This window comes from Pseudomonas sp. LSJ-87 (assembly GCF_032971465.1).
GTDB classification, from domain to species: domain Bacteria; phylum Pseudomonadota; class Gammaproteobacteria; order Pseudomonadales; family Pseudomonadaceae; genus Aquipseudomonas; species Aquipseudomonas putida_Z.
Genome location: NZ_JAWJYQ010000044.1, coordinates 1 through 90,048, shown reverse-complemented (window position 1 = coordinate 90,048; position 90,048 = coordinate 1). Strand labels below are relative to the sequence as shown.

At 64.6% G+C, this 90,048-nt stretch carries 71 protein-coding genes and 1 pseudogene; 43 read left to right on the top strand and 29 right to left on the bottom strand.

All coding sequences use genetic code 11. The features are described from left to right. Positions 1-177: 177 nt before the first annotated feature. Positions 178-1,482 carry an MFS transporter gene (locus tag RYH74_RS22250; RefSeq protein ID WP_075044788.1) on the bottom strand — a complete coding sequence of 435 codons (1,305 nt, stop codon included), beginning with the start codon at positions 1,480-1,482 and terminating at the stop codon, positions 178-180. 266 nt (positions 1,483-1,748) lie between these two features. Between RYH74_RS22250 and RYH74_RS22245 the strand changes: the two genes are divergently transcribed. Genes RYH74_RS22245 through RYH74_RS22235 form a run of 3 tightly spaced genes read left to right on the top strand, consistent with a single transcriptional unit; the run spans position 1,749 to position 4,058 of the window. Next, positions 1,749-2,912 (top strand): iron-containing alcohol dehydrogenase, encoded by a 1,164-nt coding sequence (locus RYH74_RS22245; protein ID WP_317410142.1) that lies wholly within the window; start codon positions 1,749-1,751, stop codon positions 2,910-2,912. Positions 2,913-2,933: 21 nt separating this feature from the next. Beyond that, on the top strand, positions 2,934-3,248 hold the full coding sequence (locus RYH74_RS22240; RefSeq protein WP_013972037.1) for an NIPSNAP family protein: 315 nt from the start codon (positions 2,934-2,936) through the stop codon (positions 3,246-3,248). Between the two features lie 33 nt (positions 3,249-3,281). After that, entirely contained in the window at positions 3,282-4,058 is a 777-nt protein-coding gene (locus RYH74_RS22235; protein WP_025338589.1) for an SDR family oxidoreductase, read from the top strand. 375 nt (positions 4,059-4,433) lie between these two features. Here the strand turns inward: RYH74_RS22235 and RYH74_RS22230 are convergent, their stop codons facing one another. The 5 genes from RYH74_RS22230 to RYH74_RS22210 all read right to left on the bottom strand — a co-directional run bounded on the left by RYH74_RS22230 (position 4,434) and on the right by RYH74_RS22210 (position 9,159). Next, a complete protein-coding gene (locus RYH74_RS22230; protein WP_025338590.1) occupies positions 4,434-5,369 on the bottom strand; it encodes a cyclase family protein in 936 nt (311 codons plus the stop codon). Positions 5,370-5,467: 98 nt separating this feature from the next. After that, the gene (locus RYH74_RS22225; protein WP_075044791.1) at positions 5,468-6,010 is read right to left on the bottom strand and encodes a WYL domain-containing protein; all 543 of its coding nucleotides are present in this window, start codon (positions 6,008-6,010) and stop codon (positions 5,468-5,470) included. 107 nt (positions 6,011-6,117) lie between these two features. Then, complete coding sequence (locus RYH74_RS22220; protein ID WP_317410141.1) at positions 6,118-7,104, bottom strand: zinc-binding dehydrogenase; 987 nt, start codon at positions 7,102-7,104, stop codon at positions 6,118-6,120. A gap of 247 nt (positions 7,105-7,351) precedes the next feature. Next, positions 7,352-8,149: an SDR family NAD(P)-dependent oxidoreductase gene (locus tag RYH74_RS22215; protein WP_025338593.1), complete on the bottom strand. Its 798-nt coding sequence runs from the start codon at positions 8,147-8,149 to the stop codon at positions 7,352-7,354. 86 nt (positions 8,150-8,235) lie between these two features. Further along, positions 8,236-9,159, bottom strand: a complete 924-nt coding sequence (locus RYH74_RS22210; protein WP_317410140.1) for a LysR family transcriptional regulator — start codon at positions 9,157-9,159, stop codon at positions 8,236-8,238. A 379-nt stretch (positions 9,160-9,538) separates the two neighbouring features. On the opposite strand from RYH74_RS22210, the gene RYH74_RS22205 reads away from it, so the two are divergent. The 4 genes from RYH74_RS22205 (at position 9,539) to RYH74_RS22190 (ending at position 12,629) form a co-directional block, all read left to right on the top strand. Further along, positions 9,539-10,732 (top strand): MFS transporter, encoded by a 1,194-nt coding sequence (locus RYH74_RS22205; RefSeq protein ID WP_025338595.1) that lies wholly within the window; start codon positions 9,539-9,541, stop codon positions 10,730-10,732. A 21-nt stretch (positions 10,733-10,753) separates the two neighbouring features. Beyond that, complete coding sequence (locus RYH74_RS22200) at positions 10,754-11,869, top strand: alkene reductase (RefSeq protein WP_317410139.1); 1,116 nt, start codon at positions 10,754-10,756, stop codon at positions 11,867-11,869. Positions 11,870-12,112: 243 nt separating this feature from the next. Next, positions 12,113-12,358: a type II toxin-antitoxin system Phd/YefM family antitoxin gene (locus RYH74_RS22195; RefSeq protein ID WP_013972043.1), complete on the top strand. Its 246-nt coding sequence runs from the start codon at positions 12,113-12,115 to the stop codon at positions 12,356-12,358. Beyond that, positions 12,348-12,629 (top strand): type II toxin-antitoxin system RelE family toxin, encoded by a 282-nt coding sequence (locus RYH74_RS22190; RefSeq protein ID WP_003259987.1) that lies wholly within the window; start codon positions 12,348-12,350, stop codon positions 12,627-12,629. Before RYH74_RS22195 ends, RYH74_RS22190 begins: the two co-directional genes overlap by 11 nt. A gap of 80 nt (positions 12,630-12,709) precedes the next feature. On the opposite strand, the gene RYH74_RS22185 is transcribed toward RYH74_RS22190, so the two are convergent. Continuing rightward, on the bottom strand, positions 12,710-13,105 hold the full coding sequence (locus RYH74_RS22185; RefSeq protein ID WP_023662326.1) for a hypothetical protein: 396 nt from the start codon (positions 13,103-13,105) through the stop codon (positions 12,710-12,712). A gap of 88 nt (positions 13,106-13,193) precedes the next feature. Beyond that, the gene (locus tag RYH74_RS22180; RefSeq protein WP_075044797.1) at positions 13,194-14,102 is read right to left on the bottom strand and encodes a LysR family transcriptional regulator; all 909 of its coding nucleotides are present in this window, start codon (positions 14,100-14,102) and stop codon (positions 13,194-13,196) included. A gap of 291 nt (positions 14,103-14,393) precedes the next feature. On the opposite strand from RYH74_RS22180, the gene RYH74_RS22175 reads away from it, so the two are divergent. Genes RYH74_RS22175 through RYH74_RS22165 form a run of 3 tightly spaced genes read left to right on the top strand, consistent with a single transcriptional unit; the run spans position 14,394 to position 17,992 of the window. Beyond that, a complete protein-coding gene (locus tag RYH74_RS22175; RefSeq protein ID WP_317410138.1) occupies positions 14,394-15,698 on the top strand; it encodes an MFS transporter in 1,305 nt (434 codons plus the stop codon). Between the two features lie 30 nt (positions 15,699-15,728). Continuing rightward, a complete protein-coding gene (locus tag RYH74_RS22170; RefSeq protein ID WP_317410137.1) occupies positions 15,729-16,970 on the top strand; it encodes a Zn-dependent hydrolase in 1,242 nt (413 codons plus the stop codon). Then, entirely contained in the window at positions 16,970-17,992 is a 1,023-nt protein-coding gene (locus tag RYH74_RS22165) for a histone deacetylase family protein (protein WP_013972048.1), read from the top strand. Before RYH74_RS22170 ends, RYH74_RS22165 begins: the two co-directional genes overlap by 1 nt. Positions 17,993-18,219: 227 nt before the next feature. On the opposite strand, the gene RYH74_RS22160 is transcribed toward RYH74_RS22165, so the two are convergent. Continuing rightward, positions 18,220-19,644, bottom strand: a complete 1,425-nt coding sequence (locus RYH74_RS22160) for a PLP-dependent aminotransferase family protein (protein ID WP_015269943.1) — start codon at positions 19,642-19,644, stop codon at positions 18,220-18,222. 197 nt (positions 19,645-19,841) lie between these two features. On the opposite strand from RYH74_RS22160, the gene RYH74_RS22155 reads away from it, so the two are divergent. The 3 genes from RYH74_RS22155 to tam all read left to right on the top strand — a co-directional run bounded on the left by RYH74_RS22155 (position 19,842) and on the right by tam (position 22,391). Then, a complete protein-coding gene (locus tag RYH74_RS22155) occupies positions 19,842-19,967 on the top strand; it encodes a hypothetical protein (protein WP_286101647.1) in 126 nt (41 codons plus the stop codon). Then, positions 19,967-21,376, top strand: a complete 1,410-nt coding sequence (locus RYH74_RS22150; protein ID WP_025338600.1) for an amino acid permease — start codon at positions 19,967-19,969, stop codon at positions 21,374-21,376. The genes RYH74_RS22155 and RYH74_RS22150 overlap by 1 nt, the downstream gene beginning before the upstream one ends. A 238-nt stretch (positions 21,377-21,614) precedes the next feature. Beyond that, positions 21,615-22,391 (top strand): trans-aconitate 2-methyltransferase, encoded by a 777-nt coding sequence (gene tam, locus RYH74_RS22145; RefSeq protein WP_317410136.1) that lies wholly within the window; start codon positions 21,615-21,617, stop codon positions 22,389-22,391. Here tam and RYH74_RS22140 read toward each other — a convergent pair. Together RYH74_RS22140 and RYH74_RS22135 are read right to left on the bottom strand one after the other, a co-directional pair. Further along, positions 22,381-22,752, bottom strand: a complete 372-nt coding sequence (locus RYH74_RS22140) for a DUF2784 domain-containing protein (protein WP_317410135.1) — start codon at positions 22,750-22,752, stop codon at positions 22,381-22,383. The genes tam and RYH74_RS22140 overlap by 11 nt on opposite strands. Before the next feature lie 219 nt (positions 22,753-22,971). Next, positions 22,972-23,841 (bottom strand): LysR substrate-binding domain-containing protein, encoded by an 870-nt coding sequence (locus tag RYH74_RS22135; protein WP_013972053.1) that lies wholly within the window; start codon positions 23,839-23,841, stop codon positions 22,972-22,974. A 243-nt stretch (positions 23,842-24,084) separates the two neighbouring features. Between RYH74_RS22135 and RYH74_RS22130 the strand changes: the two genes are divergently transcribed. From RYH74_RS22130 to RYH74_RS22110, 5 genes are all read left to right on the top strand, one after another. Then, positions 24,085-25,401, top strand: coding sequence for an MFS transporter (locus RYH74_RS22130; protein ID WP_085592731.1), 1,317 nt, complete (start codon positions 24,085-24,087; stop codon positions 25,399-25,401). A gap of 15 nt (positions 25,402-25,416) precedes the next feature. Beyond that, positions 25,417-26,808: an FAD-dependent oxidoreductase gene (locus tag RYH74_RS22125; RefSeq protein ID WP_317410134.1), complete on the top strand. Its 1,392-nt coding sequence runs from the start codon at positions 25,417-25,419 to the stop codon at positions 26,806-26,808. A gap of 97 nt (positions 26,809-26,905) precedes the next feature. After that, positions 26,906-27,616 (top strand): YebC/PmpR family DNA-binding transcriptional regulator, encoded by a 711-nt coding sequence (locus tag RYH74_RS22120; protein ID WP_085592727.1) that lies wholly within the window; start codon positions 26,906-26,908, stop codon positions 27,614-27,616. Positions 27,617-27,760: 144 nt separating this feature from the next. After that, positions 27,761-28,705, top strand: a complete 945-nt coding sequence (locus RYH74_RS22115) for a LysR family transcriptional regulator (protein ID WP_317410133.1) — start codon at positions 27,761-27,763, stop codon at positions 28,703-28,705. A 180-nt stretch (positions 28,706-28,885) separates the two neighbouring features. Continuing rightward, the gene (locus RYH74_RS22110; protein WP_317410132.1) at positions 28,886-30,298 is read left to right on the top strand and encodes a DOPA decarboxylase; all 1,413 of its coding nucleotides are present in this window, start codon (positions 28,886-28,888) and stop codon (positions 30,296-30,298) included. Between the two features lie 136 nt (positions 30,299-30,434). Here RYH74_RS22110 and RYH74_RS22105 read toward each other — a convergent pair whose 3' ends face one another. Further along, on the bottom strand, positions 30,435-31,808 hold the full coding sequence (locus RYH74_RS22105; protein ID WP_025338609.1) for an MFS transporter: 1,374 nt from the start codon (positions 31,806-31,808) through the stop codon (positions 30,435-30,437). Between the two features lie 374 nt (positions 31,809-32,182). Here RYH74_RS22105 and quiC point away from each other — a divergent pair, with 374 nt between their 5' ends. Then, positions 32,183-34,090, top strand: a complete 1,908-nt coding sequence (gene quiC / locus RYH74_RS22100) for a 3-dehydroshikimate dehydratase QuiC (RefSeq protein ID WP_025338610.1) — start codon at positions 32,183-32,185, stop codon at positions 34,088-34,090. 125 nt (positions 34,091-34,215) lie between these two features. On the opposite strand, the gene RYH74_RS22095 is transcribed toward quiC, so the two are convergent. From RYH74_RS22095 to RYH74_RS22075, 5 genes are all read right to left on the bottom strand, one after another. Next, positions 34,216-34,884: a class I SAM-dependent methyltransferase gene (locus RYH74_RS22095; RefSeq protein ID WP_286101651.1), complete on the bottom strand. Its 669-nt coding sequence runs from the start codon at positions 34,882-34,884 to the stop codon at positions 34,216-34,218. A 45-nt stretch (positions 34,885-34,929) separates the two neighbouring features. After that, positions 34,930-35,793, bottom strand: coding sequence for a sensor domain-containing diguanylate cyclase (locus tag RYH74_RS22090; RefSeq protein WP_075044810.1), 864 nt, complete (start codon positions 35,791-35,793; stop codon positions 34,930-34,932). A gap of 97 nt (positions 35,794-35,890) precedes the next feature. Next, on the bottom strand, positions 35,891-37,219 hold the full coding sequence (locus RYH74_RS22085; protein ID WP_075044811.1) for a TolC family outer membrane protein: 1,329 nt from the start codon (positions 37,217-37,219) through the stop codon (positions 35,891-35,893). Position 37,220: 1 nt separating this feature from the next. Further along, complete coding sequence (locus tag RYH74_RS22080; RefSeq protein WP_075044812.1) at positions 37,221-38,561, bottom strand: HlyD family type I secretion periplasmic adaptor subunit; 1,341 nt, start codon at positions 38,559-38,561, stop codon at positions 37,221-37,223. 6 nt (positions 38,562-38,567) lie between these two features. Beyond that, entirely contained in the window at positions 38,568-40,304 is a 1,737-nt protein-coding gene (locus tag RYH74_RS22075; RefSeq protein WP_317410131.1) for a type I secretion system permease/ATPase, read from the bottom strand. A 547-nt stretch (positions 40,305-40,851) separates the two neighbouring features. On the opposite strand from RYH74_RS22075, the gene RYH74_RS22070 reads away from it, so the two are divergent. Beyond that, complete coding sequence (locus tag RYH74_RS22070; protein WP_317410130.1) at positions 40,852-51,606, top strand: peroxidase family protein; 10,755 nt, start codon at positions 40,852-40,854, stop codon at positions 51,604-51,606. Between the two features lie 154 nt (positions 51,607-51,760). On the opposite strand, the gene ttdB is transcribed toward RYH74_RS22070, so the two are convergent. From ttdB to RYH74_RS22055, 3 genes are read right to left on the bottom strand one after another with little or no spacing between them, the layout of a single operon-like run. Further along, positions 51,761-52,369 carry a L(+)-tartrate dehydratase subunit beta gene (gene ttdB, locus RYH74_RS22065; RefSeq protein WP_003259286.1) on the bottom strand — a complete coding sequence of 203 codons (609 nt, stop codon included), beginning with the start codon at positions 52,367-52,369 and terminating at the stop codon, positions 51,761-51,763. Further along, positions 52,366-53,265: a L(+)-tartrate dehydratase subunit alpha gene (gene ttdA / locus RYH74_RS22060; protein WP_013972067.1), complete on the bottom strand. Its 900-nt coding sequence runs from the start codon at positions 53,263-53,265 to the stop codon at positions 52,366-52,368. The genes ttdB and ttdA overlap by 4 nt, the downstream gene beginning before the upstream one ends. Before the next feature lie 54 nt (positions 53,266-53,319). Beyond that, a complete protein-coding gene (locus RYH74_RS22055; RefSeq protein WP_317410129.1) occupies positions 53,320-54,669 on the bottom strand; it encodes a dicarboxylate/amino acid:cation symporter in 1,350 nt (449 codons plus the stop codon). Between the two features lie 196 nt (positions 54,670-54,865). Between RYH74_RS22055 and RYH74_RS22050 the strand changes: the two genes are divergently transcribed. Both RYH74_RS22050 and RYH74_RS22045 read left to right on the top strand, forming a co-directional pair. Next, positions 54,866-55,777: a LysR substrate-binding domain-containing protein gene (locus tag RYH74_RS22050; protein WP_317410128.1), complete on the top strand. Its 912-nt coding sequence runs from the start codon at positions 54,866-54,868 to the stop codon at positions 55,775-55,777. Between the two features lie 61 nt (positions 55,778-55,838). Next, positions 55,839-56,324, top strand: a complete 486-nt coding sequence (locus tag RYH74_RS22045) for an isochorismatase family protein (protein WP_075044817.1) — start codon at positions 55,839-55,841, stop codon at positions 56,322-56,324. A 1,067-nt stretch (positions 56,325-57,391) separates the two neighbouring features. Here the strand turns inward: RYH74_RS22045 and RYH74_RS22040 are convergent. Continuing rightward, positions 57,392-58,090: a pirin family protein gene (locus tag RYH74_RS22040; RefSeq protein WP_047934682.1), complete on the bottom strand. Its 699-nt coding sequence runs from the start codon at positions 58,088-58,090 to the stop codon at positions 57,392-57,394. Positions 58,091-58,265: 175 nt separating this feature from the next. Between RYH74_RS22040 and RYH74_RS22035 the strand changes: the two genes are divergently transcribed. After that, complete coding sequence (locus RYH74_RS22035) at positions 58,266-60,782, top strand: UvrD-helicase domain-containing protein (RefSeq protein WP_317410127.1); 2,517 nt, start codon at positions 58,266-58,268, stop codon at positions 60,780-60,782. A 7-nt stretch (positions 60,783-60,789) separates the two neighbouring features. Here the strand turns inward: RYH74_RS22035 and RYH74_RS22030 are convergent, their stop codons facing one another. After that, entirely contained in the window at positions 60,790-65,661 is a 4,872-nt protein-coding gene (locus RYH74_RS22030; protein WP_317410126.1) for an NEL-type E3 ubiquitin ligase domain-containing protein, read from the bottom strand. 254 nt (positions 65,662-65,915) lie between these two features. Here RYH74_RS22030 and RYH74_RS22025 point away from each other — a divergent pair, with 254 nt between their 5' ends. The 4 genes from RYH74_RS22025 to RYH74_RS22010 all read left to right on the top strand — a co-directional run bounded on the left by RYH74_RS22025 (position 65,916) and on the right by RYH74_RS22010 (position 70,294). Further along, entirely contained in the window at positions 65,916-66,842 is a 927-nt protein-coding gene (locus tag RYH74_RS22025; RefSeq protein ID WP_317410125.1) for an alpha/beta fold hydrolase, read from the top strand. A gap of 356 nt (positions 66,843-67,198) precedes the next feature. Further along, complete coding sequence (locus RYH74_RS22020) at positions 67,199-67,624, top strand: VOC family protein (protein WP_317410124.1); 426 nt, start codon at positions 67,199-67,201, stop codon at positions 67,622-67,624. Further along, the gene (locus tag RYH74_RS22015; RefSeq protein ID WP_075044822.1) at positions 67,621-68,400 is read left to right on the top strand and encodes an alpha/beta fold hydrolase; all 780 of its coding nucleotides are present in this window, start codon (positions 67,621-67,623) and stop codon (positions 68,398-68,400) included. The genes RYH74_RS22020 and RYH74_RS22015 overlap by 4 nt, the downstream gene beginning before the upstream one ends. Before the next feature lie 217 nt (positions 68,401-68,617). Beyond that, a complete protein-coding gene (locus tag RYH74_RS22010) occupies positions 68,618-70,294 on the top strand; it encodes an MFS transporter (RefSeq protein ID WP_075044823.1) in 1,677 nt (558 codons plus the stop codon). A 113-nt stretch (positions 70,295-70,407) separates the two neighbouring features. Here RYH74_RS22010 and RYH74_RS22005 read toward each other — a convergent pair whose 3' ends face one another. Beyond that, positions 70,408-70,977 carry a hypothetical protein gene (locus RYH74_RS22005; RefSeq protein WP_023662794.1) on the bottom strand — a complete coding sequence of 190 codons (570 nt, stop codon included), beginning with the start codon at positions 70,975-70,977 and terminating at the stop codon, positions 70,408-70,410. 111 nt (positions 70,978-71,088) lie between these two features. Between RYH74_RS22005 and RYH74_RS22000 the strand changes: the two genes are divergently transcribed. From RYH74_RS22000 to RYH74_RS21970, 7 genes are read left to right on the top strand one after another with little or no spacing between them, the layout of a single operon-like run. Next, positions 71,089-71,766, top strand: a complete 678-nt coding sequence (locus tag RYH74_RS22000) for a thermostable hemolysin (RefSeq protein WP_317410123.1) — start codon at positions 71,089-71,091, stop codon at positions 71,764-71,766. Next, positions 71,756-73,216, top strand: a complete 1,461-nt coding sequence (locus RYH74_RS21995; RefSeq protein WP_317410122.1) for an AMP-binding protein — start codon at positions 71,756-71,758, stop codon at positions 73,214-73,216. The genes RYH74_RS22000 and RYH74_RS21995 overlap by 11 nt, the downstream gene beginning before the upstream one ends. Positions 73,217-73,231: 15 nt before the next feature. Beyond that, complete coding sequence (locus RYH74_RS21990) at positions 73,232-73,912, top strand: TenA family transcriptional regulator (RefSeq protein ID WP_317410121.1); 681 nt, start codon at positions 73,232-73,234, stop codon at positions 73,910-73,912. Continuing rightward, entirely contained in the window at positions 73,899-74,705 is an 807-nt protein-coding gene (locus tag RYH74_RS21985) for an SDR family oxidoreductase (RefSeq protein ID WP_025338631.1), read from the top strand. Before RYH74_RS21990 ends, RYH74_RS21985 begins: the two co-directional genes overlap by 14 nt. Next, a complete protein-coding gene (locus tag RYH74_RS21980; protein WP_025338632.1) occupies positions 74,702-75,343 on the top strand; it encodes a tetratricopeptide repeat protein in 642 nt (213 codons plus the stop codon). The genes RYH74_RS21985 and RYH74_RS21980 overlap by 4 nt, the downstream gene beginning before the upstream one ends. A gap of 2 nt (positions 75,344-75,345) precedes the next feature. After that, positions 75,346-76,008, top strand: coding sequence for a response regulator (locus tag RYH74_RS21975; RefSeq protein ID WP_075044829.1), 663 nt, complete (start codon positions 75,346-75,348; stop codon positions 76,006-76,008). Continuing rightward, the gene (locus RYH74_RS21970) at positions 76,005-77,372 is read left to right on the top strand and encodes a sensor histidine kinase (RefSeq protein ID WP_317410120.1); all 1,368 of its coding nucleotides are present in this window, start codon (positions 76,005-76,007) and stop codon (positions 77,370-77,372) included. Before RYH74_RS21975 ends, RYH74_RS21970 begins: the two co-directional genes overlap by 4 nt. A gap of 6 nt (positions 77,373-77,378) precedes the next feature. Here RYH74_RS21970 and RYH74_RS21965 read toward each other — a convergent pair whose 3' ends face one another. Beyond that, positions 77,379-77,765: a VOC family protein gene (locus tag RYH74_RS21965; protein ID WP_085663281.1), complete on the bottom strand. Its 387-nt coding sequence runs from the start codon at positions 77,763-77,765 to the stop codon at positions 77,379-77,381. A 201-nt stretch (positions 77,766-77,966) separates the two neighbouring features. On the opposite strand from RYH74_RS21965, the gene RYH74_RS21960 reads away from it, so the two are divergent. Together RYH74_RS21960 and RYH74_RS21955 are read left to right on the top strand one after the other, a co-directional pair. Further along, complete coding sequence (locus tag RYH74_RS21960; RefSeq protein ID WP_075044832.1) at positions 77,967-78,152, top strand: hypothetical protein; 186 nt, start codon at positions 77,967-77,969, stop codon at positions 78,150-78,152. Between the two features lie 148 nt (positions 78,153-78,300). Further along, positions 78,301-79,206, top strand: coding sequence for a LysR family transcriptional regulator (locus RYH74_RS21955; RefSeq protein ID WP_025338637.1), 906 nt, complete (start codon positions 78,301-78,303; stop codon positions 79,204-79,206). A gap of 38 nt (positions 79,207-79,244) precedes the next feature. On the opposite strand, the gene RYH74_RS21950 is transcribed toward RYH74_RS21955, so the two are convergent. Continuing rightward, positions 79,245-79,718 (bottom strand): YMGG-like glycine zipper-containing protein, encoded by a 474-nt coding sequence (locus tag RYH74_RS21950; RefSeq protein ID WP_317410119.1) that lies wholly within the window; start codon positions 79,716-79,718, stop codon positions 79,245-79,247. Positions 79,719-79,869: 151 nt separating this feature from the next. Between RYH74_RS21950 and RYH74_RS21945 the strand changes: the two genes are divergently transcribed. The 5 genes from RYH74_RS21945 to RYH74_RS21925 all read left to right on the top strand — a co-directional run bounded on the left by RYH74_RS21945 (position 79,870) and on the right by RYH74_RS21925 (position 84,970). Then, entirely contained in the window at positions 79,870-80,466 is a 597-nt protein-coding gene (locus RYH74_RS21945; protein ID WP_025338639.1) for a paraquat-inducible protein A, read from the top strand. Next, complete coding sequence (locus RYH74_RS21940) at positions 80,463-81,107, top strand: paraquat-inducible protein A (RefSeq protein ID WP_025338640.1); 645 nt, start codon at positions 80,463-80,465, stop codon at positions 81,105-81,107. The genes RYH74_RS21945 and RYH74_RS21940 overlap by 4 nt, the downstream gene beginning before the upstream one ends. Next, entirely contained in the window at positions 81,091-82,731 is a 1,641-nt protein-coding gene (locus RYH74_RS21935) for an intermembrane transport protein PqiB (RefSeq protein WP_317410118.1), read from the top strand. The genes RYH74_RS21940 and RYH74_RS21935 overlap by 17 nt, the downstream gene beginning before the upstream one ends. A gap of 11 nt (positions 82,732-82,742) precedes the next feature. Next, positions 82,743-83,279, top strand: coding sequence for a PqiC family protein (locus RYH74_RS21930; protein ID WP_317410117.1), 537 nt, complete (start codon positions 82,743-82,745; stop codon positions 83,277-83,279). A gap of 305 nt (positions 83,280-83,584) precedes the next feature. After that, the gene (locus RYH74_RS21925) at positions 83,585-84,970 is read left to right on the top strand and encodes an amino acid permease (protein WP_085618504.1); all 1,386 of its coding nucleotides are present in this window, start codon (positions 83,585-83,587) and stop codon (positions 84,968-84,970) included. 138 nt (positions 84,971-85,108) lie between these two features. Here the strand turns inward: RYH74_RS21925 and RYH74_RS21920 are convergent, their stop codons facing one another. Together RYH74_RS21920 and RYH74_RS21915 are read right to left on the bottom strand one after the other, a co-directional pair. Further along, a complete protein-coding gene (locus tag RYH74_RS21920; RefSeq protein ID WP_317410116.1) occupies positions 85,109-86,554 on the bottom strand; it encodes a PucR family transcriptional regulator in 1,446 nt (481 codons plus the stop codon). 207 nt (positions 86,555-86,761) lie between these two features. Further along, positions 86,762-88,525: a phosphoethanolamine transferase CptA gene (locus RYH74_RS21915; protein WP_286917984.1), complete on the bottom strand. Its 1,764-nt coding sequence runs from the start codon at positions 88,523-88,525 to the stop codon at positions 86,762-86,764. 153 nt (positions 88,526-88,678) lie between these two features. Here RYH74_RS21915 and RYH74_RS21910 point away from each other — a divergent pair, with 153 nt between their 5' ends. Next, positions 88,679-88,837 carry a DUF2986 domain-containing protein gene (locus tag RYH74_RS21910; RefSeq protein ID WP_064506462.1) on the top strand — a complete coding sequence of 53 codons (159 nt, stop codon included), beginning with the start codon at positions 88,679-88,681 and terminating at the stop codon, positions 88,835-88,837. Positions 88,838-88,996: 159 nt separating this feature from the next. Here RYH74_RS21910 and RYH74_RS21905 read toward each other — a convergent pair whose 3' ends face one another. Then, complete coding sequence (locus RYH74_RS21905; protein WP_317410143.1) at positions 88,997-89,335, bottom strand: hypothetical protein; 339 nt, start codon at positions 89,333-89,335, stop codon at positions 88,997-88,999. Further along, complete coding sequence (locus tag RYH74_RS21900) at positions 89,220-89,810, bottom strand: hypothetical protein (protein WP_317410144.1); 591 nt, start codon at positions 89,808-89,810, stop codon at positions 89,220-89,222. Before RYH74_RS21900 ends, RYH74_RS21905 begins: the two co-directional genes overlap by 116 nt. 14 nt (positions 89,811-89,824) lie before the next feature. Here RYH74_RS21900 and RYH74_RS21895 point away from each other — a divergent pair. Continuing rightward, a pseudogene (locus tag RYH74_RS21895) lies at positions 89,825-89,986 on the top strand (aromatic ring-hydroxylating dioxygenase subunit alpha); the annotation flags it as partial. Between the last annotated feature and the right edge of the window lie 62 nt (positions 89,987-90,048).

The window sequence follows — 90,048 nt, the reverse complement described above, 5'->3', positions numbered from 1 at the left end:
GGCACCGGCTGCGCCGGTGTTCGCGGCCACGGCCGCTCCCACAGGTACAACGTGAGTCCGAAGCCTGCGCCGTACCTGTGGGAGCGGGTTCACCCGCGAAGCAGGCGACGCGGTGGATGGCACCGGCTACGCCGGTGTTCGCGGCTGAAGCCACACAGGGATCTCGCAATCTCGATCTCAGAACTGCCGCTCGCGGTAATCGATCAAGCTGGAAAACACCGCAATCAACACCGCAGCCACCACAAAGAAGATCAGCGCAAAGAAGTAATCCCCGGTGAACTGCACGATCAGCCCGATCACGATCGGCACCAGCACCCCGGCCATGTTGCCGCAGAAGTTCATGGTGCCACCCAGCACGCCGGTGCGCGACGGCCCGCCGATGATCGCCGGCAGGCACCAGTACATCCCGCACCAACGGATGAAGAACATCGCCACGCACAGCAGGCTGATCACCGCGACGGTCTCGCCCACATAGGCTGCCGCCAGGATGCACAGCGCCGCCACCAGCGCCGAACCGCTGAACATGGTGCGCATCACCAGGTTCGGCGAGGCACCGCTGGCCCTCCAGCGGTCACCGATCCAGCCGCCGATCAGTTCGCCGACAAACCCGCACATGAAGATCAGGAAGGTCGCCCCACCCATGGCCGAGATGTTCAGGCCGTGGGCCTTGTGCAGGTAGCTCGGCATCCAGGTCAGCAGGCCGTAGAACACTGCCAGGATGCAGCTGTAGCCGGCGAACATGGCAAAGATCGAACGGTCCTTGAGCAGCTCGCGCAGCGGCAGCCTGGCCTTGGCTGCCGCGGCATGGGCGCTGGCGTTGCCTTCGGTGATGTGGCGCAGTTCGGCCTCGTTGACCCCCGGGTGCTCGCTGGGGTGGTTGCGGATGTACTTCCACGCCAGGATGCCGGCCAATACGGTGCCGACCCCGGCCACCACGAAGGCCAACCGCCACGAACCCAGCCAGGCAATCAGCCCGGAAATCAGGATCGCCCCCAGGGCGCTGCCCAGCGGCGCGCCGCCATCCACCAGCACCGCGCCACGGCCACGTTCGTTAGGCGTCAGCCAGGCGCCATTGAGCTTGGCCCCGGCGGGCATGATCGGCGACTCGGCCACGCCCAGGCCGATACGCGTCAGCAGCAGTACCAGCCAGTTGTGCGAGGCCGCGCCCAGTGCCTGGAACAGGCCCCAGGCCACGGTTGCCGCGCCAATGATGCCGCGGGTGTGGAAGCGGTCCAGCAGCATGCCGCCAGGGATCTGCATCAAGGCATAGGACCAGAAGAACGCACTGAGCATCAGCCCTTCCATGGCCGGCGTAAGGTTGAATTCTGGGGCGATCAGCGGCAGCGCCACCGACAGCGAGGCGCGGTCGATGTAGTTGATTGCGGTCAGCAGCAACAGGATCAGGAAGATGCGCCAGCGCACCGTGGTCATCGGGGCCGCAGCGGGCAGCGCCAGGTCGGCCGGGGAGGGGATGGTCTTCATCGCAGGAGCTCGTTGTTGTGATTATCGGGAGGCGTAGCAACTACGCAGGCCGATTGTTGGAGCGCTGCCGGCAGTGCAGGTAATGAAAAGAGCTGATCCGCCAATAACGCCTGCTTATTACCCAGGCAGGGGATAAGCAGTGGTTATTGGCGGATCAGCTCTTTTCATTATCGGCGGCCCTGGCCCGCGCTCTAGATTGCCCCGGCACGGCCCGCCAGCGTCACGGCGGGCACAACAAGAACAACGCAGTTGCCTGAGGACCCCTCATGAGCCAATTCCAGTTCCATTTCCCCACCATTGCCAAATGTGGCGCGGGCCTGGCCGACCAGGCCGGTGCGCTGCTCAAGCCGTACGTGGACGGCACCCTGCTGGTGGTCACCGACCAGGGCCTGATCGACGCTGGCATCCTGGCCGGCTTCTTCGCCTCGCTGGAGCAGGTGGGCATCGACTACCAGCTGTTCTGCGCCGTTGAAGCCAACCCCAGCACCGACGTGCTCGACGCTGCCGTGGCGCTGCTGAAAGAGCGCAACTGCACCGCCGTGATCGGCGTGGGCGGCGGCAGCAGCATCGACACCGCCAAGGGCGTGGCGGCGATGGCCACCAACCCTGGCAACATCCTCGACTACGAGGGCTACGACAAACTGACCCAGCCGCCGCTGCCGATCTTCGCCATCCCGACCACCTCCGGTACCGGCAGCGAATGCACGGCGTCGACCGTGTTCACCAACAAGCGCACGCTGTTCAAGACGGTGATCGTCAGCCCGCGGCTGTTCCCGCGCCTGGCCATCCTCGACCCGGCACTGACCCTGAAGCTGCCTGCGGCCATCACCGCCGCCACCGGCATGGATGCCCTGACCCACGCCATCGAGTCGTATGTGTCGCGCCAGGCCAACCCGATCAGCCAGGCCATGGCCCTGCAGGCCATTCGCATGATTGCCGGCAGCCTGGAAAAAACCTATTTCGTCGGCACCGACATGGCGGCCCGCGAGCAGATGCTGCTGGGCTCGTTCCTGGCCGGGGTGGCGTTCTCGCAATCCAAGCTGGGCAACGTGCATGCCATTTCCCACACCTTCGGCGGGGTGTTCAACATTCCCCATGGCATCGCCAACGCCGCCCTGCTGCCTTACGTGATCAAGTTCAACCTGCCGGCCTGCCCGGAGCGCTTCCGTGACATCGCCATTGCCCTGGGCGCCGATGTGACCGGGCTCAGCGTGGAGCAGGCCGCGGCACACACGGTGGATGCGGTGGTGGCCCTGAACCAGGCCATCGGCATTCCCGCGACCATCCGTGAACTGGGCGTGGACCTGGAGTTCCTGCCGCAGATGGTCAGCGACTCGATGCGCAGCGGCAACGTGCTGGTCAACCCACGCCTGACCACCGCGCGCGATGTCGAGCGCCTGATCACCGACGCCTACCACGGCAACCTCTGAACCTTTTACGGAACCACGACCATGTTCTATGAAATGCGTACCTACACCCTGCACATCGGCAAGATGAAGCAATACCTGGAGCACTTCGAAAAGGAAGGCTTGCCGGTGATCTCGCGCTACGCCAAGCTGGTGGGCTGGTGGTACACCGAGATTGGCGAACTGAACCAGGTGGTGCACATCTGGGCCTACGAGAGCCTTGACGACCGCATCGAGCGCCGCGCCGCCCTGTACCGCGATGCGGACTGGCTGGAGCGCTTCATCCCCGTGGCCTTCCCGATGCTGGTGCGGATGGAATCGAAGCTGTTGATGCCTGCCGCGTTTTCGCCGATCCAGTGACCCTGTAACTGCATTGCATCAAGGAGCAACCCAATGGATCTAGGCATTACCGGCCGCTGGGCCATCGTCTGCGCGGCCAGCCAGGGCCTAGGCAAAGGCTGCGCCGAGGCGCTGGGCAAAGAAGGCGTCAACCTGGTCATCAATGCCCGCACCCAGGCCACCCTGGAGCAGACCGCCGCCGAGTTGCGCGCGGCCTGCCCGGGCATCGAGGTGCGCACCGTGGCCGGTGATGTCGCCGACGCCGAGGTGCGCCAGGCGCTGCTGGCAGCCTGCCCGCAGGTGGATATCCTGGTCAACAATGCCGGTGGCCCGCCCCCGGGCGACTTCCGCGACTGGGGCCGCGAGGACTGGCTGAAGGCACTGGACGCCAACATGCTTACCCCCATCGAGCTGATCAAGGCGGTGGTCGATGGCATGGCCGAGCGCGGGTTCGGCCGGGTGGTGAACATCACCTCCGGCGCGGTGAAGGCGCCGATCGATATTCTTGGCTTGTCCAATGGTGCGCGCAGTGGCCTGACCGGCTTCATCGCCGGCCTGGCCCGTCAGCAGCGCCTGGCGGGCAGCAACGTGACGCTGAATAACTTGCTGCCTGGGGCGTTCGACACGGCGCGCCTGCAGAAGACCTTGAAGGCGGCAGGTGGCGATGTGGAAGCCACCGCCCAGTCGCGACGCAAGGCCATCCCGGCGGCGCGCTTTGGCAGTGCCGGCGAGTTCGGCGCTTACTGCGCGTTCCTGTGCAGTGCGCATGCCGGGTACATCACCGGGCAGAACCTGTTGATCGATGGTGGGGCGTTCCCCGGTACCTTCTGAATCGCCTGACTGAACGCAGGCCCCTGTGGGAGCGGGTGAACCCTAATCCCGGTCAGTTAGGCAAATTGGGCCGCTTTGCGGCCCTTCGCGGGCTTGCCCGCTCCCACAGGTTTGGCGTGGGGTTCAGAAAATGCGCAGTTCCTGTGGGAGCGGGCAAGCCCGCGAACACCGGCGAAGCCGGTGCCATGCACCGTGTCGCTTTCTTCGCGGGTGAACCCGCTCCCACAGGTTTGGCGTGGGGTTCAGAAAATGCGCAGTTCCTGTGGGAGCGGGCAAGCCCGCGAACACCGGCGAAGCCGGTGCCATGCACCGTGTCGCTTTCTTCGCGGGTGAACCCGCTCCCACAGGTACCGTGTCAGCCCTCAGGCGCCGCGATCAGTGAATCGCCACGGGGTTGATGTTCACCTGGGTCGAGCCCTTGTACAGCGGCTGGCCCAGCACGAACAGGAACTCGAACGCCTTGTCCTTCACCAGCGCGCGGGTGTCGATCAGCTCCAGGTTGTAGATGCCGCGCTTGGCCAGCATGAACTGGTTGACCGGGAATTCTTCACCGGTCGGGTTCGGGTACACCTCCGAAGCCCAGGTATCGCCACCAAAGGCGACAATGCCTTGGTCAGCCAGCCACTCGGCCGCCGGCAGGTCGATGCCCGGTTCGGTGGCGAGGAACTGCTGGTTGTCCTTGCCGATCAGTTCCAGCCAACCGGTGTTGAACAGCACCACGTCACCCTTGCGCAGGGTAATGCCTTCTTTCTTGAGCACGGCCTTGATGTCGTCGACGGTGAACGAGGTGCCGCCCGGCACGATGGCCTTGCCGTAGTGAGCGGTCATGTCCAGCACCACGCCGCGGGTGACCATTGGCGGTACTTTTTCCACACCCAGCTTGGTCACGCCTTCGACCGTGACGAAATCGGCAGCCTTGTTGCCGTTGTAGTAGACGTTGTCGATACCGATGTGGCCGATGCCGTTGAGCTGGGTACCGACGCCGGTCCAGCCGTTGACCAGTTCATCGTTGAAGCTGAACTTGTTGCGGCCCAGGGTCTGGCCGGCCTGCTCGCCAGGCTGGATGTTGTACAGGTGGAAGCTGCGGTGGCGGAAGGCCGGCAGGTCTTTGCTCACCGGTACGGCCAGCGGGTAGGTCTTGCCGGTCTTGACCAGGCCGACCGCCTGCTTGACCACTTCGGGGGTGAGCAGGTTGGCGGCGCCGATTTCATCCTGTTTGCCGTAGGGCGAGGTCTGCCAGTCGGCGGCCAGGGTGGCCTGGGCAGTGGTCGCCAGGGCGACGGCGAGCAGCAGGGGCTTGAAGCGTTTCATCGGGTACTCCTGATAGTGAGGCGTTGTCAGGAGCAGATTCTGCGCAGGGCCAGCTATGGGAAAAAGCGGCCCGGGGGACAATGACTTTTGCTTGCCGGTCAACAACCACCCGCGTGCAGCGCCAGGCTCTGGCGCAACTGCTCGAGCATGGCCTGGCGCAGCGCCTGCGGCGCCTGCACGCGGATCGAGCCGGCCTGGGACAGCAGCCAGCCCATCAGCGCACGGTTGTCGTCGACGGTGGCGACCAGGGTGGCGCCACCGTCCGCTTGCAGCGTCAGTTGCATATCTGCCGACAGGGGCGCCGCTTCCAGGCGCCGGGCCAGCGCATCATCGACCCAGGCGTGCAACTCGACCTGTTCCGGGGGTGTGAGCGCATCAGGCTGCAGTTGCTGCGCTTCACCCAGGTTCAGGCCCGGTTGCCAGTACCAGCCGTAGGGCATGCCTTTGCTGTTGCACTGCAGCGGGAACAGCGCCGCGAGTTCGACCAGGTCGCGTTCGACGGTGCGTTTGCTGGTGATATGGCCCACGGTTGTCAGGGCGGCCTGCAACTGGGTGGAACTCATCCCCGGGTGGCGGCCGGGCAGCAGCTTGAGCAGCTGCCACTGGCGGGCGATGGTGTGACGGGTAGGGTGGCTGGGCAAAGGGTTCGTCCTTGAAGGCAGGCACGAAGCCTGCCTGGGTAGTGGCTTTTAGCTATTGCCCAGCATACCTTGTAGCAGAATGGGATCCAAGTTCTCGCACACGGCGTTCAGTCGAGGCGCGTCACCCATTTGCCTGCGCCTTGGCCCTCTTTCAGCTGCCGCAGAGCCTGTGGCAGTGCCGAGAAGGCGAACTCGCGGCGCTGTGGCGCGATCAGGCTGCCATCGGCGACGGCCTGCAGCAGGCGTTCACCGGCCACGCGCAGGGCTTGGCGATCTGCCAACCGGCCATGGGCATGAATGCTGTTGAGCGCCACTTCATGCAGCGAGATCGCCGTGCCGAAGGCGGGCGTTGGCGCGGTTTCCTGGCGGTCCTGGATGCACACCAGGTGGCCGTTGTAGCCGAGCAGGTGGGCAAGGCTGCCAGCATGGGCGCCGCTGACGGTGTCGAACAGGGCATGCAGCGGGCGCTCGCCCAGGGCGGCCTGCAGTTGGTCCTGCCAGTCGGCGTCGTGGTAGTCGAACACCCCGCTCACACCAAGGGCCTTGAGCATGGCGTGGTGGCGTTGGCCAGCACTGGCCCACACGCGCAGGCCACGTTGCGCGGCCAGTTGCGCGAGGTAGAAGCCCACCGCGCCACCGGCGCCGATCACCAGCACGTCGCGGCTGGCACCTTCGGGCACCTTGGCCAGGGCCTGCCAGGCGGTCAGGGCGGGGCAGGGCACGGCGGCCGCGGCGGTGTCGCTGAGCGCACTGGGGATATGCATCACCAGGCTGGCATCCAGCAGGCAGTGCTCGGCAAAGCTGCCGTCACGCGCCAGCGATTGGTGGTAGGCAACGCGGCTGCCCAAAGGCATGTCGACGCCTGCGCCAACGGCGACTACCACACCGGCGCCATCCACGCCCGGGACCGTGCCTTGCTGCCAGGCAGGGTGGCCCCACTCGCAGATTTTCCAGTCCACCGGGTTGAGGGCAATGGCGCGGTTGGCCACCAGCACCTCACCGGGGCCGGGTTGTGGCAGGGGTTTACGCAGCAGTTGCAGGCCGTCGAGGCCGGCGTTCGGGGTCCAGGCCCAGGCTTGATGATCGGTTGGCATGGTGCGGGTCCTTTCGAGACGGGTGTGGGCGGCAGGCTAGCGGGGATCAAGAAGGGGAAACAGGTGCGGTGACGGCAAGGTGTTTTGACTGGAAGACAAAAAAGCGGGGCCGCTGTGCGCCCCATCGCCGGCAAGCCAGCTCCCACCGGAACCTGTGGGAGCTGGCTTGCCTGCGATGGGCTGCAAAGCAGCCCCAATTCACATGGCCTTGAACAGCGCTTCGGTCGACGGGTAGCCGGGGTTGAAGTCAGATAGCCAGGCTGTCGACTACACCGCCGTCGACCCGCAGCGCTGCACCGGTGGTGGCGGACGAGTAAGGGGAGGCGAGGTACACCGCCAGGTGGGCGACTTCGTCGACATCGGCGGCGCGTTGGATGATCGAGCTCGGCCGAGCAGTACGCACGAAGTTGTCGGCTTCTTCACGAATGCTGCGCCCGGACGCCTGGGCTGCATCAGCCACCAGCGCGGCCACGCCGTCGGTCAGGGTCGGGCCGGGCAGCACTGCGTTCACGGTGACCCCGGTGCCGGCCAGGCGCTTGGCCAGGCCATGCGATACCGCCAGGTTGGCAGCCTTGGTGACGCCGTAGTTGATCATGTCGGCAGGGATGGCGATGCCCGATTCCGAGGAGATGAACAGGATCCGCCCCCAACCTTTCTCGACCATGCCCGGGGCATAGTGGCGGGCCAGGCGCACGCCGCTCAGCACGTTGGTGTCGTAGAAGCGCGTCCACTCGCTGTCGGCCACGTCGAAGAAGTCGACGTCGTCGTAGATGCCCAGGTTGTTGACCAGGATGTCGGCCCGTGGGTGGGCGGCGAACAGGGTTTCGGCACCGGCGGCGGTGCCCAGGTCGGCGACCACGCCGTGGATCTGGCCACGGCCGCCTTGCTCGCGCAGTTCGGCCAGGGCGGCATCCAGCGACTTCTGGCTGCGGCCGGCAATGACAACGTCGGCGTTGGCGCGGGCCAGGCCGCGGGCGATAGCCAGACCAATACCGCCGGTCGAGCCGCTGATGATGGCGGTGCGTCCGCCGAGGTCGATGTTCATGGAATGGCTCCTGTGGGTGAGTTGCATCGATAGGAGCCATCCTAGTGAAGCGTGGTCAGACTGTAAAAGACGTAATTCGACTGAGTTCAGACCTGGTTGGACTTATCAAGCCCTAGCTCGGCCAATGCCAGCACCCGCTCGCGGAAAATGCCCACGATCGGCCGCAAGTCGACCTGGTGCCAGACCGCCCACAACTGCTCGCTGGGCTGGAACCAGTCCAGCTGGCGCAGCACCACGGTAGGCCCGGCGCTGGCCGACAGGCTGCTTTGCACCATGGCCAGGCCCAGGCCGGCGGACACCAGGCCGAGCACGCTCAGCGGGTCGTTGGCCTCCAGCGACAGGCGCGGGGTGAAGCCGGCATCGCCACAGCGGGCGATGAAATCGTCACGCTTGTGGCCCTGGTCGGGCTGGCCACCGGTGATGATCCAGTCCTGTTCGTGCAGGTCGGCGGGGGTCAGTTCGGCCTTGCTGGCCAGCGGGTGCGCGGCCGGGATGGCCAGCAGCAATGGGTCGTCCAGCACCGGCTGGCCGCGCAGGTCGGGGTCGTTCTTTGGCGGCGGCTCGCAAACCAGGGCAATGTCCAGGCTGCGCTGACGCAGGCCTTCGAACTGTTCGTTGGGGGTCATGTTGTACAGCGCAATATGAATGTTCGGGCGCTCGCCACGAATCGCCCGCACCGCGCCCGGCAGCACGCCGGCGTGGATGGCGTGGTTGACGTAACCGATGCACAGCCCGCCTTCCTCGCCACGGCCCAGGCGCTTGCCCAGCGATTCCAGGCGCTCGGCATGCTTGAGCAGGCCGCGCGCTTCGGCCAGGAAGGTGCGCCCGTCCCTGGTCAGGTACAGTCGCTGGTTGCGCCGTTCGAACAGCGCCAGGCCAAGGTTGTCCTCCAACTGGGCGATCTGCCGGCTGAGGGGGGATTGGGAAATATGCAGCTGCTCGGCGGCCCGGCCGACGTTCTCGCATTCGGCGACGGCTACGAAGTAGCGCAACTGACGTAGATCTTGCATGAGACCTCCTGGGACTTAACTATTGACAATTATGACTTGTGCGGTCTCGATCTTGCCAGCGTGCCATACGTTCACTTCGTCGGGTTGATGAACGCGGTCAATTGTGGGAGCGGCCTTGTGTCGCGAAAGGGCTGCAAAGCAGCCCCAGCAATATATGTCTTTGCGCTGAACCCCTGGGGCTGCCTTGCAGCCCTTTCGCGACACAAGGCCGCTCCCACAACTGACCGCGCAGGCTGGAACATTAAAGTTGACCCGCTCGCAATAGCTTGAAGATAACCTTTGCCTTCAAATCAAAACTCATTGTCCCGTCCCCACCTTTTTCCCATCCCCACGTCCCTCGAGAATTCACCCATCCCAACCTTCCACAGGTGATTCTCAAATGCCTCTCGCCTTGTTAGCCCTGACCCTGGCGGCCTTCGCCATCGGCACCACGGAATTCGTGATCGTCGGCCTCATCCCGACCATCGCCAATGATCTGGCGGTCACCCTGCCTTCGGCCGGCCTGCTGGTCAGCCTTTACGCCCTCAGCGTCGCCATCGGCGCGCCCCTGCTCACCGCCATGACCGGCCGCGTCCCGCGCAAGTTGTTGCTGGTCGGCCTGATGGCGCTGTTCACCGCCGGTAACCTGGTGGCCTGGCAGGCGCCCAGCTACGAATCGCTGATCATGGCGCGCATCCTCACCGGCCTGGCCCACGGGGTGTTCTTCTCGGTCGGCTCGATCATCGCCACCAGCCTGGTGCCGAAAGAAAAGGCCGCCAGCGCCATCGCCACCATGTTCAGTGGCATGACCGTGGCCTTCGTCACCGGTATCCCGCTGGGTACCTTCATCGGCCAGCACTTCGGCTGGCGCGTGACCTTCCTGGTGGTGGCTGCCTTCGGCCTGGTGGCGCTGCTCGGCGCACTGCTGTTCGTGCCCAAGCGCATCCAGCACAGCCAGCCGGCACCGCTGCTGCGCCAACTGCGGGTGATGCTGCAACCGCGCCTGCTGCTGGTGTATGCCATGACTGCCGTGGGTTACGGCGGCTCGCTGATCGCCTTCACCTTCCTTGCCCCGATCCTGCAGGACATCGCCGGCTTCGGCGCCAACAGCGTCGCCCTGGTGCTGCTCGCCTACGGCGTTTCGGTTGCCCTGGGCAACATCTGGGGCGGCCGCCTGGCCGACCGCAAAGGCCCGGTCAAGGCACTGTCGATCATCTTCCTGCTGCTGGCCGTGGTGCTGCTGGCGCTGACCTTCACCGCGCCGCATCCGGTGCTGGTGGTAATCACCGTACTGGCCTGGGGCGCGGTGGCCTTCGGCAATGTGCCGGGCCTGCAGGTGTACGTGGTGCAGCAGGCGGAAAAGGTCGCCCCCGACGCAGTCGACGTGGCTGCCGGTTTCAACATCGCCGCCTTCAACCTGGGTGTGGCCGGTGGTTCCTGGGGCGGTGCCCAGGTAGTGCAACAACTCGGCCTCGGCCACACCCCGTGGATTGCCGCGCTGGTCACTCTCGGTGCCCTGGCCCTGACCCTGTACAGCGGCCGCCTCGACCGCCGCGTACCTGCCCAGCCACAACCTGTCGTCAGCCGCGCCTGACCCCTGATTCGCCTTACGGAGATGCACATAGTGACTCAAGATCCGCTGTTCCAACCCCTGCAATTCGGCGCCCTTAACCTGCCCAACCGCGTGCTGATGCCGCCGATGACCCGCTCCCGCGCCGCCCAGCCTGGCGATGTACCGACCGCGCTGATGGCCGAGTACTACGCACAACGCGCCAGTGCCGGGCTGATCGTCAGTGAAGGCACCTGGATCTCGCCACTGGGCAAGGGTTACGCCCGCACCCCGGGTATCCACACCCAGGCGCAGATCGACGGCTGGCGCCTGGTCACCGAGGCGGTACATGCCGCAGGCGGGCGCATCTTCGCCCAGCTCTGGCACGTCGGTCGCCTCAGCCACAGCAGCCTGCTCGGCGGCCAGGCACCGGTGTCGTCCTCGGCGATGCAGGCCGAAGGCGTGAACGTGTTCATCGACAATGCCGACGGCACGCCAGGCTTTGTCCAGGCCTCCAAGCCGCGCGCGTTGAGCGAAGCGGAAATTGCCGAGATCATCGAGCAGTACCGCCAGGCTGCGCGCAATGCCATGGCGGCCGGTTTTGACGGTGTCGAGTTGCACGCGGCCAACGGTTACCTGGTCAATCAGTTCCTCGATTCCGGCGCCAACGACCGCACCGACCGCTACGGCGGTTCGCTGGAAAACCGCCTGCGTTTCCTCGACCAGGTCACCCGTGCGCTGGTCGAAGGCACCGGCGACGCCCAGCGCGTAGGCGTACGCCTGGCGCCGCTGACCACGCTCAATGGCTGCGTCGATGCCGACCCGGTCACCACCTATACCGCAGCGGCCAAGCGCCTGGGCGAAATCGGCATCGGCTACCTGCACATTGCCGAAGCCGACTGGGATGACGCGCCGGACATGCCGGTGGACTTCAAGCAACAGCTGCGGGCGGTGTTCCCCGGGGTGATGGTGTATGCCGGCAGATACACCGGCGAACGTGCACGGCGCGCGCTGGAGGAGGGCTGGGCTGACCTGATCGGCTTCGGCCGGCCATTCGTGGCCAACCCGGACCTGCCGGCGCGGCTGAAACTGGATGCACCCTTGGCCGAGCACGAACGGGCCACGCTGTTTGGCGGTGATGCCCATGGCCTGACCGACTACCCGGCACTGGCAACAGCCTGACCCCGACCGCTCCTCATGGAACTGCAAATGACTCATTGAGTTAGCAGGGACCCTGTGGGAGCGGCTTTAGCCGCGAACACCGGCGCAGCCGGTGCCATGCACCGCGTTGGATTCAAAGGGCTGGGCGATCTCCCGCAAACACGGCATTTCGCCTGTCGTGTCTTACCTCTGTGCTTGAGCAGTGACGACTTGTTTGTGTCCTATATATGGACCAAAATATGGCTCTCTATTGAGGGTGTAAACATGCAAAACATATTCGCTGACGTGGCCGTAAGCGTGTCGGAACTGAAAAAGAACCCATCCGCGGTGATGACCGGCGCTGCGGGTATGCCCGTCGCCGTGCTCAATCACAACCGCGTGATGGGTTACATGGTGCCGGCCGAACTGTACGAGGCCATGATGGAACGCTTGGAAGATCTCGAATTGAGCGAACTGGCCAAGTCGAGGTTGGGTGAAAAAGGCGTACCGGTATCCCTGGATGACCTATAAACTCGAATTCCTGCCTTCGGCACTGAAAGAGTGGGGCAAGCTAGGCCACACCGTGCGCGAACAGATCAAGAAAAAACTCGCCGAGCGCCTGCAGTCACCCAAGGTACAGGCCGACGCGCTGCGTGACCTGCCGAACCACTACAAAATCAAGCTCAAGGCCTCTGGATATCGCCTCGTCTATCGAGTCGAGGACGAGCGTATCGTTGTAGTGGTGGTATCGGTTGGCAAGCGCGAGCGTAGCGAGGTGTATCGATCCGCTCAGAAGCGGTAAACATCATCAGCGGTGTAGCCATCCTGCAAACGCCGCGCGCTACGAATGAGCTTCGCTCACAATCCCCCTGTTCCTCGTTGCTATTCCATCAGCATCACAGCATTGGCGTATTTTTCCTGGTCCGGTGTGAACGTTGTCAGCATGCCGGTGTGATTACAGGTCAGGGTGAGCTCTGTTCGCGTATCGATGAACAGATCCTCGCCGCGAAGGCCCTGCCATTGCGCCAGGTACTTGAACGAACCGTACTTCATCGGTTTCTTCAAAGCGCGATCATGGCCACCTTTCCAACCTAGCACCGGGAGTGCGCCATCGGCGCAGTGCCGGGCAAGTTCTGGCTGGGCCAGAGCCCGCTCTCGGCCAATCTCCCAGCAGCGGATCAAGCCCTCGTCGGGCCCCTTCCATGCTTCTTCCCAGGTGATCAAGGGGCGGATGGGGTGATGAATGGGGCGTCGAATGACCCCGGTAGCTCGATCCATGACTGAGATTGTCCGTAATGTTCAGTTGGCCTGGATGCTACTAATTGGCCACTATCGTGTCCAGTGCTCGCCGACCCCAGCTCTGCGTTCAGTCAAGGCTCTGCTGCAACGCCTCGATAAACACCTCTTCCGCGCGGCTGAAGCGTTGCTCCCTGTTCCACAACAGGTGGATATCCACATCGGCAATCCCTTCCTGCGGCGGCAGCTTCCACAGCAACCCGGCGTCTACATCCGGCGCCACCACATGCTCGGGCAGGCAACCTATGCCAAACCCGGCAATCACCAGCCGGCGCACTTCTTCAAGGCTTGGTGACGATGCCACGATCCGCCCGGCAAACCCTTGCTGGTCACGGAAAATGGTCAGTGGCGACAGCATGCCGCCAATCTGGTCACTGGTGAAACTGACGAAGTTCTCCCGCTGCAGGTCGCCTTCGGCCTGGCCGAACAGGGCATGGTGCTTGCCACAGAAGAACGCATAGCGCTGGCGCAGGAACAACCGCTGCTCCAGCCGTGGCTGCGCACGCCGGTTCAGGCTGAGGCCCGCCGTGGCGGTTTTTTCCTGCAGGGCGGCGACGATGTCGGAGCTGCGCATCACGTCGATCTCCAGCTCCACCCGCGGGTGCTGGCGGTGGAAGTCGGCGAGGAAATCGTCGAAGCGTTCGTTGACGATACGGCTGATCATCAGCAGGCGTACCTTGCCCACCAGTTCGTCCGCCGGCTGCTCCAGCAAGCCGCCGATTTGCGACATCTGCCCATAGACCTCGCCGGCCAGCTGGAACAGCTGCTCGCCCATTTCCGTCAGCACGAAGCGCGGCCCGCGGCGGGCGATGAGCTGGCGGCCAAGCTGTTCTTCAAGGCGCTTGAGAGCCTGGCTCACTGCCGGCTGGGTGAGGTGCAGGCGGGCGGCCGCGCGGCTGATGGACAGCTCCTGGCCGATGACCCGGAAGGTGCGCAGCAGGTTCCAGTCGAGGCGGTCGTTGAGCAGACGGTCGGGCATGGCAGGGCTCGATAATAAGCAGGGCTAATATTTCAAATAATAAATAGAAAATTGACTAATCATAGCCCCGGGCCGATAAATCGCAGATATCGAGGCCTGTCGAATCGGTGTTGGCTTCTTCGCGGGTAAACCCGCTCCCACAGGTACTGCAGCGCTTGCAGACCTTGTGCAAGCCCTGTGGGAGCGGGTTTACCCGCGAAGAAGCTGACGCCAGACCAACAGGCCAAGCGCCACAAGAGCGCCACCGTGCCCCCAACAACTCCTGCCAGAACAACAAGCAAAGGAGCCCCCATGAAGCCCACCGCTTCCCCCCAGCCACGCCGTGCCGCCGCCGCCGCGTTCATCGGCACCATGATCGAGTGGTACGACTTCTACATCTACGCTACCGCCGCCGCCCTGGTGTTCGGCGCGCTGTTCTTCCCCTCCGACAACAGCCTGTTCAGCACCATGGCAGCGTTCGGCACCTTCGCCGTCGGCTTCTTCGCCAGGCCGCTGGGTGGCATCGTATTCGGCCATGTGGGCGACCGTATCGGCCGCAAGAAGTCGCTGGTCATCACCTTGCTGATGATGGGCATCGTCACCGTGGGCATCGGCCTGCTGCCGACCTACGCACAAATCGGCGCCAGCGCGCCGGTACTGCTGATCCTGCTGCGCATCGTCCAGGGCATTGCCGTGGGCGGCGAGTGGGGCGGGGCGGTGCTGATGGCCGGTGAGCATGCACCCAAGGGCCGGCGCAACTTCTTCGCCTCGTTCGCCCAGCTGGGCAGCCCGGCGGGCCTGATCCTGTCGCTGCTGGCCTTCGGCGCGGTCACCCGCCTGCCGGAAGAAGACCTGATGAACTGGGGTTGGCGCGTGCCGTTCCTGGCCAGCGCGCTGTTGCTGCTGGTGGGCCTGGCGATTCGCCTGGGGGTGAATGAGTCGCCCGAGTTCATCGCCAGCCGCGAGCAGGCGGAAAAGGCCCGGCGCAAGGAGCAGGCTCCGGTATTCGAAGTGCTGCGCACGGCCTGGCGCCCGCTGTTGCTGTGCATCGGTGCCAATACCCTGGGTATTGCCGGGGTCTACTTCACCAACACCTTCATGATCAGCTACACCACCCAGCAGTTGCACCTGGAGCGTTCGTTGATCCTGGAGTGCCTGTTCTTCGTGGCGATCATCCAGTTCTGCGTACAGCCGTTGGCTGCCTGGATATCGGAAAAGATCGGCGCCACCCGCTTCCTGGCCCTGGTCGCGCTGCTGGCGATGGCCTCGCCTTACCCGATGTTCGTGCTGGTCAGCTCGGGCCAGGGCCCGTTGATCGTACTCGGCATCGCCCTGGCCGCCGCGTGCATGGCGTCGTTCTACGCGGTGATCGCCGGCTACGTCAGCGGCATGTTCGACACCCGCGTGCGCTACACCGCCATTTCCCTGGCCTACCAGATCTGCGGCGCCATCGCGGGCGGCCTGACCCCGCTGATCGGTACCTGGCTGGCCCACACCTTCACCGGCCAATGGTGGCCGATGGCGGTGTTCTACACCCTGATCGCCACTATTTCGCTGGTCTGCGTGCTCGCCCTGGCGCGCCAGTACGCCCGTAGCCAGCGCCTGGAACTGGCCTGATCGAACCGCTTTTTTCTGGAGTACCCGAACATGTTGAAAAGCAATGGCGAACGCCTGTGGGCGAGCCTGATGGCCATGGCCGAAATCGGTGCCACTGCCCGTGGCGGCAGCTGCCGCCTGGCCCTGAGCGACGAGGACAAGGCTGGCCGTGAACTGTTCAGCCACTGGTGCCGCGAAGCCGGCCTGACGCTGACTGTGGATGCCATCGGCAACCTGTTCGCTCGCCGTGCTGGCAGCGACCCCGATGCAGCGCCGGTGATGATGGGCAGCCACCTCGACACCCAACCTGAGGGCGGCCGTTTCGATGGCGTCTACGGTGTGCTGGCGGGCCTTGAAGTGGTGCGCCGGCTCAATGACCTGAACATCCAGACGCGCAAACCGCTGGAAATCGCCGTATGGACCAACGAGGAGGGCGCCCGCTTCACCCCGGCCATGTTCGGCTCGGCGGTGTTCACCGGCACCCTGGCACTGGATGAAGCGCTGGCCATTCGCGACGCCGATGGCATCAGTGTCAACGACGAACTGCAACGCACCGGTTACGCCGGCCGGCGCCCGCTGGGCGGCCAGGTCGATGCCTATTTCGAGGCGCATATCGAGCAAGGCCCGATCCTTGAAGACAACGCCAAGGCCATTGGCGTGGTCAGCGGCGGGCAGGCCATCCGATGGCTCGACGTCACGGTCGAAGGCATGGCCGCACACGCCGGTACCACGCCGATGCCGCTGCGCAAGGATGCCCTGTACGGCACCGCACGGATGATCCAGGCGGTCGAGCAACTGGCTGCCGATTTTGCCCCCGAAGGCCTGACCACGGTGGGTGAACTGTCCATCGCCAAGTCCTCGCGCAACACCATTCCGGGGCTGCTGCAGTTCACCGTCGACTTGCGTCACCACCGGGATGAAGCCATCGAGGCGATGGAGCGCGACCTGACGTTGAAGCTGCAAGCCATCGCCAATCAGCGCGGGTTGCAGGTGCGTATCGAGCGCCATTGGGTAAGCCCGGCCACACCATTCGATGCCGATTGCGTAGCCGCCGTGCAGCAGGCGGTGGATGGCCTGGGCTATGCCCAGCAGTCGATCGTCAGCGGCGCTGGCCACGACGCCATCCTGCTGGCCCGCTACTGCCCGACCGCCATGGTGTTCATCCCCTGTGTCGGCGGCTTGAGCCACAACGAAGCCGAAGACGTGTTGCCCGACGACGCCCGCCAGGGTGCCGATGTACTGCTCAATGCCGTGCTGGCCCGCGCGGGCCGTATCGAACAAGGAGACACCTGATGCGTTGCTACTTCCACCCCGAACAACTGCTGCACCACCCACGCAGCTATTACTCGCGCGGCGCCATGCGCACCCCGCAGGAAGTCCCCGAACGCGCCCAGCGCCTGCTGCAGGCAGCCAAGGATCTGGGCTTCGACATCCGTCAGCCTGAGGACGCCGGCCTCGAGCCGCTCAAGGCAGTGCATGGCGAGGCCTACCTGGCCTTCCTCGAAGAAGCCCATGCGCGCTGGAAGGAAGTGCCCGAGGACTGGGGCGACGAGGTCATGTCCAACATCTTCGTGCGTGAACCCAACGCCCTGCGCGGCATCCTCGCCCAAGCCGGGCGCTACCTGGCTGACGGCAGCTGCCCGGTAGGCGAACACACCTGGCGCTCGGCCTATTGGTCTGCGCAAAGCGCAGTGGCCGGTGCCAAGGCCATTCTCGACGGCGAGCCGGCGGCCTATGCCCTGTGCCGGCCGCCAGGCCACCATGCGCGCTTCGATGCGGCCGGTGGTTTCTGCTACATCAACAACGCCGCTGTCGCTGCCCAGGCCTTGCGCAGCCGCTACAGCCGCGTGGCCATCCTCGATACCGACATGCACCACGGGCAGGGGATTCAGGAAATCTTCTACGACCGCCGGGATGTGCTGTATGTGTCGGTGCATGGCGACCCCACCAACTTCTACCCGGGTGTGGCCGGGTTCGCGGACGAGCGTGGCAGCGGTGCGGGGGAGGGGTACAACCTCAACTTGCCGATGGCGCATGGGGCCAGCGAAGCGGACTTCATGGGCCAGCTGGAGATCGCGCTGGCAGCGGTGAAGGACTTTGGCGCCGAGGTGCTGGTGTTGTCGCTGGGGTTCGATATCTACGAACTGGACCCGCAGAGCAAGGTGGCGGTGACGACTGAAGGGTTTGCGGTATTGGGCGAGCGGATTCGGGCGATGCGCTTGCCGTGCCTGATCGTGCAGGAAGGGGGGTATCACCTGGAGAGCCTGGAGGCGAATGCGCAGGCGTTCTTTGCCGACAAGGCGGACTGGCGATAAGTGCCAGGGGCCGGCAGCCGAGGAATGGCTGCCGGCCTCTTCGCGGGTGAACCCGCTCCCACAGGGATCGCGACGCACTTGGGCTTTCAGCAGGGCCGTTGCTCCCAAAGGGATATCACTAACCTCAAGGCTGGTGGGAGCCATGTGGGAGCGGGTTTACCCGCGAAGAGGCCGGGGCAGGCAGCCCATCAGCGCCAGGTGGACGCACGGATAGCCGAAGCAGCCCGTTACACCCCACCCCGCCGCACATGCTTCACCAACACCTTCTCCAGCAACTCCCACATCGCCGGCTCGGTACTGAACGCCACGTTGAACCGCATCCAGCCGGTCGCCTTGGCATCGACCATGAACAACTGCCCGGGCCCGAGCATGATGCCTTTCTCCAACGCATCATCCAGCAACGCCGCGCTGTCCGGAATCGCCGGGTGGCGGGTCCAGATATACATCCCTTCATCCGACTCGATGAACAGCTCGAAGCCCAACCGATGCAGATGCCGGCCAACTTCCTGGTGCGCCTCGGCCAAACGCTGGCGCAGGCGCTTGAGGTGCTTGCGCCAGCGCCCGTCGATGATCGCGGCATACACCACGCGCTCCATCACCTGCGAGGTGGTCAGGCCCGAGCGCATCTTCAGGTGCAGCAGCTTCTGCATCAGCTCGGGGTTGGCCAGCATGTAGCCGACCCGCACATTGGGCGAAATGCTCTTGGAGTAGCTGCCCACGTACACCACCTGCTGCAGGTGGTCGAGGCTGGCCAGGCACGGCTGCGGTTCGGCGACCATGTCGGCATACAGGTTGTTTTCCACCAGGCGGAAGCCGTGCTGGCTGGCCAGTTGCAGCAGGCGGTGCAGCTGCGGTAGCGGCGTGCGCGAGCAGGTCGGGCTGTGCAGGTGCGGCTGGGTGAAGAACGCAGTGGGGCGGTGATGGGTGAGCAACTGCTCCAGTTGGTTCAGGTCGTAGCCGGCCGGTGTGCGCGGTACGCCGACCAGGGTTGCGCCCTGGGTGCGCAGGATGCTCATCAGGTTGGGGTAGCCGGGGTCGTCCACCAGCACCACGTCGCCCGGGCGCACCAGGGTGCGCGCGGCCAGGTCCAGGGCCTGGCTGGCGCCATGGGTGAGCATCAGCTGCGCCGGGTTGGCGACGATCGACAGTTCCTGCTGCAGGTTCTGTGCGGTCAGGGCACGCAGCTCCATCAGGCCCATGGGGTCGCCGTAGCCCGACAGCTCCAGCGGGCTGCCGGCCACCTGGCGCAGGCCGCGGCGCAGGCCGTCTTCGTACATCCAGTCGTTGGGCAGCCAGCCGCAGCCAGGCTTGAACGGCAGCTGGCGGATTTCGAAGATCTGCTGCAGGTACCACTCGGAGTTGAACGTTGGTCGACTGGTGTCGGCCTCGGCGTTGTGCGGGTCGAGCAATTCGCCCGCCGCGCGGTTGACGAAGAACCCCGCATTGCCCCGGCTCACCAGCAGGCCCTGGGCGACCAGACGGTCGTAGGCCTCTACCACGGTGAAGGTGCTCACCGAATAGCTCGCGGCAAAGGCGCGGATCGAGGGGACCTTGGCGCCTGGCTTGAGGGTCTGGTTGTCGATCAACTCGCGCAGCCCGTCGATGATCTGGTTCACCAGCGGGGTCGAGGAGTCTGGATGTAATTCGAACATTTGGGCCTTCAGGTTGCGTATCGCCCGGCGTTTGCAAGGTGTATTGCAAGGGCGACCTGTACAGTGCAGTGCGAGTTTCATGCCACTGTGCATGGCTCTCTGCGTCGGACATTTTTACATTAGGTGTCAGATATCGCCACCTAAAGCATGTTCAGTTCGCCCCAGGCGCCTGCCCTGGGGCGCGTCAGCAGGCCGCCATGGAAGGCCTGCGTGTGTTCGCTCACACCATCCTGCGCGCATTAGCACTGATGTACGTGAAACCGCCAGCCATCGGGGTTTTACAGTTTTCCTTGGATAAAAAGAAGCACGGGGTACACAACTGATGGACGCAACATCCACAACCACCACCGCGAAAAGCGGGCACGAGAGCAAGCTCAGTGCCTCGCTCAAGTCGCGCCACCTGACGATGATGTCGATCGCCGGGGTTATCGGCGGCGCCTTGTTCGTCGGTTCCGGCAGCGTGATTCACAGCGCCGGCCCAGCCGCGGTGCTGGCCTACCTGGCAGGCGGCATCCTGGTGGTACTGATCATGCGCATGCTGGGTGAAATGGCGACTTCCTCGCCAGACACCGGTTCGTTCTCCACCTACGCCGATCGCGCCATCGGCCGTTGGGCCGGTTTCACCATCGGCTGGCTGTACTGGTGGTACTGGGTCATCCTCATGGCCTGGGAAGCTTATGTGGCGGGCAAGATCCTGCATGGTTTCTTCCCCGACGTCAGCGTCAACGTGTTCGTGCTGGCCACGACCCTGTTGCTGATCACCGTCAACTTCTTCAACGTCAAGCACTACGGTGAGTTCGAATTCTGGTTCGCCTTGATCAAGGTGATCGCGATCGTCTGCTTCCTGATCGTGTGTACCGCTGCCGTGCTGAACATCTGGCAGTTCGGTGAAGTGCGTGGCATCAGCCACCTCACCGCCGAAGGCTTCATGCCCAATGGCATCACCACCGTGATCGGTGCCTTGCTCGGGGTGATGTTTGCCTTCCTCGGCGCGGAAATCGTCACCATCGCCGCTTCCGAAGCCAAGGACCCGGCCGCGCAGATCGTCAAGGCGACCAACTCGGTGGTCTGGCGTGTGTGCCTGTTCTACGTGGGTTCGATCTTCCTGATCGTCTGCCTGGTACCGTGGAACGACCCGCACCTGGGCGTTTCCGGCTATGGCGCCTACCGCCGCACCCTGGAGCTGCTGGGCGTGCCGTATGCCGAGCTGCTGATGAACTTCGTGGTGCTGACCTCGGTGAGCAGCTGCCTGATCTCGGGCCACTACACCGCTTCGCGCATGCTGTTCTCCCTGGCCCAGCGTGGCGACGCGCCGTCGTTCTTCAAGATCACCCGCGCCGGCACCGGTGTACCGGTGTACGCGATCATGGGTTCGTGCGCCGTGGCCGTGGTGTGTGCGCTGATCAACTTCAGCGAGACCCTGCGCCCGAAAGACGTGCTGGAAACCCTGATGAACACCACCGGCATGATTGCCCTGCTGGTGTACCTTGTGATTGCCTTCTCGCAGCTGCGCATGCGCCGCAAGCTGATTGCCGAAGGCAAGGAAGTACGCCTGAAGATGTGGCTGTTCCCATGGCTGACCTACCTGGTGATCGCGTTCATCGTGGCCGCCCTGGTAACCATGGCCTTCATGCCTGACTACCAGATCCTGGTGATCTCCACCGGTATCGCCGCGGCAATCGTGGTGGCGATGGGTGTGGTGCACCAGATCCGCACTGGCAAGCAGCACTAAGCGTCACTCGCTTCTCGAAACGGCCGGCTTCCTCAGGGACCCGGCCGTTTTGCGTTGTTGGGCCAGGTTTTGTGGGAGCGGCCTTGTGTCGCGAAAGGGCTGCAACACCGGAGAACCATGGGGCCGCCTTGCGGCCCTTTCGCGACACAAGGCCGCTCCCACAAGGACCGCGTCAGACCTATCAGAACAGTGCAGATGGCAATATGCTGAACACATTGCCCGCCCAAAGGAGCTTCACATGGCCTGGTCCGCCACCCAGTACTCGCTGTTCGAAGACGAGCGTACCCGCGCCGTGCGCGATCTGCTCGCCGCTGTGCCACCACGCCCGGTACGCCACGCCACCGACCTGGGCTGTGGCCCTGGCAATTCCACCGAGGTACTGCTGCAACGTTACCCGGATGCCCAGGTGACGGCCCTGGACAGTGACCCGGACATGATCGAAAAGGCCCGCGAGCGTAAACGGCTGTGCATCCCCCGGGTGCGCACTGTCGTCGCTGACATTGCCGGCTGGTCCGCTCCCGAGCCGCAGGACCTGATCCTGGCCAATGCCTCACTGCAATGGGTACCCGACCACGCCTCGCTGTACCCGCACCTGGTGCGCCAGCTGAGCGAAGGTGCCAGCCTGGCTGTGCAGACCCCGGACAACCTCGACGAGCCGGCCCACCGGCAGCTGCGCGAAATCGCCAGCCAGGGCCCCTGGGCGGCGAAATTCGCTGATTTCCAGCTGCCACCACGGCACAGCGCGGCGTTCTACTACGACCTGCTCAGCCCGCTGTGTGCGCGGGTGGATGTGTGGCGCACCACCTACCACCACCCGTTGGCCGGTGGCGCGGAAGCCGTGGTGGAATGGTTCAAGGGGTCGGCCTTGCGACCGTATCTAGCGCGGTTGGAGGAGCAGGAGCAGGCGGATTTCCTGCAGATGTACCTGCAGGCGATGCAGCGCGACTACCCGCCGGCCACCGATGGCAAGGTGCTGTTGCCGTTCCCGCGGCTGTTCGTGATCGCTACCCGCTAGGGCGGCGCCAGCGCCAGGCCACGTAGCTATAGATGCCGAGGTTGAGCAGCAGCACCAAAGCGCCCAGCAGCAGCTGGGTGTGCGGTGTCAGCCCGGCGGGGTAGATCAACGGCCAGATGTAGTGCTCGACGAAGCCGCCCTGGTAGCCCGCGTCACCAGCCGCGCTGCGCATGCGGTTTTCCCAGGTGGTCAGCGGGCAGCCCAGGTGCAGGCATTCCACCGCCAGGCCCCAGGCCAGCGCCGGCAGGTGCAGCAGCAGGGCAGGGCGCCAACGCAGTACCAGCAGGCCGCCGAACAGCACCAGCAGGATGAAGAGCAGGTGCAGCAGGACCAGGGTGTCGGCGGCAAGGCGGTAGAGCATGGTTTGTGTGCCGAGGGTTGAGGTTATCCCAGCATAGTTGGGTTGCCCGTACCGGCCTCTTCGCGGGTGAACCCGCTCCCACAGGTACTCCACAGAGCTCGAGAGCTGTGGAATACCTGTGAGAGCTGCCTACATTGGTCTCCACAGGTACCGTGCCAATCTGAGCCTGAGTGCGGCCCCTGTGGGAGCGGGTTTACCCGCGAAGAGGCCGGCACAGGCTTACAACCCTTCCTCCACCATCTGCAGGAAGGTCGCCACCACCCGCCGCGTGCGCTGCTCGCTCAGGCACACCAGGGTCTCGGTCAGGTGCCGCTGGCAATCGACGATCGGCAAGGCGCACACCCGCGCATCCGCACCAAACTCCGCCGCCGACACCACCCCCACACCAATCCCCACCACCACCGCTTCCCGCGCCGCTTCCCGGCCTTCCACCTGGATCGCCGGGCGAATCCGCAGCCCGGCCCGTTGCATTTCTTCTTCCAGCGTCTGCCGCGTCACCGACCCGGGCTCGCGCAGCACCAGCGGCGTATCGTCCAGGTCCGCCAGGCTGATCGCGCCGCGGCTGGCCCATGGGTGCTGGTGGGATACGAACGCCACCATCGGGTCGCGGCGCAGCGGCAGGCAGTGCAGCCGCTCATCGTCGACGTCCCGCCCCAGCAGGGCCAGGTCGGCCTGGTAGCTGAACAGCCGGGCCAGCGACTCGTCGGTGTTGCCGGTCTCGATCTTCACCTGGATGCCCGGGTAGCGCTGGCAGAAGCGGGCGATCTGCGGCAGCACGTGCACCGGCGCATCCACCGCCAGCACCAGGCTACCGGTGTGCAGCGCACGCGAATCCTGCAGCAGTTCATGGGCCTCGGCCTCGCAGGCGAACAGGCGCTGGCTGATGCCCAGCAGGCGCTCGCCGAGGTCGGTGAGCTGCACCGAACGCTTGTTGCGGTGGAACAGCAAGACGCCGAAGCGCTCCTCCAGTTTGCGCACCTGGTCCGACACCGCGGGCTGGGTAAGAAACAGCTTTTCGGCGGCGCGGGTAAAGCTGCCGTGAACGGCCACGGCATGGAAGGCCTTGAGTTGTGCGTGGGAAACCGACATGACGACCTCAGTAACAAGCTGGGCTTATGTGTGAAATACGATAAATCGATTTTATTTATCTTAGCGCAACTGTTTCCATGCATGTCAGCCCGACGCTGGTACCACAAGTGCCGCCAGGGCCATGGCACCCACACGGCGCCATCTGACCCGATGACAGCCTCGTCATCGCTGTGCGTAACACAAGAACAAGACAGGCGTTTCTTCACATTCTGCCGGCACACTCAAGCAAGAGGTCAGACTTACATGAACCAATCCCTAGCCGCGTTCAAACGCTGGCGTATCCAGATTTTCGCCATTACCTGGCTGGCCTACGCCGCCTTCTACTTCACCCGCAAGGCCTTCTCGGTGGCCAAGCTGGGCATCGGTGAAGACCCCAACTTCATGCTCGACAAGGCCGCCATGGCCAACCTCGACGCCATCTACCTGGCCGCCTACGCCGTAGGCCAGTTCACCTGGGGCATGCTTGCCGACCGCTTTGGCCCACGCGTGGTGGTGCTCGGCGGCCTGCTGATTTCTGCTGCTGCGGCGGTGGTGATGGGCAGTTACGCCACCTTCCCGATCTTCGCCACCTGCATGCTGGTGCAGGGCCTGGCGCAATCCACCGGCTGGGCCGGGTTGTGCAAGAACATCGGCAGCTTCTTCCCGGCGTCGCAGCGTGGGCGGGTGCTGGGCCTGTGGAGCTCCTGCTATGCCTTCGGCGGCCTGGTGGCCTCGCCGTTCGCCGGCTGGTGGGCCTATACCCTGGTCGGTACGTGGCACGCGGCGTTCTTCTCCAGTGCCGCGGTGGTGGCGCTGGTGGCCGTGCTGTTCTTCTTCCTGCAGCGCAACAAGCCTGAAGACGTCGGCCTGCCGGCGGTGGAGCCCGAGCCACAAAGCATGGCCCCGGCCGGCAACCTGTGCAGCGTGTGGGCGCCGCTGAAGGAGATCATGCGCAACCGCACGGTGCTGACCCTGGGGCTGGCGTACTTCCTGTTGAAGCCGGCGCGCTACGCCATCCTGCTGTGGGGGCCGGTGATCGTCTTCGAGCAGATGCCCTCGGTGGGCAAGGTAGGGGCAGCGATCATCCCGACAGCCTTCGAACTGGCCGGGCTGCTCGGCCCGATCATCATCGGCCTGGCCTCCGACAAGCTGTTCGGCGCCCGGCGCATGCCGGCCTGTGTCATCAGCCTGGTGCTGCTGACCGTGGCGTTGGCGGCGTTCATGGCGGCCATGCATACCGGCAGCGTGATCCTGGTGGTGGCCCTGCTGTTCGTCATGGGCCTGACCCTGTACGGGCCGGATTCGATGATCAGCGGCGCTGCGGCCATCGACTTCGGCACTGCCAAGGCCGGCGCCACCGCAGCAGGTTTCGTCAACGGCTGTGGCTCGGTGGGGGCGGTGCTTGGCGGGCTGCTGCCGGGGTACTTCGATGGTGTCACGGTGTTCATCGTGTTCGCCGGCTGCGCGCTGTTCTCGGCGCTGGTGCTGCTGCCGCACTGGAACAGCCGCCCGGCCAGCGCTGCGCAAAGCACTGATGTGGCACCGAATACCAGCATGGCAATCAAGCCACTGCGTACCTGAAAGGAAAGCGAGCGAATGAGACCCTTCTGGCTGCAACAGGCCCTGGATTCGGCGCAAGAGGCGGTGTGCCCGCCGCTGCAAGGCGATGTCCGTTGCGATGTGTGCATCGTCGGCGGCGGCTATACCGGCCTGTGGACCGCGCTGATGCTCAAGGAAGCGGTGCCGGCCCTGGATATCGTGCTGATCGAGGCCGATATCTGCGGTGCCGGTGCCAGTGGCCGCAATGGTGGCTGTGCGTTGTCCTGGTCGGCCAAGTACTTCACCCTCGAGCGGTTGTTCGGGGTGGCCGAGGCGGTGCGCCTGGTGCGTGAGTCGGAGCGCAGCATCGGTGAGATCGGCGCGTTCTGCGCGGCCAATGGCATCGATTGCGACTACCGCCTGGACGGCACGCTGTACACCGCCACCAACGCCGCGCAGGTCGGCGCCACCGACTCGGTGATCGCTGCGCTGGAGCAAAAGGGGATCAATTCGTTTCGCCGCCTGCCGCTGCAGCAGGTGCAGCGCCTGGCGGGTTCGGCGCGGCACCTGGAAGGCTGGTTCTCGCCGGCCGCGGCCACGGTGCAGCCGGGCAAGCTGGTGCGCGGCCTGCGCCGGGTAGCCTTGCAGCGCGGCGTGCGCATCCATGAGGGCACCGCCATGACCGGCCTGGAGCACGGCGCCCCGGTGCAGGTGCGCACGGCCCATGGCACGGTGCGCGCCGACCGCGTGGTATTGGGCCTGAATGCCTGGATGGCGCGGGCTTTCCCACAGTTCGAGCGCAGCGTGGTGATTGTTTCCAGCGACATGGTGATCACCGAACCTTGCCCCGAGCTGTTGCATCAGATTGGCCTGGACAGCGGCATCAGCGTGCTCGATTCGCGGATATTCGTGCATTACTACCACAACACCTCCGATGGTCGGCTGATGCTCGGCAAGGGCGGCAATACCTTCGCCTATGGCGGGCGCATGCTGCCGGTGTTCGACCAGCCGTCGCCGTACCGGCCGCTGCTGCGTGAAAGCCTGGGCGGGTTTTTCCCGGCGCTGGCCGAGGTGCCGCTGGCGGCCAGCTGGAACGGGCCGTCTGACCGCTCGGTGACCGGTTTGCCGTTCTTTGGCCGGCTGGACGGGCAGGGCAACGTGTTCTACGGCTTTGGTTACTCCGGCAGCGGCGTCGGGCCGTGCCACATGGGCGGGCAGATTCTGTCGTCGCTGGCACTGGGGCTGGACGACCCATGGACCCGTTCGCCGCTGGTCAAGGGGCCGCTGGGGCTGTTTCCGCCCGAGCCGATCCGCTACCTGGGCTCGCTGATGGTGCGCAATGCCATCCGCCGCAAGGAGCGGGCCGAGGACCGTGGGCTGCGGCCGCGCAGGCTGGATGTGCGCCTGGCGCGGTTTGCCGCGGCGGCGGGCAAGGCCGATAAAGGCTGATGAGATTTCTTGTCGAACACAGGCCGGAGGGCGTATAAACTGCACCCACTTTTGGCCGGTCGCTTCCTGAACCGGCCGCTGAAACAAGAGAGTCGACATGGGCGCACAGTGGAAAGCCAAACATAAAGAAGCCGCGGCCAACGCCAAAGGCAAGATCATGGGCAAGCTGTCCAAAGAGATCCAGATCGCCGCCAAGTCCGGCGCCGACCCGGACATGAACCCACGCCTGCGCCTGGCCATCGAGCAGGCAAAGAAGGCCTCGATGACCCGCGAGACCCTGGAACGCGCAATCCGCAAGGGCGCGGGCCTGGACGGCGATGCCGTGCAGTACTCGGCGGTAAGCTACGAAGGTTTCGCCCCGCACCAGGTACCGCTGATCGTCGAGTGCCTGACCGACAACGTCAACCGCACCGTCGCGCAAATCCGCGTGCTGTTCCGCAAGGGCCAGCTGGGTGCCAGTGGTTCGGTGGCCTGGGATTTCAACCACGTCGGCCTGATCGAAGCCACCCCGAGCGGCGACGCCGACCCGGAAATGGCGGCCATCGAAGCCGGTGCCCAGGACTTTGAAGACGGCGACGAAGAGGGTTCGACCCTGTTCATCACCGACACCACCGACCTGGACGCGGTGCAGAAGGCCCTGCCGGAGCATGGCTTCACCGTGACCTCGGCGAAGATCGGCTACACCCCGAAGAACCCGGTGAGCGCGGCAACCCTGAGTGCCGAAGCGCTGGCCGAGGTGGAAGCGTTCCTCGAAGCCATCGACGAGAACGATGACGTGCAGAACGTTTATGTTGGTCTGACTGACTGATCTGCTTCTCTGGGGCCGCTTTGCGGCCCAATCGCCGGCAAGCCAGCTCCCACAGGTACAGCACAAGCCCCGATGGTTGTGGTGACCCTGTGGGAGCTGGCTTGCCGGCGATTGGGCCGGTCGATCCCCTGGAAGGGAGCCTGTATGAACCTCGCTTTCGCCTCCCTTAGCCTCGCCCACCTGCGCACCCTCGACCACCTGCTGCAGCTGAAGAACCTCAGCCACGCCGCCGAGCGCCTGGGCGTCAGCCAGTCCGCCCTCAGCCGCCAGCTGGTCCATCTGCGCGAAGCCTTCGATGACCCGTTGCTGGTACGCCAGGGCCGCGGTTACGTGCTCAGCGAACACGCCGAAGCCCTGGTCGAACCCCTGCGCCAGGTTCTCGAAGAGCTGCACGCCCTGCGCCAGCCCGCGGTGTTCGACCCGGCGCGCTGCGAGCGGCGTTTCTGCCTGGCCGCTTCGGACTACGTGGCCGAGCACATGCTGCCGCTGCTGGTGGCGGCGCTGGAGCGCGAAGCGCCGGGTGTATCGCTGGAGTACCGCACCTGGCAGGCCGGCCAGTACGCCTTGCTGGCCAGCGGCGAGATCGACCTGGCCACCACCTTGTTCGACGAGTCGCCACCCAACCTGCACGGGCGCCTGTTGGGCGAGGACCGCGCGGTGTGCCTGATGCGCCACGACCACCCGCTGGCCGCCCGCGGCGCGCTCAGCCAGGCCGACTACCTGGCGCACAAGCATGTGCGTATTTCCGGTGGAGGCGACAAGGACAGCTTCATCGACCGCCACTTGCGCGCCCAGGGCCTGCAACGGCGGGTCAGCCTGGAAGTGCCGTTCTTCTCTGCCACCGTGCAGGTGATCGCCAACAGCCAGGCGCTGGCCACCGTGCCCGAGCACATCGCCCGGCAGCTGTGCCGCCTGCATGACCTGGCCTGGCGGCCGCTGGGCTTCATCGACCACAGCCAGCGCTACTGGGTGGTGTGGCACCAGCGCCTGCAGGCCTCGGCCGAACACCGCTGGTTGCGCAACCGGGTGTTCGAGTTGTGGCGCCAGTCGCAGTTCGGTGTGCAGGGCGGGCATGCGGGTTTGCCATAGCAGGTATGCGTGAGGCGGGGTTATTCACTTCGGGATAGGTGCCTAGACTGGGGCATTGTGTTGCCTGTACCGGCCTCTTCGCGGGTAAACCCGCTCCTACAAACGATGCAGTACCTGTGGGAGCGGGTTTACCCGCGAAGAGGCCAGCACAGGCAGCGAAAAACCCACAGGAGCCCCCAGGTGACCCCCGAACAATTCCGCCAGTACGGCCACCAACTGATCGACCTGATCGCCGACTACCGCCAGACCGTCGGCGAGCGCCCGGTCATGGCCCAGGTCGAGCCCGGCTATCTCAAGGCCGCCTTGCCCGCTCAGGCCCCCCTGCAAGGCGAACCTTTCGCTGCGATCCTCGACGACGTCAACCAGTTGGTCATGCCCGGCCTGTCCCATTGGCAGCACCCGGACTTCTACGGCTACTTCCCCTCCAACGGCACCCTGTCGTCGGTCCTCGGTGACTTCCTCAGCACTGGCCTGGGCGTGCTGGGCCTGTCGTGGCAGTCCAGCCCGGCCCTGAGCGAGCTGGAGGAAACCACCCTCGACTGGCTGCGTCAGCTGCTCGGCCTGTCTGGCCAATGGAGCGGGGTGATCCAGGACACCGCATCCACCAGTACCCTGGTGGCGCTGATCTGCGCGCGGGAACGCGCCAGCGACTACGCACTGGTACGCGGCGGCTTGCAAGCCCAGGCCAGGCCGCTGATCGTCTATGTCAGCGCCCATGCCCACAGTTCGGTGGACAAGGCCGCATTGCTGGCCGGTTTCGGTCGCGACAACATCCGCCTGATCCCGACCGACGAACGCTATGCCCTGCGCCCGGAAGCACTGCAGGCGGCGATCGAGCAGGACCTGGCCGCCGGCAACCAGCCCTGCGCCGTGGTCGCGACCACCGGCACCACCGCTACCACGGCCCTCGACCCGCTGCGGCCGATCGGCGAGATCGCCCAGGCTCATGGCCTGTGGCTGCACGTGGACTCGGCCATGGCCGGCTCGGCGATGATCCTGCCGGAATGCCGCTGGATGTGGGACGGCATCGAGCTGGCCGATTCGCTGGTGGTCAACGCGCACAAGTGGCTGGGTGTGGCCTTCGATTGCTCGATCTACTACGTGCGCGACCCGCAGCACCTGATCCGGGTCATGAGCACCAACCCCAGCTACCTGCAGTCGGCGGTGGATGGCGAGGTGAAGAACCTGCGTGACTGGGGTATCCCGCTGGGCCGTCGGTTCCGTGCGTTGAAGCTGTGGTTCATGCTGCGCAGCGAGGGGGTCGAGGCGTTGCAGGCACGGCTGCGGCGTGACCTGGACAATGCCCAGTGGCTGGCCGGGCAAATCGGCGCGGCGGCGGAGTGGGAGGTGCTGGCGCCGGTGCAGTTGCAGACGTTGTGCATTCGCCATCGGCCTGCGGGGCTGGAAGGGGAGGCGCTGGATGCGCATACCAAGGGCTGGGCCGAACGGCTGAACGCGTCCGGGGATGCCTATGTGACGCCGGCGACGCTGGATGGACGGTGGATGGTGCGGGTGTCGATTGGCGCATTGCCGACCGAGCGGGAGCATGTCGAACAGCTCTGGGCGCGCCTGCAGGAAGTGGTCAAGGGCTGAAACTGCCGGGGCCGCGTTGCGGCCCTTTCGCCGGCAAGCCAGCTCCCACATGGACTGCATCGGCCTCAGGCTTGATGCGACCCTGTGGGAGCGGGCATGCCCGCGAATGGGCTGCAGAGCAGCCCCCTGCAATCTGTCAGTGGCTCACTGCCTGAAAGCTCCCTTTACGGCTAGCCTCATACGCGGTCTTGTCCATCGGTTTGGCATCGGGGTTGCCAAGGTCTTCCATCGCCAGGCGATGGGTTTCCGGGGCGATGTACGCTGCCAGGGCACACACGCAGGTGATGAAGAACGCCAGGCCACCGACCACCAGCGGGATGTTGTCCGAACCAGGCGGGGCTACCAGGGCGAACAGCGCCGGCAGCATGGCGGTCAGCATGGTGCCGATGTTCTGCGCGATGGCCATGGCCGAAACACGGTAGCGGGTGTGGAACAGCTCTGGGTAGAAGCTTGGGAACACCGCGTTGTAACCCTGGTACACCATGCCCCACATCACGATCGACGAGGCGAACGCCAGCGGTACGTTCTGGATGCTGATCGCATACAGGTAGACGAAGGCCAGCAGGCCCGAGCCCAGGCAACCGGCGATCATGGTCGGGCGACGGCCGATCTTGTCGGACAGGTTGCCGACAAACGGAATCACCAGCACCGCGACGATGTTGCCGACTACCGGAATCCACAGGTACACGCTCTTGTCGAAGCCGATGCCATAGGCTGGCTGCACCGCGTAGGCCGCACCGAAGATGGTGGCGACCACCGGGATCACGTTCATCAAGGCCATGAACATCACCAGCACCATGTGCTTCCAGCTGTGGCGGAAGGCCTCGCTGATCGGCGACTTGGCGACTTTGTCCTGCTTCTCTTCCTTCACGAACGCCGGGGTTTCGTGCACTTCCTTGCGAATGATGAAGCCGGCGATCAGCACGATGGCGCTCATCAGGAATGGAATGCGCCAGCCCCAGTCGTTGAAGGCTTCGCTGGGCATGAAGTAGGCCAGTGGCAGGAACACTGCCGCCGCCAACACCTGGCCAGCCTGCACGCCTTGCAGGGTGAAGCTGGCGTAGTAGCCCCGTCGACCGAACGGTGCGTGCTCCATGATCATCGAACTGGCACCGGAGATTTCCCCGGCCACGGCAAAGCCCTGGATCAGGCGCAGCACCACCAGCAAGGCCGGGGCGAGCAGGCCGATGTCGTGGTAGGTGGGCAGCAGGCCCACGGCCATGGTCGACAGGCCCATCAGGAACATGCACAGCAGCAGTACGTTCTTGCGGCCGCGGGTGTCACCCCAGTGGCCCAGCACGAAGGCGCCGACCGGGCGCGCCAGGTAACCCACGCCGTAGGTGGCCAGCGAGGCAATGATGGCCATTTTCGGGTCGGTGTTGGGGAAGAAGATCTGCGGGAAAATCAGCGCAGCGGCCTGGGCATAGATGAAGAAATCGTAGTACTCGAGTGCCGAGCCTATCCATCCACTGGCGGTCGCTTTCTTGGCTTGAGAGCTGGAGTGAGCCATCGTTGTCTCCGTTGTTATTGTTGTTTGCACAGGTTCCGCCGGAGATTCGCCAAGGCAGAAGGCGAGGGTCGGTGTGCCTGCGTCTGTGGTTCATGTTGACCACGGGCCAGTGGACTGGCAATTCGCTAAAACCGGTTTTGTGCGATAATCGAACGCAAAACTAACCATTCCGTACAAAGAGATTGAAGCGACGACTTTACCTGCGAATAATCGATCGTGCCAGGAACTGTGGTCCTGATTTTCCAGGTCTGGCCCTATCGCCGACAAGCAGCTCCCACAAGGTATTCGCCAATCCTGTGTGAGCTGGCTTGCCGGCGATTGGGCCGGTACAGGCAGCCCTGGCCTCAACCCTCTAACAACAAGGAACTCCCGCCATGCAGCGTTCGATCGCTACCGTGTCCTTGAGCGGCACCCTGCCGGAAAAGCTCGAAGCCATCGCCGCCGCCGGTTTTGACGGCGTCGAGATCTTCGAAAACGACCTGCTCTATTACGCCGGCAGCCCGCGCCAGGTACGGCAGATGTGCGCCGACCTGGGTATTGCCATCACCCTGTTCCAGCCGTTCCGCGATTTCGAGGGCTGCCGCCGCGACCGCCTGCAGAAAAACCTCGACCGCGCCGAGCGCAAGTTCGACCTGATGCAGGAACTGGGCACCGACCTGGTGCTGGTGTGCAGCAACGTCCAGGCCGATGCCCTCGGCGAAGAGCAATTGCTGGTTGACGACTTGCGCCTGCTGGCCGAGCACGCTGGCAAACGCGGCCTGCGCATTGGCTACGAAGCGCTGGCCTGGGGCCGTCACGTCAACACCTACCAGCAAGTCTGGAACCTGGTGCGCCAGGCTGACCACCCGGCCCTCGGGGTGATCCTCGACAGCTTCCACACCTTGTCGCTCAAGGGCGACCCGAGCGCGATCCGCGATATCCCCGGCGACAAGATCTTCTTCGTGCAAATGGCCGACGCGCCGATCCTGGCCATGGATGTGCTGGAGTGGAGCCGCCACTTCCGCTGCTTCCCGGGGCAGGGCGAGATGGACATGGCCGGTTTCCTGGCGCCAATCCTTGCCACCGGCTACCGCGGGCCGCTGTCGCTGGAAATCTTCAACGACGGCTTCCGCGCCGCACCGCCCCGGCAGAATGCCGCCGACGGCCTGCGTTCGCTGCTGTACCTCGAAGAACACACCCGCCTGCGCCTGGAGCAGGAAGGTACCTCGATCGAGCCCGGTGTGCTGTTCACCCCACCGGCGGCCAGTGCCTATGACGGCGTGGAGTTCCTCGAATTCGCAGTCGACGAAGCCGTTGGCGCGCGCCTGGGCAGCTGGCTGAAGCGCCTGGGCTTTGCCGATGCCGGCAAGCACCGCAGCAAAGAGGTGCAGTTGCTGCGCCAGGGCGATATCAACATTGTGCTGAACGCCGAACCCTATTCCTTCGGCCACAACTTCTTCGAGGCCCACGGGCCGTCGCTGTGCGCCACCGCGCTGCGGGTCAAGGACCAGCAAGCCGCCCTGAAGCGCGCCACGGCCTTCCGTGGCCAGCCGTTCCGTGGCCTGGTCGGGCCCAACGAGTGCGAAGTGCCGGCGGTACGTGCGCCAGATGGCAGCCTGCTGTACCTGGTGGAGCAGGGCACTGCCGGCCAGACCCTGTACGACACCGACTTCAGCCTGGACAAGAACGCCACGGCCACCGGTGGCCTGCGCCGTATCGACCACATGGCCCTGGCCCTGCCGGCCGAGTCGCTGGACAGTTGGGTGCTGTTCTACAAGAGCCTCTTCGATTTCGCTGCCGACGACGAAGTGGTACTGCCGGACCCTTATGGCCTGGTCAAGAGCCGCGCCCTGCGTAGCCAGTGCGGCACTCTGCGCCTGCCGCTGAACATCTCGGAAAACCGCAACACCGCCATCGCCCATGCGCTGTCCAGCTACCGTGGCTCGGGCGTGCACCACATCGCTTTCGATTGCGACGACATCTTCCGCGAAGTGGCGCGGGCCAAACTGGCTGGGGTACCGTTGCTGGAGATCCCGCTGAACTACTACGACGACTTGGCGGCGCGTTTCGATTTCGACGACGAGTTCCTCAGCGAACTGGCGTACTACAACGTGCTGTACGACCGCGATGCCCAGGGCGGCGAGCTGTTCCACGTGTACACCGAGCCGTTCGAAGAGCGTTTCTTCTTCGAGATCATCCAGCGCAAGGGGGGGTATGCCGGTTACGGGGCGGCCAACGTCGCGGTGCGCCTGGCAGCCATGGCCAAGGCCCGCAGCGGGGCGGCGCGCAAGCCAGTCCTGTAGTTGCTGCCTGTACCGGCCTCATCGCCGGCAAGCCAGCTCCCACAGGATCACCACGGCCCGATAGGCCAGTGCAGTACCTGTGGGAGCTGGCTTGCCGGCGATGAGGCCGGTAAAGCCACTGCGGTTCAGCGCCCCTCGGCCACCAACAGCAGCGACTGTGGCAGCGCACTCTGGGGGTGCTGTGGCTCCTGCAGGCTGACCAGCCGCAACCCCGCCATGTCCAGCGCGTTCAGCCAGCTGGCCAGGGTACGGAAGTACCACGGCATCACCTGCCAATCCCCGGCGAACCCGGCAAACGCCTCCTCCCGCCAGCCATCCTGGTAATCCCCATCCGCCACGCTCCACGGGTGCAGGGTCTGGATCACCAGTCCACCCCCGGGCGCCAGCAACGCATTCATCGCCGCCAGCAACGGGATGATGTCCTGATGCAACAGGGCGAAGTTGGCACAGATCAGGTCATAGTCCTTGCCGACATAGGCCTGCCCGGCGGCCAGCTGTGCATAGCTGGCCAGGTGCACCTCGGCAGAGCCTGCAGCACGCGCGGCATCCACCAGCGCCCGGTCTCCATCCACACCTACCGCCTCGATACCCCGGTCGCCCAGCGCGCGCAGCAGCCAGCCTTCTCCACAGCCCAGGTCGAGCACCCGTTCGGGCTGGCGGCCAAGAATGGCCAGCAGGATGGCCTGGTCGGTGACCTGTCGGCGGCTCTCGATACTGCCGCTGCGCACCGCATCGATCCAGGCCTGTGCGTTGTGCTGCCAGCTGTCGAGCAAGGCGTCTTCAGGGTTGCGCATGGTCATCTCCGTCGTGCTCGTTTCCGCTGGCGGCCGCCAGAGCGCTCAGCCGGCCGCAGCGCGCTGTCGCTTGATCCGGTACATATCGCCATCAGCATGGCGCAGCAGCATGTCGGCATCGTTGCCGTCCTCGGGGAAACGGGCCACGCCAATGCTGCAGGATGGCGCGTCGATGCCGGCAAACTCGGCGCCGAGTGGCTCGGCCATGGCGGCCAGGATGCGTGCCACCTGTTCGGCGATGGCCTCTGGCGACACGTAATCGGTCAGCAGCACGGTGAACTCGTCACCACCCATCCGCGCCACTGTATCGGTCGCACCTACGCAGCCTTCCAGGCGCCGCGCCAGGGTGCACAGCACCCGGTCACCCACGCTGTGGCCATGGTTGTCGTTGATGTCCTTGAAGTCATTGATATCGATGAACAGCAACGCCAGCGGGTGGTTGTGGTGTCGGGCTGCGGCAAGGGCTGCGTCCAGCCGCTCATTGAACATGGCCCGGTTGGCCAGGCGGGTGAGTGGGTCATGGTGGGCCAGGAAGCGCAGTTCCTCCTCGGCCTGGCGTTGGGCGGTGACATCCCGCGCCACACCGATGCGGGCATCGGCCTCATCGGACCAGCAGGCGGCCCACAGGATATGCACGATACCGCCATCCTTGCGGATGTAGCGGTTGCGGAAGTCGTAGTGGGATTGGCCGTTCATCACCCGGACGATCGATGCGCGGGTGATCGCCAGGTCGTCAGGGTGCATGTAGTCGGTGATCGGGGTGCCGATCAGTTCGCAGGCCCGGTAGCCCAGCAGCGCCTCGCAGGCATCGCTGACGAAAACGATCTGGTTGTCCCGGTCCACCACGAACACCGTGTCCAGCATCAGGTGGATCAGCCTGGGGTATAACGCTTGGAGGTCTACGGGCATGGGGCAGGGCGTCCACGGCGGGGTGACCGATCATAGCCTGAAATGGAACAAAATGCGGTAGGCACCGCATACCCTGTGGGAGCGGGCTGCCCGATAGTCAGTTGCTCACCACCAGTTCCGGCCCGAGGTAATCGTTGATCTGCTGAATATCGTCATCCCCCAGGCTGCCCACCGACGATGCCAGGCGCAGCCGCGACATCAGGTAGTTCAGCTTCGCCTCGAACAGGTCATGCCGGGCGTCAAACAGCAACTCCTCGGCATTGAGCACATCCGAGTTGGTGCTGGTGCCGCCTTCCCTGAAACCCTTGCGGGCCGAAAGCAGCGAGCGTTCGTTGGACGCCACGGCCTTTTCCAGCGCCTGAATGCGCAAGGCGCCACTCTGCACGCCGCGGTACTCGCGGGTGGTGCCGGAAATCACTTCCTCGCGCGTGGCGTCCAGTTCATCCAGGGCCTTGGAACTGTTGGCGCTGGCCTGGCGGGTGAGGGCACTGGTGCTGCCGCCGCTGTACAGCGGAATGTTCAGCTCCAGCCCGATCGAGCTGTAGTGGTTGCGCTGGTTCAGTTCGGAAATCGACTGGCTGCTGCCGGCGGTATAGCCCGCCACGAAATCCAGGGTCGGCCAGTGCCCGGCGCGGGCGCGTTTCACTTCTTCTTCGGCCAGCTCGTAGCTGTGCCGGCGCGCATGGATCAACGGGCTGTCGGCCTGGGCCTTGACCAGCCAGTCCTGCAGGTTCCCCGGCATCAGCGGCGGGGTGCTGAAACCCGGCTGCAAGGTGGTCAGCGACTCCGGCGTTTCACCGATGTATTCCTCCAGCTTGCGGCGGGCGTTGACCAGGTTGTCCTGGGCCTCGATCAGGTCGGCCTCGGCCAGGTCGCGACGGGCTACCGACTCGTCGATGTCGGTGATGGTGCCGGCACCCAGCTCCATGCGGCGCTTCGCCGACGCCAGTTGCTCTTCGAAGGCATTCAGCTTGGCCTTGGCCAGGGTGATGGTTTCGCTGGCCAGCAGCACGTCGAAGTAAGCCTCGGCCAGGCGCACCGCGGCGTCCTGGCTCTTGGCATCGAACACCGCCACGCTGTAGTCCGCACGCTGCTGGCCCTGACGGTATTCGGCCATCTTCTGCTTGTTGAACAGCGGTTGGCGCAACCGCACGTTGGCGCCCTTGGAGTCATAGTCCAGGTCGCTGTCCCGGCCATTCTGACGCTGGCTGCCATTGACCCTGTTGAAGTAGCCCGCAGCGTTGATCTGCGGCAGCAGGCCGGCCTGGCCAATGGCGCGGTTCTCGCTGCCGGCTTCTTTCTCGTGCACCGCGGCGCGGTAGATCGGGCCCTGGTATTGCAGCAGGTCCCAGGCTTGCTTCAGGTCCATGGCACTGGCCTGTACGGACAACCCCAACAGGCACAACATCAGGCACGGGCGATTCATGTCATTGCTCCTTGAACGAGGCGTCCACGCGTTCGAGCATCGGCTTGAGCAGGTAACTGAGCAGGTTGCGCTCGCCGGTCTTGATGGTGACGGTGGCCGGCATGCCGGGGCGAATGTGGTTGCTGCCCAGCAGGCCCATGCCGTCCTGCGTCACTTCCACCTGGGCCAGGTAGTACGGCTGCTTGCTTTCTTCGTCCATCAGGCGGTCGGCAGAAATGGTCATGACCCGCCCGGGGATGTTCGGTGTCTTCGCATGGTTGAAGGCCGGGAAGGCGAGGTCCACGTCCAGGCCCGGCACCATCTTGTCGATGGCCTGCACCGGGATCATCGCGTCCACCTGCAACGGCTGGTCGAGCGGCACCACCTCCATGATCTTGGCCCCAGGCTGGATGATGCCGCCGACCGTGGCGATGCTCAGGGCCTGGACCATGCCGTCGATCGGTGAGCGTATCACCGTGTGGGTCACTTCGTAGTCCAGCGCGCGCAGGCGATCGGCCAAGGTGGTGTTCTCCTTGGCGGTATCGGTCAGTTGCGATTCCACTTCCTTGAGATAGTCGTGCTGGCGTTGCAGGATGCGCAGCTTGATCTCGGTGGCCTGACTGCGCGCCCGGGCAATGTTGTTGAGGTTTTCGGCCTGGCCGGCGGACAGGTCGGCATTGTTGCGCTCCAGCTCCAGCAGGCGGTTGCGTGGCACATAGCCTTCGGCGGCCAGCACGCGTGTGCCTTGCAGTTCCTGGTTGAGGAAGCCGATCTGCGAGGCGCGGGCGCCGTACACCTGCTGCAGGCCCTTGAGCTGCACCGCCGTGGCGGCCAGGTTTTCCTCGAGGATGCTCAGTTCACCGGCAAGGCCCGCGCGACGGGTGTCCAGCAGGCGCTGTTGCAGGTCCATGGCGGCCAGCAGGCGCGGGTCGCTACCGTAGTGCTTGAGCAGGGCAGGGTCGAAGGTGACTGTGTCGCGGCCATCGCGCTCGGCTTCCAGGCGGTTTTCCACGGTCTTGCTGACGATGTACTGGGCACTGACCGCGCCCTGTTCGGCCACCGCGCGCAGGGCGTCCAGGCGTACCACCTCCTGGCCTTTCTTCACCATGTCGCCTTCACGCACCAGGATCGCCTCGACCGTGCCGCCGGTCAGGTGCTGCACCGCCTTGCGGTTGCTGGTGACCTTGACCGTGCCGGTGGCGACTACCCCGGCATCCAGTGGGGCCAGGCACGACCACAGCAGGAAGCCGCCAAAGCCGGCGATGACCATCCATACGCCCCAGCGTGCCGGCCGGCCCATGTCCAGGTCGATACCGTTGCGGGCCTCGGCGGGAATCAATTCGGTGTGTTGGGTCATCTGCATGATCGATCACTCCCGTGCTTTTACCGAGGCCAGGGGCGCTGCGGTCGCCGCCGGGATCACGCTGGCCTTGCGCAGCGCCGCGAACACTTCGTCGCGGCTGCCGAGCATGTGCACGGCACCGTCACGCAGCATCAGCACCTTGTCGACCGCGCATAGCACATTGGGCCGGTGGGAAATCAGGATTACCGTGGCCCCGCGCGCCTTGAGTTCGGCCAGCGCATCGACCAGGGCCTTTTCGCCAACGTCATCGAGGTTGGCGTTGGGCTCGTCCAGCACCACCAGGTTCGGCTCGCCATACAGCGCACGGGCCAGGGCGATGCGTTGCTTCTGGCCACCGGACAGCGGGCTGCCGTCGGCTGCCAGGCGGGTGTCGTAGCCCTGCGGGAAGCGCAGGATCATGTCGTGCACGCCACTGCTGCGGGCAGCGCGGATCACCGCTTCGCTGTTTACTTCGGTGAAGCGTGCGATGTTCTCGGCGATGGTGCCCTCGAACAACTCCACGTCCTGCGGCAGATAGCCGAGCCACGGGCCAAGTTCGGCCTTGTTCCAGGTGAAGATGTCGGCACCGTCCAGGCGCACCTTGCCGGCCTGGGTCGGCCACACGCCTACCAGCAGGCGGGCGAGGGTGGATTTGCCCGAGGCCGAAGGGCCGATGATGCCCAGGCTTTCACCCGGGACCAGGCTGAAGCTGACCCCGCGCACGATGTTGTTGTTGGTGCCGGGGGCGCCGGCGATCACGTTTTCCACGGCCAGCATGCCCATTGGTCGTTGCAGCGACATGCTCGGTGGCCGCTGCGGGTAGTCGTGCAGCAGGTCGTTGAGCCGGCCCCAGGCGGAACGACAGCCCAGCAGTTGCTTCCATGCGGCGATCACCTGCTCCACCGGGGCCAGGGCGCGGCCGGTGAGGATCGAGCAGGCGATCATCATGCCGGGGGTGATCTTGCCTTCGATCGCCAGCAGTGCGCCGGCACCGAGGATCACCGACTGCAACGTGATGCGCACGAAGCGCCCGGTGCTGCTGATCATTGCGGCGCGGTCGGAGGCCAGGGTCTGCATCTGCAGGATGCGCAAGTGGCCCTGGTACCAGCGCTTGCCGATCGCCGGCAGCATGCCCATGGCTTCGATCACTTCGGCGTTGCGCAGGTTGTTGTTGGCATAGCTGGCCGACGACATGGCCGCCTGGTTGGCTTCGGCCAAGGGTTTTTGCGTGGCCTTCTCGGTGAGGTAGGCCAGGCCCACCAGGATCAGTGAGCCGATCAGCGTCACCAGCCCCAGCAGTGGGTGGACCAGGTAGCAGACAAGCAGGTAGATCGGCGTCCAGGGGGCATCGAAGAAGGCGAACAGGCCGTTGCCGGTCAGAAACTGGCGCACCTGCGCAAGGTCCTGCAGGGCCTGGGCCGGGTTGCCGCCGGCGCGGCTCAGGTTGCGTTCGAAGGCAGCGCTGAAGATGCGTCGGTTGAGGTCCATGTCGAGGAAGTTGCCGACCCGGATCAGTACGCGGGTGCGGACCATCTCCAGGGACGACATCAGCATGAACAGGCCGATTACCAGCAGGGTGAGCATGGTCAGGGTGGTGACGTTGCGGCTGACCAGGGCGCGGTCGTACACCTGCAACATATAAATTGCTGGCGTCAACATCATGACGTTTATCACGCCGCTGAAGGCGGCCAGGGCAAAAAAGCTGCGGCGCAGGCGGAACAGCACGTCGGCCAGCTCGGAACGGGTACGTGGCGGCTTGTGCATCGGGGGCCTCCCTTTATCACAAACGGGAAGCCCTTGCGGCGCCCCGTACAGCGGTAGTTGTGGCTTCTGGTCGGCTCGCAGGCGGGTCGCTCTAAGGGCGAATGGTCCAAAACGCTGCGTTGCTCCCACATGCAGCAGCGTAGGTTGCAGTGAAACACTCGGTAATATCTTTTTGCTCTATAAAGTCTTTGAACTTTTCATAAGTGCCATGAAAAACAGGGAGTTGTGTCGCGTTATCAATGCCGGACGAATTTTTTGACGGGATATTGACAAGTTTTTCTTCTGCGACTTTAGTCTGATGTATTCGGACCCTGTGCGAGCTGGGGTCGATGTGTGTGCGGTGCCTACCTGTATCGCACCGTTTACAAGGTTCCCGCCGTTCCTGTGGGAGCCGGCTTGCCGGCGATGAGGCCAGTGGCGATAACACAGCACCGTAGTGCCCAACTGCCCCCAGAACCCAGAATCAGAAACTGCGCACGTCACTGACTGGGCGCGGGAAGGACCCTGTTGCCCTGAGTCATCTCCCGACAGATCGAGGGCAATTGAAATGGCAGATTTCAGCAAGTCGGACCTGGAGTTCATCCTCCAGCAGATCTTCATCGCCGAAGCCCATGCCGATGGCACCAGCCTGATCGACCTGCTGCCCAACAGCCAGGTGCCGTTCGGCCTGCGTACCGTGGACGGCAGCTACAACAACCTGGTGACCGGGCAGAGCGAGTTCGGCGCCGCTGACAACTCGTTCCTGCGCCTGCTCAGTCCGTCCTTCACCGGCGCCTATGCCGGCACCGGTACGGTTACCGACTCGCAACCACGTACCATCAGCAACCTGATCGTCGACCAGACGGCGAACAACCCGGCCGCAGTCGAAGCCAATGGCGGCGCCGCCCCGGTGATCAGCCCCGGCATCGATGGGGTATTCGGCACCGCTGATGACACGGAAGTGTTCTTCATCCCCAACGTGTCGCCCGACGTCGGCCTGACCGCCGGCTTCAACGCCTGGATGACCTTCTTCGGCCAGTTCTTCGACCACGGCCTGGACCTGGTCACCAAAAGCAGCACCGACGTCGTGTTCATCCCGCTGCAGCCGGACGACCCGCTGTTCGTCGAAGGCAGCCCGACCAACTTCATGGTGCTGCCACGGGCTGTGCGTACCGCAGGCGCCGATGGTGTGGTGGGTACCGCCGACGATGGCCAGACCAACACCACCTCGCCGTTCGTCGACCAGAGCCAGACCTACAGCTCGCACCCCTCGCACCAGGTGTTCCTGCGTGAATACACGCTCAATGCCGCAGGCGACCCGGTAGCCACCGGGCGGCTCATCACCAACCGTGACCTGGGCGCCGATGGCCGCTTCGGCACCGCCGACGATGGCAATGGCGAAAGCGGTGGCATGGCCACGTGGGCAGTGGTCAAGGCTCAGGCCCGCGACCTGCTCGGCATCAACCTGACCGATGCCGATGTGCACAGCGTGCCGCTGCTGGCCACCGACCCCTACGGCAACTTCCTGCGCGGGCCCAACGGCATGCCGCAGGTGGTGATGCGCGTCAACAATGGCGCCGACGGCATCGCCGGTACCGCCGACGACGTCACCACGCTGGTCGAAGGCAACCGCGACGCGCCGATCAGCCTGGCCAATGCCGTGAGCACCGGGCATGGCTTCCTTGACGACATCGCCCACAACGCCGCGCCGGTGATCGTGAACGGAGTGCTGCAAGCCGACGCCGATACTGCCGTGGGCAACGCACAGCCGGTGGGGCCGGGTGGCAACAACCTGACCTACGACAACGAACTGCTCGACGCCCACTACATCGCCGGCGACGGCCGGGTGAACGAGAACATCGGCCTGACTGCCGTGCACCATGTGTTCCACTCCGAGCACAACCGCCTGGTGCAGCAGACCAAGGACACCCTGTTGGCTTCCGGCGACGTGGCGTTCCTCAACCAGTGGCTGATCGATGATGTCGCTGCCATCCCCACCACGCCCGCCGAAATTGCCGCGCTGGTATGGGACGGCGAGCGGCTGTTCCAGGCGGCCAAGTTCGGCACCGAGATGCAGTACCAGCACTTGGTGTTCGAAGAGTTCGCCCGCACCATCCAGCCGCAGATCGACGAGTTCCTGGCCCCCAATGGCTACGACACCTCGATCGACCCGGCCATCCTCGCCGAGTTCGCCCATGTGGTGTACCGCTTCGGTCACTCGATGCTGACAGAGACCGTCGACCGCTTCGACCCGGCGTTCGCCCCGGTGGACGGCGACCCGCAGCTCGGCCTGATCGCTGCCTTCCTTAACCCGCTGGCCTTCGCCGGCAGTGGTGCTACCGCCGACGAAGCGGCCGGCGCGATCATCCGTGGCGTCACCCGTCAGCTGGGCAACGAAATCGACGAGTTCGTCACAGAGGCGCTGCGCAACAACCTGCTTGGCCTGCCGCTGGACCTGCCCGCGCTGAACATTGCCCGTGGCCGTGACACCGGCATCCCCACCCTCAACGAGGCGCGGCGCGATTTCTATGCCATGACCGGCGACAGCCAGCTCAAGCCTTACATCAGCTGGGCCGACTTTGCCGACCACCTCAAGCACCCGGCGTCGCTGATCAACTTCATCGCCGCCTACGGTACCCACGCCACCATCACCGGGGCGGACACCGAAGCGGCCAAGCGCGCCGCCGCCGTGGCGCTGGTGCTTGGCGGTGACGGCGCGCCAGCGGACCGCCTGGACTTCCTCAACGGCACCGGCGCCTACGCCAACGTGACACTGGTCGGAGCGGACGGCATACCCGGCACCGCCGATGACATCACCGGAGTGACCGTGACCGGTGTCGATGACATCGACTTCTGGGTCGGCGGCCTGGCCGAGCAGAAAATGCCATTCGGCGGCATGCTCGGCTCCAGTTTCAACTTCGTCTTCGAGACACAGCTGGAAGCGCTGCAGAACGGCGACCGGTTCTACTACCTTTCGCGCACCGCGGGCATGAACTTTGGCACCGAGCTGGAGAACAACTCCTTCGCCAAGCTGATCATGCTCAACTCCGATGTCACCCACCTGTCCAACACCGTGTTCCTCACGCCGACCTTCACCCTCGAGGTGGACCAGACCAAGCAGTTCACCGGCCTGGGTGCCGATGGCCGGGCCGACCCGACGGGCGGCATAATGATCAACGGCGTCGAAGTGGTGCCGCTGGTGATTCGCGACAACCCCGATACCGTGGGCACCGACACCAACTTCCTGCATTACACCGGCGAAGACCACGTGGTGCTGGGCGGCACCTCCGGCAACGACATCATCATCTCCGGTGAGGGCGACGATACCGTCTACGGCGACGCCGGCAACGACACCCTGGAAGGCGGTGCGGGCAACGATGCCGTACTGGGCGGCGCCGGTGATGACATCATCACCGACTCCTTCGGCGACAACCGCCTGGAAGGCAACGACGGCAACGACGTCATCGTTGCCGGCAGCATGCTGGTGGGCGGTAACCTGATCCTGGGCGGCAACGGCCAGGACTTCATCATCACCACCGAAGACATCAGCACCACCTTCGGCGGGCAGGGCGACGACTTCATCCTCGGCGCCAAGACCAACCTGCCACCGACCGGCAACGAGGGCGACGACTGGATCGAGAAGGGCACCCAGGACGGTGCGCCCGGCGACAACTTTGCGCCGCTGCTGGGTGACGAAGTGGTCGGCAACGACATCTTCGTCGGTGGTGGCGGCTTCGACGAAATGATCGGCGAGGGCGGTGACGACATCTTTGTCGGCAGCGACGCCCAGGACAAGATGGACGGCATGTCCGGCTTCGACTGGATTACCAACAAGAATGACCAGGTTGGCGTCACCGTCGACCTGACCCTGGCCGCCCTGGCTCAACCCCATGGCAACGCACCGAACCAGAACACCGGTATTTTCAACCCGGTCGGCGCCTCGCCGGCTTCCATCCTCGACCGCTTTGCCGAGGTCGAGGGCGTGTCCGGCTCGAACTTCGCCGATGTGCTCAAGGGCGATAATGTCGATGCCGTGACCATCCTCAACCACGGCGGTGCCACCGGCAGTGCGCTGACCAACGTGGCACTGATCCGTGGCCTGCAGCAGTTCCTGGCCGATGCCGGGTTGCCGACCACCGGCTTTGCCACCGGCAACATCATGCTCGGCGGCAACGGCAGCGACCTGATCGAAGGCCGTGGGGGCGATGACCTGATCGACGGTGACAAGTGGCTCAACGTGCGCATCGCCGTGTATGCCCCGGGAGACGTCAACCACACCGGCCCTGAGATCGCCAGCTTCGACAGCATGGTCGACATGATTCCGTTCATGCTCGACCGCACCTACAACCCTGGCCAGCTCAAGGCCGTGCGGGAAATACTGCCCGGCACCTCGACGGGAGGCGCGGCGTTCGACACGGCGGTGTTCTCAGGGGTGCAGAGCGAGTACACGGTGACGCAGAACACCAAAGGTACGCTCGACACATCAGATGATGTCTGGACAGTGACCGACAACGTGGCTGGACGCGATGGCGTCGATACCCTGTTGCACATCGAACGCCTGCAGTTCGCCGACAGCCAGCGGGTGCTGGTGGAAGGCGTGAATGCGCAGCCTGTCGGCAACCCGGCCATCACTGACGGCAACGGCGGTGCGATCACCGTGGGCGATCTGCTTACGGTAAACGTGGCCGGCGTGCGGGATGCCGATAACATCAGCGCCGGCAACCCGCTGGGCACGCTCGCCGACCGTTCGGTGTCGTACTACTGGCAGTTCGAGGCCACCCCGGGCAGTGGTGTGTTCGAGGACATCATCCTGCTGCCGGCCGGCGACCTGGCGTTCCAGAGTGCCGACGGCACCACGTTCAAGGTGTCGCCAGACCTGGCCGGGTTGTCCCTGCGGGTCAAGGCGATCTACCAGGACGCCCATGGCACCACCGAAGTGCTGTTCTCCCAGCCCACCACCGTGGTGCAACCGGGCGCGCCTGTGGTACCGACGCCAGCCACGCCGGTGGCGGATGCCACTGCTGGCGGCGCCGGGCTGCACATGGTGCGTTCCGACCTCAACTTCATCCTCGACCAGATCAAGATCGCCGAGGCCGATGCCAACGGGGCAGACATCCTCTCGCTGCTGCCCAACATCCGTTCGGCGCTGGGCCTGCGGGCGGTGGATGGCTCGAACAACAACCTGATGAACCTCAACGGTATCAACAACACGCAGTACGGTGCCGCCGACAACGTCTTCCCGCGCGTGACCGACCCGGTGTTCAACCCGGCCGAAGGTGCACCGGCCGGCTTCTTCGGCCCTGGCTCGCCGGCCATTCCGGGCTCGTCTTACGAACAGACCAGCGGCCCGGTGTTCGACTCGCAGCCGCGCACCATCAGCAACCTGCTGTCCGACCAGACCTCCAACAACCCGGCTGCCTATGCCACGGCATATGACCCCGGTGCGGACGGTGTGCTCAACTTCGGTGCCGTGGGCAACGACGACGTGCTCAAGGACGGCGTGCGCATCGTCGCCAGCCCAGGCCTGGACGGCCAGTTCGGCACCGGCGACGACCACGACGTTTACCTGTTCGAGAACACCGCCGCCGATGCTGGCCTGTCCGCGCCGTTCAACGCCTGGATGACCTTCTTCGGGCAGTTCTTCGACCATGGCCTGGACCTAGTCACCAAGGGGGGCTCCGGCACTATTTACATCCCGCTGCAACCGGATGACCCGCTGTACGTGGAGGGTGGTTTCACCAACTTCATGGTGGTGACCCGTGCGACCAACCTGCCTGGGCCGGATGGCATCCTCGGCAACGCCGATGACATCCACGAGCACACCAATACCACCACTCCGTTCGTGGATCAGAACCAGACCTACAGCTCGCATCCTTCCCACCAGGTGTTCCTGCGCGGCTATCTGCTGACCGACGACGGACCTATCGCCACCGGCCGATTGATCACCAACCGGGACCTGGGCGCCGACGGCCGCTACGGTACCGCCGACGACACCGAAATTGGTGGCATGGCGACCTGGAAGGTGGTCAAGGCCCAAGCCCGTGACGTACTGGGCATCAACCTGACCGACGCAGACGTCGACAACGTGCCGCTACTGGCGACCGATGCTTACGGCAACTTCATCAAGGGGCCCAACGGTTTCCCGATGGTAATCATGAAAGGTGCCGACGGCATTGCCGGCACGGCCGACGACCAGCAGGTCGAAGGCAACCCGCTGGCGCCGATCGACCTGACCAACGCCGTACGCACCGGTCACCAGTTCCTTGCCGACATCGCCCACAATGCCGTGCCGGTGTTCAGCGGTGGCGTGCTGGTGCCTGATGCCGATACCGATGTGGGCAACGCCGTGCCGGTGAACCCAAACACCGGTGCCAACCTGGCCTACGACAACGAACTGCTCGACGCGCACTACATCGCCGGCGACGGCCGGGTCAACGAGAACATCGGCCTGACTGCCGTGCATGCGATCTTCCACTCCGAGCACAACCGGCTGGTGGCGCAGACCATGGACACCGTGCTCGATTCGGGTGACCTGGCCTTCATCAACGAGTGGCTGCTCAACCCGATAACAGTGCTGCCGGCCGACCAGGCCGCAATCGACGCGCTGGTGTGGAATGGCGAGCGGCTGTTCCAGGCCGCCAAGTTCGGTACCGAGATGCAGTACCAGCACCTGGTGTTCGAGGAGTTCGCCCGCACCGTACAACCGCGAGTCGACCTGTTCTTCGCCCCGACCCAGGTGTATGACGTCGACCTCGATGCGTCGATCGTGGCCGAGTTCGCTCACACCGTGTACCGCTTCGGCCACTCGATGCTGACCGAGACCGTCGACCGCTTCGACGTCGACTTCACCGTCATCAGCGACCCGGCCAGCGCCAACCCCGACCAGCAACTGGGCCTGATCGCGGCGTTCCTCAACCCGCTGGCGTATGCCGCCAGTGGCGTTACCCCCGAGGATGCCACCAGCGCCATCGTGCGCGGGGTCACCCGCCAGGCCGGTAACGAGATCGACGAGTTCGTCACCGAGGCGCTGCGCAACAACCTGCTCGGCCTGCCACTGGACCTGCCGGCAATCAACATCGCCCGTGGCCGCGACGTCGGTATCCCTTCGCTGAACGCTGTGCGCCGCGATATCTACGCACAAACCGGCGATACCCAGCTCAAGCCTTACACCAGCTGGGTCGACCTGGTGCAGCACCTGAAGCATCCGGAGTCGTTGATCAACTTCATCGCTGCCTACGGCACTCACAGCACCATCACCGAGGCCACCACGCTGCTGGAAAAACGCGCGGCGGCCATGGCCTTGGTGTTCGGCGGCGACGGCGCACCAGCCGATCGCCTGGACTTCCTCAACAGCACCGGAGCCTACGCCAACGTCACGCTGCCTGGCAGGGATGGCGTGCTGGGTACCGCCGATGACCTGCGGGCAGTGACCGTGACCGGGGTCGATGCCATCGACCTGTGGATCGGCGGCCTGGCCGAAGCGAAAACCCCGTTCGGCGGCATGCTGGGCAGCACCTTCAACTTCGTGTTCGAGAACCAGATGGAGAAACTGCAGGACGGCGACCGCTTCTACTACCTGGAGCGCACCGCCGGCCTGTCGATGAACGCCGAACTGGAAAGCAACTCGTTCGCCAAGCTGATCATGGCCAACACCTCGGCCACCCACCTGCCGGGCCTGGTGTTCTCCGACCCGGGCTTCTACCTGGAAGTGGACCAGAGCAAGCAGTTCAACGAAGGCCTGGGCAACCTCGACCCACTGGGTGAAAACGGCGAGCAGGTGGTGTTCCGCGACAGCCCGCTGACAGCAGGCCCGGACACCAACTACATCCGCTATGCCGGTGCCGAGCACATCGTGCTGGGCGGCACCGAGGGTGACGACATCCTGGTGTCCAGCGAGGGTGACGATACGGTCTGGGGCGATGGCGGCAACGACCGCATCGAGGGTGGCGACGGCAACGACCAGCTGCGTGGTGGTGCCGGCGACGACATCATCAGCGACATGGGTGGTGACGACAACATCCAGGGCGGCGACGGCAACGATGTGCTGCACGGCGGTAATGGCGTCAACCTGATCATCGGCGGTTTCGGCAACGACTTCATCGTCACCGGTGAGGACGCCTCCGAAGCCATTGGCGGCCAGGGCAACGACTTTATCCTGGGCAGCAAAGCCAACGAGCAGGACATGGGCAACGAAGGTGACGACTGGATCGAGAAGGGCACCTCGGACGGTGCGCCTGGCGACAACTTCGACCCGCTCGGCAACGACCCGATCATCGGCAACGACGTGTTCATCGGTGGCAACGAGAACGACAAGTTCAACGGTGAAGGCGGCGACGACATCATGGTCGGCAGCCTGGGCTTCGGTGACCGCTACATCGGTGGTTCCGGCTACGACTGGGCGACCTTCAAGGGCCTGGCCCAGGGTGTGACCGCAGACTTCAGCGACCGCTTCTTCGATGTGCCGCCGGTACCGGGTTCGGGCGCGTCTGCGCTGGTGCGCTTCGACATCATGGAAGGCCTGTCGGGTTCTGCCCATGGCGACTTCCTGCGCGGTGACAGCGAAACTTCTGCCACCTTGCCTACCAACGGCGCCAACGGCAGCGTGCTGACCAACATCAGCCTGATCAACGGCCTGTCCGGCCTGCTGGCTGCCGGGGCAACGTTCTACGACGGTGGCAACATCATCCTCGGCGGCAGCGGCAGCGACCTGATCGAAGGCCGTGGTGGCGACGACATCCTCGACGGTGACAAGTGGCTGAACGTGCGCATCAGCGTGCGCGCCAACAGCGACGGCACCGGCCCGGAAATCGCCAGCTTCGACAGCATGGAGCCGATGGTGCCGCTGATGCTCAAAGGCACCTACAACCCGGGCCAGCTGGTGATCGTCCGTGAAATCCTGAGCGGCACCGACAGCTACGACACGGCGGTGTTCTCGGGGGTGGCCACCGACTATAGCGTGGTGGTCGATGGCAACTCGGTGATCGTCACCGACTCGGTGGCCGGGCGTGATGGTGTCGACCGCCTGACCGGCATCGAACGCCTGCAGTTCTCGGATGGCTCGCAAGCCTCCGGTGTGGGTACCGCGGTCAACGCCGGCCCCACCGGCAGCCTGGTGATCCTTGACGCTGCCACCGGCGTGCGTGACGACACACCGGTCAGTGGCCAGTTGCTGCGGGTCACCCCGCTGGCGGTACATGACGCGGACAACGTCAGCGCGACCAACCTGACCGGTGCGATCACCGGCCCGGTGGCGTACTACTGGCAAGTAGAGACCCTGCCAGGCTCGGGTGTCTATGAAGACATCACCTTCGTTGCTGCCGGCGAGGTTTCGCGAGCCGTCGGTAGCACCTACCGGGTCACGGACGATGTGGCGGGGCTGAACATCCGCGTACGCGCGGTGTACCAGGACACCAAGGGTACGCTGGAAATCGTCGATTCGGCGCCGAACAGCGCGCCGACCGCCGGGCCTACCGTGACCGGGCTGCTGGTGCAGAACCAGACGCTCACCGCCAACCCGGCAACCATCGTCGATGCCGACGGCCTGAGCAACCCGCGGTTCACCTTCCAGTGGCAGTCCAACCGGGGTACGGGCTGGGTCGACATTGCTGGCGCCATCAACAGCACCTTCCTCCTCACCCAGAACCAGGTGGGGCAGAACATGCGGGTGGTGGTCAGCTACGTGGATGACTTTGGTGTGCAGGAAAGCATCGCCTCCGACATCCTCGACCCGGTGGCCAACGTCAACGATGCGCCCACCGGTGCCGTGCTGATCAGCGACACCACGCCAGACCAGGGCCAGACACTGACCGCGCTCACCGGCAGTATCGCCGACCTGGATGGGCTGGGTGCGTTCAGCTTCCAGTGGCAGCAGAACATTGGCGGCACCTTCAGCAACATCGCGGGTGCCACTGCTGCAACCTTCACCCCGGGCTTCGAGCAGGGTAACCGGCAGTTGCGGGTGGTCGTGAGCTACACCGACGCCTTTGGCACCCGGGAGTCGCTGACTTCGGCCGCGACCGCGGCGGTTGTGCCGCCGCCAGGCGTGGTGCTGGTCGGTACTCCCGGGGCCAACACCCTGACCGGTGGTGCGGGCAACGACACGCTCTCGGGGCTGGGTGGCAACGATGTGCTCAACGGCCTGGGCGGCGCCGACCAACTGTTCGGCGGGGATGGTAACGACATCCTCAATGGGGGTAACGACCCCGACAGCCTCGACGGCGGTGCCGGCAACGACACCCTCAACGGCGGGCTTGGTGCAGATGCCATGGTTGGCGGTGCAGGCAACGACACCTTCGTGGTCGACAACCTCGGCGACACCGTGAGCGAGGCGCTGAACGGTGGTGTCGACCTGGTGCAGACCACCCTTGCCAGCTACACCCTGGGTGCCAACGTCGAAAACCTGACCTTTACCGGGGCAGGCAACTTCACTGGCACCGGTAACACGCTGGCCAACACCATCACCGGTGGTGCCGGTAACGACCTGCTCAATGGCGGTGCCGGTATCGACCGCCTGGTTGGTGGCCTTGGCAACGACACCTATGTGGTGGATAACGCCGGCGATGTGGTGGTCGAGGCTACGGCGGGCGGTACGGATACCGTGCGTGCCACGGCGGCCAGCTACACCCTGGGTGCCAACGTCGAGAACCTGACCTATATCGGGGCGGGCAACTTCACCGGTACCGGTAATGGCCTGGCCAACATCATCACCGGCGCGGCAGGCAACGACACGCTGAACGGCGATGCTGGCAACGACCAGTTGCTCGGCGGCCTGGGCACCGACACCCTGAACGGTGGCGCTGGCAACGACACCCTCGACGGCGGCGCCGGCAACGACTCGCTGTTCGGGGACACCGGCAACGACAACCTGCAGGGTGGTGCCGGCGCTGACAGCCTTGATGGCGGCAACGGCGTCGATGTGCTGCAGGGTGGCGACGGCAACGACACGCTGTTTGGTGACGTTGGCAACGACACCTTGCAGGGTGGTGCCGGCAATGACTTCCTCAACGGTGGGGCGGGTAACGATACCGTCGTGGGCGGTGCCGGCAACGACACCATGATGGCCACTGACGGCAATGATGTCTTCCAGTTCGCTGCCGGCTTCGGCAATGACCTGATCATCAACTTTGACGCTGTTCCGCAGGGTGGCCAGGACCGGCTGGATATCGCTGCCCTCAACATCACCGCGGCCACCTTTGCCGGCAGCGTCATCATAGCCGATGTCGGCAATGACACGCTGGTCAGCATCGGTACCGACTCCATCCGCCTGGTGGGGGTGGCGGATGCAACCACGGTGACCGTAGCGGACTTCAACCTGGCAGGTTGAGGGCCAGAGAAGACGTGACAAGGGCCGCTTTGCGGCCCATTCGCGGGCAAGCCCGCTCCCACAGGGATATCACTGCCCTCAGGCTTGGTGATACCCCTGTAGGAGCGGCCTTGTGTCGCGATTGGGCCGCAAAGCGGCCCCATGTCGCACGCAGTTACTTGATGAACCGCACCTGGCTGTTGATCTTCTCGATCACCGCCCCCTTGCGTTCGTTGAACCGGGCCTTGTTCTGCTCGAACAGGTTGTTGCCCTTGGTGTCGATGGAGATGATCAACGGGCCGAACTCGCGCACGCGGTTCACCCATAGCGTCTCCGGCATGCCCAAGTCCTGCCATTCCGCACGCTCGATCTCTTCCACCTGGGTCGCCGCCAGCACCGCGCAACCGCCCGGGAACACTGCATGCACTGCCTTGTTTTCCAGGCAACCGGTTGTAGTCTCCGGGCCCATGCCACCCTTGCCGACGATCAGCTTGACGCCGGTCTGCTCGATGAACTGCTTCTCGAACTTTTCCATGCGCATGCTGGTGGTCGGGCCGATGGAGACCATCTCGAAGCTGCCATCGTCCTTCTTCCTGACGATGGGGCCTGCGTGGAAAATCGCGCCGCCGCGCAAGTCGACCGGCAGCTCGCGGCCCAGTTCGATGAGCCGGCGGTGGGCAACGTCACGGCAGGTCACCAGTTGGCCGGTGAGGTAGACCACATCGCCCACGTTGAGGTTGGCCAGGTCTTCGTCGCTGATAGGTGTGCTCAGGATCTTTTTCACAGTACTACCCCTTCGTGCGAGAGGATGTCGTAGGACAGGTCGGCGTTGATGCGGATCTTGCCGCGGCGGTGCGCCCAGCAGCCGGTGGACACCGCCACACCGATGGTGGACGGGTGGCGGGCCGAAGACTCGATGTTCACGCCCATCACGCTGCTGTTGCCGGTCAGGCCCTGCGGGCCGATGCCGATTTCGTTGAGGCCTTCCTCCAGCAGCTTTTCCATCATCGCCGCGCTTTCGTTGGGGTGGCTGGAGTCCACTTCGCGCAGGATGGCCTTCTTCGACAGGCGTGCCGCCGTCTCCACCGAGGTCGATACCCCTACACCCACCAGCAGTGGCGGGCAGGCGTTGACACCGCGCGAGGTGATGACATCGAAGACGAACTCGGTCACCCCTTCATAACCTTGCCCCGGCATCAGTACCTTGGCCGAGCCCGGCAGCGTGCAGCCGCCGCCGGCCATGTAAACGTCGACGATGGCGTAGTCGGCATCGGGGATGATTTCCCAGTCCAGCCACGGGATCTTCGAGCCAGTGTTGGTGCCGGTGTTCTTCTCGATGAAGGTTTCCACCGCATTGTGGCGCAGCGGCCCCTGGATGGTGGCTTCCCTGGTGGCGTTCTCGAGGATGCCTTCCATCTCGCCCAGCAGCGGGAAGCGCGCGCCCGCCGAGACGAAGTACTGGATGACGCCGGTGTCCTGGCAGCTGGGGCGGTTGAGCTTGTCGGCGTATTCCTGGTTGTCGGCCATCGAGTCGTACACGGCGATGGCCAGCGGGTTGGTTTCGGCGGCGCGCAACTTGGCGGTCTTTTCCTTGACGTCGCGGGGCAGGCGCTTGCCGATATAGGCGGTGAACTTGGCCATCACGTCGGTAAGCGATGACACGGCTGTTTCTTTGTCCATGATTATTTCCTCACTGCATCACAAGGCGGGTTCTTTTTGCTGTTTTTCGAAAGATCAGGGTGCGGGTGTGCCGGCCTCCATGCGTGCAAGGGCAGGGTGCGGCACAGCGGCCTCGGGTTCGGGGGCGGTCGGTAGCTGGCCGTCCAGGGCCTGGGCCATGCGCTGTTTGTCCAGCGCACCCACCCAGTTGGCGATGGCCACGGTGCCGACCGCGTTGCCGATGGTGTTGGTGATGGCCCGGGCTTCGGACATGAAGCGGTCCACGCCCAGCAGCAGGACCATGCCGGCCACCGGGATGTTGTCCATGGTCGCCAGGGTCGCGGCCAGGGTGATGAAGCCCGAGCCGGTTACGCCTGCAGAGCCTTTGGAGGTGAGCAGCAGCACACCCAGCACGATCAGTTGGTCCATCAGGGTCAGCGGTGTGTTGGTGGCCTGGGCGATGAAGATGGCGGCCATGGTGTAGTAGATGCACTGGCCGTCCGGGTTGAAGGTAAGGCCCGAGGGGATCACCAGGCCGACCACAGGCTTGGACACGCCAACCTTTTCCAGCTTGTTCATCAGTTGCGGTACCACCGACTCGGATGAGCTGGTACCCAGTACCGTGAACAGTTCCTCCTTGAGGTACTTGAGGAACTTCCACAGGTTGAAGCCGCACAGCCGGGCAATGGCGCCCAGCACCACCACCACGAACAGGAAGCAGGTCAGGTACATGGTCGCCATCAGCTTGCCCAGCGAAACGATCGAGCCCAGCCCGTACTTGCCCACGGTGAAGGCCATGGCCCCGCAGGCGGCCAGCGGTGCCACGCGCATGATCATGCCGACGATGAAGAACATGCCGTGGGAGAACGCTTCAAGCACATCCACCATCGGCTTGCCGCGCGGGCCCAGGTGGGAGAGGGCGATGCCGAACAGGGTGCTGAACAGCAGAATCGGCAGGATCTCGTTCTTGGCGAAGGCATCGGTCACGCTGCCGGGTATCACATGCAGCAGGAAATCGATGAAGCCGCCGCTGTTGCCGGCTGCCGCGGCGGTGTAGGTGGAGATGCTCTTGGCATCCAGGGTGGCAGGGTCGACGTTCATGCCCTGGCCGGGCTGCACGATGTTGACCACCACCAGCCCCAGTACCAGGGCAAAGGTGGACAGCACTTCAAAGTAGATCAGCGCACGCACGCCGACGCGGCCGAGTTCCTTCATGTTTTCCATCTTGGCGATGCCCAGCACCACCGTGGCGAAGATGATCGGGGCGAAGACCATCTTGATCAGTTTGATGAAGGCATCACCGACGGGCTTCAGGTCAGCGCCAACCTGTGGCCAGAACACCCCGATCAGCACCCCGAGGGTTACGCCGATCAATACCTGTACGTAGAGCTTGCCGAACAACTTGCCGAACAATCGCTTGGCCATTGCCGTCTCCGAATTATTGTTGTGAGTCGGATTTATCTGGCGGCCGGGCTGCTCGTGAGGGGTGCAGGTCACACCTGGCCTTGGCGGCCGAAGAGCCCAGCTTTCTTGTGGTTAATCACGCAGGGCAAAAGGTAATGGTTTTTCAAAAATGCTGTAATACAATGAAATTCAACTCATTGTTTCCCTCAGGTTAATTATGAATCCGGTATCGGAGCTGGCGTTCTTCACCCAGCTGATCAGGGTGGGTAGCCTGGCGGGCACTGCTCGCGAACTGAACCTGACCCCGCCAGCGGTCTCCAAGCGCCTGGCCCAGCTGGAACAGCGCCTGGGCGTGCGCCTGCTCAACCGCACCACACGCAGCATCAGCCTTACCGCCGAGGGCGAGACTTACCTGGTGAATGCCAAGCGCATACTGGGCGAGATCGAGGAAATGGAGCGGCAGGTGTCCAGCAGCCGCGCCGAGCCCAAGGGTTTGCTGCGGGTCAATGCGCCGCTGGGCTTTGGCCGTACCCACGTGGGGCCGGCGGTGTCATCGTTTGCCAAGCGCTACCCCGAGGTGGAGGTGCAGCTGCACCTGACCGACCGCCCCATTGCCCTGCCGAACGATGCCATCGACGTGGCCATCCGCTTTGGCGAGCTGCCCGACTCGCGGCTGATCGCCCGCAAGATCGCGGCCAACCGCCGCCGATTGTGCGCATCGCCCGGTTACCTGGAAGCCCACGGTACCCCCGAATCGCCAAAGGGCCTGGCCAGCCACAACTGCATCGTGTTGCGCCAGAACGACGCCGCGTTCGGTATCTGGCGGCTCAGCCGTGGCAAGCAGAGCGAGTCGGTGAAGGTGCATGGCAGCCTCAGCACCAACGATGGCGAGGTCGCCCTGAACTGGGCGCTGGACGGGCAGGGCATCCTGCTGCGGGCCGAGTGGAACCTGGCCGACCACCTGCGCAGCGGGCGCCTGGTGGAGGTGCTGGGCGATTACCACACGCCGCCTGCGGATATCTATGCGGTGTACCTGGAACGCCTGAACCTGTCGGCCAAGGTGTCGTGCTTCGTCGAGCACCTGAGGGCATTCTTCCGCCAGGGGGACAGCCTGGCAGCGTGGCATTGAGGCCTTTGCCACAGGCGATCGCGTTATACTCCGCGCCTTTGCCCATGCCCGGAATCCGCCCATGCGCCAGGTTTTGCTCATTGTCGATGTCCAGTCCACCTTCAGCCCGCCCGAGTGGCTGGTCGATGGCCTGCGCCGGTTGTCGGCGAACATCCCCACCATCGCCTCGGTCGAGTTGCACGACGAACAGGTCACGCCGTTCGAGCGCCAGCTTGGCTGGCACCCGGCGGCCGAGGACGACAGCCTGGTCGAGGCCGACCAGGTGTTCGTCAAGCATGGCTACGGGCAGAGCGCCGAGGCCATCGACTACATCAAGAAACTGGGTGTGGAGCGCGTGCTGGTATGCGGGCTGCAGACCGAAACCTGTGTGCTGGCCGCCGGTTTCGCCCTGTTCGATGCGGGGCTGATGCCCACCCTGGTCACCGACATGACGGTAGGCTCTTCGCTCGACAAGTCGGGCAAGCTGGGCATCGACCTGTGGAAGCATCACTTCCGTCAGGTCACCACCTCGGCCGAGGTGCTCGCCGAAGTGGCTGTACCAGGCTAGCGCTTGCAGGCCCATTCTCATAGAACTGCACATAACTCATTGAAATAGCAGGGCCCCTGTGGGAGCGGCTTTAGCCGCGAACACCGGCGCAGCCGGTGCCATGCACCGCGTTGGATTCTTCGCGGCTAAAGCCGCTCCCACAGGGTACGAGGATCGCTTGCGAATTCAGTTATCTGTGCGACAGCGCAGCCCAAAGGGCTGGGTAATCTCCCACAGGTTAAAGCATGGTCTTATCGGGCCGTGGTGATCCTGTGGGAGCGGCCTTGCGTCGCGAAAGGGCTGCGTAGCGGCCCCAGGATCTCGGCATCACAGCCGAAATTGCCGGGGCCGCCTCTCATAGAACAACACATAACTCATTGAGTTGGCAGTGACCTTGTGGGAGCGGGCGTGTCGAGGCGTCGAACCGCCGCGAACACCGGCGGAGCCGGTGCCAGGCACCGCGTTGGATTCTTCGCGGGCACGGCCGCTCCCACAGGGTACGAGGATCGCTTGCGAATTTAGTTATCTGTGCGACAGCGCAGCCCAAAGGGCTGGGTAATCTCCCACAGGTTAAAGCATGGTCTTATCGGGCCGTGGTGATCCTGTGGGAGCGGCCTTGCGTCGCGAAAGGGCTGCGTAGCGGCCCCAGGATCTCGGCATCACAGCCGAAATTGCCGGGGCCGCCTCTCATAGAACAACACATAACTCATTGAGTTGGCAGTGACCTTGTGGGAGCGGGCGTGTCGAGGCGTCGAACCGCCGCGAACACCGGCGGAGCCGGTGCCAGGCACCGCGTTGGATTCTTCGCGGGCACGCCCGCTCCCACAGGGTACGAGGATCGCTTGCGAATTTAGTTATCTGTGCGACAGCGCAGCCCAAAGGGCTGGGTAATCTCCCACAGGTTAAAGCATGGTCTTATCGGGCCGTGGTGATCCTGTGGGAGCGGCCTTGCGTCGCGAAAGGGCTGCGTAGCGGCCCCAGGATCTCGGCATCACAGCCGAAATTGCCGGGGCCGCCTTGCGGCCCTTTCGCGACGCAAGGCCGCTCCCACAGGGGAACACCTACATGCGAATTTGCAAGGACAGGCCTCAGGCCACATCCACCAGCACGATCTCGCTGTCCTCGATGGCGGTCACCCGCAGCACCTCCTCCTGCTCGATCGCCACGCCATCGCGCGCCTTGGCACGCAGCCCGTTGACCTCCACCAGCCCCTTGGCCGGCACCAGGTAGCCCCGGCGTGCGGCATCGAAGCGGTACTCGGCAGTTTCGCCGGCACGCAGGGTGGCAGCCACCAGCCGCGCATCGGTGCGGATCTGCAGGCTATCCTCATCGCCCGCACGGCCGCTGGCCAGGGTCACGAAGCCTTCGCCACGCTCACCTTTGGGGAACGGCCGGCTACCCCACTGCGGTGCTTCGCCAGTGCGCTCCGGCACGATCCAGATCTGGAAAATACGCGTGTCGACGTCTTCCAGGTTGTACTCGCTGTGCACGATGCCGGTACCGGCGCTCATCACCTGCACGTCCCCGGCTTCGGTACGGCCTTTGTTACCCAGGCTGTCCTGGTGGCTGATCGCGCCTTCACGTACATAGGTGATGATTTCCATGTCGCGGTGCGGGTGCGGCGGGAAGCCGCTGCCGGCAGCGATCAGGTCGTCGTTCCACACCCGCAGGTTGCCCCAGTGCATGCGCGCCGGGTCGTAGTACTCGGCAAACGAGAAATGATGGTGGGCGTCGAGCCAGCCGTGGTTGGCGTGGCCGAGGCTTTCGAACGGTCGCAGTTGCAGCATGGTCGTGCTCCTTGAATCAGTGGAATGAGGCCATGATGCGTCAAAGAAGCATCGAAAATAAGCGTAAATATCGGCTTAAAATAATCAGTAAAATAGATTGATAGCGATGGAGTGTTTTATCCGCTTCATCGCCTAATCCACTGATCTGCAAGCATTCGCTGGCGATTTTTTGTCGATGCGGCGAACATGCCCGCTGATTTTGTTTTTCAACGGAGTGACCGTGGCCCACGAGCAACCCCAGGCCCCCGCCGACCTTACCCCTCCTGCCCAACTGCCCTGGTTTCGCCGCCTGGCGGCCCGCCTGCTGGGGCGCGGCCTGACCCGCCTGCAGGCCCAGCACCGCGACTCCTGGTTCCTCGGCCACGCCAGCGGCCAGCGCAGTGGCCATGCCGATGGCGTGCGTGAAGGGTTCGAACGCGGGCGGGTGGAAGGTTACGAGGCCGGGCGCCAGGTGCTGGTGATCCGCGATACCCGGCCCGACACCGCCGCGGTGCCGGGCCGGGATGACAACCTGTTCGATGACTGGCGCCTGCCCCTGACTGCCGAGCTGAAAAAGCGCTTCAAGGCCGATGTCGCCCCGCGCCTGCCCGCCGAGGCACAACCCAGTGCCGCGCAATGGAAGCTGATATTCAGCGACACACCGTCCACCTGCGTGGTGGCAGGGGCCGGGGCGGGCAAGTCCACCTCGCTGGTGCTGCGCATCCTGCTGTTGCGCCACTACCTGGGCTACGAGCTGGACGCGATGACCGTGGTCACCTTCACCCGCGAGTCGCGCAAGGACTTCATCAAGCGCCTGCTGCAGGTGTTCGCCCTGTGGCAGATCAACCTGCAACCGCTGCAGGCTCGCGAACTGGTGCGCACGTTCCATTCGCGCATCCTGCCGCTGGTGCGCAGCCTGCCGGGTTTTGGCCAGGTGCGCGCGTTCGAAACGCTGGGCAACGAGATGCCGGCCGGGCGTGAGGCCGAGGCCGAGAGCAACCCGTTCGACCTGCGCCTGAACGATGCCCAGCGCCAGCAGCTGAACCAGTGCTACAGCACCCTGCTGGGCGAGAGCCCGCGTTTTGCCGAGCTGGTCGGCCTGTTGCGCAGCGAAGCCCTGCAGCTGAAGCCGCTTGACCCGAACAACCCCGATGTGCAGAAGCGCGCCCAGGTAACCCAGCTGGCTGCCCAGCGCGACGAAGAGCTGTGCGACGTGATCGAAGACCTGTGGTTCGCCGCCGGCGCCTGGCCGATCAAAGGCATCGAACCCTGCCGCGAAACCATCCAGATCCGTGGCAGCCGCTTCCATGTGCATGGCCGTCTGGCCGGCCAGGGGCCTTTGCTCGTGCTGGGCTTCGACCCGGCGGAAAGCGCGCAGTACCAGCGCCCCGGCGCCAAGCTGGCAGTGCGCGCCGAGTGGGCGGTCAAGCGCACCCTGTTGCAGGCCTTCTGCGACCAGCCGCTGATCTGGCTCGACAACTACGCCATGGCCCGGCGCCTGGCAGCCTCGCTGGCCGGTGATGCCGTGGCCGGCCCCGGCTTCGAATACAAGGTCAAGGGCGAACTGGCCCCGGCGCCGCTGCTAGATGCCTTTGTCGGTGCGGCGAACTTCATCGAGAACCTCGGCCTGGAGGTGAACACTGCCGTGGCGGCGATGAGCTTCCCGTCCGGCGACAGCGATGCGCTGTTCTTCGAGGCCCTGGCCCTGTACTGGAAGGCCCTGGAGGCGCACCTGCTGGACCAGTCGCCGCCGGTGATGAGCTACAACCGCATGTTCGCCTTGTTCGGCGAGAACAACCCGGAAAACCTGCAACTTCTGCCCGACCCGTTGCTGCGGCCGCTGGCGCACCTGATGATCGACGAGTTCCAGGACGTGTCACCGCAGATCGTCAGCTGGCTGCGCGCCAGCCTCGCCGAGATCCGTCGTCGCGGCCCGGCGATGCACACCGGGCGCCATGCCCAGCATTCGTCGCTGCTGTGCGTGGGCGACGACTGGCAGTCGATCTACGGCTGGCGTGGCAGTTCGCCCAAGTACTTCATGGAGTTCACCAAGGCCTTCCCGTCGCCGGCCAATACCCGGGTGATGCTGGTCGACAACTACCGTTGCCAGCAGCAGGTGATCGACGCGGCCGAACACTTGGTCAAGGGCACCCCGGCGATTGCCGGCAAGAAAGCCAGGGCCAGTGGCCCGGCGGCCGAGTTGCCAGGCTCGCCGGTAAAAGTGTTCGACCGTGACGAGGCAGCCCTGGGTGAAACCCTGATCGAGCACTACCAGCGTGGCGAGACGGTGATGATGCTGTACCGCAAGGGCAGCGACAGGGCGCTGATGAACGAGCACCTGCAATGCGTGCTGAACGCCGAGGCGGCGTTGCCGGCCGAGCAGCGCCGGCTGCGCCAGTTGACCTACCACAGTGCCAAGGGCTTGCAAGCCGATGCAGTGTTCATGCTGGGCGACTGCCAGTACCTGACCAGTTCGCCCTACAAGAACCAGGTGTATCGCCAGGCCGGGCTGGGCAAGGCCGGTGATGCCCAGCCGTTCGATACCGCGCAGAAGGAAGAGGTGCAGCGCCTGGCCTATGTGGCGGTAACCCGCGCGGTCAGGCACTGCTATTGGCATGTGGAGGCGGCCAACGCAGAGGCGGCGGCAGCGCCGCGTGCGTCGAGCCAGGTGGATGGGCGGCAGGCCTTCTTCGAAGACCTGCGTGGTCTTTGATCAGCTTTCAGGCATCGAGGACGTCCGCTTGCCGGGTAAGGCTCAGCAGTAGCCCGGCTTCCACCTCCTGCTGTGCCTGGGTCAAGGCGTTCGTAGCCTTGACATAGGCTTGCTCATTGAGAGGAACCCGACGTAGCGTGCCGTTTTCGTCCAGTGCAGGGTCAGGCATTTCCGGGGCCAGTGCACGCAATATCGCGTCGTCCAGGTGCGTGACCGGCTCCTGAGTTTCATCCAGGCAATAGAACAGGTAATCGAGGCCTGGGCGCCAGAAGTCGGTAATGGCTTCGAACTGGCTGGCATATTGGCGCTTGAGGTAGTCAGCCCAGACCGGCTGTTCGCTCATCCACTGCTGTCGGGCGGTGGAATCGGCATCGAGTTCGAGCACAGCAGCGCGGACGTTGTCGATGATTTGCTGGTTTATGTTGGCGAAATGGCGATAAAGCATGCCGCTGCTAGGTTCGGGGAAATCGAGCTCTTCGGCCAAGGACTGGCGCAGTGCCAGGCGAACTTCGATATCGTCGACCCGTTCTCTGGCCAGGACCGCATCAGGGATTGCCGCAGGGACATCCAGCACGTCAAGGTCCGGTAACTGACCGGCATCTCCACCTAGCGCCGCCCTGCGCACGATGCGATGCGTGCTGATGCGGTCCGCCAGTTCGTTGACTTTTTCGCGACGATACAGCTTGCGGTAAAGGTCGAGCAGCGGCTTGGCCGTGCCCCTTGCCAACCCTGAGGCCTGGCTGGCCAGCAACTCCACTTCCAGGGCGCTGAATGCATCTGCGCCGGCATCACCGCAATGGGGGGGGAAGGTATGCGCCACCTCGTTCAACCGCTCGCGCAACGCTGTATCCTCGTGGGCCTGCTTCAACAGTGCCCACACTCGGGCACGCAGGCCTTGCGGATCCCTTTGCGCTTCCAACGAGTAGGTCAGGCGCTCCAACACCGTTTGCAGGTCGCCATTGTCGTTCTGATCGAACAGGTCGGACCACAGCTGCTTTTGAGGGTCTGTCGCGACATTGCGCCAGAACCCTTGCCACTCCGACCTGGCGGGTGCGTGCTCGAAGATATTGACGCCGCTGGCTCTCAGGCGCCTGGCCGACTCGGCCTCCAGATCGTTGTAGTTGAAGAACCAGCGGCGCTCGGGCAAGCGGGCGGCGACGTCCCGCACATACGGACTGCGCAGGATGTTTGCCAGGTCCGGAACATGGTGGATGCGGTTGGATGAGAGGTCCAGGTAGCGCAACTGGTACTGCGTCTGGCTCATCAGGGTGGTCAAGCCCGTGGGAAATGCCTGCAACTCAGCATTGGACAGGTTCAGGCGCTGCAGCCGCGCCATGTAGCGCACATCAGGCGCGTGCTGCAGCGGGTTGAAGTCCAGGTCCAGTTGCTGCGGATGGATCATGTCCTGAAAGCGCGTGGCGAGGTTTTCATCGAGCGTGATGCGATTGTGCCCCAGCCTCAGGACATCCAGTGGCCGGCCGCAGAGGAAAGTCAGTGTCGCTTCATCCAGTGTCAGCTGGTTGCGGCGCAAATTCAGTTGGCGCAGGTCTGGCATCGCCGCCAGCACGCGTTGTGCGGTGGGTGAGAGGGTAGCAAGGGTGTTGTTGGTCAGATCCAGCGTGCGCAGCCTGGGCACCGATTCAAGTGCCTCGAACAGTGCTTGCGCGTCGATTGTACGGTTGTTGGTCACTTCCAGCACTTGCAGGTTGGGGAAGCGTGACAGGAACGTCCTGTCCAGTCGTTGTAGTTGCAGTTCGTTCAGCTTGAGTTCACGGATGTGGGGCAGGCTGGCTGTGATCGCTGGCAACTCGGGCAACTGCATTCGCTCCAGCACGAGCGTGTCCAGGTTGCCGGGACCCTCCCGCCGCCAGGCAGCCTTGAGGCGGTCGGCGCATTGTTGTCGCTCGAAGCGCTGGCTGATGTCGCGTGGGGTCAGGTACCACGTTTCCAGATAGCGTTTCAGATCTTGCCACTCTGCCTGCAGTTGCCGCACTGCCGTGCCCAGGTCACCGGTCTGGCTCAGTTCGGCCCTCAGGGCGCTGATCTCGTTGCTGTTCAGTGAGGGGAAAAGTGACTTGAGCCGGCGTGTCGCGGCGCTTTCGCCGAGAGGGCCTGCTCCTCGGCCACTGAGTGGGTAACCGATTCGCCCATGTGCCAGGCGCATGGGCGAGCGAAAGCCAGGCCTGATTGGCTGCTGGCCGAGCAGCACGGCGCAGCCCGAGCGGTCGGCGAGGGCGCTGGCGAACAGCTCGGCTTCACTCGCCTGCGGCTGTTCGGCTACCAATGCATCACGCAGCACTTGGCTGTCGGCATTGGCAAGGTCTGCTCGGTACAGGCCGGTCAAGGCACGATCGAGGCGGGCGCGGGCTTGCAGGTAGCGGGCCTCTTCAGCCACGCGCAAGGGCACGCGCCCGCTCTTCAGGCGTTCGCGTTCGGTGCTGTCGGCATGCGCGACGAGTTCTTCCAGGGCATTGTCAGGCAAACCGGGGAATTGGCGGCCCAAGGTCTGCGCTTCGTCGCCGAGCGGTGCGCGATGGCTTTCCAGCATGCTCGCGAAGACTTCGCGACGACGTGCTGTCAGGTGGTTGGCCAGTAGCTCGTTCAGGGCGCCCGGGCGCTGCTCTGCTGGCGTATCGGGTAGCAGCTGCTGTATGACATCTTCATCCATCTCCGCCAGGACAACCTTGCTCAGTTCGCCTTCGTCAAGCTCCCCGCGGCCGATCTCGATCTGCAGCGTGTCGGCTTTTGGCTGCGCACCGAAGTAGACGGCGTCCCCCCATTTTTCGGCACCGGTGAAGACCTTCAGCCTGTAGTTCGCGGGCCAGCCAGGCAGCTGTACCAGTTCCGGCAGCGCGAAGTTCATATGTGCAGCCAAAGGCTGGCCATGACGTACCCGGGTGATGATGCCCTCCACGTCGTCAGCCAGTCGCAGGCGCAGCAAGGTATCGGCTAGCAGAGGCGGTGGCCGCGAGCCGGTGACCTGGCTGCGACGCAAGGTGTCAGCGTCGACGTCGGTAATGCGCAAGGCGGCAAGTTGCTCCGATGCATTCAGCCCCTGGCCGAACCGGCCCAGCCCCTCGAGCAACTGCGCATCGTCCCATTCGAGCGGGTTGTCGTGGGCCAACTGCCAGCGCTGGTCGCCGAGGTAGCGCAAGGCCGGAGTGTAGGCATCGGGGGCGTCCGGGTGGCGCACATGCCACTGTCCGTCGGTTTCGAATACCTCATACAGTTTGCCTTGAAGCCAAACGTGGGTTTTGCCATCGATGATGTAGAGCCCTTGGGCATTTTTCTGCACACCCACCGGCAACGAGCTCGAAGTGCTGTAAGGGCCCATGTCAGGGTGCCAAAGCCGTTCGCGGCCACCTTTCCAGACGCTTTCCAGCGCATCGACGAACCCTGATGCCTTGACCGCGCTGCTGCCGACGGCAAAACCGGCGATCACGGCGGCATTGATGGCCAGTGACTCGAGCTGCTGCAGCGCTTCCTGGGTATCGCCTTCTTCCCAGGCTTCGAACCCGGTGAACACTGAATCCATGAGGTCGTAGGCAAATACCCCAAGCATCGCGGCATCCAGCCCAGGCACGAAGAAGGCGGCCACGTTCAGTACGTTCATGCCTGCGTCCAGCCAGTGCTGCAGCCGTTCCTTGCGTGCCTTGGCGTCGGCATCGGCGGTCGGTACTGCAATTGCTCTGGCAGTTGCCTTGACGCGGCGCTTGTGCTCTCTGTAAAGCACCTGCCAGATAGGAAAGGCCAGGCGCGTTCGTTTGAAGTGCAGCTCAGGCTTGTTCTTGGGTTTGCGTGTGGAGGCGTCGTGCTCGAACAAGGCATTTTCGAGCTTGCGGCTGAGCTCGACCTGGTTGTCCTGGTCAGCGAAGCTGATCAAGTGCTGGCGAAACGTGGTTTGCACCAGGCGTTGACGCATGAGTGAGCCGGCTTTTTGCAAGGAAGCGAACTCCCTCACCGGGTGTTCGGAATCGTGGGGAATGTAGAGCATGCAGGGGTTGGTCTGGTCGGCTTCATCGGGGCCTATCAGCAGTACGCCATGAAGCGGGATGCCGAACAGGCTGAAGCGCCAGCAGCGAAGCTTGTGTTCGCCGTAACGCGGCGTGCTTTCGTTGTCGCATAGCTGTACCAGAGCATTGTGGCCTTTGAGCGTCAACAGGCCCTTGAGGTAGGCGATCATTGCCTCGGTTTTCAGTGCCTGCTGGCTTGCATCGATCCACTGCTGTTCGATCGCGGCCTTTCTTGGGCCTTCATAAATGCCCTGCAGGTGGTCTTGATACTGCTGGCCCAGGTTCAGGCTTCGGCAAAGGTTCACGAACGCTTCGGGCTCGAGCCCGGGAAGTGAGGCGACGTTGTCCGTGCCAAGGGTCAGGGTGTCGAACGGGCCCACTTCGTCGGGCCCTTCGAAATTGTGCAGTGCGGCCTCCAGCAGCGAGCGCTTCTGTGGCGGCCCTTCGGGGCGCTTGATGTACGTATCGTCACCGCCGAGTGAAAAATCGAGGCCTGGGACATTTTCCAGCGTGGTGTACACCTTGAACGGCTGGTGCAGGTACTGGGCTTTGTCCACTTCGACATCCGGGCCCAACCGGCCCTCGAGCAAAGGCTTGCAGAATTCGCTGATCTGCCTGAAGTCATCGAGCAAGGCTTGCAGCGCTTTGAACCCGGCATTGCGGGCGCTGATCAGCTGTCGTAAACGCGCCTGGTCTTCATCGCTGGCTGCAGCGTACCAGGCGTAAGGCGAGCCGTTTTCGTCGAGGTAGTCCTTGCGCACGCTCTGCACGACGCGGCGGGTATGGTCGGGGTGCATCGTTCGGCACCAGGTAGGCAGGTTACGGACAATCTGGGCCTGATGGAAAGGCACGGGTGTGCTGGTCATGCTGAATACTCCGTGGTCAATGGAGGCGCCAGTCGACAGTTTTCGCCTCGGCATGCGGTGGTATTTAGTTGAATGCTCAGGTCGGTCCTGTGCACGAGAGCGTCGGTAGGGGAGCAGCGCGGGCAGGGCTGTTGGGAGATGGTGGAGCAAGGCATGGGGTAGGCATGTCGTGTGGATGACGCCGGCGTGTGGGGTATGGGTCGGTGTCATGTGATGCCTGGCCATGGGCCGGCGCTCTATCAGGGAGAACTACGATGCATTCGCTGTGCAGTCCCAAGGATCACCTGCTGGACCTCGACGGTATTGAAATAGCGGTACGCACCTGGGGGGCGGAGGACGGCATCCCGGTGCTGGCCCTGCATGGCTGGCTGGACAACGCCGCCTCGTTCGAGCGCCTGGCACCGATGCTCGACGGCTGCTTCGTGGTCGCCCCCGACCTGGTCGGCCACGGCCGCTCGGACCATCGCCGCCACGACAGTGGCTACTACCTGTGGGAACATGCCGAGGACATGCTGGCGGTCGCCGACAGCCTGGGCCTGGCGCAATTCCATGTGCTGGCCCATGGCATGGGCACCGGGGTGGCGTCGCTGCTGGCGGCCATGACCAGCGGTATTGCCAGCATGACCTTCCTCGACGGCATGGGCGCACCGTTCACGGTGGCCGAGGACGACCGCGTGCAGCATCTGGCCAGGGCCTACCGGCTCAAGCGCATGGTGCAGCGCAGCCAGTTGCAGGGTTTTGCCGAGCCGGACGTCGGCCGTTTCGAGGACCTGGACACGGCCCTGGCACAACGCCGCGAGCGCCTGGACACCGAGCTGTCGGAAGAGGCGGCACGGCTGCTGGCGCTGCGCGACCTGCTGCAGCTGGGCGAGGGCTATTGCTGGCGCCACGACCCACGCCTGGTGCTGCCCGAACCCATGCCGCTGACCGAGCGCGAAGCCTGTGACCTGCTCAGCCAGATCCGTTGCCCGTTGTACCTGCTGTTCGGCCGCCAGGGGGCATTCACCGGTGAAGCCTTTACCCGGCGCCAGACGGCCTTGCCCAGCCAGGCGAAGATCTCCTGGCATCCGGGCGGGCACCACTTCCACCTGGATGCGCCGGACCGGGCGCTGGTCGATCAACTGCTGCGCATCCTGGCCCGCCATGAAGGGGGCGTGCTGCAACGGTTGGTAAACGAGTAACTGGATATGGTCATGCCATGCGCACGTGGGCTATGGTGGTGAATCTCATCGGGCTTGCGTGATCCCTTGTGGGAGGTTGTCCAGCTCTTTGGGCTGCGCTGTCGCGCAGATAACTGAATTCGCAAGCGATCCTCGTACCCTGTGGGAGCGGCTTTAGCCGCGAAGAATCCAACACGGTGCATGGCACCGGCTGCGCCGGTGTTCGCGGCTAAAGCCGCTCCCACAGGGGCCCTGCTAATTCAATGAGTTATGTGCAGTTCCATGAGAGCGGGCGAAGCCCGTGCCATTCACCGCAACGCCTGATTCGCGGGCACGCCCGCTTCCGCAGGAATCCAGCGGCCACAAGGAGCCTTGGCATGCGACCATTCGTCATCAAGCATATCGACCACCTCGTCCTGCGGGTCAGCGACCTGGAGCGCAGCGTCGCCTTCTACACCGAGCTGCTCGGCTGCACGGTCAGCCGCGTGCGCAAAGACCTGGGTATGGTCCACCTGGCCACGGGCACGGCGATGATCGACCTGGTGACCCTGGACGGTCCCCTGGGTAAGCCTGGTGGAGCGGCGCCGGGGACCGAGGGGCGCAACCTGCACCATTTCTGCCTGCGCATCGAGCCGTTCGACGAGGCTGCACTTACGGCCTACCTGCAAGCTGCGGGGGTTGAAGTCGAACCTGCCGAAAAACGCTATGGCGCCGAAGGCGAGGGGCTGTCGCTGTACTGCTACGACCCCGATGGCAACCAGGTCGAGCTGAAAGGGCCGGTACCGGCAACGGAGGCTCCATGAGCAACCTGCACACCCGCGAGCACTGGATCGACACCGCACAAGGCAAGCTCTTCGCCCAGGAATGGGCGCCGCTGCAGGCGCAGGGCGCGCCGATCGTCCTGCTGCACGATTCGCTGGGTTGCGTTGCCTTGTGGCGCGAGTTCCCGGCGCAGCTTGCGCAAACCACCAGGCACCGGGTAATCGCCTACGATCGCCTGGGCTTTGGCCGCTCCGACGCCCACCCCGGCAGCTTGCGCCTGGGCTTTGTCGAGGATGAGGCGCAGCAGGGGTTCACGGCGCTGCGCGAGCATTTTGGCATTGGCGATTTCATTGTCTTCGGCCACAGCGTTGGCGGCGGCATGGCCGTGGCCTGTGCGGCGGCCTTCGCCAGCCAGTGTGTGGGGCTGATTACCGAATCGGCGCAGGCGTTTGTCGAGGCCCGTACCCTTGAGGGCATTCGCGTGGCCGACCAGCAGTTTGCCGAACCCGGGCAGTTGCAACGGCTGGAGCGCTACCACGGCGGCAAGGCCGAGTGGGTATTGCGTGCCTGGGTGGACAACTGGTTGTCCGAGCACTTTGCCGATTGGAGCCTGGATGCGCTGCTGCCGCAGGTACGCTGCCCGCTGTTGAGCCTGCATGGCGACAACGACGAGTTCGGCTCGCCGGCACACCCCGAGCGGTTGGTGGCGCTGGCTGGCGGCCCGGGGTTGATGCGCCTGCTGCAAGGTTGTGGCCATGTGCCGCATCGGGAGCAGGCCGAGCGGGTACTGGAGGAAGTCCTGCAGTTCTTGCGCTGACCTTTCTCCCAGGCTGACGCGGTCCTGCACGGATCGCGCAAGGCTCAAGTGGATATCCCGGCAAAGCCTATTATGCTTCAGTTACCTTGCTGCGATCCGAGGCGGCCTGCCTCGTCGTGCTTCGCATATCCAAAGCAAGCCCCCCAGGGCCTGGGTGCGATGGTGAAAAAGATTTGAGGTGCTCCCGGCCTGCATGACGACAAGACGGAGGCACCCCATGGCGGTTCTCGACAGCACATCCACGGGCAGCGCGCCCCAACGCGGTATCACCCGGGAGGAGCGCAAGGTCATCTTCGCCTCGTCCCTGGGCACGGTATTCGAATGGTACGACTTCTACCTGTACGGCTCCCTGGCGGCGATCATCGCCAAGCACTTCTTTGCCGGGGTCAATGAAACCACCTCGTTCATATTCGCCTTGCTGGCCTTTGCCGCCGGCTTTGCCGTGCGGCCATTCGGCGCCATCGTGTTCGGCCGCCTGGGCGACATGATCGGGCGCAAGTACACCTTCCTCATCACCATCGTCATCATGGGCCTGTCCACCGCTGTGGTGGGCCTGTTACCCAGCTATGCCACGATCGGCGTGGCCGCGCCGATCATCCTCATCAGCCTGCGCCTGCTGCAGGGCCTGGCATTGGGTGGCGAGTACGGCGGCGCGGCCACCTACGTGGCCGAACATGCACCCAAGGGCCGGCGCGGTTTCTTCACCGCCTGGATCCAGACCACGGCCACCCTGGGGCTGTTCCTCTCGCTGCTGGTGATCATGGCCTGCCGCACGGCCATGGGTAACGAGGTATTCGAGGCCTGGGGGTGGCGGGTGCCGTTCCTGCTGTCGATATTGCTGCTGGCGATTTCGGTGTACATCCGCATGCAGCTCAACGAGTCGCCGGTGTTCATGAAGATGAAGGCCGAGGGCAAGGCGTCCAAGGCGCCACTGACCGAATCGTTCGCCCGCTGGGACAACCTCAAGGTGGTGATCATGTCGCTGCTCGGCGGCACCGCCGGCCAGGCCGTGGTGTGGTACACCGGGCAGTTCTATGCGCTGTTCTTCCTGTTGCAGATGCTCAAGATCGAGCCGCAGACCGCCAACCTGCTGATTGCCGGTTCGCTGTTGATCGGCACACCGTTCTTCATCTTCTTCGGCAGCCTGTCCGACCGCATCGGCCGCAAGAAAATCATCATGGCCGGTTGCATCATCGCCGCGCTGACCTACTTCCCGATCTTCAAGGCATTGACCCAGTACGGCAACCCGGACGTGTTCGTCGCCCAGGAGCAGAACCCGGTAGTGGTGATGGCAGACCCTGCCCAGTGCGCGTTCCAGTTCGACCCGGTGGGCAAGGCCAAATTCACCAGCTCGTGCGATATCGCCAAGAGCCTGCTGGCCAAGCGGGCCATCCCCTATACCAACGAAGCGGCCGAGCCCGGCAACGTGGCGCAGATCCGCATTGGGGAACGGGTGCTGCCAAGCTTTGATGGCAGTGGCCTGGCGGCAGCGGACTTCAAGGCACAGAGCGACGCCTTTACCGCGACCTTGAGCGGAGCGTTGAAGGAAGCCGGCTACCCGGAAAAGGCCGACCCGGCGAAGATCCACTACCCGATGGTGCTGTTGCTGCTGACCATTCTGGTGATCTACGTGACCATGGTCTACGGGCCGATCGCGGCCTGGCTGGTGGAGCTGTTCCCGGCGCGTATCCGCTACACCTCGATGTCGCTGCCTTACCACATCGGCAACGGCTGGTTCGGCGGTTTCCTGCCGACCGTGGCGTTTGCCATGGTGGCGGCGACCGGGGATATCTATTACGGCTTGTGGTACCCCATCGTGATTGCGGTGATGACGGCGGTGCTGGGGATCTTCTTCCTGCCGGAGACCAAGGATCGCGATATCAACCACACTTGAAGGTTGAGGCTGCCTGTACCGGCCTCTTCGCGGGCTTGCCCGCTCCCACAGGGATACCACTGTGCCCTGTGGGAGCGGGCAAGCCCGCGAAGAGGCCGGTACAGTCCAACCCATCAGTCGAAATAGCCACGCAACCCAAAGGCATACCCGGTATCCACCCCGGCAGCCTCGCCGCGGCTCCAGCGCTTCTTCAACACGAACTCGAACGCCGGCTCGTACAGCCCGTCCCGCACCAGCGCCCCCGCCAGCACCTCCACGTCATACCAGCCATTGTCCAGCTCGATGATCGGCCGCCCCGGCACCTGGTAGCGCGCCATCAGGTCACCCAGTGTCTTGGGCGTGAAGTGCTGCAGGATGCGCCAGGTGTACAGCATCAGCGCACCGTGCTCGACCTGCAGCACATAGCCATTGCGGCGGTGCTTGAGGCGGCTGCCGGGTTCGCGCAGGGCAGGGGTGTGGTTGTCCAGGGTGAACAGGATGCGGTAGGGCAGGTTATCGACCCCGGCCAGTGGCAGCACGATCCCTTCGCGCACGGCCTGGTCGCCGCTGTCGCCGTGGGTGAACGCATGGGCCAGGTCGTCGGGCAATTCATGTTGTTGCTTGAAGCGCTCGAGCAGCTGGATATCGCCGAGCAGAAAGTAGTCGACCAGGTCGTTGAGCACTTCGCTGAATTCGTGGCGCATCTGTTTTCCTTGTTGGTGCGCATGAGGGCAATGGCAAATGTAGCACTTCAGATTGGCTTCAGATTGCCCCCTGATACTGCCCCCGAGACCTGACTTGAAAGGGGGACAGCCATGACCCAGGCAGACAGCGCCAGCCTGTTTCCACTGGCTATCGGCAACCACGGCGATCGCCTTGCCCACATGACACTGAAACACCCGGGAGAGCCGGGGCGCGACGAGCTGGAACAGTTCATCCACGCCCGCTTTGCCTGCGCGCACCACGCCGATGTGCAGCACTACCTGCCCGAACTGCTCGGCCTGCATGACAGCCACGGGCGCCTGATGGCCGCCGCCGGTATACGCCTGGCCAGCAGTGGCCCGACCTTCATCGAGCGTTACCTGGATGAACCGCTGGAAGTGGCCGTGACCCGGCTGTCGGCCAGCCCGGTCAGCCGTACGCAGTTGGTCGAAGTGGGCAACCTGGCCGCGCTCAGCGCCGGCAGCGCGCGGATCATGATCATTGCCGTGACCTGGTTGCTGGCCGCCCGCGGCTTGCAGTGGGTGGCCTTCACCGGTGCCGCGACCCTGGTCAACAGCTTTCATCGCCTGGGCCTGGTGCCCACGGCGCTGGCCGTAGCCGACCCTGGCCGGCTGAACGGCGATGCCGACAGTTGGGGCAGTTACTACGCGCAGCACCCGCAAGTGTTCGTCGGCAACATCGACTACGGCCATGCAGCCCTGGCCCGCGGCGGCGTTTTCGAGCGGCTGGGCTTGCCCGCGAGGGTGCAGGAGGCCGGCCATGCCGCGTGAATGCCAGCTGTTCAGGGAAGTGTTGCAACTGCACGCCCGTCACCGAGGGGCACAACCGGCGTTGCTGGGATTTGGCGGGCCATTCACCTATCAACAGTTGCTGGACGAGGTCGAGCAACGCCAGGCCTGGTTGAGCGCGCAGCCATCGGGCACCTTCGCCCTGGCCCTGGAAAACGGCCCCGAGGCACTGTTCTGGGACCTGGCAGCGCTGTTCGCGGCGCGCCCCATCGTCATCCTGCCGGCGTTCTTCAGCAGCGCCCAACGCCGCCACTGCCTGGCACAGAGCGGGGCGGTGCTGGCGCTGGCCGACGAGGCCTTCGCTGACGACTTGCACGCCAGTGGCTTCGTTGCCGGTGAGCGCTTCTGGAGCCGGCAGCCGCCAGCGGCCGCACCCTTGCCACCGGGTACCGCGAAGATTACCTACACCTCCGGTAGCACCGGTGCACCCAAGGGCGTATGCCTGAGCGCCGATGCCATGCTGCGGGTAGCGCGTGAACTGGAGGCCGCCAGCCGGCCCACGGCGCCAGGCAAGTACCTGGCGGTATTGCCCCTGGCGGTGCTGCTGGAGAACCTGGGCCTGTACGCAGCCCTGCTGGCCGGGGCGAGCATTGCCCTGTACCCGCAGGCGCAACTGGGCTTTCGCGGTGCCAGTCAGGTCGACTTCAAGCGATTGCTGGGCGCCATCGCCTTGAGTGGTGCCGAAAGCCTGATCCTGGTGCCGCAACTGCTGCTTGGGCTGGTCACTGCCATCGAGCGCGGCCTGATGCGGGTCGGCCCGTTGCGCTTCGTGGCGGTGGGCGGCGCGCGGGTGGCACCGAGCCTGCTGGCCCGGGCCGAGGCCGTCGGGCTGCCGGTGTTCGAGGGCTATGGCTTGTCCGAATGCGCCTCGGTGGTATGCCTCAATCGCCCCGGGGCGCACCGCCCGGGCAGTGTCGGGCGGCCGCTGCCGCATGTGCAGGTGCGCATTGCCGAAGACGGCGAAGTGCAGGTGGCCGGTTCGGCGTTGCTCGGCTACCTGGGCGAGCCACCCTTCAGCGAGCCGTGGTTGCCCACCGGTGACCTGGGCCACTTCGACAGCGACGGTTTCCTGTACCTGGCCGGGCGCAAGAAGCACCAGTACAGCACCAGCTTCGGGCGCAACGTCAACCCCGAGTGGGTCGAGGCCGAACTGACCCAGGGCGGGGTGATCGCCCAGGCGTTCGTTCACGGCGAAGGCCTGGCGCACAACCTGGCGCTGATCTGGCCGCTGGACCCGCAGGCTGACGACCACACGCTCGAACAGGCCATCCGTCAGGCCAATGCCGGCCTGCCGGACTATGCCCGGGTACATGCCTGGCGGCGCCTGCCCGAACCCTTGAGTGCCGCTGGGCAAACCCTTACCGCCAACGGCCGGCCACGCCGCGAACAGATCCTGCGGTGTTACCAGTCCCTGTTATCCGACCTTCAATGACCCACGAGGTTTGCCATGCTTTTCTTCGATACGCTGCAGCAGGAAACCGCCGACGAGCGTACGGCATTGTTCAGCGTCCCGGTCATCCGCGACGCGCTGGCCGGCAAGGCCAGCCTCGAGGCCTACGTGGCCTTTCTGACCCAGGCCTACCACCACGTGCGGCACACCGTACCCTTGATGATGGCCTGCGGGGCCCGTTTGCCGGCGCGGCTGGAGTGGCTGCGCGGCGCAGTGTGCGAGTACATCGAGGAGGAGTACGGCCATGAGCGCTGGATTCTCGATGACATCGCCGCCTGCGGTGGCGACCCCCAACAGGTGGCGGGCGGCCGCCCGGCATTGCCTGTCGAGCTGATGGTGGCCTTTCTCTACGACCAGATTGCCCGTGGCAACCCGGTTGGGCTGTTCGGCATGGTCAATGTGCTCGAAGGCACCAGCATTGCCCTGGCTACCCAGGCTGCCGGTACCCTGCAGGGCAGCCTCGGCCTGCCGGACCAGGCGTTCAGCTACCTGAGTTCCCACGGCGCCCTGGACCAGGACCACATGGCCACCTACCGTGGCCTGATGAACCGTCTGGATCAGCTCGAAGACCAGCAGGCGGTAATCCACGCTGCCAAAGTGGTGTACCGCCTGTACACGGCCATGTTCGAAGGGCTGCCGCGTACCGCGCAGCAGGAGGTACAGCATGCGCTTGCCTGATTGCGTGGCGGTGCTCACCGGCGCCAGCGGTGGCATCGGCCTGGAGCTGGCGGACCAGCTTTGCAGCGCCGGGGCCCGCGTACTGGCGGTCAGCCGGCAGCAGGGCAAGCTGGCCGAACTGATGGCGCGCTACCCCGGGCAACTGCGTTGGCAGCAGGCCGACCTGCGCTGCGCCGAAGGCCGCCGTGACGTGCTGGAGGCGGCGCGGGCGATGGGCAGTTGCAACCTGTTGATCAACGCCGCCGGGGTCAACCGCTTCGCCTTGCTCGAACAGATGGACGAGGCCGCCCTGGACGAGTTGTTCGACCTCAACATCAAGGCCGCCGTGCAGCTCACCCGCCTGTGCTTGCCGCTGCTGCGCGCGCAGCCCAGTGCGCTGGTGGTGAACGTGGGGTCGATCTACGGCTCCATCGGCTACCCCGGCTATGCCACCTACTGCGCCAGCAAGTTTGCCTTGCGCGGGTTCTCCGAGGCATTGCGCCGCGAGCTTGCCGACACCTCGGTGAACGTGCTGTATGCCGCACCGCGCACCACCCGCACGACGATGAACAGCAGTGCCGCGCAGGCCCTGAACCAAGCGTTGAAGGTAGGCGTCGATGACCCGCAGGATGTCGCCCGGGCAGTGCTCGACGCGGTGCAGGCCGAGCGCAGCGAACTGTACCTGGGCTGGCCGGAAAAACTCTTCGTGCGCCTTAACGGCATGCTGCCGGGCGTGGTCGACCGCGCCCTGCGCAAGCAACTGCCGCTGATCCGCCGCTACAGCACCTGGCACAGCAAGGAGTCGAGCAAATGAAACGACTGATACTGGCCGGCCTGCTGGCCATCGCCCCGTTCACCTGGGCCCTCGACCAGAACGGTACCCAGCAACTCAATGCCATCCAGCAGCGCTGGGCGGTGATTCGCTACAACCTGCCCGAAGCCCAGCGTGCCGGGGCGTTCGAGGCCCTGGCGGTACAGTCGGCGGCGTTGGTGCGCCAGCACCCGGGCTCGGCCGAGCCGCTGATCTGGGACGGCATCGTCAACAGCAGCTGGGCCGGCGCCACCGGCGGGTTGGGCGCGCTGGGCAAGGTCAAGGCCGCCCGCGCCAGCCTGGAAAAGGCCTTGGCCATGGACCCCAAGGCCCTGCAGGGCTCGGCCTACACCAGCCTGGGCGCGCTGTACGACCAGGTGCCCGGCTGGCCGCTGAGCTTCGGCGACCAAGCCAAGGCCGAGGCCATGCTGCGCCAGGCGCTGGCGATCAACCCCGACGGTATCGACAGCAACTACTTCTGGGCTGACCACCTGTACCGGCAGAACCGCTACGACGAAGCCCGCGCCGCCCTGCAAAAGGCGTTGCAGGCACCGCCCCGGCCCGGGCGGGAGCTGGCCGACCAGGGCCGGCGCGGTGAAATCGATGCTTTACTCAAAGCGATCAAGGACAAACAGGATTAAGCATGCGCCTGCTGCTGGTAGAAGACGACGCCGCGTTGGGGGAGGGGATCTGTGACGGCCTGCGCCGCGAGGGCTATACCCTCGACTGGTTGCAGGATGGCGCCAGCGCGTTGCATGCCCTGTGCCACGAGGAGTTCGACCTGGCCATTCTCGACCTGGGCTTGCCGCGCCTGGATGGCATCGAGTTGTTGCGGCGCCTGCGTGCGGCCGGGAAGAGCCTGCCGGTGCTGGTGCTGACCGCCCGCGACGCCACCGAGGACCGCATCGCCGGGCTGGACGCCGGCGCCGACGACTACCTGGTCAAACCCTTCGACCTCAACGAACTCAAGGCCCGCTTGCGGGCCTTGCTGCGGCGCAGCAGTGGCCGTGCGCGGGTGTTGATCGAACACGCCGGGGTGTGCCTGGACCCGGTCAGCCAACAGGTGCACTACCAGGGCCAGCCGGTGGTGCTCACGCCCAAGGAATACCTGCTGCTGCACGAATTGCTGGCCCAGCCGGGCAAGGTGTTCACCCGCGAACGCTTGACCCAGTTGCTGTATGGCTGGGATGAAGAGCCGGAGAGCAATACCCTGGAAGTGAACATCTACCACCTGCGCAAGAAGCTGTTCAACGGCCTGATCCGCACCGTGCGCGGAATCGGCTACCTGGTGGAACGCAAGGCATGAGCTCGCTGCGCCAACGCACCCTGTGGCGGGTGATGCTGCTGTTGCTGGTCGGCAGCGGGTTGCTGGCGCTGTACAACTACCACGACAGCCGCCACGAAATTAACGAGGTGTACGACGCCCACCTGGCGCAGAACGCCCGGCTGCTGCAGGGCATCATGAGCCTGCCGGTGCAGGAGCAGAGCCGTGACGAGTTGTACCGTGCCTTCGACGAGGCCTTGAGCAAGGCCGGGCACCACAAGGTGGGGCACCGCTACGAGAGCAAGCTGGCCTTCCAGGTGTGGGCCGACGACAACGGGCTGCTGGTGCACACGCCCAGCGCCCCGCAGCTGGGGCAGGCGCCGCGGGTGCCAGGGTTTGCCGACGTGGTGGTGGACGGGCGCCGTTGGCGCAGTTTCGTCTTGCCGGTGCCGGAAAAACACTGGGTGATCTGGGTGGGCGAGCGCAACGACGTGCGCGACGACCTGATCGAACGCATCGTGCGGCACACGCTGCTGCCATTCCTGTTCGGCAGCCTGGCCCTGGCCTTGCTGGTGTGGGCGGCCATTGGCTGGGGGCTGCGGCCGCTGCAGAACATGGCCAGGGTGATCCGCGCCCGCCACGCCGAGTCGCTCGAGCCGTTGCAACTGGTGCCGTTGCCGAAGGAGCTGGAACCGATGCAGGCGGCGATCAACCGCCTGCTCGGGCAGATCGATGACCTGCTGCGCCGCGAGCACCGTTTCATCGCCGACGCTGCCCACGAGATGCGCACGCCCTTGGCCATCCTGCGCCTGCATGCGCAGAACGCCCTCAATGCAGACAGCGCTGCCGAGCGTGACAAGGCCCTGCAGTTCCTGATGGGCGGTGTCGACCGCCTTGCCCGGGTGGTCAACCAGCTGTTGACCCTGGCCCGCCTGGAGCCGCGGCCAGGCCGGCGCGACTGGCCGCGGGTGGACCTGGAGGGCGTGGTGGCCGAGACCCTTGCCGAGCTGACCCCATGGATCCTGGAGCGCGGGCTGGAGCCTTCGCTGGACATCGCCGCCGGCGACTACCACTTGCACACCGACGCTGGCGCGTTGGGTATCGCCTTGCAGAACCTGGTGGCCAATGCCGTGGACCATTCGCCGGCAGGCGGTCGGGTCACCGTGACACTGCAGCGCGAAGGCCAGGCCTTGCTGGTCAGTGTCGATGACGAAGGGCCGGGCATCGCCGAAGTCGACCAGCAGCGGGTGTTCGAGCGCTTCTACAGCAAGGGCTCGACCAATGGCGCCGGGCTGGGGTTGTCGATCGTCAGCACCATCATGACCCGCCTGGGTGGCAGCGTGCAGTTGCGCAACCAGGCGCCACACGGTTTGCGCGCGACCTTGCGCCTGCCTGTGGGGCTCTGAACATCGCTAGTGTTTCTGGGCGATCTGGATCAGGTTGCCGCAGGTGTCATCGAACACCGCTACGGTGACGGGCCCCATGTCGGTGGGCGTCTGGGTGAACTGCACGCCTGCCGCGCACAGCCGGGTATATTCGGCCTGGATGTCACGCACGCCGAACGAGGTGGCGGGGATGCCATCCTGCTTGAGCGCGGCCTTGTAGACCTTGGCGGCCGGGTGCGCGTCGGGTTCGAGCAGCAGCTCGACGCCGTTGGGGTCGTTGGGGGAGGTGAGCGTCAGCCAGCGGTGTCGGCCCATGGGGATATCGTGCTTGGGCTCGAAACCGAGTACGTAGTGGTAGAAAGCCAGGGCTTTGGCCTGGTCGTCGACGAGGATGCTGGTGACCACGATCTTCATGAACGCACGCCTTATACCTGGAACCGTTGAGTATCAGTAAAGACAATCAGGGGCATTTGGCCAGGGCACCGGGTTCACCCGCGAACCATGCAACGCGATCCGACAGCCTTTCACTTCACGGTCAAGGTTCCAGATGGGTTGGTGGCAATGGGGGATGTAGCGTTGATCGGGCAATACCAACCAACCCAAGGAGTGAACCCCATGCAAGAAGACCCCATGAACGAGCCAGACGACACTCTCGACCACGAACAGCTGGAAAATGCAGAACCGCAGGTAACGTTGTCCCGGCGCAAGCGCGGTATCGGGCCAGTAGTCGGCATGGCCTGCGCGCCAGGGTACAAACTGATTGGTGATGACTGTGTAATCGCCAATATCGATTTCGAGTGAAGCAAAGGGGGGGCGCACCGCGCCCCTCGTAAAAACCTGCTCAAGCCATAGGTAAATCCTTCATCACCCGGCCCCCACCCAGCCGCTGCCAAGGGTAAAGTGACAGGCATGATCCCAGTGCGCCCAGACCGGCGTCAGAGAGGTGCCCGTGGCGGCCTACACATTGCGACAACTCAAGTACTTCGTCACCACCGTCGAGGCCGGCAGCGTGGCCGAGGCTTCCCGCCAGCTGTACATCGCCCAGCCTTCCATCTCCACGGCCATCAAGAGCCTGGAGGAAAGCTTCGGCGTGCAGCTGTTCATCCGTCACCACGCCCAGGGTGTGTCACTGACGCCCAGCGGCAAGCGCTTCTATGCCAAGACCAAGTCGCTGCTGCAGATGGCCCACGAATTCGAACAGAACGCCCTGGCCGACAACGACACCGTGGCCGGGCAAATCGACATCGGCTGCTTCGAAACCGTGGCACCGCTGTACCTGCCGCGGCTGATCGCCGGCTTTCGCCAGCGTTACCCGGGGGTGGATATCCGCCTGCGCGACGGCGAGCAGCAGGACCTGATCCAGGGCCTGACCGCGGGTACCTTCGACCTGGCGTTCCTCTACGACCATGACCTGGACGGCACCATCGAGGCCGAGCCGCTGATGCCGCCGCAGAAACCCTATGTGCTGCTGCCCGAGAACCACCGCTTCGCCGGCCAGGCCCAGGTGTCGCTGCGTGACCTGTGCCCGGAGCCGATGATCCTGCTGGACGTTGCCCCCAGCCGTACCTACTTCGTCAGCCTGTTCAACGAAATGGGCCTCACGCCCAACATCGTCTTCAGCTCGCCGTCGATCGAGATGGTGCGCGGCATGGTCGGGCAGGGCTTCGGTTTTTCGCTGCTGGTGACGCGGCCGCATTCGGAGTACACCTACGACGGGCAACGCCTGGCCATGCTGGATATCGCCGAGCCAGTGGCGCTGTCAGGGCTGGCGGCGGCCTGGTTGAAGCGGGTGCAGCTGACCAAGCCGGCGCAGCTGTTCGTGGAGTTCTGCCGGGAGCAGTTGGCGAAGTTCTGAATCGGGCACGCCGTGCAGGAGCATGGCGTGCCCGTTGGTCAGGGGTTGACCTGATAGCCGCGCCCTTGCAGGCACCCGGCATAGGCACTGGCATGAGCCTGGGCTTTCGCTTCGTCCTGGCCGCGCCGGTCCTGACGGCGGTCCTGACGCTGGCGCATGCCACCGACCGCAGCACCGGCGGCGGCCACTTCGCCGGCGCGGTTCTGCCGGTATTGCTCCTTGGCATCGTCACCGACCCGGTCATACAGCTCGTCGTGCTGGTTGCCGCGCACCTGCGCGCCTGCCGCACCGGCAACCGCGCCGGCAGCGGCACCGCGTACCCGGCCACCGACATGGGGGTCGCTGGAGATCGCGGCACTGTTCGCGGCATTGGTCGCGACGGTATTGCAATCATTGATATCCAGTTGCATCTGCTGGCTGCTCTGGCCCTTGAGCGGCACCACCGACTGCGCCTGGGTTGCCGATGCCGCGCACAGCAGCACCAGCAGGCAACTCCACGTCATCGTACGCATGGCAAACCTCCAGCGGGTGGGGATCTCGTTTCACAGAATAGTTCGCCTTTGCTGCCGATGATGGCAGTTTTGCCGGGATGGTCTAAACCGGATATCAAGCGTGGTTCGCCTGCGTATCACGGCGTGAATCCGGGCTACCTGTGGAAACCCCATGAGCCAGACCCAGCACCTGATCATCTGTGAGTACTGTGACACGGTGTACCACCGTGCGCCGCTGCTCAAGCACCAGCGCGCCGTTTGCCAGCGCTGTGGCGGCGTGCTGTACCGGCACACCTCGCTGACCGTACAGCAGCGGCTTGCCCTGAGCGTGACGGGTGGCATCCTGCTGGTGTTCGCCAATTTCTACCCGGTGATGACCATCGGCATGCAGGGGCTCACCCATTCCGCGACATTATGGGACTCGGTGCAGATACTCAGCCACGGCAGTATCACCTTCATCGCCCTGGTCATGGCCTTGTCGATCATCTTTGCGCCGGTGCTGCAGATTACCCTGTTGTGCTGGCTACTGAGTTTCGCCCTGGCCGGCCAGCGCGCCCCCGGCTTTGCCCTGTGCATGCGCAGCCTGGAGAGCCTGCGGCCGTGGAGCATGCTGGAGGTGTGCCTGCTGGGGGCGATGGTGGCGGTGATCAAGCTGGCGGGGTTGCTCGATGTGATACCCGGCATCGGCCTGCTGGCCCTGGCCGCCCTGAGCATGCTGATCATCCATATCGCCGGCAAGGACATCCGCGACCTTTGGGAGCAGGTATGAATAGCCCGGCCAACGCCGACGACCTGGGCCTGTGCCTGTGCCATGGCTGCGGCCAGGCCTGCGAACTGGGCAGCGGCAAGCACACCTGCGAGCGCTGTGGTGCCGCCATCCACCGGCGCAAGGCCAATGCCATCAGCCGCGGCTGGGCGTTTCTGCTGGCGGCGCTGGTTTTCTACATCCCCGCCAACCTGCTGCCGGTGATGCACACCGAAATGCTCGGCAGTGGCAGCGCAAGCACCATTGGCGGTGGTGTGCTGGAGTTCTGGGAGGCAGGGGCCTGGGACATCGCACTGATCATCTTCATTGCCAGCGTGGGCGTACCGGCCATCAAGTTCTTTTCGCTCGGCCTGTTGCTGTTCACCGCCCAGCGCGGTTCTACCTGGGCCTGCCGACAGCGCTCGCAGCTGTACCGTTTCGTCGAGCTGATCGGCTACTGGTCGATGCTCGATGTGATGGTGGTGGCGCTGGTGGCGGCGCTGGTGCAACTGCGCGGGCTGGGCACCATCGAGCCGCGGGTCGGCATCCTGTTTTTCGGCATGGTGGTGGTACTGACCATGTTTTCTGCGATGAGCTTCGATCCACGCCTGATCTGGGATAGCCGTGCCAACGAGGGAGGCCGCATTGATGGTGCAACAGACTGACAAGCGCGAGGGCGCGGGGCAGGTTGAAGTGCACACCCGGCGCTGGAGTGTGTCGCTGGTATGGATCGTGCCGATACTGGCGATCCTGATCGGCGCTTCGCTGGTGGTGCGCAACTGGATGCAGCAGGGCCCGGTCATCGCCATCTCCTTCCACACCGGGGAAGGGCTGGTGGCGCACAAGACCCAGGTCAAGTACCGCAGCGTGGTGATCGGCGAAGTCACCACGGTGGACCTGGCCGACGACAAGAAGAGCGTGGTTGCCAAGGTCCAGCTGTCCAACGACGCCCGCGCGTTCGCCACCCAGGGGGCGCGTTTCTGGGTGGTGCGGCCACGCATTGGCGTGGGCGGCGTGTCCGGTGTGGACACGCTGCTGTCGGGCAGTTTCATCGGGGCGGATTCCGGCGAATCGAAAGTGCCGGAGAAGTCCTTTGTCGGCCTGGAGCTGCCACCGCCGATCACCTACGACGAAAAGGGCAAGCGCTTTGTGCTCACCGCCAGTGACCTGGGGTCGCTGGATATTGGCTCGTCGATCTACTACCGCAAGATCCCGGTGGGTGAGGTGGTGTCCTTTGCCCTGCAGGGCGATGGCAAGGGCGTGGAGATCGGCGTGTTCGTGCAGGCCCCCTACGACAGCTTCGTCACCGCCGATACCCGCTTCTGGAACGCCAGTGGCGTGGACATGCAGATCGGTGCCAACGGCCTGAAGATCGATACCGAGTCACTGTCGTCGATCCTGGTGGGCGGGCTGGCCTTTGGCTCGCCCGACTTCGCCCCGCAAGCCGAGCCCGCTGCCGACCAGGCGCGCTTCCAGCTGTTTGCCGACCGTGATACCGCCCTGGCACCGCCCAGTGGCCAGGCGCAATACCTGCAATTGCGCTTCGACCAGGCCATGCGCGGCCTGTCGGTGGGAGCGCCGGTGGAGTTCAAGGGTGTGGAGTTCGGTAGGGTCACTTCGGTCAAGCTCGACTACGATGCCACCCGGCAGACCTTCCCGGTGGTGGTCGATGCGGTGATCTACCCGCAGCGGCTGGGGCCGGTGCACCGCAAGATGCTGGCCGTGTTCAAGCATGCCGAAGGCGACATGGACGGTGCGCGCCGGCTGATCGGCACCTTCGTCGAGCACGGGCTACGGGCCCAGGCGCGCAGCGGCAACCTGATCACCGGGCAGATGTTCATTTCCCTGGACTTCTACCCCGATGCCCCCAAGGTGGCCTTCGACAAGACCGCAGACCCTATCACCATCCCCACCTTGCCCGGCAGCCTGGAGCAGTTGCAGGAACAGCTGCAGCGGGTGGTGGAGCGCATCAGCAAACTGCCGCTGGAGAGCATCGCCAACAACCTGGACGGCAGCCTGCGAGAGTTGCGCGCCAGCCTCAAGCAGTTCAATGGCCAGACGCTGCCGGACGTGAAGGTGGCGCTGGACGAAGTGCACAAGACCCTGCGCACCGCCAATTCGGCCATTTCCGAGGACTCGCCGCAGCGCGAGCGGATGGGCGAAACCCTGGACGAACTGGAGCGCATGTCGCGTTCGCTGCGTGACCTTGCCGATTACCTGGGCCGGCACCCCGAGTCGCTGATACGCGGCCGGCCGAAAGCGGCCACTGCCGCCGACCTTGAACCCTGAGGAGACAGCCGATGCATCGACTGCGCAATGTGTGTGGCGCCAGCCTGCTGGCCGTGCTGTGGGGCTGCAGCAGTACCCCGAACAACTATCACACGCTGGTACCGAGCGAACCGGTGCGCGACGGTGGCCAGCGCATCCAGGTGGCGAGGGTGGCCGTGCCGCCGCAGGTGGACCGCCCGCAGTTGGTGGTGCGGCAAGGGCAGAGCGGCCTGGCCATCCTCGAGACGGAGTGGTGGGGGGCCAACCTGGTGGATGAGTTCCGCAGCGCCTTGCAGGACCAGTTGGGCGGGCCGGTGGGTGGCGGCAAGGCGTTGCTGCGGGTGGATGTGCAGCGCTTCGATAGCGTGCCGGGGCGCTATGCATCGCTGGAGGCGGTATGGCGCCTGACGCGCCCGGGTGCGGCCGAACTGACCTGCCGTACCTCGCTGCAGACGTCCGCGGACAACAGCATCGCCAGCCTGGTCAATGCCCATCAGGCCAACCTGCGCAAACTGGCCGAGGCGGTGCGGGGGAGTGCCCGGCAGGGCAGCTGTGCCCAATCTGCCTGATGGCTGATTGATGCACGGTACTTGTGGGAGCGGCCTTGTGTCGCGAAAGGGCCGCGTAGCGGCCCCCGGATTTCAGCATCACGGCAGCGATTGCCGGGGCCGCCTTGCGGCCCTTTCGCGACACAAGGCCGCTCCCACAGAGTCCGCGGCTGCGGTCGCCTGACACTTCCTGTCCTTCCCGCCATTCATACATTTGTACAGGCCAGCGCCTGCGCACCTGTTTTTTTGCGATAGGCCATGCTCTGGCCCCTGCATACCCTTGCGAAGCGGCAATGTTGATTACTAATAATAAAAGGAGACAACCAATGCCGATTCAGTCGGAGCATGACCCGCGTCTCAAGCGTGCCCTCAAGACCCGGCACATCAGCATGCTGGCCCTGGGCGGTGTGATCGGGGCCGGTCTGTTCGTAGGGTCCAGCGCGGTTATCGCATCAACCGGCCCGGGTGCCTTCATCACCTATGCCATCACCGGCCTGATCGTCGCGCTGGTGATGCGCATGCTCGGCGAAATGGCCGCCGCGCACCCGGCCAAAGGTTCGTTCGTCGACTACGCCCGGTTGGCCTTCGGGCGCCCGGCCGGGTACATGACCGGTTGGCTGTACTGGTACTTCTGGGTGATCGTGGTGGGCTTCGAGGCCGTGGTCGGCGGGCAGATCATCAATGCCTGGCTGCCCGATATCCCGGTGTGGGCCATTGCCCTTGGCCTGATGGTCGGCATGACCTTGCTCAACCTGATGTCGGTGCACTCGTTTGGCGAGGCCGAATACTGGTTCGCCGGCATCAAGGTCGCGGCCATCGTGGTGTTTCTGGTCGTGGCCGGGTTGTACGTGTTCAACCTGTGGCCTGGCTCCAGCGCCAGTTTTGCCAACCTCACCCAGCATGGCGGCTTCCTGCCCCATGGGGTAGGCGCGTTGTTCACCGGGGTGGTGGTGGTGATCTTCTCCATGACCGGTGTGGAAGTCGCCACCCTGGCGGCGGCCGAATCGGAAGACCCGTCGCGCAACATCCGCAAGGCAGTGAACACGGTGATGCTGCGCATCCTGGTGTTCTTCGTGCTGGCGACGTTCTTCATCGTGGTGGCACAGCCATGGACCTCGATCACCCCCGGCAAGTCGCCGTTCGTGACCACCCTGGAGCATATCGGCATTCCCGGCGCAGGCGACATGCTCACCGTGGTCATCCTGGTGGCGGTACTGTCGGTACTCAATGCCGGGCTGTATACCTCGTCGCGGTTGCTCTATGTGCTGGCCTCCAACGGTGAGGCGCCACGCTGGGTGGCCAAGGTCAGCGGCAATGGCGTACCCGTACGCGGGGTGATTGCCTCGACCTTGGTGGGCTATGGCTGCGTGGTGATTGCGGCGCTGTGGCCGGATACCGTGTTCCAGTTCCTGATCAACTCGTCCGGCACGGTGTTCCTGTTCGTCTACCTGGTGATCTGCCTGTCGCAGCTCAGGCTGCGGCGCAAATGGGTGGCGGAAGGTACGCTGAAGTTCGCCATGTGGGGGCATCCGTGGTTGCCGTTGCTGGTGACTGGGTCGATCGTGGCGGTGCTGGTGAGCATGGCCTTCGACCCGAGCATGCGGGTGAGCCTGGGGCAATGCGTGGTTGCGATTGTGGTGATTGCGGTTTCGTATGCGATGGTGCGGGGGCCGCGGGGGCAGCAGCCTGGTGCAGAGGTTGGGTTGAATTAAGGTGTATCTGGGGCCGCTTTGCGGCCCATCGCGACACAAGGCCGCTCCTAAAAGGGATCGCACCAGGTCGGACCTGTATGCGATCTCCTTGTAGGAGCGGCCTTGTGTCGCGACAGGGGCGCAAAGCGCCCCCAGGTTCTAACCCGGATGCTCGAACAGGTCGGTATTCTTCCCCGCCTGAATCGCGATCCAGAACCGCGCAATCCCGCCGGTAGTGGTCGGCTTGATCCCGGTAAGCTGCTCCACCAGCTTCAGCCGGTACACCAGCGTCTGCCGGTGAATCCCCAAATCATACGCCGTGGCCTTCCAGTTGCCGTCGTTGTGCAGAAAGGTGACCAACGTCTGCAGCAGCGCCGCACCCTGAGTGCGGTCATGCTCGATCAGCGGCCCCAGGTAACGCCCCACCAGCGCCCGCGCCTCGGCCAGTGACTTGGGCGCCATGATCAGGCCGGTTTCCGCCTCGCCATAACGCAGTTGCTGCGCGCCACTTTCCTCGGCCTGGGTCAGCGCCAGGCGGGCTTGGCGCACGCTCTCGCGAAAGCCGGTGGCCGCCGCGATCGGCCCGCTGATACCAATTACCGTACCCTCGCCGAGGTTGTGGCACAGCGCCGTCAGGCTTGGCGCGTCGTCACGGCTGATCGCCAGCAGCAGGCCTTTGTCGTCGAGCAGTAGCGGCGTGGAGTGATGCAGGGCAGGGGCCTGGTGGATGTCGGCGCTGCTCCACGGGCCGTGGCTGCCCGGTCTGATCGCCAGGCTCACCAGGGTGCCGACCAGGCCACGGCGCTCCAGCATCGGCCGCGCCAGGCTGAACTCCGTCTCGCTGTCGAGCAGGCTGCGCAGCAGCGCTGCGCCTTCTTCGCGCTGCTGGTCGCGGTGGATCATCAGGCGTTCCAGTTCCACCCCCAGCAAGCCGACCAGCGAGCGCACCAGGATGGCGTCATCCTGCGTGCGGGTGCCTTTGCGCGCCATCAGCAGGTTGGCGCGGGCGCGGCCGCCGATCGGGATGCGTTCCACCCGCTCGGCAGCCTGCGCGGCCCGGCGGGTTTCGACCACGGTGGTGCCGCTGGGGGCATCCTCGATGGCCAGGTCGAGGCCGAGGGTGTCGGCCAGGATCGCCAGGCGCCCAGCCATGTCGGGGGCTTTGCGCAAGGCGTCGGCGTAGGTCTGGAACAGCCGCTCGCTGGCGTTGAAACGCTCGCGCTGGGCCTGCAGCACGCTCTCGATCACGTAGTGCGACAGCTTGACGAACTCCAGTTCGAAGCTGCCATGCAGCACCGGGAACAACAGGCGGTCGGCGGCGGCCAGCAGTTCGCCGGACAGCGCCGGCGCATCGGCCCGCGGCGCCACCACCAAGGCACTGGGGTTGCTCTGCACCAGTTGCTCCAGCCAGCTCACCTGGTCTGCCGGGGCGCTGGGCAGGCCGACGCCGGTGGTCATCACCAGGTCGCCTGGCGATACCCAGCGCCAGGGGTCTGGCAAGTCGACGGTGTGGGCCCAGGTGATCAGCCTGCCGGTGCCGGCCGCGCCAGCCACGGCCTGCAACTTGAGCAGTTCGATATCGATCAGGTCCTGCACCGTGAGCATGGGCATCTCTCATTCCAAAGATGCGCCAAGCATGGCGTTTTACGCTGGGGTGGTAAACCTTTGTTCGCGGTGCAGGGCCAGTGGGGCTGCTTTGCAGCCCATCGCGACACAAGGCCGCTCCCACAGGACAGTGCGCATCCTTGTGGGAGCGGCCTTGTGTCGCGAAAGGGGCGCAAAGCGCCCCCGGCAATCCCCACCGCGCAACACTCAGTTCAGGTTCTTGCCACTACTGGCCGTCTCCCGCACCCGCTCGGCCTTGTCCAGCGGCAGGTGGTCGAACTCGCGCAGCCCATCCTTGCGGTACGGGTCGCCAATCCAGCGTGGTGCCACCACGAACTGCGGGCTCACCAGGCTCTTGGCCGGTTCGTAACGGTCATAGCTCAGCCCGGCCAGGTCGGACAGGGTATGGATCAGGTGCGAGCTGCTGTAGGGCCGGTCGGCCATCGCCTGCAAGTCGCGCGGGTGCTCGGCCTGCCAGCTGGGCGAAGTCCACAGCAAGAACGGGATGGTGTACATCGGCCGGGTCGGCGCGCCTTCGTTGCGCCCCAGGCGGTCGTGGTTGCCAGAGCTGTACACATCTTCGCCATGGTCGGACAGGTACAGCAGGAAACCATTGGAGGTACTGGCCGAGTAACGCTTGATCAGGCTCGACACCACGTGGTCGTTGTAGCGCACCGCGTTGTCGTAGAAGTTGTAGGTTTCCACCTGGTCATCGGTCAGCTTGCCGGGCACCCCCTGGCGGTCGTTGAAGTGCGCGTAGTCGTTCGGGTAGCGGTAGCGATAGTCCATGTGCGTACCCAGCAGGTGCACGATGATGAACTTGTTCGGCGCCGGGTCCTGCAGGGCCTTCTCGAACGGCGTCAGCACCACGTCGTCGTACTGGCTGGCATTCTGGTTGCGCTGGTTGTTCAGGTACACCGGCGCGTCCGTCTGCTGCGAGAAGGTGGTCAGCATGGTGTTGCGCTTGGTCATGGTCTGCTGGTTGGTGATCCAGAAGGTCTTGTAGCCGGCCTGTTTCATCAGGTTGATCAGCGACGGGTCGGTGAGGAAGCGGTCCGGGTTCTGCTCGTCGCCGAAGGTGAGGATCTGCTGCATCACTTCGATGGTGTACGGGCGTGGCGACACCACGTTGCGGAACACCGTCAGGCTCTTGTCGCTGGCGGCCAGCGCATCGAGGTTGGGCGTGGTATCGCGGTTGTAGCCGTACAGGTGCATGTGCTCGCGGGTGGTGGATTCGCCCAGCACCAGCACCAGCGTGCGCGGCGCTGCACCGCTGCTGTCACGCAGGTTTTGCAGGGGCGGCAGCGCGGCGTTCTTGGCCAGCAGCTCCTGCATGTTGTCCAGCTGCTGGCGGTACTGGCGGTAGCCGACCAGCAGTTGCCAGGGCACGGCGGGTTCCATGCGCTGCTGCACCTTTTCCGCCGCGTCGGCGAAGCTGCGTTCCTGGGTGACCATCTGCTTGTAGAACGGGTACACCAGGTTGGCCAGCAGCAACAGGGCGACCACCGGCAGGCGGCTGCGCAGCGGCAGGCTGACCGGGCGTACGCGCTTCCACAGCAGCACCGCCACCAGCGTGTACAGCAGCAGTGCCAGGCCCAGCCAGGCGCTGAAGTACTGGCTGAAGTACTCACCGGCTTCGGCGGTGTTGGACTCGAACATCACGAAGATGACGCTTTGCGAGAACTCCTGGCGATAGATGCCGAAGTAGCTCAGGCCCACCAGCGAAGCAGCCCACAACACCAGGCCGATGACCGCTGCCGTGGCGCGAGTGAAGCGCGGCAGCAGCAGTACCGGGGCCAGCCACAGGCTGCTGAGGAAGAATGCATCGCGAAAACCGGCGAACCCGGTGGTACCACTGAACAGCAGCAACGCCTGGGTCACGCCTGAGAAGTACCAGAAGAACAGCAAAAGCCAGCCCAGGCCGGCCCAGTCCACGCGCTTGGGCGAGGAGGGGGATGGAGTGTGTGACACGTATGCCTCGTCGTACTTGGCGGCCAGCGGATGTGCCCGTGGCCGGAAAGGGCGTGACGCTAATCTGCCGAGCGTGAAAATAACGTCAACGAGACGTTGGCCCAGGCAAGGTATGATGTGTTCAGCCAAACCGGACTGACAGGTCGAGTGAGAATGAACCGTCGCAAGAAGATCAAGCAGCTACTGCAGGCGCATGCCAAGAAGGCCAGCGCCAAGCTGGCGCCACGCAAGCCGAAGTACATTTGCAAGGCCGACCGTTTGAAGATGGAGGCCGAGGCTGCAGCGGATACCCCAGGCGTTACGGAGAACTGATGCCTGTCACGCGCCCCTGTGGGAGCGGCCTTGTGTCGCGATAGGGCCGCAGAGCGGCCCCAGGTTCCAGCATTACGGCTACCAATGCTGGGGCTGCTGCGCAGCCCTTTCGCGACACAAGGCCGCCACACATCGAACGCGCCAATTGCGGATCAACGATCAACGGCGATAGTAGCGGTGGTCATCATTGTAGCGGTGGTGCATGGCCCGCTCATGGCGGTGCTCCCAGTCGCGGCGCCGCTCCCAGTCGCGTCGGCGTTCCCAGTCTCGCCGGCGCTCCCAATCACGGCGGGCCTGCTCGCGGCGCCATTGTTCGCGGCGCCAGTCGCTGCGGTGGTCATGCCAGCGGTCGTCATCGTGGGCCAGCAGTGTGGCTGGCTGTTCATCGGCCACACTGGCCACCCTGGACCAGGGGTTGCCGGCAGGCTGCAACGGTGATTGAACCACCGGGGCTGCCACTACGGGCGCCTTCATTTGTGTTGCCGATGCCGTGCCCATCGCCGCGAACGAGAACAGGCCGAGCAGCATCAACCTTGCGACATGTATTTTCATGAGCGAAGCCAACCTCTGATAACAATTGAGCCATCTGGCCAGCAGGTGGTCGGCGAAGCTTGTCTCGCGTTCCGCTACCTTTCTGTGCCTCCCACATAGACCGGTAAACGGGAAAAAGTTCGCAGCGGCAACAACTTGTACAACTTGTTGCCCCCCAACCCTTCTCACCCTCTTTTGCTGCAGCCCACGGGAAGCACAGGGCATCGGGCACCTTTGCAATGCCGTGAGCCTCGCAATACTTGACCACCAGCCAGCCGAGAGCGGCAGCGACGCGCGAGTCGTAGATCAGGAAGTCTTCACAGATCAGTGCATATACCTTGGTCATGCCGGCATTGAACCGCAGGTGTTTCGAGCGCAACACAGGATGCCCCAGGTCACCGGTGTCGATCGCCAACCGCACGGCCTGGATCAGTTTGCTCAAGCCAGAACGATTGGTGTCGAGTGGAAGGGACCCATGCGGGCGTTTCTTCGCCCAGCTATGAACCCGGGCCGTTCTCGGAGAATGCCGAGAACGGGGTGTGCCAGTTCGATGACTGGTACTGCGCAACTATGCTCGAGCGGCTGAGTGGGCGTGTGCCGTTGAAATCGGTGGGCTGAACATCCGGGCATGCTCGCGAAACAAGCGGCGCGGTGAATGGCACCGGCTTTGCCGGTGTTCG

What these genes read in the sequence shown, in the direction of transcription:
- RYH74_RS22130 (WP_085592731.1), top strand. Translation starts at nt 24,085, where the DNA reads ATGAACCAATCCCTAGCCGCGTTCAAACGCTGGCGTATCCAGATTTTC.
- RYH74_RS21905 (WP_317410143.1), bottom strand. Translation starts at nt 89,335, where the DNA reads ATGGGCACGGCATCGGCAACACAAATGAAGGCGCCCGTAGTGGCAGCC.
- RYH74_RS22205 (WP_025338595.1), top strand. Translation starts at nt 9,539, where the DNA reads ATGCCTCTCGCCTTGTTAGCCCTGACCCTGGCGGCCTTCGCCATCGGC.
- RYH74_RS22230 (WP_025338590.1), bottom strand. Translation starts at nt 5,369, where the DNA reads ATGAAACGCTTCAAGCCCCTGCTGCTCGCCGTCGCCCTGGCGACCACT.
- RYH74_RS22080 (WP_075044812.1), bottom strand. Translation starts at nt 38,561, where the DNA reads ATGCAGATGACCCAACACACCGAATTGATTCCCGCCGAGGCCCGCAAC.
- quiC (WP_025338610.1), top strand. Translation starts at nt 32,183, where the DNA reads ATGCAGCGTTCGATCGCTACCGTGTCCTTGAGCGGCACCCTGCCGGAA.
- RYH74_RS21920 (WP_317410116.1), bottom strand. Translation starts at nt 86,554, where the DNA reads ATGCTCACGGTGCAGGACCTGATCGATATCGAACTGCTCAAGTTGCAG.
- RYH74_RS22240 (WP_013972037.1), top strand. Translation starts at nt 2,934, where the DNA reads ATGTTCTATGAAATGCGTACCTACACCCTGCACATCGGCAAGATGAAG.
- RYH74_RS22095 (WP_286101651.1), bottom strand. Translation starts at nt 34,884, where the DNA reads ATGCGCAACCCTGAAGACGCCTTGCTCGACAGCTGGCAGCACAACGCA.
- RYH74_RS22005 (WP_023662794.1), bottom strand. Translation starts at nt 70,977, where the DNA reads ATGCGCCACGAATTCAGCGAAGTGCTCAACGACCTGGTCGACTACTTT.
- RYH74_RS22210 (WP_317410140.1), bottom strand. Translation starts at nt 9,159, where the DNA reads ATGCAAGATCTACGTCAGTTGCGCTACTTCGTAGCCGTCGCCGAATGC.
- RYH74_RS22090 (WP_075044810.1), bottom strand. Translation starts at nt 35,793, where the DNA reads ATGCCCGTAGACCTCCAAGCGTTATACCCCAGGCTGATCCACCTGATG.
- RYH74_RS22115 (WP_317410133.1), top strand. Translation starts at nt 27,761, where the DNA reads ATGAACCTCGCTTTCGCCTCCCTTAGCCTCGCCCACCTGCGCACCCTC.
- RYH74_RS21995 (WP_317410122.1), top strand. Translation starts at nt 71,756, where the DNA reads ATGCCGCGTGAATGCCAGCTGTTCAGGGAAGTGTTGCAACTGCACGCC.
- RYH74_RS22170 (WP_317410137.1), top strand. Translation starts at nt 15,729, where the DNA reads ATGTTGAAAAGCAATGGCGAACGCCTGTGGGCGAGCCTGATGGCCATG.
- RYH74_RS21960 (WP_075044832.1), top strand. Translation starts at nt 77,967, where the DNA reads ATGCAAGAAGACCCCATGAACGAGCCAGACGACACTCTCGACCACGAA.
- RYH74_RS21980 (WP_025338632.1), top strand. Translation starts at nt 74,702, where the DNA reads ATGAAACGACTGATACTGGCCGGCCTGCTGGCCATCGCCCCGTTCACC.
- RYH74_RS22030 (WP_317410126.1), bottom strand. Translation starts at nt 65,661, where the DNA reads ATGACCAGCACACCCGTGCCTTTCCATCAGGCCCAGATTGTCCGTAAC.
- RYH74_RS22140 (WP_317410135.1), bottom strand. Translation starts at nt 22,752, where the DNA reads ATGCTCTACCGCCTTGCCGCCGACACCCTGGTCCTGCTGCACCTGCTC.
- RYH74_RS22215 (WP_025338593.1), bottom strand. Translation starts at nt 8,149, where the DNA reads ATGAACATCGACCTCGGCGGACGCACCGCCATCATCAGCGGCTCGACC.
- tam (WP_317410136.1), top strand. Translation starts at nt 21,615, where the DNA reads ATGGCCTGGTCCGCCACCCAGTACTCGCTGTTCGAAGACGAGCGTACC.
- RYH74_RS22125 (WP_317410134.1), top strand. Translation starts at nt 25,417, where the DNA reads ATGAGACCCTTCTGGCTGCAACAGGCCCTGGATTCGGCGCAAGAGGCG.
- RYH74_RS22055 (WP_317410129.1), bottom strand. Translation starts at nt 54,669, where the DNA reads ATGGCCAAGCGATTGTTCGGCAAGTTGTTCGGCAAGCTCTACGTACAG.
- RYH74_RS22220 (WP_317410141.1), bottom strand. Translation starts at nt 7,104, where the DNA reads ATGCCAACCGATCATCAAGCCTGGGCCTGGACCCCGAACGCCGGCCTC.
- RYH74_RS22000 (WP_317410123.1), top strand. Translation starts at nt 71,089, where the DNA reads ATGACCCAGGCAGACAGCGCCAGCCTGTTTCCACTGGCTATCGGCAAC.
- RYH74_RS22155 (WP_286101647.1), top strand. Translation starts at nt 19,842, where the DNA reads ATGGAAGGCCTGCGTGTGTTCGCTCACACCATCCTGCGCGCATTAGCA.
- RYH74_RS22165 (WP_013972048.1), top strand. Translation starts at nt 16,970, where the DNA reads ATGCGTTGCTACTTCCACCCCGAACAACTGCTGCACCACCCACGCAGC.
- RYH74_RS21970 (WP_317410120.1), top strand. Translation starts at nt 76,005, where the DNA reads ATGAGCTCGCTGCGCCAACGCACCCTGTGGCGGGTGATGCTGCTGTTG.
- RYH74_RS22040 (WP_047934682.1), bottom strand. Translation starts at nt 58,090, where the DNA reads ATGCTGCAACTGCGACCGTTCGAAAGCCTCGGCCACGCCAACCACGGC.
- RYH74_RS22135 (WP_013972053.1), bottom strand. Translation starts at nt 23,841, where the DNA reads ATGTCGGTTTCCCACGCACAACTCAAGGCCTTCCATGCCGTGGCCGTT.
- RYH74_RS21965 (WP_085663281.1), bottom strand. Translation starts at nt 77,765, where the DNA reads ATGAAGATCGTGGTCACCAGCATCCTCGTCGACGACCAGGCCAAAGCC.
- RYH74_RS22045 (WP_075044817.1), top strand. Translation starts at nt 55,839, where the DNA reads ATGCGCCAGGTTTTGCTCATTGTCGATGTCCAGTCCACCTTCAGCCCG.
- RYH74_RS22250 (WP_075044788.1), bottom strand. Translation starts at nt 1,482, where the DNA reads ATGAAGACCATCCCCTCCCCGGCCGACCTGGCGCTGCCCGCTGCGGCC.
- RYH74_RS22010 (WP_075044823.1), top strand. Translation starts at nt 68,618, where the DNA reads ATGGCGGTTCTCGACAGCACATCCACGGGCAGCGCGCCCCAACGCGGT.
- RYH74_RS22190 (WP_003259987.1), top strand. Translation starts at nt 12,348, where the DNA reads ATGACCTATAAACTCGAATTCCTGCCTTCGGCACTGAAAGAGTGGGGC.
- RYH74_RS22160 (WP_015269943.1), bottom strand. Translation starts at nt 19,644, where the DNA reads ATGTTCGAATTACATCCAGACTCCTCGACCCCGCTGGTGAACCAGATC.
- RYH74_RS21910 (WP_064506462.1), top strand. Translation starts at nt 88,679, where the DNA reads ATGAACCGTCGCAAGAAGATCAAGCAGCTACTGCAGGCGCATGCCAAG.
- ttdA (WP_013972067.1), bottom strand. Translation starts at nt 53,265, where the DNA reads ATGGACAAAGAAACAGCCGTGTCATCGCTTACCGACGTGATGGCCAAG.
- RYH74_RS22120 (WP_085592727.1), top strand. Translation starts at nt 26,906, where the DNA reads ATGGGCGCACAGTGGAAAGCCAAACATAAAGAAGCCGCGGCCAACGCC.
- RYH74_RS22185 (WP_023662326.1), bottom strand. Translation starts at nt 13,105, where the DNA reads ATGGATCGAGCTACCGGGGTCATTCGACGCCCCATTCATCACCCCATC.
- RYH74_RS22050 (WP_317410128.1), top strand. Translation starts at nt 54,866, where the DNA reads ATGAATCCGGTATCGGAGCTGGCGTTCTTCACCCAGCTGATCAGGGTG.
- RYH74_RS22085 (WP_075044811.1), bottom strand. Translation starts at nt 37,219, where the DNA reads ATGAATCGCCCGTGCCTGATGTTGTGCCTGTTGGGGTTGTCCGTACAG.
- RYH74_RS21930 (WP_317410117.1), top strand. Translation starts at nt 82,743, where the DNA reads ATGCATCGACTGCGCAATGTGTGTGGCGCCAGCCTGCTGGCCGTGCTG.
- RYH74_RS21985 (WP_025338631.1), top strand. Translation starts at nt 73,899, where the DNA reads ATGCGCTTGCCTGATTGCGTGGCGGTGCTCACCGGCGCCAGCGGTGGC.
- RYH74_RS22035 (WP_317410127.1), top strand. Translation starts at nt 58,266, where the DNA reads ATGCGGCGAACATGCCCGCTGATTTTGTTTTTCAACGGAGTGACCGTG.
- RYH74_RS21990 (WP_317410121.1), top strand. Translation starts at nt 73,232, where the DNA reads ATGCTTTTCTTCGATACGCTGCAGCAGGAAACCGCCGACGAGCGTACG.
- RYH74_RS21975 (WP_075044829.1), top strand. Translation starts at nt 75,346, where the DNA reads ATGCGCCTGCTGCTGGTAGAAGACGACGCCGCGTTGGGGGAGGGGATC.
- RYH74_RS22195 (WP_013972043.1), top strand. Translation starts at nt 12,113, where the DNA reads ATGCAAAACATATTCGCTGACGTGGCCGTAAGCGTGTCGGAACTGAAA.
- RYH74_RS22235 (WP_025338589.1), top strand. Translation starts at nt 3,282, where the DNA reads ATGGATCTAGGCATTACCGGCCGCTGGGCCATCGTCTGCGCGGCCAGC.
- RYH74_RS21950 (WP_317410119.1), bottom strand. Translation starts at nt 79,718, where the DNA reads ATGCGTACGATGACGTGGAGTTGCCTGCTGGTGCTGCTGTGCGCGGCA.
- RYH74_RS22025 (WP_317410125.1), top strand. Translation starts at nt 65,916, where the DNA reads ATGCATTCGCTGTGCAGTCCCAAGGATCACCTGCTGGACCTCGACGGT.
- RYH74_RS22070 (WP_317410130.1), top strand. Translation starts at nt 40,852, where the DNA reads ATGGCAGATTTCAGCAAGTCGGACCTGGAGTTCATCCTCCAGCAGATC.
- RYH74_RS22015 (WP_075044822.1), top strand. Translation starts at nt 67,621, where the DNA reads ATGAGCAACCTGCACACCCGCGAGCACTGGATCGACACCGCACAAGGC.
- RYH74_RS21935 (WP_317410118.1), top strand. Translation starts at nt 81,091, where the DNA reads ATGGTGCAACAGACTGACAAGCGCGAGGGCGCGGGGCAGGTTGAAGTG.
- RYH74_RS22200 (WP_317410139.1), top strand. Translation starts at nt 10,754, where the DNA reads ATGCACATAGTGACTCAAGATCCGCTGTTCCAACCCCTGCAATTCGGC.
- RYH74_RS21925 (WP_085618504.1), top strand. Translation starts at nt 83,585, where the DNA reads ATGCCGATTCAGTCGGAGCATGACCCGCGTCTCAAGCGTGCCCTCAAG.
- RYH74_RS22020 (WP_317410124.1), top strand. Translation starts at nt 67,199, where the DNA reads ATGCGACCATTCGTCATCAAGCATATCGACCACCTCGTCCTGCGGGTC.
- RYH74_RS22150 (WP_025338600.1), top strand. Translation starts at nt 19,967, where the DNA reads ATGGACGCAACATCCACAACCACCACCGCGAAAAGCGGGCACGAGAGC.
- RYH74_RS22105 (WP_025338609.1), bottom strand. Translation starts at nt 31,808, where the DNA reads ATGGCTCACTCCAGCTCTCAAGCCAAGAAAGCGACCGCCAGTGGATGG.
- RYH74_RS21945 (WP_025338639.1), top strand. Translation starts at nt 79,870, where the DNA reads ATGAGCCAGACCCAGCACCTGATCATCTGTGAGTACTGTGACACGGTG.
- RYH74_RS21940 (WP_025338640.1), top strand. Translation starts at nt 80,463, where the DNA reads ATGAATAGCCCGGCCAACGCCGACGACCTGGGCCTGTGCCTGTGCCAT.
- RYH74_RS22180 (WP_075044797.1), bottom strand. Translation starts at nt 14,102, where the DNA reads ATGCCCGACCGTCTGCTCAACGACCGCCTCGACTGGAACCTGCTGCGC.
- RYH74_RS22075 (WP_317410131.1), bottom strand. Translation starts at nt 40,304, where the DNA reads ATGCACAAGCCGCCACGTACCCGTTCCGAGCTGGCCGACGTGCTGTTC.
- RYH74_RS22245 (WP_317410142.1), top strand. Translation starts at nt 1,749, where the DNA reads ATGAGCCAATTCCAGTTCCATTTCCCCACCATTGCCAAATGTGGCGCG.
- RYH74_RS22175 (WP_317410138.1), top strand. Translation starts at nt 14,394, where the DNA reads ATGAAGCCCACCGCTTCCCCCCAGCCACGCCGTGCCGCCGCCGCCGCG.